The following is a 114211-nucleotide window of genomic DNA, read 5'->3' as shown; positions in this document are numbered from 1 at the left end:
TCCTTCCTCGCGCGGGCGCGCCACCGGACACGACCGCGCGCACCGCATACCGCTTTGTCCACACTTCAGCACTTATGGGAGGGGAAAGTGTGACGAAACGCCTGGGCATACGGGCCGCTGACACGGGTGCCCAGCCCGGGGGTGCGGATCGCGGTTGCGGATCGCGGACACAGCCCGCTGCGACGGACCCGGGTCACGGGCCGTCGGTCCGGCGGGCGGTCAGGGCCAGACCAGGCAGTACGGCTGGTGGCCGGCCTCGTGGAGCCGTACGGAGAAGTCCTGCCACTCGTGCAGCAGCTGGTAGACGTTGAAGGCGTCCCGCGGGCCGCCGCGGTCGGGGACCGTGGACCAGATGAAGGCCGCCGCGCCGACCGATTCCTCGCCGATGCCGCGCAGCGGGTCGACCACGGTCATGGGCAGCTTCACCACGGCGTAGTCGGGGTGCAGGACGACCAGTTCCAGCGGGGGCACCTTGTGCAGGGGCATGCCCTGGATGCCGGTGAGGACCATCGCGGCTATGGTCTCCGGCTTGATCTTGGTGAACATGCCGCCCATGCCCAGCTCGTCGCCGCCCAGCTCCTCCGGGCGCATCGAGATCGGGACGCGGGCCGCCGTGGCGCCGTCGGGTGCGCCGAAGTACTTGTACGTCACCCCCAACCGGCCACTCCCGCTCCCTGACATCGGTCCTGTGGGACTCGTCGGTCCCATCGATCCCATCGGCCCTGTCGGCCCCTTCGGTCCCGGCGATCCGGCCGGTCCCGTGGACTCCGTCGGTTCCTCCGTACGCCGTCGCCGGTGCCTCCCCCGACGGGCAGGCTCAGGACCCAGGTCGTCCGTCCCCTCGCCCAGTCCGCCACCGCGATGCATATCTCCACCCGACTGCTTTTTTAGGCAGCACGACCCCCGCCGCGCAACCCGATCATCGTGTCAGTGACCTCCCCCACGCTCTCGCGGTGAAACACCCGTCCGCAAGAACGTCCGACGCTCTGACACCATGGATTCCGTGAGCCATCCCTATGACGCCCCAGTTTTGCAGACCCGGAGGAGCGACGCCTCGGCGTAACGCAACGGGAGCCCACGCCTTCCCTCCGTACTCGCAGCCGTACTCGCAGGTCAGGACCACAGTGCCGTATTCATACGAAGCCCCAGTCTCACAGACGCTTTTCGACCGCGCCTCCCTCGTGACGCCAGGCGGCGTGAACTCACCGGTGCGCGCCTTCCGGGCGGTGGGCGGAACGCCCCGGTTCATGGTGTCCGGTGCGGGTCCGTACCTCACCGACGCGGACGGTCGTGAGTACGTCGACCTCGTGTGCTCGTGGGGGCCGATGATCCTCGGCCATTCCCACCCCGAGGTGATCGCCGCGGTGCAGGCCGCCGTCGCCCGCGGCACCTCCTTCGGTACGCCGGGTGAGGGCGAGGTCGCCCTCGCCGAGGAGATCGTCGCCCGCGTCGAGCCGGTCGAGCAGGTCCGGCTGGTCTCCTCCGGTACCGAGGCGACCATGTCGGCGATCCGCCTCGCCCGCGGCTTCACCGGCCGCGCGAAGGTCGTGAAGTTCGCCGGCTGCTACCACGGCCACGTCGACGCGCTGCTCGCCGCCGCGGGCTCCGGTGTGGCCACCTTCGGCCTGCCCGACACGCCCGGCGTGACGGGGGCGCAGGCCGGGGACACGGTCGTCCTGCCGTACAACGACCTGGAGGCGGTGCGGGCCGCGTTCGCCGCGCACCCGGGCGAGATCGCCTGTGTGATCACCGAGGCGTCGCCCGGCAACATGGGCGTCGTCCCGCCGGCCGAGGGGTTCAACGCCGGACTGAAGCAGCTGTGCGCCGACAACGGTGCCCTGTACATCTCCGACGAGGTCATGACGGGCTTCCGCACCTCGCGGGCCGGCTGGTACGGCGTCGACGGCGTCGCGCCCGACCTGATGACCTTCGGCAAGGTCATGGGCGGCGGTTTCCCGGCCGCCGCCTTCGGCGGCCGCGCCGACGTCATGGGTCACCTCGCCCCGGCCGGCCCGGTCTACCAGGCGGGCACGCTCTCCGGGAACCCGGTCGCGACCGCGGCCGGCCTGGCGCAGCTGCGGCTGCTGGACGACGCCGCCTACGCCACGGTCGACGCCGTCTCCCGGGAGATCCAGGGCCTCGTCACCGGCGCGCTCACCAAGGAGGGCGTCGCGCACCGGCTGCAGACCGCCTCCAACATGTTCTCCGTCTTCTTCACGGCCGCCGAGGTCCGGAACTACGACGACGCGAAGAAGCAGGAGGCGTTCCGCTTCAACGCCTTCTTCCACTCGATGCTGGCCGACGGGGTCTATCTGCCGCCGTCCGCCTTCGAGTCCTGGTTCGTGTCCACGGCCCACGACGAGCGCGCGGTCGAGCGGATCGCCGCCGCCCTGCCCGCCGCCGCCCGCGCCGCAGCGGAGGCAACGGCATGACCGGCTCCGCCAGTGACATCACCGTCGTGCACCTGGTGCGGCACGGCGAGGTCCACAACCCCGACGGCATCCTCTACGGCCGCCGCGCGGGCTACCACCTGTCCGAGCTGGGCCGGCGGATGGCCGACCGGGTCGCCGACCACCTCGCCGAGCGGGACGTCACGTACGTCGTCGCCTCGCCGCTGGAGCGCGCCCAGGAGACGGCGCAGCCGGTGGCCAAGAGTCACGGTCTGGATCTGGCCACCGACGAGCGGCTGCTCGAGGCGGGCAACGTCTTCGAGGGCAAGACCTTCGGGGTCGGCGACGGCGCGCTGCGCAAGCCCGGCAACTGGAAGCACCTGACCAACCCGTTCAAGCCGTCCTGGGGCGAGCCGTACGTCGAGCAGGTCGTCCGGATGATGGGCGCGCTGGACGCGGCGAAGGACGCGGCCCGCGGCCACGAGGCGGTCTGCGTCAGCCACCAGCTGCCGATCTGGATCGTGCGCAGCTTCGTGGAGAAGCGCCGCCTGTGGCACGACCCGCGGCGCCGGCAGTGCACGCTGGCCTCGCTGACCTCGTTCACGTACCAGGGCGACCGGATCGTGTCGGTCGGGTACAGCGAGCCGGCCCGGGATCTCGTACCGCCGCACCTGCTCGCGGGCGCGAAGCCGGTGAAGGGGAAGTCGAAGGCCTTCGGCGCGTAGCCCTTCGGCGCGTAGCGCTTTCCCCGCGCCCCTTCCGCGCGCCCCTTCACACGACCCGTCCGGGCGGAACGTTCGGACAGGAGTCCAGCGGGTACACCCCTCAGGGCGACCGGATGACACACCGTCATCCGGTCGCCCTGAATTTTTTGTGCGATTTCCCGGAACCTCCGCCTTCCTCCCGGCATCTCACTCATTGTCGGTTTGGATGACCTTCGGGTCATACGTAAGCGCGAATGGGGTACGACATGCGCGGGATCACTCGAAGGGGACTTCTGGGGGCGGGCGTTGGTGCCGCCGCGGCGATCGGGGTAGCCGGATGTAACACCGGTAATCAGGACAAAAAGGGTCGTTCCGGAGCGGGTAAGGGCGGTGACGCCTCGGGCGGGAGCTCGCCCGCCCCGACCCCGGACGACGTCAAGCTCCTCGGTGACGGTTCCACCGCCGACACCGGCAAGCAGCCGCACCAGCCCGACGCCCCCGTCCCCCTCGAGCCAGGCCAGACCCCGCCGCAGTTCGTGGTCTTCTCCTGGGACGGCGCGGGCGAGGTCGGCAACGGACTCTTCCCGCGCTTCCTCGAGCTCGCGAAGAACCACGACGCGGCGATGACCTTCTTCCTCTCCGGGATCTACCTCCTGCCCGAGTCGAAGAAGCACCTCTACCGCCCCCCGAACAACCGCGTCGGCGCCTCCGACATCGGCTACCTCACCGACGACCACATCAAGGACACGCTGGGGCACGTCCGCCAGGCGTGGCTCGACGGACACGAGATAGGCACGCACTTCAACGGCCACTTCTGCGGCGGCTCCGGCTCCGTCGGCAACTGGACCCCCGGGCAGTGGCAGAACGAGATCGACCAGGCGGTGAAGTTCGTCACCGAGTGGAAGACGAACAGCGGCTGGACCGACCTCGACCCGCTGCCCTTCGACTACACGAAGGAGCTCGTCGGCGGCCGCACCCCCTGCCTCCTGGGCCAGGACAACCTCCTGCCCACGGCCAAGCGCCTCGGCTGGCGCTACGACGCCAGCTCGCCCGGCGGCCGCCAGACGTGGCCGGCCAAGCGCCAGGGCATCTGGGACCTCCCCCTCCAGGCCGTGCCCTTCCCGGGCCACTCCTTCGAGGTCCTCTCCATGGACTACAACATGCTGGCCAACCAGTCGAAGAACACCACCAAGGGCATGCCCTCGCGCTACCCCGGCTGGCGCAAGCAGGCCGCCGGGGCCTACCTCGCCGGCTTCCGGCGCGCGCACGAGTCCAACCGGGCGCCGTTCTTCATCGGCAACCACTTCGAGCAGTGGAACGGCGGCATCTACATGGACGCCGTCGAAGAGGCGCTCAAGGGCATGGCGGGCGAGAAGGACGTCCGGCTGGTGTCCTTCCGGCAGTTCACGGACTGGCTGGACATCCAGGACCCCAGGATCCTCGCCAAGCTCCGTACGCTCGAGGTCGGCCAGGCGCCGGCCGGGGGCTGGAAGACCTTCCTCAGGCCCGCCTGACGGCCGCCGGCGACCACCGGACAGCCCTTAGGCGACCTTGACAAGGGTCTTAACGGGCACGTAGGGGGGTGCCCAAGATCTCCCAAACGTCCATGCGAAACTTTTCACATGAGCCTTGACCGTGCCCCACGACGCACCCTGCTCGCCGTCGGAACGCTGTCGGCCGCCCTCGCTCTGTCGGCCTGCGGCTCGGACTCCAACGGCAAGTCCGGTGGCGGCGGTGACACCAACTTCGTGACCAACACGGGCGGTATCTCCACCGTCGCCAAGGGCGAACGCACGGCCCCCCGCACGATCGCCGGCGAGACGATCGAGGGCGAGCGGCTCGACGTCGCCGACTTCAAGGGCAAGGTCGTCGTCCTCAACGTCTGGGGCTCGTGGTGCTCCCCCTGCCGCGCCGAGGCGTCCCACTTCACCAAGGTCGCCAACGACCTCAAGCCCAAGGGCGTCGAGTTCGTCGGCCTGAACACCCGCGACTTCAACAAGCAGCAGGCGATCGCCTTCGAGGAGGACTACGAGGTTCCCTATCCGAGCCTCTACGACCCCTCCGGGAAGCTGATCCTCAACGGCTTCCCCAAGGGCACCCTGAACCCGCAGGCCATCCCGTCCACCGTCGTGCTGGACAAGGACGGGAAGATCGCCGCCCGCTCGCTGATGGCACTCGACGAGAAGAAGCTGCGCTCGATGATCGAGCCGCTTCTCGCGGAGAAGTGATCCGGTGAACGAGACGGTCTTCAGCGGAGCCCTGCTGCTGGCTCTGCCCATCGCCGTGCTCGGCGGTCTGGTCTCCTTCTTCTCCCCGTGCGTCCTGCCGCTCGTCCCCGGCTACCTGTCGTACGTGACCGGCGTCACCGGCACCGACCTGGCCGAGGCCAGGCGCGGCAGGATGGCCGTCGGAGCCTCCCTCTTCGTCCTCGGCTTCTCCGCCGTCTTCGTCTCCGGCGGCGCCCTCTTCGGCTACTTCGGATGGACCCTCCAGGAGCACCGGGACGTGCTCGGCAAGGTCCTCGGCGTCCTCATGATCGTCATGGGCCTCTTCTTCATGGGCCTCATGCCGTGGGCCACCCAGCGGGAGTTCCGCATCCACCGGAAGCCCGCCGCCGGTCTGGTCGGCGCGCCGTTGCTCGGCGCGCTCTTCGGCATCGGCTGGGCGCCGTGCATCGGCCCGACGCTGGCCGCGGTCAACGCGCTCGCCACCGAGCAGGCCAGCGCCGGCCGCGGGGCGCTGCTGACCTTCGCGTACTGCGTCGGCCTGGGACTGCCCTTCATCCTCGCCGCGATCGCCTTCCGCAAGGCGCTCGGCGCGTTCGGGTGGGTCAAGAAGCACTACGCGTGGGTCATGAGGATCGGCGGCGGCATGATGATCCTGACCGGGCTGCTCATGCTCACAGGCGTGTGGGACAGCATGGTGTCCACGATGCAGGGCTGGTCCAACGGCTTCACGGTGGGGATCTGAGAGTTCCGATGAGCAAGACCGAAACCGAAACACACGATCTCGGCGAGGCCGGAGCGCAGCTCTCCACCGCCCCGAGGGAGGAGACCGCCGTCGGCGGTCCCACCCTCGGCGTCGTCGGCTGGATCCGCTGGTTCTGGCGGCAGCTGACGTCCATGCGGGTCGCGCTGATCCTGCTCTTCCTGCTCTCCCTCGGCGCCGTCCCCGGGTCCCTCATCCCGCAGACCAGCGCGGACGAGCTGAAGGTGCAGACCTTCAAGGACGCCCACCCGACCCTCACGCCGCTCTACGAGAAGCTGCAGTTCTTCGACGTCTACAGCTCGGTGTGGTTCTCCGCGATCTACATCCTGCTGTTCGTCTCCCTGATCGGCTGCATCGTGCCCCGCACCTGGCAGTTCGTCGGCCAGCTGCGCGGCCGCCCGCCGCGCGCCCCCAAGCGCCTCGACCGGCTTCCCGCGTACACGACGTGGCGGACCGAGGCCGCGCCCGAGCAGGTCCGCGAGGCCGCCCTCGGGCTGCTGAAGGGCCGGCGGTTCCGCGCCGACTCCGCCGGTGACGCCGTCGCCGCCGAGAAGGGGTACCTGCGCGAGACCGGCAACCTCCTCTTCCACATCGCGCTCATCGTGATGCTCGTCGCCTTCGCCTGGGGCCAGCTGTTCAAGTCCGAGGGCGGCAAGCTCATCGTCGAGGGCGACGGCTTCTCCAACACGCTCACGCAGTACGACGACTTCAAGTCCGGCTCCCTCTACAGCACCGACGACCTGGCGCCCTTCAGCTTCCAGCTGGACCGCTTCACCGGTACGTACGAGAAGAGCGGCCCCCAGCGCGGCACCCCGCGCACCTTCGAGGCGGCCGTCACCTACTCCGAGGCCGGCGGCGCGGACAGGAAGGCGGTCATCCGGGTCAACGAACCGCTGCGGGTCGGCGGCTCGAAGGTCTACCTGATCTCCCACGGGTACGCGCCCGTCGTCACCGTCAAGGACGGCCGGGGCAAGGTCGTCTTCCACGGCGCCGTCCCGCTGCTGCCGTTCGACAACAACATCACCTCCACCGGAGCGATCAAGGTGATGGACGGCTACCGCGACAAGAACGGCAAGAAGGAGCAGCTGGGCTTCCAGGCCTTCTTCGTGCCGACCTTCGCCGGCGCCGGCAAGGGCGACATGTTCTCGCAGTTCCCCGCGCTCGACTTCCCGGTCATGGCGCTCACCGGCTTCCACGGCGACCTGCGCGTGGACTCCGGACTGCCGCAGAACGTGTACCAGCTGGACAAGTCCAAGATGACCCAGTTCAAGGACCCGCACGGCAACAAGCTCGCCCAGCGCATGCTGCCCGGCGAGACCATGACGCTGCCCGGCGGCGCCGGCTCGATCACCTTCGAGAAGGAGATCAAGGAGTGGGCGAGCTTCCAGGTCTCCCAGCAGCCCGGCAACGGTCTCGCCCTCGCGGGCGCGATCGCCGCGATCGCCGGACTGTCCGGCTCGCTGTTCATCCAGCGACGCCGGATCTGGGTCCGGGCGGTACGGGGGAAGGACGGCGTCACCGTCGTCGAGATGGCGGGCCTCGGCCGGAGCGAGTCCGCGAAGCTCCCCGAGGAACTGGCCGGCCTCGCGGCCGCCCTCCACGCCCAGGTGCCGACCGCGCCCGAACCCGCAGAAGAACCCGCCGACGTACCAGCCGACGTACCTGCCGAAGGGGCCGAGACCAAGTGATGCTCGCCGCCGAGACCAACGAAAGCCTGGCGCAGATGAGCAACACGCTCATCTACTCCTCGATGGCCGTCTACACCCTGGCCTTCCTGGCCCACATCGCCGAGTGGGTGCTCGGCAGCCGCAGCAAGGTGGGCCGCACGGCCGCCGCGCTGACGTCGGCCACCGCCACGGCCGCCGCTCCCGCCGTGACCGTGCGGGGCGCGGCCGGCTCCACCGCCGTCCTCGACAAGCCGAAGGTCGTCACCCGCTCCGCCTCCGGCGCCCGTGACGTGCCCGACGGCCCCGGCGCCGCGGGAGGCACGGTCAAGGGCGACCTCTACGGCCGGATCGCCGTCTCGCTCACCGTCCTCGCGTTCCTCGTCGAGGCCGCGGGCGTGGTCTCCCGCGCCCTCGCCGTGCAGCGCGCCCCCTGGGGCAACATGTACGAGTTCTCCACCACCTTCTCCACCGTGGCGGTCGGCGCGTACCTCGGCTTCCTCGTCGCGAAGAAGAACGTCCGCTGGCTCGGTCTGCCGCTGGTGACGACGGTCCTGCTCGACCTGGGCCTGGCCACCACATGGCTCTACACCGACAGCGACCAGCTCGTCCCGGCGCTAGACTCCTACTGGCTGTGGATCCACGTCTCCACCGCGATCTTCTGCGGCGCCGTCTTCTACCTCGGCGCGGTCGCCACCCTGCTCTACCTCTTCCGCGACTCCTACGAGAACAAGCTCGCGACCGGCGGCAACCCGGGCGCCTTCGCCCGGTCCGTCATGGAGCGGCTGCCGTCGGCGGCCTCCCTGGACAAGTTCTCCTACCGGGTCAACGCGGCGATCTTCCCGCTGTGGACCTTCACGATCATCGCGGGCGCGATCTGGGCCGGCGACGCGTGGGGCCGCTACTGGGGCTGGGACGCCAAGGAGGTCTGGTCCTTCATTACCTGGGTCGGCTACGCCGCGTACCTCCACGCGCGGGCGACGGCGGGCTGGAAGGGCCGCAAGGCCGCGTACGTCGCGCTGATCGCGTTCGGCTGCTTCCTCTTCAACTACTACGGCGTCAACATCTTCGTGAGCAGCAAGCACTCCTACGCGGGCGTCTGAGCTGGCACCGTGACGGCCCCGGGGCCACGCTGAAGGTATGAGCGAGATACCCCGGGGCAGGTGCGAGACCCACGACGGCGACGCGCGGCTCCTGCGCTTCGTGGTGGAGCTGCCGCACCCGCCGGCGCGGGTGTGGGCGGCCGTCGCCACACCGGAGGGCCTGCCGCGGTGGTTCTGCGCGGCGGACGTGCTGGAGCCGAGGCTGGGCGGCCGGGTGACCCTGCGCCCGCTGACCGGGGACCCGGTGCTCGCGGGACGGGTGACCGCGTGGGACCCGGAGTACGTGGCCGAGTACACGGTCGATCCGCCGCACACCCGGATCCGGTTCCACCTGGAGCCGGGCGGGACGGGCGGCGGGTCGACCGTGCTGCGTCTCACCCTCGGGACCCGGGCGACGCCGGAGGCCGCGCTCGACCTGCTGGCCCGCTGGCACGACCACGTCGAGCGGCTGGCGTCGGCGCTCGGCGGCACCCCGGCGGACTGGCCGGGATGGACGCCGGAGCGCCGACGGCACCTGCGCGAGCTGTACGCGAGGGACGAGGCTCCCTGGCCCGTGTGGGTCCCCTAGGGTGTGTCCGGAAAGTCCCCCTGGGGCGCGACGCCCTGCCGCACGCTCGCCCGCCCTGGCCCCGGGGCTACCCCCTGCGGGGCGGGAGGCAGTCGCCCGTCGGCGGGCGGCCCTCGGGCCAGGCGATCTGCACGAACCTCTGGGTGCCGTCCGGGGCCAGTTCCACGATCGGGATCGCCTTGTTGAAGGGGTTGCCGAAGTTGTCCAGGCAGATCCAGCCGCTCGCGCCGTCGACCCGGAGCGATCCCTTCACCTGCGGCCACTGGGTGACCACGTCCGCGAGCTCGGGGTACTGCCTGCCCTGCGGGGTCGCCTGCCGGATCGCGTGGACCGCCGTGGCCATCGCGTCGTACGACACGATCGCCTGGCCGTCGGCGAGCGGCACCGGCTTCGTGGAGACCTGGGCGATGTCGGCGAGGAACGTCTCGTACGCCGCCGTCGAGCCGCCCGTCCCGGGCACCGGCCGACCCGCCGCCGGCTTCCAGGCGTCGGGATGGGCCAGCGCGGCGTAGCGCACGGTCAGCCTCGCCTTCAGCGCGGCCTTGTTCAGCCGGACGTCGGCGCCCAGGTAGGAGCCCTCGTCGCCGGTCAGGACGGTGAAGGAGCGCTCCGCGCAGCCCCGGGAGCCCAGTGCGTTGATGAACTGCCGCAGCTGGGTGTGGCGGCCCGCGAAGAAGACCGTCTCCGCCCTGGTGTCGCAGATCAGATGGGTGATCTGGCGGAAGGTGTTGGCCGTCGTGCCCTCCTCCGTCGGGTCGGCGGGGGAGGTGAACAGCTGCGGCTCGTAGGGCGCGCCCTTGAGCGAGGCCGTGAACGCCGCCTTCAGCGTGTCCGTGTAGTGGTCGCCGGTCCGGGTGTCCTGGACGAGCAGCGCCTTCGCCGCCTCCACCCGGCCGAAGTGGGCGAGCGCCTTCGCCTCGTCGCCGTTGGTGGGGGAGACCCTGGCCAGGCCGGGGTAGCGGTTGTTGCCCGGCCCCGGCCCGTTGGCGATGTCGTCGGCGGTGATGGTGGTGCCGACGACGGCGATCCCGGCGGCGGTCAGGGCGGCCACCGCGAGGCGTACCTCGGTGGAGCTGGTGGCGACGCCGGAGACCGCGCGCAGCCGGTCGGGGGCGGCCGTCATCGTCTTGAGCCGCTCGACGGTGGTGCTCCAGTGGGCGTTGCCCTTGCCGGTGTTGGCCAGCACGAGCCGGATCTTCGGGGTCTCGCTGTTGGACGCGTGGTTGGCGCGGTACTGCCGGGCGAAGGCGCCCAGCACCTCGTGCCGGACCTTCACCCGCATCCCGGCGTCGGTGGAGGTGAGCGGCAGGAGCAGCGCGACCGTCGCGTACTCGCCCTCCTTCAGCGTGGCGTTCTCCCGGCTGACCGCCTTCGCGACGTCCGTCAGGGACGGGACGCCGAAGTCGTAGCCGGAGCCGTTGACACCGATGCACTCCGAAGTGCCCGGGGGCCGTTCGACGCCCGGGGCGCAGGAACGGTCCTCCGGGGTCGTGGCACGGTTCACGGCGTACCCGACCAGGGTGCCGAGGACCGCCAGGGCCACCAGGGTCGTGAGGACCTTCTGGCGGGTCGTGTAGAAGACGCGGTAGCGCAGCCGGTTGGCCATGGTCCTCAGCCTCCGTTCTCCCCGCCCGGCGGGAGCGACAGCGCCCGCCAGGCCCGGATGTCTCGCGGCCAGTGGGTGGCCGCGTCCCACAGCGGTCTGTTGCCCGTCCGGTGGCGCCCGGAGAGCTGGCGCAGCTCGTGCGCCAGCTTGTCGGTCACCTCGTCGTCGGGCAGGGCGAGCGGGTCGGTCAGCAGCCAGGCGGCGTGCAGCAACCTCCGGACGCACAGGTGGAGTTCGGTCCGGTCGTCGTCGAGCCCCGCGGGCAGCCGCTCGGCCGGCTCCTGGCCGAGCGCGATCGCGCGGCGCGGATCCGGCCCGGCGCGGTGCTGCTCGCGCGGGTACGGCGCCGAGCTGATGAACCGCAGGCGGTCCAGCCAGCCCACGACGTCCGCCTCGGGGAAGGTGGAGCGCAGATGGGTCACGGCCTCCTCGGTGCGGCCCAGCGCCAGCTCCTGGTGCAGCCGGTACGGGCCGGGCTCGGGGCCGTAGTGCCGGTGCAGGGTCTCGTGGACCGCCCGCCACGCGGCGTACGCGGGGTGGTCGGCGTCGTGGAAGCGCAGCCGGTGCAGCAGCAGCGCGCGCAGCAGCGGGTCGGCGACGAACCGCTCGCCGCTCTCCGGCCAGTCCTCGGCGCGCAGCTGGTCCCGGACGCGCAGCGCCATGTCCCCGTCGAGGGACTCGCCGCGCAGCCGGGTCCGGGCGAGCAGCCGCGCCGACTCCTCGTCGTGGGCGGCGGCGAGGACCGCGAACGGGCCGGGGGCGCGGCCCGGCAGCAGCTCGGCGAGGAGGGTGGGCGCGACCGGCACCGGAGGGGTGTCCTCGCGCAGCTCCACGGTGAGGTCGAGCAGCGCGCCCGGGGTGAGCCGGGGCTTCAGCCGGGCCGGCGCCTCGCCCGCCGCCCGCCCGAGCAGGACCACGCCGAGGGGGCGTCCTCCGGTGAGCCGGTGGACGCCCCGGGCCAGTTCGGCGGGGGTCCGGCCGGCGGGGTCGAAGTGGTCGAAGGCGCTCTGCGTCTGGGCGGCGCTCAGCGGGGTCAGCTCGACGGCGAGGATGCCCGAGGTGACGTCCGTGCCGCGCGGGCAGGGCGCCCGGTGGGCGGTCTCGGGGAGCCGGACGCGGGTCGCGTGCCGGACCCCCTCGTGGTCGCGGACGCGGGAGGCCGCGATGACCACCACGTGGTCCCGCCGGCCGTCGGCGCGGGCCCGCAGGAGGGGTTCGACCAGGCGGCGGCCGAGCGGCTCGTGGGCGTTGTCGAGGAGGACGACGGGCCGGCCCCGGCGGGTGCCGAGCCGGGTGAGCCCGGTGTAGGCCCGGCACAGGTCCTCGACCAGGGCCCCGACGAGGAAGTCCTCGGCCTCGCGGCGGCGCCGGCCGCCCTGCTCGAAGTCGACGGCCAGCTGCTGGAGCCCGGCCTTGCCCCGGCCGCCGGCGTTGCGGTAGCTGCCGTACCAGCTCTCCGACTTCTGCTGGAGGCGGCCGAACACCTCCTCCAGGACGGTCTCGACGGTCGCCTCGGCGAGGAGCCCGGCCATCGGCGCGGTGGCCTCGGCGAAGTTGGCGGCGAGCTTGGCGAGGACCTTGCTCACCCAGGTCGTCGCGGCGCCCTTGGCCGCGTCGACGGTCGCCAGGACCGGACCCAGCCGCTGAAGGTCACGCCGGGCCCGCTCGTCGTCCTCCTGGGACCAGCTGATGGAGGTGACGGCGACCAGCCCGAGCGAGAGGCGCGGGAACTGCACGGGCTTGGCCGCGTGCACCCTCGGCGCCAGCTGGACGGCGAGCTCGGCGAGGGCCCCGGTGAGCGGGTTCCAGCCGGGGCCGTGGTCGGCGGGGCGGTCGATGTGCCCGCAGTCGAGGAGGGCGAGCGGAGTCGCCCCCTTGTAGGCGTTGCGCACCTGCTTGAGCAGGGCGGTCTTGCCCATGCCCCGGCCGCCGGTGAAGACCGTGACCGGAGGGTCGTCCCCGTGCTCGTACGCCACCCGCTCGAAGGTCTCCGGTGCCAGCCCGATCAACCGGGCCGCGAGCCCGGCCGGGTGCAGGACCGCTTCCCTGCCGTACAGATCTCTGTCCACCGCGCCCCCGCATCCCCACCGGACGTGCCCCGTCACATCCCAAGTCCAGGGTATCGACAGGTTGTTGGCAAGGCGTCAGGCTTTTCGACACTGTTGTGCGGGTGTTGTCGTCCTGTGGCGAAGGTGTCGCACCGGGCCGGGCGGGCCGGGGCCGTGCCCGCGGTCAGACGCCGGCCGGCTCCTGCTCGTAGGGGAACAGGGCGAGCGGGGTCTCGCCCCGGAAGAATGTACGGGCGCGGAGCAGGGCGTCCTCGTCGCTCCGTACCTGTCCCGGCCGGGAGCCGTTCCCGGTCAGCACCCCGCCGAACCGCATCCGCATGTACGCCGCCGTGTGGTGCAGCGTGCCCACCATCGGGTCCGCGACCACCTCCTCGCGCTGTGCCATGACCGTGATCCCCCACAGGGTCCGGCCCGCCATCCGCGCCTTGAAGTCCGAGCCCGGCGCGGTCAGCCAGCCCGACCAGTAGTCCAGGTAGCGCTTGGTGTGCGCGGAGACGGTGTACCAGTACAGCGGCGAGGCGATCACGATGTCGGTGGCCTCCAGGGTGGCCCGGCGCAGCGCCTCCTCGTTCTCCCCGGCCGTCCAGTCGTCGCTCTCGTGGCGGCCGTCCTGGAAGTCGGGCAGCGGCAGCCGGGCCAGGTCCACCCAGTGCCGGGGCACGCCGGCGGGCAGTGCGGCGGCGGCGGCGCGGGCGAGGATCTCGGTGTTGCCACCGGGGCGGGCGCTGCCGAGGACGAAGAGGAACGAGCGGCCGTCGGCCGTCGTATCGGTGGCGGGGGCAGGGGGCGTCGTGTCGGTGGTCATGTCCGCTCCGGTCTCGGCCCCCGGCTCGCCCGGCCGCCGTGCTGTCGGGCGCCGGCCGCCGCCGGGGGGTGGGTGCCACGCTTCCAACCTCCCCGCGCGCGGGGGTATTCCGTCGGCTCGCGCCGGTCGCCGGGACCGCCCATCGGACCTGCCGATGGCCCCATCGGCAGGACGCCCCACCGGCTCGTGGACCGGCCCCCGCCCCGGTCCCTAGCGTCGTGGCCATGAGAACCGATACCAGGGGAACCCTCGAACTCACCCTCGCCATGGTGCTCTCCGGCACCCTCGGCATCTTCGTCGTCGAGTCCGGGGCGTCGCCCTTCGACGTGGTGTTCTTCCGGTGCCTCTTCGGGGCGCTCGCCCTCGGCGCGTACAGCCTGGCCCGCGGCTACCTCACCGGGCACGGCCTCACCCTCCGGAAGCTCGGACTCGCCGCCCTCGGCGGGGTGTTCATCGTCTTCAACTGGGTGTTCCTCTTCGAGGCGTACGAGGCCACGTCGATCTCCTTCGCCACCGTCGTCTACCACACGCAGCCGTTCTTCCTGGTGCTCCTCGGGGCGGTGCTGTTCCGCGAGCGGATCACGGCCGCCAGGCTCGGCTGGCTCGCCGTCGCCTTCGCCGGGCTGGTCCTCGTCTCGGGAATCCGGCCCGGGGACACGGCCTCCCTCAAGGGGCTCGGGTTCGCCCTCGCCGCCGCGGTGCTCTACGCGCTGTCGACGATCGTCACCAAGCGGATCACGGGGGTACGGCCCCACGTGATCGCCCTCGTCCAGGTCCTGGCCGGCATCCCGCTGCTGCTGCCGTTCGCCGGCTTCGGCGCGGCCTCCCGGCTCGGCGGCGGCTGGGGCTGGCTGGTCGGCCTCGGGCTCGTCCACACCGGCCTGATGTACGTCCTGATGTACGCGGCCTACCAGAAGCTGGCCACCGCCAAGATCGCCGTGCTCGCCTTCGTCTACCCGGCGGTCGCGATGGTCGCCGACTGGGCCGTGTACGGCCACCACATCGGCCTCGTCCAGGCGCTCGGCGTCCCGCTCATCGTCCTCGCCGGACTGAAGGTCACCCTGGGGGGAGCTGCTCGCGGACGAGCCGCCGGGCCTGCTCCACGAACAGCCGCACATGCGCCGGAAGCCGCTTCCCCCGTCGCCACGCGATCTGCGTGAACAACGTGAACGGCGGCTCCCAGTCCAGCGCCACCAGCGCCCCGGACGCCAGCTCCGCGGAGACGGCGACCCGGGGCAGCAGGGCGATCCCCAGGCCCGCCGCGACCCCCCGCTTGGTGGCCTCGATCGTGCCGAACTCCATGAACGGCGGAGCCCACTCGGCCAGCTCCTCCTCGAAGAGGTCGCGGTAGGGGCAGCCGGGCTCCGTGCCCACCAGCCGCGCCGCCGCCAGACCGGCACTGGTCAGCCCCGCCCGGCCGGCGAGCGGATCACCCGGAGCGGCGACGAGGACCAGCGGCTCGGCCGCGAGGACCTCGCTCTCCAGACCGGCGTGCTCGGTCCCGGGCTCCATGAGGAAACCGATGTCGTACGTCCCCTGGCGCAGCGCCCGCCGGGTCTCGTCGCCGAGGGTGGGGCGCAGGGTCAGCCGGACCCGGGGGTAGCGGTGGTGGAACAGCTCCAGGAGCGGCGGCAGGCGGTAGGAGGTCAGCGACTCCATGGTGCCGACGGCGATCGCCCCGGCGGGTTCCTCCGGCGCGACGGCCGCGACCCGCGCCTCCTCGGCCAGTTCCAGGATCCGGCGCGCGTACGGCAGCAGCCGCTCTCCGGCCTCGGTGAGGCGGATGCGGCTGCCGAGACGCTCGAACAGCTCCACCCCGAGCGAGCTCTCCAGGGAGCGGATCTGACCCGTCACGCTGGACTGGGCGTACGTCAGCTCGGCGGCGGCGCGGGTGAAGGAGAGGACGGTGGCCACCTTCTCGAAGGTGGCCAGGAGCCGGAGCTCCATGTCAGGGCTTCTCCCCGTCGTCGCCCTGCTCGCGCTTGCGCAGCTCCTCCTCGCGGCGGCGCAGGTCCGCCTCCCAGTCCTTGAGGACGGCCTCGTCCTTCTCGTTCTCCTCGCGCAGGGAGGCCAGGAACTCGGGGTTGTCGTCGGGGGCCACCCACTCCTGGCGGTGGTTGCGGTGCCACTCCGAGGGCGTGCGGCCTCCGGCGGGAGCGCGGCGCATCTTGCCCGCGGCGAACCAGACGATCGGCCCGACGATCCAGAAGAGGAGGATGATGATGACCCAGACGACCTTCGGCAGGTGCTTGGCCTCGTCCTCGGGGGTGTTGAGGCAGTCGATGAAGGCATAGATCGTCAGCGCCAGCGGCAGGATGTACATCAGCGCCCTGAGCATGTGGGACGGCCCCCTGGAAGCAATGGCGGGGCCCGTTTCGACGGCCCCGGTGACGAGCCCAGCCTAGCCGGTGGCGGATACTGACCCCTATGGCTTACGACGATCTCCGCTCGCTGCTCAGGGCCCTGGAACGCGAAGGCGACCTCAAGCGCATCAAGGCCGAAGTCGACCCGTACCTGGAGGTCGGGGAGATCGTCGACCGGGTGAACAAGGCGGGAGGCCCGGCGCTCCTCTTCGAGAACGTCAAGGGCTCCGCCATGCCGCTGGCGATGAACGTCTTCGGGACGGACCGCCGGCTCCTCAAGGCGCTCGGCCTGAAGTCGTACGGCGAGATCAGCGAGAAGATCGGCGGCCTGCTCAAGCCGGAGCTGCCGCACGGTTTCGTCGGGGTCCGGGAGGCCTTCGGCAAGCTCGGCTCGATGGTCCACGTGCCGCCGAAGAAGGTGAAGTCCGACAACGCGCCCGTGCAGGAGGTCGTCCTCACCGGCGACGACGTCGACCTGGACATGCTGCCGGCCCTCTTCACCTGGCCGAAGGACGGCGGGTCGTTCTTCAACCTCGGCCTGACGCACACCAAGCACCCGGAGACCGGGGTGCGCAACCTCGGGCTCTACCGCCTCCAGCGCCACGACAAGCGCACCATCGGCATGCACTGGCAGATCCACAAGGACAGCCGCAACCACTACGCGGTGGCGGCGGAGCGCGGCGAGCGGCTGCCGGTGGCCATCGCCTTCGGCTGCCCGCCGGCCGTGACGTACGCCTCGACGGCGCCGCTGCCCGGCGACATCGACGAGTACCTCTTCGCCGGTTTCGTGCAGGGCAAGCGGATCGAGATGGTCGACTGCAAGACGGTGCCGCTGCAGGTCCCGGCGAACGCCGAGGTCGTGGTCGAGGGCTGGCTGGAGCCGGGCGAGATGCTGCCGGAGGGACCCTTCGGCGACCACACCGGCTTCTACACGCCGCAGGAGCCGTTCCCGGCGCTGCGGATCGACTGCGTGACCATGCGCAGGCGCCCGCTGCTCCAGTCGATCGTGGTGGGCCGGCCGCCGACGGAGGACGGGCCGCTGGGCCGGGCGACGGAGCGCTTCTTCCTCCCCCTGCTCAAGATCATCGTCCCGGACATCGTGGACTACCACCTGCCCGAGTCGGGCGGCTTCCACAACTGCGCGATCGTCTCGATCGACAAGAAGTACCCGAAGCACGCGCAGAAGGTGATGCACGCCATCTGGGGCGCGCACATGATGTCGCTGACCAAGCTGATCATCGTCGTGGACAAGGACTGCGACGTCCACGACCTGCACGAGGTGTCCTGGCGGGCCCTCGGGAACACCGACTACGCCCGTGACCTGACGGTCGTCGAAGGCCCGGTGGACCATCTGGACCACGCCTCCTACCAGCAGTTCTGGGGCGGCAAGGCCGGCATCGACGCGACGCGCAAGCTCCCCGAGGAGGGCTACACCCGCGACGGCGGCTGGCCGGACATGGTGGAGTCGGACCCGGCGACGGCCGCCCTGGTGGACCGCCGGTGGAAGGAGTACGGCCTGTGACCGGCACCGCCGCCGCCGTCCCCGCGCCCGGACGCACCAAGGCGTTCCTCCGCCTGGTGATGATCGAGCACTCCGTCTTCGCGCTGCCGTTCGCCTACATCGCCTCCTTCACCGCGATGTTCCGGCTGGACCGGAGCGTCCACTGGCTCACGCTGCTCCTCGTCACCGTCTGCATGGTGGGGCTGCGGACCTTCGCGATGGCCTGCAACCGGATCATCGACCGGGAGATCGACGCCCGGAACCCCCGCACGGCGGGCCGTGAACTGGTCACGGGCGCCGTGTCCGTGCGGTCGGCGTGGACCGGGGCCGGGGTCGCGGTCGTCGTCTTCCTCGGTGCGGCGGCGCTGCTGAACCCGCTGTGCCTGGCCCTCGCCCCCCTCGCGGTGGTGCCGATGGTGATCTATCCGTACGGGAAGCGGTTCACGAACTTCCCGCACGCGATCCTGGGCCTCGCGCAGGCCATCGGGCCGATCGGGGCCTGGATCGCGGTGACCGGCGAATGGTCCTGGGACGCGGTGATCCTCGGGCTCGCGGTCGGCGTCTGGATCGGCGGGTTCGACCTGATCTTCGCCTGCCAGGACGTCCAGGCCGACCGCGCCCACGGCGTGAAGTCGGTCCCCGCCCGTTTCGGCATCCCGGCGGCGCTGTGGGGCGCGCGGGCCTCGGCCGTCGTGACGACGGGGCTGCTGGTCTGGTACGCCCTGGCGACCGGGGCGGGCCTCTTCTTCTGGGTGGGCCTGGTGATCGTGGTGGCGGCGTTTTGCTACGAGCACACGATCGTCAAGCCGCACGACCTGTCCCGCCTGAACCGGGCCTTCTTCACCACGAACGGCTTCATCGGGATCTCGCTGTTCGTGTGCGCGCTGCTCGACCTGATGGTGCGCGGCCTGACGGTGTAGCGCCCGGGGCGAGGGAGCCGGGAGCCGGGGCTCCTTGGGCCGGGCCTCCGTGCGGCCGGTGGCCCCTGGCCCGATGGGCTCAGGGGGTGAGCGCCGGGCTCCGGTGGGCCGGCCGGAAGAGGAAGGCCGCGCCCACGCCGGTCACCAGGCCGACGAGGTGGGCCTGCCAGCTGACGGCGCTGTCACTGGGCAGGGCGCCGAGGAGCATGGTGCCGCCCCAGATCGCGGCGATGGTGACGCCCACGGCGATGCCGAGGATCCGGCGCTCCACGAAGCCCCGGACCACCAGAAAGCCGAAGAGGCCGAAGACGAGGCCCGAGGCGCCCGCCGTGATCGAGTCCGTCGGGGAGAGCAGCCAGACGCCCAGGCCGTCGGCGACGATGATCAGGGCGCAGACGGCGAGGAAGCGGCGGATGCCACCGAGGGCGGCGAAGAAGCCGAAGACCAGCAGCGGCACGCTGTTGGAGGCCACGTGGTCGAAGCCGAAGTGCAGGAACGGGGCGGTGATGATCCCGCCGAGCCCGTCCGGGTCGCGCGCGACGATGCCGTACGCGTCGAGGGCGTGGCCGGCGGCGTGGTCGACGGCTTCGAGCAGCCAGAGGGCGCCCACCCAGACGAGCATCATCTTGGCGGCGGCCTTGCCCCGGTCTGCGCCGGTCCAGCCACGGGTGTGCGGGTCGGTCATCGCAGCCCCCCTGCGGTCGTGCGCTTCCCCCGGGAAACGTCCGGGACACCTTACTCAGTTCCGTCAGGAGCGGGCCGGATAGGCTCGTGGGTGTGGAGCCGGTAGAGGAACAGCAGCGTCGTCCCTGGGTGGTGGGGGTGTCCGGGGCGTCGGGGACCCCGTACGCCGCCGCCGTGCTGCGGGGACTGCTCGCAGCGCGAGAGAGCGTCGACCTGGTCGTGTCGCGGGCGTCGCGGCTGACGCTGCTCGACGAGACCGGGATCGCCTTCCGGGACGCGCACTGGCGCGAGGACCTGGCGACCTGGCTGGCCAGGGGAGCCGACGGCAAGCCGGACACCTTCGCCGAGGACGTGCGCGACCTGGGCGACGTGCGGTACTGGGCGGCCGGGGACCTGGCCGCCGGCCCGTCGTCGGGGTCGTACCCGGCGAAGGGCATGCTGATCGTCCCGGCGTCGACCGCCTCCGTGGCGGGGGTGGCGCTGGGCCTCTCCAAGGACCTGCTGCAGCGGGTGGCGAGCGTGACGCTCAAGGAACGCCGGCCGCTGGTCGTCGCCGTGCGGGAGACCCCGCTGAGCGGGCAGACGCTCAAGGCCCTGGTCGCGCTGGACGAGGCGGGCGCCGTGGTGCTGCCCGCGTCCCCGGCGTTCTACGCGGGGGCGACGCACATCCAGGACCTGGTGGACTTCGTCGCCGGGCGCGTCCTTGACGCGGCCGGCGTGCCGCACCACCTGTACCGCCGCTGGGACGGCGAGCTCGGAGGGGCCTCCCGGCCCGACTAGGCGCGTCGGCGCCGCGACCCTCGCCGCGCTCTCCGCCCTCCCTCCGACCTCTCGGTCACTCTTCCTCACCATGAAAGATCACAGGGTTACTCATCCTGTGTACCTTAGATTTCATACCTAAATTCGCGGTATCGCTGGACAATGGAAGGCTTCATACTCATGGACGCCGTGGACAGGCAGCTCATCCAGGCTCTGCGCGAGAACGGCAGGGCTTCGTACGCCGAGCTCGGCCGGCTCGTCGGGCTCTCCGGCCCCTCCGTCACCGACCGCATCAACCGCCTCGAGGCGGCCGGCGTCATCACCGGCTACCGCGCCACCGTCGACGCCGCCTCGCTCGGTCTCGGCGTCACCGCCCTCATCGGCATCTCCCTCTCCGACGCGGCCGACCACGAGGACGTGGCGCGCCGGCTGAAGGACCTCGCCGAGATCGAGGACTGCTGGTTCATCGCGGGCGACGACTCCTTCATGCTCAAGGTGCGCGCCAACGACGTCGACGGCCTGGAGAAGACGATCCGCCGGCTCTCCGGCACCAAGGGCGTCTCCCGCACCCGCACCACGATCGTGCTCTCCACCAAGTGGGAGAACCGGGTCGGGGACCTGCCCGAGGAGGACTGACGCGGAGCGTCCATGGGGGTCCCCTCGCCCGAAGAGCGGGGGAGTACGGTGGTGGAGCCTGTTTTACGTCGGATACATGGGAGGCGGCCGTACATGGACGCTGGGCTCAAGCGCGAGCTGGAGGAGAAGGTCCGCGCCGGTGAGCGGCTGAGCCGTGAGGACGGTATCGCCCTCTACGACTCCGACGACCTGGCCTGGCTCGGCGGCCTGGCCCACGAGGTCCGGACCCGTAAGAACGGTGACGTCGTCCACTTCAACGTCAACCGGCACCTCAACATGACGAACGTGTGCACCGCGTCCTGCGCGTACTGCTCGTTCCAGCGCAAGCCGGGCGAGAAGGACGCGTACACGATGCGCATCGAGGAGGCCGTCCGCCTCGCCAAGGCGATGGAGGGCGAGAACCTCACCGAGCTGCACATCGTCAACGGGCTCCACCCCAACCTTCCCTGGCGCTACTACCCGCGCTCGCTCTCCGAGCTGAAGAAGGCGCTGCCGAACGTCTCGCTGAAGGCGTTCACGGCCACCGAGATCCACCACTTCGAGACGATCTCGGGCATGTCCGCCTCCGACATCCTCGACGAGCTGATCGAGGCCGGCCTGGAGTCCCTGACCGGCGGCGGCGCGGAGATCTTCGACTGGGAGGTCCGGCAGCACATCGTGGACCACCGCACGCACTGGGAGGACTGGTCCCGGATTCACCGGCTGGCGCACGAGAAGGGCCTCAAGACCCCCTCGACGATGCTGTACGGGCACATCGAGGAGCCCCGGCACCGCGTCGACCACGTGCTGCGGCTGCGTGAACTGCAGGACGAGACCGGCGGCTTCCAGGTCTTCATCCCGCTCCGCTACCAGCACGACTTCGTGGACATGCAGGACGGCAAGGTCCGCAACAAGCTCCAGGCGCGCACGACGATGGCCACCGGCGCCGAGGCCCTGAAGACGTTCGCGGTCTCCCGGCTCCTGTTCGACAACGTGCCCCACGTCAAGGTCTTCTGGGTCATGCACGGCGTCCAGACCGCCCAACTCGCCCTCCAGCACGGCGCGGACGACATGGACGGCTCGGTCGTCGAGTACAAGATCACGCACGACGCCGACAACTACGGCACGCCGAACAAGCTCACCCGCGACGATCTGCTCGAACTGATCCGGGACGCCGGCTTCCGCCCGGTGGAGCGGAACACGCGGTACGAGATCATCCGCGAGTATCCCGGACCCGACGCCGGGCTCCGGGAGTCGCCGCAGCCGATGCGGGTCTGACCTCCCGCCGCCTCCTCACCGGACGGCCGTGGCGCGCGGAGGCGCGTGCCACGGCCGTCCGGCGTACGGACACCTCTTGAGACGCGTCGAGGTAATGGCTAGCCTTCGCCTATGCCCCTTACCTTTGAACTGGACCCCCCGGTCACCCCGGCCCTGCGGGACGGCATCCTGCGCCTGTGGGCGGACGTCTCCAACGCGGGCGGCGCCGTCGGCTTCGTGCCCCCGGTGACGACCGAGGAGGTGCGGCCCGAACTGGTCAAGCACCTGGTCGCCATGGCCGAGGGGCGGATGCGGCTGGTCGTCGGCCGCGAGGAGGACGGCACCGTGGCCGCCACCGCCTTCGTCGCGCACAACACCCACCGGCTCATGAAGCACTGGGTGTGGCTCTACACGGTCATGGTCCACCCCTCCCACCAGGGCAGGGGATACGGCCGCGACCTCATGGCCGCCGCCGAGCGCGAGGTCCGCGGCCTCGGCGGGATCGACGCGATCCGGCTCACCTGCCGGGGCGGCACCGGCGTCGACCGCTTCTACGCCTCCTGCGGGTACAAGGAGGTCGGACGGGTGCCCGGCGCGATCCGCGTGGCCGAGGGTGACGACCGCGACGACATCGTCATGCTCCTCCCGCTGACTTGATCCGTTTCGTCCCATGCTTCACTGGAAGCACCCAGTGAAGCTGAGAAAGGGGCCGACGTGGCCGAGAACGGAACGGGTGCCGCCACCCTCCGGTACACCCTCCTGCGCATCGGCATCTTCGCCGGCTGCTTCCTCGCACTGTGGGGCCTGGTCTACCTCGGCGTCCTGCCGCGCGGCCTCGGCGACTCCAACCTGCTCTGGGTCCTCGCCCTCGCCGTGCTGGTCTCCGCGCCGCTCAGCTTCGTGCTGCTGCGCCGCCAGCGGGACGAGATGTCGGCGAGGATCGCGGCCAAGGTCGACCATGCGAAGGGGCGCCTGGAGGCGAACCGGTCCCAGGAAGACGCCTCGTAAAAGCCGCGTAAGGTATTTCACAGCTACAGACCCGCACACCCCGGACGGGAGCTTCCAAGGCTCCTGACCGGGGTGTTCTGCGTTTCTCAGGCGTCCCTGGGGCGACGACCTCTCAAAGAAGGGCTTTGAGGTTCTCAAAGTTCAAGTGTTAACGTGTTCGGCATGAAGACAGCAGTGCGACTCCTCGATGCCGTGAGCACCCCGCTCGTGGCGCGCCTGCATGTCGATCTGTGCCGCTGTATGTCCGCGGTCTGTTGCCGCGAGCTCTGACCCCGGCATCATGCAGCGGTACCGCCTGAGCGCGTGTGTACCGCACCCCCGTCCCCGTATTACCCCGATACGCACCTGTGGAGTGTGTCTGTGTCCGCGTCCGCGTCCGCGCCCGTGACGAAGTCCCCGTCCCGCATACCCAAGATCCCCTTCTGGGCCCAGATCGTCGCCGGTCTCGTCCTCGGCGTCCTGCTCGGCTGGCTCGCCCGCAGCCAGGACATCAGCTGGCTCAAGGAGACCCTCGGCCAGGTCGGCGACATCTTCGTCCAGCTGCTGAAGCTGGCCGTCGCCCCGCTCGTCTTCTTCGCGATCCTGGTGTCGATCACCAACCTGCGCAAGGTCAACAACGCGGCCCGGCTGGCCGCCCAGACCCTCGTCTGGTTCATGATCACCTCGCTTATCGCGGTCGCCATCGGCCTCGCGATCGGCCTGCTCACCAACCCCGGCGCCGGCACCGGCCTCACCCCGCAGGACGGCAAGCTGCCGAAGCGCGAGGGCACCTGGATCGACTTCCTGACCGGCATCATCCCGACCGACGTCATCACGCCGTTCACCGAGCTGAACGTCCTGCAGATCGTCTTCATGGCCGCCGTCGCCGGTGTCGCCGCGCTGAAGCTCGGCGACAGGGCCCAGCCGATCCTCACCCTCTCCGAGTCCGTCCTGGAGCTCCTGCAGAAGGCCCTCTGGTGGGTCATCCGCCTCGCCCCGATCGGCACCGTCGGCCTCATCGGCTTCGCCATCGCCGACTACGGCTGGGAGCTGATCGGCAAGTACGCCACCTTCACCGCCGACGTCTACATCGGCTGCGCGCTCGTCCTCTTCGGCGTCTACCCGCTGCTGCTCGCGACGGTCGCCAAGGTCAACCCGCTCCAGTTCTTCAAGGGCGCCTGGCCGGCCATCCAGCTCGCCTTCGTCTCCCGCTCCTCGGTCGGCACCATGCCGGTCACCCAGAAGGTCACCGAGCGCCTCGGCGTCCCGAAGGAGTACGCCTCCTTCGCCGTCCCGTTCGGCGCCACCACCAAGATGGACGGCTGCGCCGCGATCTACCCGGCGCTGGCCGCGATCTTCATCGCGCAGATCTTCGACGTCCAGCTGGGCATCCAGGACTACCTGCTGATCGCCTTCGTCTCGGTCGTCGGCTCCGCGGCCACGGCCGGCCTGACGGGCGCCACGGTCATGCTGACGCTGACCCTCTCCACGCTGGGCCTCCCGCTGGAGGGCGTGGGCCTGCTGATGGCGATCGACCCGATCCTGGACATGATGCGGACCGCCACGAACGTCGCCGGCCAAGCCCTGGTCCCCGTCGTCGTCGCCGCCCGCGAGAAGATCCTGGACCTCGACAAGTACAACTCCGCGTCCTCGTCCCCCGTCGACGAGCGCGAGAGCACCCGAGAGCCGGTGGCCGTCGCCGCGTAAGGCTCACGCGAACCGCCCTCGTGATGCCCGTGCCCCTCGTGGGGCGCGGGCATCACGGCGTTCCGGGGCCCGTCCCACCTGCGGCGACCGCAGTCGGGCCGTCGGCGCGGGGGCCGGCCGGCCGGTGCGGCACGTAGGCTCTACTCCGCAATCAGCAAGCGGGGGTGGAAGGATGTCCGACGTGGGTGCCTCGAAGGCGAAGCGTCTGCCGCGGGCCGTGCGGGAGCGGCAGATGATGGACGCCGCCGTGCAGACCTTCGGGCAGCGCGGGTACCAGGCCGCGTCCATGGACGACATCGCCGAGCTCGCCGGTGTCTCCAAGCCGCTCGTCTACCTGTACCTGAACTCCAAGGAAGACCTCTTCACCGCCTGCATCCGGCGCGAGGCGAGGGCGTTGCTCGATGCCGTGGCGGCGGCCGTCGATCCCGGCCTCTCGGCCGAGGAGCAGCTGTGGGCGGGGCTTCTTGCGTTCTTCACGCACACGGCGGAGCATCCGGACGGCTGGGCGGTGCTGAGTCGTCAGGCGCACATCCAGGGGGAGCCGTTCGCGGGGGAGGCGGCGCGGATGCGGGCCGAGATCGTGGCGTACGTGGGGACGGTGATCGGTGCCGCGGCGAAGGAGACCCACCGCGAGACGCACCGCGATCCGGAGCTGGCCGAGCGGGACGTGGCCGGGCTCGCGCAGGCCCTGGCCGGGGCGGCGGAGTCGCTGGCGGGGTGGGCCAACGGGACGCCCGGGATGACGGCCCGCGAGGCGGCGGCGACGCTGATGAACTTCTCGTGGGCCGGTCTCGGCAACCTCATGAAGAACGAGCGCTGGTCGCCGCGTTGAGTCCGGCGAAGCCGGTCAGGTGCGTTCGCCCGCCCCGGTGCAGCCGGAAGTGGCCCTGACCGTCGGTCGCGTAGGTGACCGTGCCGGGCAGCAGGACCGGGGCCTTGAACTCCGCCCGGGCCGAAGGGTGTCCGCCGTCCGGATCGAGCTCCGCCAGGCAGCGGGCGAAGGTCCACATGCCGTGGGCGACGGTCCGGGGGAAGCCGAAGGCGCGCGCGGTGAGCGGGTGGAGGTGGATCGGGTTCCGGTCCCCGGAGACCCCGGCGTATCGGCGGCCGAGGTCGGACGCCAGGTGCCACTCGGCGGTCCGTCCGGGTCCGGCCGCCTCCGTCGGCGCGGCGGCGGCGGGCGTACGGGGCGCGGCGGCGTCTCCGGGGCGGTCGCGGCGGGCGAGGTAGCCGCTGCGGGATTCCCAGATCAGCTGCCCGGCCAGGCGGGCCTCCGTCACCATCGTGACCTCGGTGCCCCGGCGGTGCGGGGACAGCCCCTCGGCGTGGACGGTGATCTCGGGGCGGTCGGCCGCGGACCAGTCGGCGTGCCGGGTGACCGTGATCCAGGTGTGGACGAGCCCGAGCAGCGGCAGCGGGAAGTCCCGGGCCGTCATCAGCCGCATCGCCGAGGGGAAGCCGAGGACGTGCGGGTACGTCAGCGGCGGCGGCGCGCCCCCGTCGTGCCGGAACCCGCAGATCCGGGCGTAGCGCGCCAGATGGTCCGGGTCGATCGGCAGGGGTGCGCGGACGATCCGGGTCCCGGGTGTCCGGGCGTCCGGGCGGACCTTCGCGAAGGGGGAGCGGACCACCGCCCCGGCCAGCGACAGGAGGCCGGAGGGCTGTCGTGAGCGTCCCGTCATGCCCCGTACTCCCCCTCTGGAGACGTGATTTACCGTGCAGTAAGGTTACTGAAGAGTCAACAGCGGGTCGAGAGGCGGCGCCACCCGCGCCCGTCCGGGGACCGACGCCGCCGGCGCGTCGCACGGCGCGGGAGACCCGCGCGCCCGGGCGGCGGACCGTACCGCCGTTGACCGGCACCTCCTTCGAGCCCGGCGAAGACGTACCGACGCACGACCTCAGTTCATCTCGACGACCGAGACCGAGGAGCCGCCCGTGCCCGTCGCCACCCCTTCCCCGACCCCGCCCGTCGAGCCCCGCAAGACGGTCGTCGACGGCCGGGTGCGGGAGGTCTCCCTGCCTCCCCTCGCCCCCCGGGTCCCGCGCGGTTCGCTCGCCGACATCCCCTACGACAACGCCCGCCAGGACCCGGGCGCCGTCGTCTTCAGCCGCAGGCAGGAGGACGGGGACCGCCCGGGCGCCACCTCGTGGGCCGACGTCACCGCCTCCGCCTTCGCCGCCCAGGTCCACTCCGTGGCCAAGGGACTGGTCGCCGCCGGTCTCCGCCCCGGCGACCGGATCGCCCTGATGGCGCGCACCACCTACGAATGGACCCTGCTCGACTTCGCCGCCTGGGCCGCCGGCCTGATCACCGTCCCGGTCTACCCCACCTCCTCCGCCTTCCAGGCCCGTTGGATCCTCCAGGACTCCGGCGCCGCCGCCTGTGTCGTCGAGGACATGGCCCAAGCCCGGATGATCTCCGGCGAGCGCCGCGGGCTGCCCGGCCTGGCCCACCTCTGGGTCGTCGGCGGCGGCGCCGTCGACCAGCTGCGCCGCGCCGGGGCCCACGTCCCCGACGAGGCCGTGACCGCCCGCCGCGGCCTGCTCACCCCCGAGACGATCGCCACCCTCGTCTACACCTCGGGCACCACCGGCCGCCCCAAGGGTTGCGCGCTCACCCACGCCAACTTCTTCGCCGAGGTCGACAACGCGATCGAACTCCTGCACCCCGTCTTCCGGTCGGTCGCCGGCGACGAGCCCGCCTCCACCCTGCTCTTCCTGCCCCTGAGCCATGTCTTCGGACGGATGGTCGCGGTCGGCTGCGTGCGGGCGCGGGTACGGCTCGGGCACGCGCCGTCCGTCGAGGGTGACGACCTGCTGCGCGACCTGGCCGGCTTCCGGCCGACATTCCTGCTGGCCATCCCGTACGTCCTGGAGAAGGTGTACGACTCCGCCCGCGCCACCGCCGAACGCGCCGGGCGGGCCTCGTCGTTCGACCGCGCCGCGCGGGTCGCCCGCAGGTACGGGCACGACGGGGAGCGGGACGGGAAGGAGCGCTCCCTCGGGCTGCGGGCGGCCCGCGCGCTCTACGACCCGCTGGTCTACCGCCGGATCCGGGCCGCGCTCGGCGGCCGCGTGCGGTACGTCATCTGCGGCGGATCGCCGCTCGGCGCGCGGCTCTCGGAGTTCTTCACCGGCGCGGGGGTGGCGGTCTTCGAGGGGTACGGCCTCACCGAGACGACGGCCGCCTCGACGGTCACCCCGCCGCTGCGGCCGCGCACCGGCACGGTCGGCTGGCCGCTGCCCGGCACGGCGGTGCGGATCGCCGGCGACGGCGAGGTCTGGCTCAGGGGCGGCCACGTGTTCGCCGGCTACTGGGACTCCCAGCGAGGGGTGGCCCTGCCCTGGACCGACGAGGGCTGGTTCCCGACCGGGGACCTGGGCTCGCTGGACGACGACGGCTATCTGCGGATCACCGGCCGGAAGAAGGACATCCTCATCACCTCGGCCGGCAAGAACGTCGCCCCGGGCCCTCTGGAGGACTGGCTCCGCGCCCATCCCCTGGTCGGCCAGTGCGTGGTGGTCGGCGAGGGCCGGCCGTACATCACGGCCCTGATCACCCTGGACCACGACGGGGCGACCCACTGGCGGCGGATGCGGAGGAAGGACCATCTCGCGCTGTGGGAACTCACCCGGGACGAGGAACTCCTCGCCGCCCTCCAGCGGGCGGTGGACGAGGCGAACCGGCTGGTGTCCCGGGCGGAGTCGATCCGCGCCTTCCGCGTCCTGACAGCCGAGTTCTCCGAGGCTGCCGGACACCTCACACCGTCGCTGAAGCTGCGGCGGGGCGCGGTGCTGCGCGACTTCGCGCGCGAGGTCGACGCGATGTACGAGGGGGGCGAGGGAGGCGACGGGGACGACACCCCCGGGTGAGCGCGGCGCCGCACCGCCGGGGCGGGCGGGGGCCGGGGCTCCTCGCACCGGGCGCCGGCGCACGAGACGCCGGGACTTTCCCTCACACGAGGCGCCGGGGCCGCCTCACACAGGGCGCCGGTGTTCCCTTCCCACCGCGCGCCGGGGCTCCCTCAGACCATCAGCGTCACGGGGTGGATCTCGTCCGCCGCGTGGCCCGTGCGCTCGTGGATGCGCTGGACCGCCTCGGCCGACGGGCCCGAGGACAGGCAGTACACCGTGCCGGACTCCGGGTCCGCCCACGCCTTCTGGAAGTGGACGCCCTCGTCCTTCTCGATGGCGAGGTCGGCCGCGTGGGCCTCCTTGAGCTGGTCAGCCGTGATTCCCGTCATGCCGCGGTGAACATCCATGTACATTCCCATGGTTCTCACACCTCCACCTCCATGGTGCGCCCCCGCCGGGGTCACGGCCAGAGCAGTTCCCGCGACCAGCCCGCGGGGTCCCGGCGGTAGCGCAGCCGGATGTGCCGGCGCTGTTCGTCGCCCTGGAAGAACTCGATCTCGGCCGGCTCCAGGACGTACAGCGTCCAGGTCTTCGCCTCGGCCTCCGGCTCGGCGTGCGCCCGCTGCCAGGCGGCCGCGCTCGCCTCGGCCAGCGTCTCCAAAGAGGGCAGGACCTCGCTCTGCCGGCCGACCAGGGCCGAGGCGAGGGCGCCGGTGGTGCGGGCGTGGAGGTCGGCGTGCGCCTCCTCGGGCGTGCCCGTCGTCACCCTGCCGCGCAGGCGCACCTGGCGGCCCAGCTTCGGCCAGTAGAAGGCCAGCGCGGCCTCGGGGCGGGCGGCGAGCTGGCGGCCCTTGGCGCTGGTGGCGTGCGACGCGAAGTGCCAGCCGCGCTCGTCGGCGCCGTGCAGCATGACGATCCGGACGTCGGGCCGGCCCTCCTCGTCGACGGTGGCCAGGGACATCGTCTGCGGCTCGACGGCCCCGGCGTCGGCGGCCTGGACGAACCAGTCGCGGAAGAGCTCCAGGGGGCCGGCGGGGGCGCCGGCCGGGTCGAAGGCGGGCAGCTCGGTGTCCCAGACCCGCGACGACCGCAGGGCCTCCTGAAAGCGCGAAGTGTTCATGGCGCCATCATGAGGCCCTGCGGGATCAGGCGGGTGGATCAGCGGGTGTAGTACCCGGCGACGTCGGCGATCAGGTCGACCGTGCCGGCGTGGTTGTAGAAGGTGACCTTGCCGTCCTTCACCGGGACGATGACCAGGTTGGGGATGGTCTGGCCGGCGGTGAAGTTGAGGTTCGAGGCGGAGGTGCGGGTCGTCCCGTACGGGTAGACGGAGACGAAGCCGGACGCCGTCGGGTTGGTCGCGGTCACGTTCATGACCACGGCGGTGTACTTCGTCCCGACGGTCAGGCTGACCGTGGCGCCCGCGCCGACCTTGGCCTTCGGCACGCCGAGCCCCGCCCGGGTGTCCATCAGTCGCTTGGGCTGCATGCCGGTGAAGCGGGCGGCGGTGTCCCCGAGCTTGTAGTACCCGGCGACGTCGGCGATCAGGTCGACCGTGCCGGCCCGGTTGTAGAAGGTGACCTTGCCGTCCTTCACCGGGACGATGACCAGGTTGGGGACGGTCTGGCCGGCGGTGAAGTTGAGGTTCGACGCGGCGGTGCGGGTCGTCCCGTACGGGTAGACGGAGACGAAGCTCGCCGCCGTCGCGTTGGTGGCGGTCACGTTGAGCACGGCGGCGGTGGCGCCGGGCTCGCTGATGGCGAGCGTCACCGTCCGGTCCGCCCCGACCTTGGCCTTGGGGACGCCGAGCCCGGCCCGGGTGTCCATCAGACGGCGCGGGGTGACCGGCTGGTACGTCGAGGCGCCCCAGCGGCTGGTGTAGTAGCCGGCGATGTCGGCGATGAGGTCGACGTCGCCGCTCTTGTTGAAGAAGTCGACGTGGCCGTTGACCACGGGCACCTTCACCAGGTTCGAGACGGTCTTGCCCGCCTTGAAGTTGAGGTTGGAGGCGCTGGTGACCGGTGTGCCGTCGGGGTAGACGGAGACGAAGCTCGCCGCCGTGGCGTTGGTCGCGGTGACGTTCAGGACGACGGAGGTGACGGTCAGGCTGGGGACGCCCGCGACGCCCGTGACCTTCAGCCGCGCCCATCCGCCGGCGCCCACCTTGCCCTGGGGCACTCCGAGGCCGCTGCGGGTGTCCATGATCCGCGTCGGGGTGATCGGCTGGTACGTGCCCGGCTCGGACGTCAGCGAGCTCCCCTCCAGCCGGACCGTGCCGGTCAGCGTCCTCTCGTCGCCGGGGGCGACACCGCCGACCGGGAGCACCCGCAGCGACCAGGTGTAGTCGCCGTCGAGCAGACCGCGGCCCGTGGTGTCCTTGCCGTTCCAGCTCGTCTCGACGCCGGCGCCGTCGCCCACGGCGCCGCCGGTGCTGTGCACGAGCCGGCCCTGGGCGTCCTTGATCTCGATCCGCCAGTCGCCGATCGCCCGGGAGAACCGCCACACGGGCGACCAGGACGCCTCCGGCTCCACGCCGGCGAGGCCGTCGAAGGACAGGACGGGGGGCACGGAGGAGCGGAGGGCGGTCATCGGCTGCCGGGGCAGCTCGACCTTCCTGACGTGGATGCGGCTCTGGGCGTCGACGTACGCGACGTCGCCGCCGAACTTGTCCACGGTCCAGGTGGCGCGGCGGCCCGAGCCGGACGCCGAGGCGGGCAGGTCGGCGAAGTCCGTGGTCTGCCCGGTGGCGGCGTCGGTGAGCCGGAGCGTGTCGCCCTCGTGGCGGACGACGAAGCCGTCACCGAGCAGGGCCTCTCCGGTCGGGACGGGGACGCTCTTCTTCAGCGTCCGGTCGTAGACACCCGCCTTCGTGGCGCCGCAGGCCCAGTAGAGCCAGCGGCCGACCGCCTGGAGCTCGGTGGGCTTGCAGCCCGAGCCGAGGTCGACGGCGGCGGAGGTGGTCTTCGTCGCCAGGTCGTAGCCGTTGACCTGCCCGGTGGTCGGGGCGGGCTTCCAGACCGTGGCGTCCCAGAGCGCGACGGCCGGGTCGGTGAGCGTGAGCGCCACGTCGGACGTGGCGGCGTTGTGGTTCTCCAGGTCGGCGACCCAGGTGGTCCCGCCGCTGCGGACGAGGACGTACCGGCCCGCCCCGTCGAGGACCTCGCCCGGGCCGGGCAGGGCCGCCATACGGGTCGACGTGGCGGTGAGGGGGGAGTGGACGGCGTTGCCCTGCCCGTAGGCCGTGTAGCCGTCGCCGAGGGAGACGAGGCCGGGGCGCGGGGAGATCGTCTTGGTCCGCAGCCGCGCGGTGGTGGGGAAGACGGAGTTGGTGTCCACGTCGTGGAGGCCGGTCATCCCGTAGGACTCGGTGTCGGCGAGGTAGCTCAGCCGCCCGCCGCCCAGGGCGATGCCGCGGTACGTCGCCGGGATCTGCGGGATCTTCGTGACGGTGGTGACCTGCGGCGCCGCCCCGCCGGTGCCGGCCGTGACGCGGCGGACGGCCCAGTCGCGGGCCCTGTCACCGCCGGCGACGAGGACGCTGCCGTCGGGCGCGAGGACGAAACCGTCCTCCTCCGCGCGCCAGAGCAGGTCGGTGACCGTGCCGCCACCGAGGGGGACCGCGCGGACGCTGTTGCCCCGCTCGAAGTCGTTGTGCGGGGAGGTCAGCGTGCGCTGGAAGAGCAGGGAGTCCCCGACGACGCTGAACAGGGTGCCGGGGCCCTCGGTGGCGGTCGCTGCGGGCAGCGGCGTCGTCACCGGGCTCACGGCCGGGTTGTCGCGCGGCACGGAGAGCACCTGCGCGGCGAAGGCCGCGTGCGCCACGACATGGCGCTCGCCCAGGACGACGGAGCCGGTCGGGGAGAGGGCGTCCGGGAGCCGCTTCAGGGCGGCGGAGGCGTAGTCGAGCAGGTAAAGGTGGGTGCCGTCGGCGGTCTTCACTCGGACCACCGCGCCCTTGGTGTCCTGTTCGAGGACGACCAGAGGGCCGGTGGCGGCGGGTATCTCCGCCACCGGGCGCTCCACCGGAGCGCCCTCGGCCGCCGCCTGCCACAGGCTCAGCGAGACGAGCCCGCCATCGGCGTCCTGGGTGTACGAGACGGCCGTGTCGGCGCTGTACGCCTTCGCCCAGACCTGGCCGCCGGGCAGCGTGACGGTCTTCTGTGCCGTGGTGGCCAGGTCCGTGACGGTGACCGTGCGCGGCTGGTCGAGGGGCTCGCCGCTGATCGCGGCGGAGAGGCCGGAGTGGCCCGCGGCCTGGTCGGCGGTGATCGGGGTGTGGGTGCCGGTCGCGTAGTCGGTCCAGACGGTGCCGGTGCCTTGCAGCGTGTGGGCGTAGCCGGTGGAGCCCGCGTGCGTCAGCAGGTCCTCGCGCGGGGTGTAGTGCCCCGGGTCGGGGACGACGATCTCGTTCGCGGCGGGTTCGTCGGCGACGGCGGGTGTGGCGGCGCCCCCGGCGACGCACAGGCCGGCCGCGATGCCGAACGCGGTGGCCGCGGCCACGGTTCTGCGCGTGCGCGCAGGGCGATGCAAGGACTGCAAGGGTGGGTCCCTCCCCATGAATGCCTGGACCGGCGTGGGCGGGGCACGTGACGCGGTGGCCTCTGCGGCTACCCGGCGGCCGTTCGCGCGGCCACTCCTCCGGCCCCCGCCGGGACCTGGATCGTAACAGCGACCTCTGACGCCTCGGAAGTCCCATTCGAACTCGTTCAAACGGTGGCGCGGGGCCCCGGGGTCTCGGGGCCCGGGTCCTCGTGCCTCCTCAGCCCCGGCCGAGGACCACCGTCCCGGACGAGCAGAACCAGCCGCCGGTGCCCGACGCCACCGCCAGCTCCGGGAGGCTGCCGTCCGCCCGTCGCACCTGGGCCCCCGGCGCCTCCCCGCGTAGCTGCCGCACCGCCTCCACCAGCAGGAACAGGCCCCGCATCCCGGGATGGCAGGCGGACAGGCCGCCTCCGTCCGTGTTCACCGGGAGCCCGCCGCCGCCCACCGTCAGCCGGCCCTTCCCGACGAACGCCCCGCCCTCGCCCTTCGCGCAGAAGCCCAGGTCCTCCAGCGTCACCAGCGTCATGTACGTGAAGGCGTCGTAGATCTCCGCGAGGTCGACGTCCCCCGGCCGCACGCCCGCCCGCTCGAAGGCGAGCCGCCCGCTGACCGCGGCCGGGGAGACGGTGAAGTCCTCCCACTCCGACATGGTGGTGTGCGAGACGTGCTCGCCGGTGCCGAGGATCCACACGGGAGCCTTGGCCGTGTCCGGTACGTACTCCTCGGCCGCGAGCAGCACCGCGCAGCCGCCGTCGCTGCGGATGCAGCAGTGCAGCTTGGTGAAGGGGTCCGCGATCATCGGGCCGCCGAGCACGTCGTCCACCGTGACCGGGTCGCGGAACATCGCCTCCGGGTTGTGCGCGGCGTTCGCACGCGCCTGGACGGCGACCTCGGCGAGCTGTTCCAGGGTGGTGCCGTACGCGTGCATGTGGCGGCGGGCGGCCATCGCGTACTTGGCGACGAGGGTGTGGCCGTACGGGACCTCGAACTGCAGGGGGCCGCGCGCGCCGAAGGAGAGGTTGGAGGTGCGGCGCCCGGCCTTGATGTCGGCGCGGGCAGTCGAACCGTAGACGAGGAGGACGGCGTTGGCGTGACCGGCGGCGATGGCGTCGGCGGCGTGGGCGGCCATCACCTCCCAGGTGGCACCGCCGACGGAGGTCGAGTCCACCCAGCGGGGGCGCAGGCCCAGGTATTCGGCGACCTCGACCGGCGCGAGGGTGCCGAGGCCCGCCGAGCCGAGGCCGTCGATCAGCGAACGGTCGAGCCCGCTGTCGGCGAGGGCGCGGCGGGCGGCCTGGGCGTGCAGGGAGTAGGGGGTGGCCCCGTCGACGCGTCCGCAGTCGGAGAGGGATATGCCGACGACGGCGACGCGGCGCCCGGCGCGGTTCCGTGAAGTGGTGGGCATAAATCTGACGGTACATCAGATCAGTTGGGGTGGGCCCCCGTCGTGCCGCCTGCCGGGATCCGTCCGCCCCGGCTCTGTGCATCCGCGCCACCCGGGCCTAACATGACGGCCCGTCAGATACGGAGAGGAGCCCCATGCGCGCCGCCGTCACCGAAGAGCAGCGAGAGATCCGTCGTACCGTGCGGGATCTGCTCGTCAAGAGGGCCGGACCGAGCGAGACTCGCGCGGCCGTCGCGACCCCCGAGGGGTACGACACCGACCTGTGGCACCGGATGGCCGGCACGCTCGGGCTGCCCGGCCTCACCCTCCCCGAGGAATACGGAGGCGTGGGCTGCGGGCTTGCCGAGCTCGCCCTCGCGTGCGAGGAGACCGGCCGGGCCCTCGCCCCCTCACCGCTCCTGGCCACCACCGGCCTCGCCGCCCCCCTGATCGCGGCCCTCGGGACCGAGGCGCAGCGCGCCGCCCTGCTGCCCTCCCTCGCGGACGGCACCCTGACCTGCGCCCTCGTCGTCCCGGGTGTCTCCCTCGCCCTCGCGCTCGGCCTGACCGGCGACGACGCGGTCGGCTCCTGGGCCGGCGGCGGCCGGGCGGGCGGCGTCCAGGCGCGGACGGCCGACGGCGGCTGGCGGCTCTACGGCGAGGCGGCGCAGGTCCTCGACGGGCACAGCGCCGGGCTGCTCCTCGTCGCCGCCCACGCCGGTGGCTTCGCGCGCAGCCGCACGCTGCTGTTCCTGGCGCGAGGGGACGCCGCCGGAGTCGTACGCCACCGGCAGCCGGTGCTCGACCTCACTCGCTCGCAGGCGTCCGTGCAACTGCGAGACGTCGAGGCGGAGTTGCTGGGCGAGGAGCCGGTCGACGTGCCCGGGGCGCTCGCCGGGGCGGGGCGCGCGACGGCGGTGATGGTGGCGGCCGAGGCGATCGGCGCGGCACGGGCCGCCCTGGACCGCACGGTCGACCACGTCCGGACCCGCGAACAGTTCGGCCGCGCGATCGGCTCCTTCCAGGCGGTCAAGCACCGGCTCGCCGACCTGCACGTCCAGGTGGAGGCGGCGCATTCGCTGGTGTACTGCGCGGCGCGCGAGCCGGACGCGGACGGCGGCCTGGGCGGCCTCGCCCTCGCGGCCGCCCTGGAGGCGCTGCGGGCGGTGGCGGGCGAGACGATCCAGCTGCACGGCGGCATCGGTTTCACCTGGGAGCACGAGGCGCACCTGTACTTCAAGCGGGCGACGGCGGACGAGCTGCTCTTCGGCCCGGCGCGACGGCTCCGGGCGCGGGCGGCGGAGCGCACGGGGCTCTTCGGCGAGACCGGGCCGCACGGTGACGGGCCCCATGACCGCGCCGGGGACATGGACAGGGGCCGGGCCGGCGACGGCGGGCGGGGCGGGGACGGCGACCGGGGGCGGGTGGGGGTGTCATGGCCGTCGGCACGCGTCTGATCCAGAGGGTGTCCGCCACCCGGGCGTTCGCGAAGGTCGCACCGCACGTCATCCCGGCGCTCGACCGGACCGTGCACCGGCTCACCCGGGGGAAGGTGCTGCTCAGCGCGCGGATGCTGCCCGGTGTGATCCTCACCGTACGGGGGGCGAAGTCGGGGCTTCCCCGCTCGACGCCGCTGGCGTGCATGCCGGAGCCCGGCGGGACGTGGCTGCTCATCGGGTCGAACTTCGGGCGGGAGGGGCACCCGGCCTGGACCGGGAACCTGCTCCGGCACCCGGACGCGGAGATCAGCCTGCGGGGGGAGGCGATCCCGGTGCGGGCCGAGCTGCTCGCGGGGGAGGAGCGGGCGGCGGCGTGGCGGGCGGCGCTCGGCTTCTGGCCGCCGTACGCGGCGTACCAGGCGAGGGTGGAGCGGGAGATCAGGCTCTTCCGTCTGACGCGCCGGCACGGGGAGTGACCGGCGGCGGGGGCGGCGGGCGACCGCGCGCGGAGGGCCCCGGAAAAGGGGAACGCCGACGGTGGTCTCCCGGGCGGGGCCGCCGTCGGCGCGACAGGACGGGTGAGGAGGGCGCGGCTACCTCGTCGGCTTCTTGCCCGTGATCCCCAGGTGCACCAACAGGGCCAGATTGGGCCTGAGTTCGTTCTGCTTCACACCCCAGGTCTGGAAGCCCTTCTGGTGTCCGGCCACCGAGGCCAGCATCGCCACCAGGGCGCCGGCCATCGCGGCCGGGCTGACGTCCTTGTCGACCTTGCCCTTCGACTGGAGCTCCTTCACCGCGTCCGTGAGGGAGTTGGTGACCGAGTTCAGGATCTTCATGCGGATCTTGTAGAACCGCTTGTCGCCCTCGGCGGCTCCCAGGTCGACGACGCGCAGGATCGCGTCGTGCTTCCGCCAGAAGTCCAGAAACCCCTCGACGAGTTCCTCGGAGGTCTGCCAGCCGGCCTTGCCGACCCAGGAACGGCCGGAGACCAGCTCGGTCAACGCGGCTCCCTCCTTGGCCATTTCCTCCGCGATCTCGAGGACGGCGCCCTCGACGTCGGGGAAGTACTGGTAGAACGTCGCGGGTGAAGTGCCCGCCTTCCGGGCCACGTCGATGACCTTGACGTCCCGGTACGGCGAGGAGCTGAGCATCTCGCTGAGGCAGTCGAGCAGCTTCTGCCGCGTCGCCTGACCGCGTCGTCCGGCCACGCGGCCGTCGACGGTACGTACTTGTCCTGTCATGCCGTCAGCTTACCGAGGGGTGATCGGCGCGCGATTCGGCCGACTGCAAATGGGGTGCGGCCCCCTTCAGGCCGTCCTCCGCCTCTCCGTCCCACGCTCCCGCGGCCGTCCTCCGCCTCCACGCCCGGCCCCCTTCCGGCCGTCCTGTCGTCCTCGTCCCCGCTTCCTCCGGGTCTCCTGCGGGCGTCCTCCGAGGCTTCTCCGGTGCTCCGGCGGTGCGCGGACGGCCCCCGCGCTACCCGAATAGGCTTATTAACAGCCTGTGGACAACTTCGGTGGACAACTCAAGGAAATCAAGGGCCCCCGCCGTCATTCATGCGCATATGTTCTATTTTGAGGCGTGCGGGGCGGTGCCCTCCGCCCTAGCGTGGACCTATGGCCGCATTCACAGAGGGCACCCCCTGCTGGGTGGACGCGCAGCTCCCCGACCTCGAAGCGGGGAAGCGGTTCTACGGCGAGCTCTTCGGCTGGACCTTCGACCCCGACCGGGACGAGGCCCTCAGCGAGGGGAAGCGCGTCGCCGGACTCGTACCGAAGCGGGACGGCCGGATGCCCACCACCTGGACCGTCTACCTCGCCACCGAGGACGCCGGGGTGCTCGCGGCCCGGATCAAGGCCGCGGGCGGCCAGATGGTGATGGAGCCGTACCCGGTAGGGCCCTTCGGCGTCCTGGCGCTCGCCGCCGACCCCGGCGGCGCGGTCTTCGGCCTGCGGCAGGCGGGTGAGGACGAGGGCTTCGAGAAGACGATGCTCCCCGGATCCTTCTGCTGGATGGAGGTCTACACGAGGGAACGGGACGCGGTCGACACCTTCTACGCCACCGTCTTCGGCTACCTCGGGCGCCAGGTGGAGGCGACCGAGGAGGGCAGGGAGAGCGACTTCGACTACCGCGTCTGGTCGCCGCCCGGCTCCCGCCCCGGCGACGACTCCTCCTTCGGCGGCCGGGCCCTCCTCACCCGCGCCGTCCCCGCCGAGATGCCGGGCCACGTCCTCGTCTACTTCGCCGTCCACGACTGCGACGAGACCTGCGAGACCGCCGTCCGTCTCGGCGGGCGCGTCACGAGCCCGCCCTTCGACACCCCGCACGGCCGGATCGCCGTCCTCCGCGACGACCAGGGCGCCCGCTTCGCCGTCCTGGCCGAGCCGAAGGAGAAGCCGGACGAGGACCGGGCCGGACGGCACGCCGAGGACCGCGGGACGGGACGCTCCGGCGAACCCGGTGACCGATCCGGCCCGGGGCCCGACGGCCGATCGGGTGACGGACGGGGCGACCGGCCGGGCCGGGAACCCGCGGAGCGGCCCTCCCACGGGCCGGCCGGCGAAACCGACGCCGAGCGTGTGCCGGACCCTGGGTATATGACCTGAGACACCCCGATCCGCCCCCGGGTTCGCAACCACCGCCTCGGACAGGAAGAATCAGGGCCACGGGGCCGTATTCTCATGGCCCGTACGGGGAGGTGGCAGGCAAGTGGAGCAGCTGACGCAGCACGACCCGAGACGGATCGGGCCCTTCGAGGTGCTGGGCCGGCTCGGCGCAGGCGGTATGGGTCTGGTCTATCTCGCGCGCTCGGCGTCCGGGCGGCGCGTGGCGATCAAGACCGTGCGGACCGAGCTCGCCGAGGACCAGCTGTTCCGTGTCCGTTTCACCCGCGAGGTCGAGGCCGCGCGGGCCGTCTCCGGCTTCTACACCGCCGCCGTGGTCGACGCCGATCCGCGGGCCGCCGTGCCCTGGCTGGCCACCGCGTACGTCCCCGCGCCCTCCCTCGAGGAGATAGTGAACGAGTGCGGGCCGCTGCCGGCCCAGGCGGTGCGCTGGCTGGCGGCCGGGGTCGCCGAGGCCCTGCAGTCCATCCACGGCGCGGGCCTGGTCCACCGCGACCTGAAGCCGTCGAACGTCCTCGTCGTCGAGGACGGACCCCGGGTGATCGACTTCGGCATCGCCTCCGGCGTCTCCAACACCCGGCTGACCATGACCAACGTCGCCGTCGGCACGCCCGCGTACATGTCGCCCGAGCAGGCCCGCGACTCGCGCAGCGTCACCGGCGCCAGCGACGTCTTCTCGCTCGGCTCCATGCTGGTCTTCGCCGCCACCGGGCACGCGCCCTTCCACGGCGCCAACCCGGTCGAGACCGTCTTCATGCTGCTCAGGGAAGGGCCCGACCTGGAGGGGCTGCCGGACGAGCTGCGGCCGCTCATCGAGTCCTGCATGCAGATGGACGTCTCGCGCCGCCCCACCCCGGCCGACCTGCAGGCGCAGCTCGCGCCCCACCTGTTCGGCTCGGGCAGTGACGACAGCGGTACGGCCTCGGCCTGGCTGCCGCAGAGCGCCACGGCCATGATCGAGCACCGCCGCGGAGGCCGGCCCAGCGCTCCCGCGCCCCTTCCGGCGCCGCCCGCCCCTCCCGCACCGCCGCGTCCGCCGCGTCAGGTGCCGGAGTGGGGCGCCGACCCGCGCGGTGGCCACGGCGCGGGCGGCCAGGGCGCCGGCGGGGGACGCCACGCGGGCCCCGCCGAGTCCGGCGGTCCCGTGCGCCTCGCCGGCGGCACCGTCCCGATCGGCCCCGGGCCCCGGGTCGCCGACACCCGCGCGGCCGTGGGCCTCGGGCGGGGGCCAGACGCGGGCCCCGCCACCGGCTGGATCCGGCCGCCCGGCGGTGCGAACGGCACCGAGCCCGGCCCGCCGCCCGGCTCCCGCCCGCTGCCGTCGCCCGCGGCGGCTCCCGATGCCCAGCCCGCCGCGCCCGAACCGGGGCACTGGCGGCCCTGGCGCTTCCGGATGTCGAACGACGTCTGGGGAACCCCTGTCGTCGCCGGCGACCTGCTCTACGTCACCTCCTTCGAGGTGCACGCCCTCGACGTGGGCAGCGGCCGCCGTCAGTTCAAGACCCGGGACGTCGCCTGGTCGATGGCCGTGTCCCAGGGCCGTATCCACGCCTCCGACGGTCCGACGCTGTACGCGCTGGACGCGGCCGACGGCGGTGAGCGCTGGCGGCTCCAGACGGACGCCTGGGTGTACTCGCTGAAGGTCGACCGGGGCACGGTCGTCACCGGCACGCGGGGCGGCGGGGTCCAGGGCTGGGAGGCCTCGAACGGCGCCAAGCTGTGGGAGATCACAGGCGCGCAGAGCGACTTCGAGACCCCGGAGGCGGGGCCCGTGGTGCACGGCGACACCGTGTACGTGTGGCGGGACGCCCGGCTCCAGGCGCTGGACGCGCGCACGGGCGCGGAGCGCTGGTCGTACCCGGTCGGCGACGCCGCCTCCTGCGGCAACGTCCCGGTCCGGGTGACCCAGGCGGAGGACGGCTGTGTGTACGTCGCGGCCGGTACGCGCGTGCTGTCGGTCGACGTCGCGAGCGGGCACGTCCGCTGGCACTTCGAGGCGCCCGCCGTCTTCCTCTCCCCGCCGGCCTTCGCCCCGGGACCCGCGGTCACCGGCGGCGGGGTCTACCTCGCCGACTACCTCGGCACGGTCTACGCGCTCGACGCGACCACCGGTCAGGACCGGTGGCGGATCGCCACCGAGGCCCGCCAGTCGGTGGAGCCCGTCCTCGTCGTCGACGGCAACGTGCACGTGGGCAGCGGCAGCGCGCTCTACACGCTCGACGCGGTGACGGGCACGCCGAAGTGGCGGTTCGCGGCGGGCGGCGAACTGATCGGCAGCCCCGTGGTCGCGGACGGCCGGGTGCACTTCGGCTCGGCGGACCACGTCCTCTACACGCTGGACGCCTCCGGCGGCCAGCTGCGCTGGAAGCTCGCGACCGGCGGCGAGATCACCGGATCGCCGGTGGCGCGGGGCGGGGTCGTGTACGCGTGCAGCAAGGACCGCTGCGTCTACGCGCTGGACGCGGTGAAGGGCACGGCGACGGGCCGGGGCGCGGCGCCGCGCGTCTGAGCCGCGGTCCGCGGGTCGGTCGGGGGCTCAGGATTCAGGGCCGCTGCCGCGGGGGCGCGGGGGCGGCGGCTCCTCCGGGTAGGGGCCGTGCCCGCCCTGGTCCGGATACGGGCCGCCCTGGCCGGGGTGTCCGCCGTGGTCCGGATATCCGCCCTGGTCGGGATACCCGCCCTGGTCCGGGTGCCGGCCGGGCGGCCGGCCCCACGGCGTCTGCTGGGGATCCTGCCGGTCCCACGGTTCCGGTTCAGGCTGCCCGGGGTGGCTCCGGTCCCAGCGCGGTTCGTCCGCTTCGTGGGGATGGCGGGGCGGCTCCTCGTACGCGTCGTCGCGCGACCGTGGTCCGTGGTCGTCGACGCGGAGCGCGTGGGAGCGCCTGCGGCCGGACATCACCGCCGAGGCCAGGAGGAGCAGCACCCCGCCTCCCAGAGCGAGGGCGGCTCCGCTCCCCAGGCCCGTACCGTCGGTCTCGATCGACAGCCCGTCCTCGATCTGGGCGACCCGGACCATCCACAGGAACGCGAAACCGAGGGTGATCAGCCCGGCGACCGCCACCAGCAGGCGCGAGCGCAGGAACAGACCGATCAGCGTCACCAGGGCGGCGAAGGCGAACGGCAGCAGGATCGAGCCGAAAACCTCGGCGCGCGTGTCCGTGATGCCGGAGAACAGGTCCTGGACGCGGTAGGCGCTGCCGTGACGGCCGTCGTACCAGGCACGGAAGGGGCTCCAGACGGCGGCCGTCGCTCCGGCGAGGGCCAGGATCGAGCCGATGACGTTGCGGACCATCGATCGGCCTCCTTCGGTCCGGCTCCCGGTCTCGACGCTACGCCGGGTGCGGGGGCCCCGCCACGCGGCGTTAGGGTGGCGCGGACACGACAGGCTTGACGGGGGACAGGAGAGACGATGGTGCGGCGACGACTCAGGCTCGCGGCGGTGCTCACGGTGGTGGTGCTCGCGCTGACGGGTTTCCAGACGAGCGCGCACAGCGGGAAGAGCGGCGGCAAGAGCAGCGCCAAGGGCCGTGGCGGGTCGAGCGGTTCGGGGGGCGGGAGCGGCGACAGCGGCGGCGGCTGCTCCAGCTCCAAGAAGAAGAACGACGACTACGACGGGAGCGGCTCCGGCTCCGGCGAGACGTACACCTCCGAGCCGACGCCCTCCGTCACGACCTCCCCCACCTCCACGGTGGAGGTCGTGGTCGTCGACTGCGTCGAGGCCGCGCAGAAGAAGCGCAAGGGCAAGCCGGCCCGTAAGGCCGACACGACCGCCACGCTGCGGATCACCTCGCGCGAGACCTTCACCGAGACCTTCCGGGTGAAGCTCGGGTTCGAGGACGCCGGCGGATACGAGGTCGACGACGCCGACGCGACGGTCACGGTCGAGCCGGGCGAGACGAAGACCTTCGAGGTGGCGATGGACACCCCGAAGGCCGTCGGCCAGGTGCGGAACTGCGTCGTCGGCCCGGTCCGCGAGCAGGAGTAGCGGCCCAGGCCGTGCGCGCGAGGCGTCCCGTCCGGCCGGGAACGCCTCCCTCGACACGGCCGGGCGGAACACGGCCGGGCGGAACACGGTCCGGCGCGACGCCGTCTAGCGGAGCCGGTAGCCGTCCGCCCGCCGGGTGAACAGCTCCGCCTGGCGGGCCGGCGGCAGGTTGCCGAGCGTCACCAGGTGCGGCGCGTGGGCGAGGGCCTGGGAGCGGGCGGCCTCCTTCGCCGACCAGAGGGCCCGGACCGTTCCCTGGACCGCCTCCGTCGGGTACGAGGCGATGACCGCGGCCGCCCGGCGGGCGGCGGCCAGCGCCCCGCCGGTCTCCGTGACCTCGGTGACCAGCCCCGTCTCGTACGCACGCCGGGCCGAGATCCGCTCGGCGGTGCCCATCAGCGCCATGCGCGCCACCTCCCCGAACGGCATCTTCTGCGCCATGTGCACGGTCTCGAAGGCGCTGACCATGCCGTAGGTGGTGTGCGGGTCGAAGAAGGCCGCATCCTCGCCGGCGACGACGAACTCCGCCTCGCCCAGGAGGTAGAACGCCCCGCCGCAGGCCATGCCCTCCACGGCGGCGACGACCGGCTTCCACAGGTCGTTCGCCTTCGGTCCGACGGCGACGAGCGGATCGTCGATCGTGTACGGGGAGGAGGGCTGGGGGACCTGGGCAGCCGCCGCGCGGTCGATACCGGTGCAGAAGGCCCGGTCGCCCGCGCCGGTCACGACGATCGCCCGGACCTCGTCCGCGTAGCGGAACCCCCGCCACACCGAGCCGAGTTCGCGCGCCATCTCCACCGTGATCGCGTTGTGCCTGGCGGGCCGGTCGAGGGTGACGACCGCGACACCGGACTCCTCGTCCGTCTCCACCCGGACGCTCATCCGCGCTCCAGCAGCCAGCGCGGCACGGTCACCCCGTCGATCTCGGTGAACGCGACCCTCACCGCGGCCCCGATCCGCAGCCGCGCCGGGTCGACCGAGTCGAGCGGGGCGTCCGGGGCGGCGACCACGTTGCCGACGAGGCGGATGCGGGGAGCGTCGGCGAGTTCGACGACGACGGCGTTGTACGGGGCCTGGGCGGCGTAGTCGGGCAGCAGCGGAGGATGCGGCAGGACGTACGACCAGATCCGGCCCCGGCCGGACATCCGGCGCCACTCGCTCTGGAAGGACCGGCAGTGCGGGCAGCACGGCCGGGGCGGGAAGCGGAGCTCGCCGCAGTGCGGGGCGGCACAGGCCTGGACGCGCAGCTCGCCCCGGGCGGCGTACTCCCAGAAGGGCGCGCCGTCCTCGTCGACGACGGGTGTGAGCATGTCGGATCAGCTCCTCAGGAGAACGGCGGAGGTGGGGACTCCCTCACCGGCCGTGACCAGGCAGGTGGCGGCGTCCGGGACCTGCGCGGTGGAGGTGCCGCGCAGCTGCTTCACGCCTTCGTTGATGAGGTTGAAGCCGTGGACGTACGCCTCGGAGAGCCCGCCGCCGCCGGTGTTGAGGGGGAGCCGGCCCCCGATCTCCAGGGCGCCGCCCTCGGTGAAGGCGGCTCCCTCGCCCCTTCCGCAGAAGCCGTAACCCTCCAGGGAGAGGGGGATGAGCGGGGTGAAGGCGTCGTAGATCTGGGCGACGTCGACGTCCTGGGGCCCGAAGTCGGCCTGCTTCCACAACTGCCGGGCGGCGGTCCAGGCGGGGCCGGTGAGCGGGTCGTCGTTCCAGTAGTTGACCATGCCGTGGTGCTGGGCGGGCAGGCCCTGGGCGACGGAGTGGACGTAGACCGGCGTGCGCCGGCAGTCCCGCGCCCGTTCGGCGGAGACGAGGACGCAGGCCAGCGCCCCGTCGGTCTCCAGGCAGTTGTCGAAGAGGCAGAGCGGTTCGCTGATCCAGCGGGAGGTCATGTACATCTCGCGCGTCAGGGGCCGTTCGTACATCATCGCCGCCGGGTTCTGGTTGGCGCGGTTGCGGCAGGCGAGAGCGACGTTGAAGAGGTGGTCCCGGGTGGCTCCGTACTCGTGCATGTAGCGGCGGGCGAGCATGCCGATCTCGTCGGAGGGGCGCAGCAGGCCGAAGGGCCGGGTCCACTGTCCGGGCGTGGGGAGCTGCGCCGAGGTGTTCTTCCAGGGTCTCGGTCCCGAGCCGCGTTTCCGTGAGCGCCAGGCGACGCCGACCGTGGCCTGGCCGGTGGCGATGGCGGCGGCGAGGTGGCCGACGGTGGCGCACGAGCCCCCGCCGCCGAAGCCGATCCTGCCGAAGAAGGTGACGTCACCGGCGCCGATGGCCTTGGCGACCTCGACCTCGTCCGTCTCCTCCATCGTGTACGACGCGAAGGCGTCGACCTCGGAGGGGTCGATGCCGGCGTCGTCGAGCGCGGCGAGGATCGCCCGGCAGGCGAGGGTCTTCTCGGATTCGGGGAGCTGTCTGGCGAACGGCGTCTGCCCGATTCCGACGATGGCGGTGGCGTCCTTGAGCACTGCAACCTCCCCGATCGCGAGCTGCTGACAGCGCGTCAGGCTACAGCTAATCTGACGGATAGTCAGCTAGTGGCGGCCGGGAGGATGACGCATGCGCGGGGACCTGGAGTGGGGAACGATCCCGAGGCTGGTGCGCTCGGCCGCCGAACGGTACGGACCCGCGGAAGCGGTCGTCGAGGGCCGGACGCGCGTCTCGTACGAGGAGCTGGGCGACCGGGTCGACCGCGCGGCCGCCGCCTGCATGGCGTCCGGTGTCCTGCCGGGCGACCGGGTCGCCGTCTGGGCACCCAACACCCTGGACTGGATCGTCTCGGCCCTCGGGGCGGTCACGGCGGGGGCCGTCCTCGTCCCCCTGAACACCCGCTTCAAGGGCACGGAGGCGGCCTACGTCCTCGCCCGCTCCCGGGCGAAGCTGCTCTTCGTCACCGGCACCTTCCTGGGCACCTCCTACGTCGCCTCCCTGCGACGCGCGGAGGTGGAACTCCCCGACCTGGAGACGGTGGTGGTCCTCGGCGACGCCGCACCGGACGACTACCTCACCTGGAAGTCCTTCCTGGGGCTCGGCGACGGCACACCCTCCTCGGACGTACGGCGGCGCGCCGACGCCGTCGACCCCTCCGCCGCCTCGGACATCGTCTACACCTCCGGTACGACGGGCGCCCCCAAAGGGGCGGTGATCACCCACGCCCAGACCCTGCGCTGCTACGGCGTCTGGGCGGACCTCGCCGGCCTGCGGACCGGCGACCGCTATCTGATCGTGAACCCCTTCTTCCACACCTTCGGCTACAAGGCGGGGATCATCGCCTGCCTGATGCGCGGGGCGGTCATGATCCCGCAGCCCGTCTTCAACGTGGACACGGTCCTGGCCAACATCGCCTCCGAACGCGTCTCGGTGCTCCCCGGCCCGCCGACCCTGCACCAGTCCCTCCTGGACCACCCGTCCCGCTCGTCGTACGACCTCTCGGCGCTGCGGCTCGTCGTGACCGGCGCCGCGGTCGTCCCGCTCCGGCTGGTCGAGCGCCTGCGCGGCGAACTCGGCGTCGGTACGGTCCTCACGGCGTACGGCCTCTCCGAGGCGAGCGGCATCGTCACCATGTGCCGTCGCGGCGATCCGGCCGACGTCATCGCGACCACCTCGGGCCGGCCGATCCCGGACACGGAGGTCCGCCTGTCGGAGTCGGGGGAGATCCTGGTCCGCGGCCACCACGTCATGCGGGGGTACTTCGAGGACGTGGAGGAGACGGCCCGGGCCGTCGACGCCGAGGGCTGGCTCCACACCGGCGACGTGGGCGTCCTCGACGAGGCGGGCAACCTGCGCGTCACCGACCGCGTGAAGGACATGTTCATCGTCGGCGGCTTCAACGCCTATCCGGCCGAGATCGAGCAACTCCTCGGCCTGCACCCCGACATCGCCGACGTGGCGGTCATCGGCGTCCCGGACCACCGCCTCGGCGAGGTGGGCAAGGCCTTCGCGGTCCGGCGGGCGGGGGCGCGTGTGACGGGGGACGACCTGATCGCCTGGGCGCGCCGGGAGATGGCCAACTACAAGGTCCCCCGGGAGGTCGAGTTCGTGCCGGAACTCCCGCGCAACGCCTCCGGCAAGGTGGTCAAGGGAGCGCTGCGGGCCCGCGTCGCCCACCCGGGCTGACACGGAGAGCCGGGCGCACGGCGAGGGCTTCGACGACGGCGATCCCCCTGAGGGGCCCAGGGGGACGACCGGCCCGGGCGCCCCACGGCATCCCGGGAGCGGCGCTCCCGCGCACAGGACGGAGGGGCCGGGCATCATGCCCGGCCCCTCCGCCACGTGTCCGGTCGCCGCGTGCCGCGCCCGACCCGGCGGGTCCCCCCCAGGTCCCGTCGGGCGTCCCCCGAGCGCTCGCGTTCCGGCATCCGGACCTCCACGGCCCCGGCGGCTCCCCCGATGGCGCCGCCGCGGCCGTTCCCCCGGCAAGAGCCGGCTCCCTGTCCCCCGTGGGCCGGCTCGGTTCGTCTACTTGAGGGGCTCGCTCGTGGCGTGGGAGTCGAGCGGCTTGATCGGCTCGCCGGTGGCGTGCGAGTCGAGCGGCTTGATGGGCTCGCCCGTGGCGTGCGAGTCCAGGGTGGTGATGTCCTCGCCCGTCGCGTGGGAGTCGGTGGGCTTGAGGTTGTCGGCCATGGAAGCTCCTGAAGTGGTGGGGCGTGCTGAGGCTGGAACGCCCGCTCGGCAGTTCCCCCGTGGACAGCCGAGCGGACGTCCAGGGCCGATCACCTTAACGGTGAGGCCGCGTGTCGTTCCGTCTGCCCCCCGACGCGGCGGATCGACAGACACGAGCATGCCGTGGGGCGATAAACGATTGATGAACGACCGCTCCGGGTCAGGCGACCGCCGCCGGGTGGAGCAGGCCGCGCACCTCCGCCGCCTCGGGTGAACCGAGGGAATCGAAGACGGTGAGCGCGTCGTGCCAGCAGGCCCGGGCCCTGTCCGTCTGGCCGAGCCCCGCGAGCCCTCGTCCCAGGACGGTGAGGACGTTCGCGCGGCGCCACTCCCCGCCGATGCCGTGCATGACCGACAGCGCCTGTTCGGCATGGGCGGCGGCCGCGGCGTACCGGCGGTCGGCGAGGTGGACCTCGGCGAGCCGGAACAGCGTCATCCCGTGCCAGAGATGCTGGCGGCTGTCCTGGAAGACACCCAGGGCCTCGGAGAGGACCCCCCGCGCCTCCGCCGTCCGGCCCGACGCGGTCAGGGCCAGGCCGAGCGCGTACTTCCCGTTGGCGACGCGCAAGGCGATCCCGGTGTCGGCCTGTTCGTAGATGGCGAGACCCTGCTTCGCGAGGTCGACGGCGCTGGGGACCCGGCCCGTCGCCAGGTGGACGCGCGACAGGTTGCACAGGGCGCTCGCCTCTCCCGGCGCGTTCCCGTCGGCGCGGAACGCGTCCCGCGCCCGCGACAGGTGCTCCTCGGCGTCCGCGTGACGGTTCTCGTACAGGGCGAGGATGCCCCGCTCGTTGAGCGCGTTGCAGCACGTCCAGGGGTCCGCGCAGGAACGGTCCGCGTCCATGGCGGCACGGGCCTGCTCGTCGGCCTCCTCGAACCTGCCGGCCGTGCTGTACACCTGGCTGAGGGTGGTGCGGGCCCGGCCCTCGGAACGGACGTCGCCGAACGCGCGGGCGGCGTCCCGCGCGGCCACCGCCGCCATCTCGAACCGCAGCGAGTTCACGCCCGATTCGGCCAGGTCCTTCGTGGCCATCAGGAGGTCCACCGCGCGGCGCAGGTACGGGCGGGCGAGGGACTGCTGGGCGCAGGCCAGCACGCAGTCCGCCTCGGCGTGCAGCCAGTCGAGCGCCTGGGCGGGGTCGGAGAAGGTCAGACCCGAGTGGTGCGTGGCCTCCAGGTGCGCGACCGTCCGGTCTCCCGGCCGCTCGATCGCGTACACCCTCGCCGCCGTCGCCAGGTAGAAGTCGAGCAGCCGGGAAAGCGCTCGCTCCCGCTCCACCGGCGACACCTGGTCCCGCTCCGCGCAGGCCCGCGCGTACAGCCGCACCAGGTCGTGGTAGCGGTAGCGGCCCGGGGCCGCGGACTCCAGCAGGGAGGTGTCGACCAGGGCCTCCAGGAGGTCCTCGGTGTCCCGGGCCGGAAGGTCCAGGACGGCGGCCGCCGCCGCGAGGGAGATGTCCGGGCCGTCCGCGAGGCCGAGCAGACGGAACGCGCGGGCCTGGGCGGGCTCCAGCTGGCCGTAGCCGAGTTCGAAGGTGGCCTTGACCGCGAGGTCGCCCGCCTGCAGCTCGTCGAGGCGGCGACGCTCGTCGGCCAGCTTGGCCGCCAGGACGGCGACCGTCCAGGTGCGGCGGGCCGCCAGACGGGAGGCGGCGATCCGGATGGCGAGGGGCAGGAAGCCGCAGGCGGCGACGACGTCCAGGGCCGCCTCCCGCTCGGCCGAGACCCGCTCCGCGCCGACGATGCGGGTGAAGAGCTGGAGCGCCTCCTCCGGGGACATCACGTCCAGGTCCACCAGGTGCGCGCCCGCCAGGTCGACCATCCGGATCCGGCTGGTCACCAGGGCGGCGCAGCCCGCCGTGCCCGGCAGCAGGGGGCGGATCTGGGCCGCGTCCCTGGCGTTGTCCAGGAGCACCAGGATCCGGCGGCCGTCGAGCGCCGAGCGGTACAGCGCCGCCCGCTCGTCCAGGGAGTCCGGGATCGCGGAGTCGGGCGTGCCCAGGGCCCGCAGGAACGCGGCCAGGACGGTCTCCGGGGCCGCCGCCCGCGCGCCCGCGCCCTGGAGGTCGACGTAGAGCTGGCCGTCGGGGAAGTGCGGGCGGGCCTCGTGTGCGACGTGCACGGCCAGGGTCGTCTTGCCGACGCCACCGATGCCCGCGAGCGCCGACACGGCCATCACCGAGCCCTCGGCCGTGGCGAGCCGGTCGCCCAGCTCCCGTACGAAGGAGGCGCGGCCGGTGAAGTCCGGCACCGTGGCGGGGAGCTGCGCGGGCCGGGCGACGGTGGGCGCCGGGGCCGGCTCCTCGACCGGGCGGGCCAGTTCGGCGTCCGCCCGGAGGATCCGCTGCTGGAGCCGGGACAGCTCGGGGTTCGGGTCGACCCCCAGTTCGTCGGCGAGGAGCCGGCGGGTGTCCGCGTAGACGGCCAGCGCCTCCGCCTGCCGTCCGCTGCGGTAGAGCGCGAGCATGAGCAGCTCGCGCAGCCGCTCCCGCAGCGGGTGCGCGGCGGTGAGCGCGGTCAGTTCGGAGACGGCCTCCGCGTGGGCGCCGACCTCCAGGTCCGTGTCGAGCCGGGTCTCCAGGAGCTGGAGGCGCCACTCCTCCAGCCGGGTGCGCTGGGTCTCGGCGTACGGGCCGGGGACGGAGGCCAGCGCCTCGCCGTCCCACAGGCCGAGGGACTTGTCGATCAGGGCCCGGGCCCCGCAGCGGTCCCCGGCCGTCCGGAGCTTCTCGGCCTCGGCGGCCAGGTCCCCGGCCACGTTCAGGTCGAGGGCAGCGTGGTGGGTGCGGACGGCGTACCCGCCGGACTCGCTGACCAGGACCCCGGCGGGCAGGACCTTGCGCAGCCGCGAGGCGTACGTCCGTACCGCCGCCAGCGCCTGGGAGGGCGGCTCGTCCCCCCAGATGGCGTCGATCAGCTCGCCTGCCGTGGCCGTGCGCCCGTCGCGCAGCAGCAGCGCCGCGAGCAGCGCGCGCTGCTGCGGCGACCCGGAGGGAAGTGCTTCTCCGGCCCGCCAGGCGCGGACCGGGCCGAGCACGCCGAAGCGCAGGTCGCCACCGACGTCGTCGGAACCACCTGTCGACGGAGCCCGCTGCTCCGGAACTCGCGGGCCGTTCTCACGGTCCATAGCTCCCCCTGCCGTGCCGCTGGTTTCGCCCTGGACAGTCTGCCTTGTCCGGAGCGAGCGCGTCAGCATCGGGTGACTGTCTGCACAAGTCCCGCCAAAGGATGCGCGCCCAGACTAGCTGACGGACCGTCAGATGGGCGCTACCGTGAGGCCATGGAGACCTTCCCCAGGATCATCTCGGTGGACGACCACACCGTGGAGCCCCCGCACGTCTGGCGGGACCGGCTCCCGTCCCGGTACCGCGACTCGGGCCCCCGGATCGTCCGCGCCCCGCTGAAGGAAATGACCTTCCTCGGCGGGAGGTTCGCGCCCGTCATGGGCGCCAAGGGCGACGAAGGACCGATCGGCGACTGGTGGGTGTACGAGGACCTGCACCGGCCGCTCACCCGCCTCGACACCGCCGTCGGCTACGACCGCGACGAGATCAGGCTCGAAGTGATCACCTACGAGCAGATGCGGCCGGGGTCCTACTCCGTGCCCGACCGCCTCGCCGACATGGACGTGAACCACGTCCAGTCCGCGCTCTGCTTCCCCACCTTCCCGCGCTTCTGCGGGCAGACGTTCACCGAGGCGAGCGACCGGGAGCTCGGCCTCCTCGGGGTGCGGGCCTACAACGACTGGATGGTCGAGGAGTGGTGCGGCCCGGAGGCCCGGGGCCGGCTCATACCCCTCACGCTGATCCCGCTCTGGGACGCGGAACTGGCCGCCGCCGAGGTCCGCCGCAACGCCGCCCGGGGCGTGCGCGCCGTCGCCTTCTCCGAGATCCCGCCGCACCTCGGGCTGCCGTCGGTCCACACCGACGACTGGGACCCTTTCCTGCGCGCGTGCGACGAGACCGGGACGGTCGTCGCGATGCACATCGGCTCGTCCAGCCGGATGCCGTCCACCTCCGCCGACGCCCCGCCCGCCGTCGGCTCCACGATCACCTTCGCCAACTGCTGCTTCTCGATGGTCGACTGGCTGATGAGCGGCAAGTTCGAGCGCTTCCCGAACCTCCGGGTGATGTACGCGGAGGGGCAGATCGGCTGGATCCCCTACATCCTCGAACGCGCCGACGTGGTGTGGGAGGAGAACCGCGGCTGGGGCGGCGTCGCCGAGAAGGTGCTGCGCCCGCCGTCGGAGCTCTTCGCCGAGCACGTCTACGGCTGCTTCTTCGACGACGCCTTCGGGCTGCGGAACCTCGACGCGATCGGGGTGGGGAACGTCCTCTACGAGACGGACTATCCCCACTCGGACTCCACCTGGCCCAAGTCCCGGGAGGTCGGCGAGGCCCAGATGGGTCACCTCGCGCCGGACGTCGTCGAGCGGATCGTGCGCGGCAACGCGATCGAGCTGCTCGGCCTGACGGCGGACGGGCTCTGGCGCCCCTGACCGGACCGCGTCGGCACGACCCTTGTCTGATGGAGCGTCAGCGACGACGATGGGGCCCCTTCGTTTCCTGACGGTGTGTCAGTTAAGGGGTCCCCATGGTCGTCTACGGAATGCAGCTCCCGGTCCAGTCGCAGAGCACCCTCTACGCCGAGCCGTGGGAGGCCGCCGCCGGCCCCGCCGACCTGGTGGAGATCGCCCGCGTCGCCGACCGGACCGGCTTCGACTACATCGCGAGCTGCGACCACGTCGCGATCCCGCGCCGGCTCGCCGGTCCGATGAGCACGGTCTGGTACGACCCGGTCGCCACGCTCTCCTTCCTCGCCGCGGCCACCGAGCGCGTCCGGCTGCTCTCCCACGTCGCCGTCGTCGGCCTGCGCCACCCGCTGGTGACCGCCAAGGCGTACGCGACCCTCGACCACCTCTCCGGCGGACGGCTGGTGCTCGGGGTCGGGGCCGGGCACGTCCAGGAGGAGTTCGAGGCGGTCGGGGCGGACTTCGCGGGGCGCGGTCCGCTGCTCGACGAGACGATCGACGCGCTCCGGGCGGCCCTCGGACCGGAGGAGTACCCGGAGCACACCGGCGAGCGGTTCGCCTTCAAGGACCTGGGGCAGCTGCCCCGGCCCGCCCAGGAGCGGGTCCCGGTGTGGGTCGGCGGCTCCTCGCCGGCCGCCGTGCGCCGGGCCGCCCTCCGGGGGGACGGCTGGCTGCCCCAGGGCGACCCCCGAGGCAAGCTCCCCGCCCTGATCGCCCGGCTCACGCGCCTGCGCGAGGAGGTCGGGATCGAGACCCCGCTCACCGTCGGGGCGATCGTCGAGCCCCTCTACGTCGGCACGGCGGGCTGGGACGTCGGCCGGCGCACCCTGACGGGCCGGCCGGAGGCCCTCGCCGAGTCGCTGAACGCGTACGGCGCGATGGGCGTGCACCAGATCCAGGTCCGCTTCCGCTCCCGCTGCCGGAGCGAACTCACCGACCAGATGGCGGCCTTCGCCGCCGACGTCGCCCCCCACCTGACCTGAGGAGACCGCACATGGGCAAGCTGGACGGACGCGTCGCCGTCATCACGGGCGCCGCGCGCGGGCAGGGTGAGCAGGAGGCGCGGCTCTTCGCCGCCGAGGGGGCGCGGGTCGTCCTCGGGGACGTCCTGGACGGCCCCGGCGAGGCGCTCGCCAAGGAGCTGGGTCAGGAGCGGGCGGCCTACGTCCACCTGGACGTGACGAGCGAGGAGGACTGGGCGGACGCGGTCGCCGCCGCCCGGGACCGCTTCGGGCGGATCGACGCACTGGTGAACAACGCCGGCATCCTCCGCTTCAACGAGCTGGTCTCCACCCCGCTCGAGGAGTTCCAGCGGATCGTCTCCGTCAACCAGGTCGGCTGCTTCCTGGGGATACGGACCGTCGCCCCCGAGATCGCGGCGGCGGGCGGCGGGACGATCGTGAACACCGCCTCCTACACCGGCCTGACGGGGATGGCGGGCGTCGGGGCCTACGCCGCGACCAAGCACGCGGTCCTCGGCCTGACCCGGGTCGCGGCCCTGGAGCTGGCGTCCTCGGGGATCCGGGTCAACGCCGTCTGCCCGGGCGCCATCGACACCCCCATGAGCAATCCGGAGGGCGTGGACCCGGCGGCGACGGCCGAGCTGTACCGCACGCTCGTACCGCTGGGTCGGATCGGCCGGCCGGAGGAGGTCGCGGCGCTGGCGCTCTTCCTGACCGGGGAGGACTCGTCGTACATCACGGGACAGCCGTTCGTGATCGACGGCGGATGGCTGGCGGGGGTCAGCCTTTTCTGACGCCTCATCAGCTATTGACGCCCCCGCGCGGCGGTGCCAGAGTCGGGGCCATCGAATATCTGACGGTACGTCAGAAACAACGAGGACGGTGAACCCCTTGGAATTCGGGATCTTCGTGCAGGGATACGTCGGCAAGCGCGCCGAGACCGATCCCGAGGCCGAGCACAAGGCTCTGATGGAGGAGACCGAGTACGTCATCCAGGCGGACGCGTCCGGGTTCAAGTACGCCTGGGCCTCCGAGCACCACTTCCTGGAGGAGTACTCGCACCTCTCGGCCAACGACGTCTACCTCGGGTACCTCGCCCACGCCACCGAGCGGATCCACCTCGGCTCCGGCATCTTCAACCCGCTCGCCCCCGTCAACCACCCGGTCAAGGTGGCCGAGAAGGTCGCCATGCTCGACCACCTCTCCGGCGGGCGCTTCGAGTTCGGCACCGGGCGCGGGGCCGGCTCCCACGAGATCCTCGGGTTCATGCCGGGCATCACCGACATGAACCACACCAAGGAGATCTGGGAGGAGACGATCGCCGAGTTCCCCAGGATGTGGCTCCAGGACGAGTACGCCGGCTTCCAGGGCAAGCACTGGTCGCTCCCGCCCCGCAAGATCCTGCCCAAGCCGTACGGGAAGTCCCACCCGGCGATGTGGTACGCCGCCGGGTCGCCCTCCTCGTACGCCATGGCGGGGAAGAAAGGGCTCGGCGTCCTCGGGTTCAGCGTGCAGAAGGTCTCCGACATGGAATGGGTCGTCGAGTCCTACAAGTCCGCGATCAAGGAGGCGGAGGCGGTCGGGGACTTCGTCAACGACAACGTCATGGTGACCTCGACGGCGATCTGCGCGGAGACGCACGACAAGGCCGTCGAGATCGCCGTCGGCGGCGGACTCAACTACCTCCAGTCGCTGCTCTTCCGCTACCACGACACCTTCCCGCGGCCCGAGGGCATCCCGGAGTGGCCCGAACTCCTGCCGGAGTACAGCGCCGAGCTCATCGAACTCCTCATCGCCGAGGAGCTGATGATCTGCGGCGACCCGGAGGAGGTCACCCGCCAGTGCAAGCGCTGGGAGCAGGCGGGGGCCGACCAGCTGTCGTTCGGGCTGCCGATCGGGATCTCGTACGAGGACACGATGAACTCGATCAGGCTGATCGGCGAGCACGTGATCCCGAAGATCGACACGGACCCTGTCCACCGCACCACCCGCTTCCGCGGGGCCGCGGGAGCCTGACCCACGTCGCGCCCCGGCCTCCCGAGGGGGACGGCCGCCCGTACGGGACCGGGTGGGCGCCAGTGAAGCGCGGGGTGGTGTCTTCCCGGACCGCCGCCCCGTCACCGGCCCCGGTCGGAGGCACCGCGGCCGCGGCCGGCTGCGGAGCCCCCGGCCGGGGCAGTCCACGTGAGGAAGGGACACCATGCTCGACCACCTGATCAAGGGCGCCACCGTCGTGGACGGGACCGGCGCGCCGGGCTTCGTCGCCGACGTCGGCATACGCGACGGGCGGATCGTCCTCGTCGCCGGACCCGGCACCGTCACGGAGGCCGCCCGTACCACCGAGGACGCCACCGGCCTCGTCCTCGCGCCCGGCTTCGTCGACCCCCACACCCACTACGACGCCCAGCTCTTCTGGGACCCCTTCGCCACCCCCTCCATGAACCACGGCGTCACCACCGTCGCCGGCGGCAACTGCGGCTTCACCCTCGCGCCCCTCCACCCCGGCCGGCCCGAGGACGCCGACTACACCCGCCGCATGATGTCCAAGGTCGAGGGCATGGCCCTGAAGGCCCTTGAAGAGGGCGTCGACTGGAGCTGGTCGTCCTTCGGCGAGTACCTCGACGCCCTCGAAGGGCGGATCGCCGTCAACGCCGGCTTCATGGTCGGCCACTGCGCCCTGCGCCGGTACGTGATGGGCCCGGACGCGGTCGGCGGGCAGCCCTCCGAGGAGCAGCTGGCCCGCATGGTGGCCCTGCTCCACGACGCCATGGAGGCCGGCGCCTGGGGCCTGTCCACCACCCAGTCCGTCACCCACTCCGACGGCGACGGCGCCCCCGTCGCCTCCCGGCACGCGACCCCCGAGGAGCTCGTCGCCCTCTCCCGGGCCGTGGGCGAACACGAGGGCACCCAGCTCGAAGCGATCCTCGCCGGCTGCCTCGACCAGTTCTCCGACGCCGAGATCGACCTCTTCGTCGAGATGACGGCCGCCGCCGGACGTCCGCTCAACTGGAACGTCCTCACCATCGACGCCGCCGTCCCCGAACGCGTCCCCCGCCAGCTCGTCGCCTCCGAACGCGCCCGCAGGTCCGGCGGCCGGATCGTCGCCCTCACCATGCCGATCCTCACCCCCATGAACATGTCGCTGGGCACCTTCTGCGCCCTCAACCTCATCCCGGGATGGGGAGAGGTCCTCTCCCTCCCCGTCCCCGAGCGGATCGCCAAGCTCCGCGAGCCCGACGTGCGCGCCGAGATGCTGCGGCGCGCCGACTCCAGGGAGGCCGGCGTCTTCCGGCGCCTGGCGCACTTCGGCCGGTACGTCATCGGGGACACCTACAGCCGCGAGAACGAGGGCCTGACCGGCCGCGTCGTGCGGGACATCGCCGCCGAGCGCGGCCAGGACCCCTTCCAGTGCCTCGTCGAGATCTGCGCCAACGACGACCTGCGCACCATCCTGTGGCCCATGCCCACCGACAACGACCCGGCCTCCTGGGCGCTGCGCCGCGAGACCTGGGAGCACGAGGACGTGATGCTGGGCGGCTCCGACGCCGGCGCCCACCTGGACCGCATGTGCGGAGCGCCGTACACCACCCGCTTCCTGGGCGACTGCCTGCGCGGGCGCCGGCTCGTCCCCCTCGAACAGGCGGTGCGGATGCTCACCGACGACCCGGCCCGGCTCTTCGGTCTGCGGGAGCGCGGGCGGATAGCGGAGGGCCACCACGCGGACCTGGTCCTCTTCGACCCCGAGCGGATCGACGCCGGCCCGGCGACCCTGGTGCACGACCTGCCCGGGGACAGCCCCCGGCTCGACTCGCGGGCGATCGGCGTCGTCTCCGTCCGCGTCAACGGCGTGGAGACCATCCGCGACGACGAGGTGACCGGCGCCGTCCCGGGCAGGGTGCTGCGCTCGGGGCGCGACACGAGGACGGTGAGCACCCGGTGAGGACCGAGCGGCTGTACATCGACGGGGCGTGGACCGAGCCCGAGGGCGGGCACTACGAGGTGGTCGACCCGGCCACCGAGGAGGTCGTCGGCCTCGCGCCCGAGGCCTCCCGCGCCCAGGTGTACGAGGCGGCCGCCGCGGCCCGCGCGGCCTTCGCCACCTGGTCCCGCACGAAGCCGGAGGAGCGGGCCGCGATCCTGGACCGCGCCGCGGACCTCATGGCCCGTGACGCCGAGGCGAACGTGGCCCTCGCCCGCGCCGAGACCGGGGCCACCACCGCCACCGCGCGCGGGATGCAGGTCGCCGTCGGCTCCTCCCGCTTCCGGCGGTACGCGCGGGGGGCCCTGGAGCCGGTCGAGCGGGCGCTGCCCCCGCAGGTCAACGAGGCGGGTCCGATGGGCAGGGCCGGGGTCTTCGGGGCGGTCGCCGTCCGCCGCCCGGTCGGGGTGGTCACCTGCATCACGTCGTACAACAACCCGTGGGCCAATCCGGCGGGCAAGATCGCCCCGGCGCTCGCCATGGGGAACACGGTCGTGGTGAAGCCGGCCCCGCAGGACCCGCTCTCGGTCTACGCGATGACCAGGGCCCTGGCCGAGGCGGGCGTCCCGGCGGGCGTCGTCAACGTCGTCACGGGCGCGGGCGCCTCCGTCGGTGAGGCGGCCGTCGACTCCCCGGACGTCGACATGGTCTCCTTCACCGGCTCGACCGCCGTCGGGCAGCGGATCGGCGAGGTCTGCGGCGGGGCGCTGAAGCGGCAGCTGATGGAGCTGGGCGGCAAGGGCGCGGCGCTGGTCTTCGACGACGCCGACCTCGACTCGGCCGTGGCGGGCATCGGTACCACCTTCTCCTTCTACAGCGGGCAGATCTGTACGGCCCCCACCCGGGTCCTCGCCCAGCGCGGGATCCACGACCGGCTGGTCGAGAAGCTCACCGCCTCCCTCTCCTTCATGACGGTCGGCGACCCGGCGGCGCGGGGCACGGTGGTCGGCCCGGTGATATCGGCGGCGCACCGCGACCGGATCGAGGCCTACGTCGACCTGGGCAGGAAGGAGGGCGCCAGGGTCGTGGCGGGCGGGGAGCGTCCGGACCGCCCGAAGGGCTTCTACGTCGCCCCCACGCTCCTGGCGGACTGCACCAACGACATGCGGGTCGTCCGGGAGGAGATCTTCGGCCCGGTGGTCGTGGTGGTCCCCTTCGACGACGAGGAGGAGGGGGTCGCCCTCGCGAACGACAGCGACTACGGCCTCATCGACTACGTCTGGTCGGGCGACGTGGCCCGCGCGTTCCGGATCGCGGGCCGGCTGCGGGCCGGCGGCGTCGGCGTGAACACCGTCGGGCGGAACATGGAGGCGCCGTTCGGCGGGTTCAAGAAGAGCGGTGTGGGCCGCGACGTCGGCTCGTACGCCCTGCACGCCTACAGCGAGACGCAGGCGGTGGTCTGGCCCGGTTGATCGCCCGACGGGGCCTTCGGGTCCCTCCGGACGACGGCGGGAAAAACGGCACGGGAAATTTTGGAATCGGACATTCCGGGCCCAGCTGCGGTTCCCGCATATCGGACGTCCTCCGGCGGTCCAACCAATCGGTCGGTATGCCGGATCGTCGATCTTTCAATCATTGGCGATCGGCAGGATTCCGCCTCGCAATGCAAGGTGAAGATCGATGCTGTGAGTGGATTGCGATCTTCCGGATGTGGAAACCGCAGCACTTAACGTCCTGTTCATGACTCAGGTGGATGCACGGCCCCAGGCCGGAGACACGGTAAGGGGCGTCGACGCCCCGGGCGACACCCAAGGCGTACGCCGCAAGGGACTGGGCGGGAACTCCGTCGGGCTGATGGGCAGTGCCGTCATCGGCATCTCCACCGTCGCCCCGGTCTACTGCCTGACCTCGACGCTCGGCTCCACGGCCGGCGAGGTCGGACTCCAGATGCCCGCGATCTTCCTCGCCGGCTTCCTCCCCATGCTGCTCGTGGCGTTCGCCTACCGCGAGCTCAACAAGGTCATGCCGGACTGCGGCACCTCCTTCACCTGGACCGTGAAGGCCTTCGGCCCCCGGATCGGCTGGATGTGCGGCTGGGGCCTCGTCATCGCGACGATCATCGTCCTCTCCAACCTCGCCGGGGTCGCGACCTCCTACTTCTGGCTGCTGGCCGGCGAGATCACGGGCAACCCGTCGATCGCGGCCCTGGACGACAACAAGGCCGTCCACATCGTCACCTGCCTCGCGCTCATCGCGCTGGCCACGGCGATCAGCTACCGCGGCATGACCGCCACCAAGGGCGTGCAGTACGCCCTCGTCGGCCTCCAGCTCGTCGTGCTCGTCGTGTTCGTCGCCATGGCCTTCCAGAAGGCCGGCAGCGGCGCCTTCGACACCGGCCTGAGCTTCTCCTGGTCCTGGATGAACCCGTTCGCCGTCCAGTCCTTCGCGGCCTTCACCGCCGGTCTCTCCCTCTCGATCTTCATGTACTGGGGCTGGGACGCCTGTCTCGCCACCAACGAGGAGACCTCCGGCTCCACCAAGACCCCCGGCCGCGCCGCGCTCGTCGCGATGGTCGTCCTGGTCGCCTCCTACCTGGCCACCGGCATCGCCGCCCAGATGGCCGTCGGCTCCGGCGACACCGGCCTCGGCCTCGCCAACCCGGAGACCTCCGACAACGTCTTCGCCGCCCTCGCCGGCCCGGTCATGGGCCCGGCCCTCGGCATCCTGCTCTTCGTCGCGGTCCTCGCCTCGGCGGCGGCCAGCCTCCAGACGACGTTCATCCCGGTGGCGCGCACCGTGCTGGCCATGGCGGCGTACGAGGCCCTCCCCGCCTCCTTCGCCAAGGTCCACCCCCGCTTCAAGGTCCCCGGCAAGGCCACGGTCGTCGCGGGCGTCGCGACCGGCGTCTTCTACACGGTCATGACCGTGGTCAGCGAGAACGTCCTGGTCGACACGATCTACGCGCTCGGCCTGATGATCTGCTTCTACTACTCGCTCACGGCGTTCGCCTGTGCCTGGTACTTCCGCAAGGAGCTCTTCCACTCCGGCCGGAACCTCCTCTACAAGGGCGTGTGCCCGGTGCTCGGCGGCATCCTCCTGACCGCGGTCTTCGGCAAGACGCTGTACGACATGTGGGACCCGGCCTACGGCAGCGGCTCCTCGGTCCTCGGCGTCGGCTCGGTCTTCGTCATCGGTGTCGGACTGCTGCTGCTCGGCGTGGTGATCATGCTGGTGATGCAGCGCAGGAGCCCCGCGTTCTTCCGGGGCGAGGTGCTGACCAAGGAGACGCCGTCGCTCGTCGTCGCCGACTGAGCGCCGGCACGAGCACCAGCAGCACGATCGCCTGAGTCGCAGTACCGAAGGTGGCGGGACCGGACGGGGTCCCGCCACCTTCTTCGTACCCCGCTGACCCGGAGCGGCCGGCCGCTCCGGGTCAGCGGGGGGCGGCGGCCGTGTCGGGCAGCACCGGCCGGTTTCCCCGGGTCCACGCGATGCGCAGCTCCGACCGGGACAGCCGCCAGCCGCCGGGGGTGCGGACGAACTCGTTCTCCGTGCGCCCGCCGGAGACGAACAGGCCGCCGTCGCCCGCCAGGACATGGGTGGAGAGCTGGTTGCCGAGGAGGGTGGCCCGGTCGCCCTCCACGTCGACCAGGTAGTTCGACCCGAAGTGGACGGTCCGGTCGAAGAGCCGCATCGCCATCCGTACGTTCGCGGCGACGGCGTCCCGGCCGCGGACGTCCCCCGCGGGGGTGGACGTGGTCGCGTCCTCGGTGAAGAACGCGGCCGCCCACCTCCCGTCGAAGTCGCCCCGGTCGTCGAGGGAGCGCAGGTAGCGGTCGAAGAGCCGGGTGACGGCGGCGACGTCGACGAGGGCGGCGATGTCGGCCGCGGAGGCCGCGGAGGCCGCGGAGACCGTGGTGTCCGTGGAGGTCGTGGTGTCCGTGTCCGTGTTCATACGACGAGCCTCATGGCTCAACCATGCTTGAGGTCAAGAGGCGGCGACACCGTCCGATTACCGTCACGCCGCCGTGTTCGACAGGATGGGGCCATGACCGAGATCCGTACCCCCCGACTCCTCCTCCGCCGCTGGACCGACGACGACCTCGTCCCCATGGCCGAGATCAACGCGGATCCCGAGGTCATGCGCTGGATCGGCGACGGCTCCGTGCGCGATCTGGAGGAGACCGCCGCGGACATCGAGCGCTGGGAGGAGGAGTGGGACGAGGAGGGCTTCGGGCTCTTCGCCGTCGAACTGCTCGGGTCCGGCGAGCTGATCGGCTTCGCCGGCCTCTCCGTCCCGGAGTTCCTGCCCGAGGTGCTGCCCGCCGTGGAGATCGGCTGGCGGCTCGGACGCCCCTTCTGGGGACAGGGCTACGCCTCCGAGGCCGCCCACGCCGCCCTGGAGTTCGCCCTCCAGGACCGCGGCCTGGACCGGGTCGTCAGCATCACGCACATCAGCAACACCGCCTCCGAGAACGTCATGCGCAAGCTCGGCATGACCCCGGAGCGCGACACGGTCCACCCCGTCTTCGACGTCCCCCTGCGGGTCCACGCCATCGACCTCAGCGAGTACCAGGGCTGACCGGGCGGGCCCGCCGGAAGCGGGCCCGCGCGACCACCGGCAGGCCGGCTCGGCCGCGGCCGTGGGCGCCGGGACGACGCGCGACGTCCGCGCGTCGCCCCTCTCGGAAAACCGCGCCCCACGCCCTACCGTGCCCCCATGCGGATCTCGACCACGATCTTCCTGACCGACGAGACCATCACCCCCGTACGGCTCGCGCGCGAACTGGAACAGCGCGGGTTCGCCGGGCTCTACCTCCCCGAGCACACCCACATCCCGGTCGAACGGACCACCCCCTACCCCGCGGCCGGCACCGAACTGCCCCGCGAGTACGGCCGGACGCTCGACCCCTTCGTCGCCCTCGGCCAGGCGGCGGCCGTCACCGAGAGGCTCGGACTCGGCACCGGGATCACGCTGGTCACCCAGCACGACCCGATCGCCCTGGCCAAGCAGATCGCCACCCTCGACCACCTCTCAGGGGGCCGCTTCACCCTCGGCGTCGGCTTCGGCTGGAACAAGGAGGAGGCCGCCGACCACGGGGTGGAGTGGGCCACCCGGCGCGAGCTCGGCCGGGAGCGGATGGCGCTGATGCGCGCCCTGTGGGCCCCCGAGCCCACCGCCTACGAGGGCGCCCTCGGGGTCTCCGTCCGCGCCTCCCACGCCTGGCCCAAGCCCGCGGGCGGCGCCCCCCGCACCCTCTTGGGCGGGGCGGCGGGACCCCGGCTCTTCGCGCAGATCGCCGACGTCGCCGACGGCTGGATGCCGATCGGGGGCCGCGGCCTGTCGCAGTCGGTGCCCGTCCTGCGCGAGACCTGGGAGAAGGCCGGCCGCGACCCCGCGGACCTGCGGATCGTCCCGTACGCGGTCCTGCCGAACCCGGGCAAGCTCGCGCACTACGCGGAGCTGGGCTGCGAGGAGGTCGTCCTCCAGCTCCCGCCGGGGGACGAGCCCGAGGTGCTGCGCGTCCTCGACGACTACGGGCGGTACCTCTGACCGTTCACCTCAACGAAGCGCCGGGGGCTCCAGACCTTCGACGGCTTCGTCGCCACCGGCACCGGAGGGGTCGTAGGCGCAGGGCATCGCCGTGAACCCGTCGAGGGTCCTCCAGTGGGACCACCAGGTGACGACGACCCGGTCCGGGTTGTCGTCGGCCTCGTCCCGCCGCTCGGCCCGCAGCACCCGGTCGTCCCCGCTGTCGCGGAACGCGGTGACGGTCCAGCCGGTCCCGTCCAGGTGGTCGCGGAGCCGGCGGAGCGCGGCCCCGCCCTCCTGCTCGGAGACGCCGGCGATCCGCCAGTTGTGTCCGAGCCGGTAGGAGCCCTTCTCGGGCTCGTCCGCCATGCTCTCCAGGCCGTCCGGATAGCAGACCTCGGCGGAGATCGAGTTCTCGGCGGCGTGGTTGTCACCGTCCGGCCGCGCGGCGGGGAGCGCGCCGCCGAGTCCGGCGACGTCGTACAGCTCCTGGGTCCGTGAGGTGGCCCGCTCGGCCATCACGGCCGGAGCCACCTCCGGGAAACCCTCGCCCGTCGCCCGTTCCACGGCGTACGTGACGAGGAGCCCGGCCACGAGCAGCACCGGAACCGCGACCGCGGCGAGGATCACGAAGAAGGTGACCCGCAGGGCACCGCGCAGCGGCGTCGGCGGATCGGCCACGTCGTCCATCAGTTGGTTCGTCACGAGGGCGACACTAGAACGCGTTCCGGGGGCCCGGATGAGCACCGCTCCTCAGCCGGACGGGGTGCGGGTACTCACGCGTCCCCGCCCCGACGTCCGCGTTCCCGCCGCCGACGGCCGCTCGTATGCTCGGTGCATGACGGATCACCAGCCCGGACGGCCCACCGAGAACGCCATGCGCCGTGCCCTCAAGCGGGCCAGGGACGGGGTGGCGCTCGACGTCACCGAGGCCGCCGTGCTGCTCCAGGCGCGGGGCGCGGACCTGGAGGACCTCGCCGGATCGGCGGCACGGGTGCGCGACGCGGGCCTCGCCGCCGCCGGCCGGCCCGGCGTCATCACGTACTCCAAGAGCGTCTTCATCCCGCTCACCCGGCTCTGCAGGGACACCTGCCACTACTGCACCTTCGTCACCGTGCCCGGCAAGCTGCGCCGTGCCGGGCACGGGATGTTCATGTCCCCTGACGAGGTCCTGGACATCGCCCGCCGCGGCGCCGAACTGGGCTGCAAGGAAGCCCTGATCACGCTCGGCGACAAGCCCGAGGACCGCTGGCCCGAGGCGCGGGAGTGGCTCGACGCGCACGGCTACGACGACACCCTGGCGTACGTAAGGGCCATGGCGATCCGCATCCTGGAGGAGACCGGGCTCCTGCCCCACCTCAACCCCGGTGTGCTGTCCTGGACGGACTTCCAGCGCCTCAAGCCGGTCGCCCCCAGCATGGGCATGATGCTGGAGACGACCGCGACCCGTCTGTGGTCCGAGCCCGGCGGGCCGCACTACGGCTCCCCGGACAAGGACCCCGCCGTGCGGCTGCGGGTCCTGGAGGACGCCGGGCGCTCCTCCGTGCCCTTCACCAGCGGACTGCTCATCGGGATCGGCGAGACGTACGAGGAGCGGGCCGAGTCCCTCTTCGCGCTGCGCAAGGTCTCCCGCGCCTACCACTCCGTCCAGGAGCTGATCATCCAGAACTTCCGCGCGAAGCCGGACACGGCGATGCGCGGGATGCCGGACGCGGAACTCGACGACCTCGTCGCCACCATCGCCGTCGCCCGGCACATCATGGGCCCGAGCGCCTGCCTCCAGGCCCCGCCGAACCTCGTCGACGAGGAGTACGGCCGGCTCATCGGCGCCGGCATCGACGACTGGGGCGGGGTCTCGCCCCTCACCATCGACCACGTGAACCCCGAGCGGCCCTGGCCGCAGATCGACACCCTGGCCGAGAAGTCCCGTGCGGTCGGCTTCGAGCTGCGCGAACGCCTCTGCGTCTACCCCGAGTTCGTCGGCCGCGGCGAGCCCTGGCTCGACCCGCGGCTGCTGCCGCACGTCCGTGCCCTCGCCGACCCGGAGACGGGCCTCGCCAACCCGGACGCGCCGGTGCGCGGCCTGCCCTGGCAGGAGCCGGACGAGGCGTTCACGGCGAGCGGCCGCACCGACCTGCACCGCACCGTCGACACCACCGGCCGGACGCACGACCGCCGCGCGGACTTCGACGAGGTTTACGGCGACTGGGAGGCGCTGCGCGAGGCGGCCGTCCCCGGCATGGTCCCCCAGCGCATCGACACCGACGTGCGGGACGCCCTCGCCGTGGCCGCCGATGACCCGACACGGCTCACCGACGACCAGGCGCTGGCCCTGCTGCACGCGGACGGCCCCGCGCTCGACGCGCTGACCCGGATCGCCGACGACGTACGCGCGTCGGTGAACGGCGACGACGTCACGTACGTCGTCACACGGAACATCAACTTCACCAACGTCTGTTACACCGGCTGCCGCTTCTGCGCCTTCGCGCAGCGGCGCACCGACGCCGACGCCTACACCCTCTCCCTCGACCAGGTCGCCGACCGGGCCCAGCAGGCGTGGGAGGTCGGCGCGGTCGAGGTGTGCATGCAGGGCGGCATCCACCCGGACCTTCCGGGCACGGCCTACTTCGACATCGCGCGGGCGGTGAAGGAGCGCGTCCCCGGCATGCACGTCCACGCCTTCTCGCCGATGGAGGTCGTCAACGGCGCCACCCGGACCGGGCTCTCGATCCGCGAGTGGCTGACGGCCGCGAAGGAGGCCGGGCTCGACTCGATCCCCGGCACGGCCGCCGAGATCCTCGACGACGAGGTGCGGTGGGTCCTCACCAAGGGCAAGCTGCCCACGGCGACCTGGATCGAGGTGATCACCACCGCCCACGAGCTGGGCATCCGGTCCTCGTCCACGATGATGTACGGCCACGTGGACCAGCCGCGCCACTGGCTGGGCCACTTCCGCACGCTGGCCCGTATCCAGCGGGCGGCCCTGGAGGCCGGGCGGGAGGGCTTCACGGAGTTCGTGACGCTGCCCTTCATCCACACCAACGCCCCCGTCTACCTCGCGGGCATCGCCCGGCCCGGCCCGACGGTCCGCGACAACCGCGCCGTCACGGCCATGGCCCGGTTGCTGTTGCACCCGTACATCCCGAACATCCAGACCAGCTGGGTGAAGCTGGGCGCGGAGGGTGCCGCCGAGATGCTCCGCTCCGGCGCGAACGACCTGGGCGGCACGCTGATGGAGGAGACCATCTCCCGGATGGCCGGCTCCGGCTACGGCTCGTACCGCTCGGTCAGGGACCTGACCGCCATCGCGGAGGCGGCCGGCCGTCCCGCCCGGCCGAGGACGACGCTCTACGGCGAGGTGCCGCAGGAGCGGGTGCGGGCGGCGCTCGCGTCCGACGGCCACCTGCCGGAGCTGCTGCCTGTGCTGGGTGACTGACGGGGTTTCCCCGGCGGCGGCGGGGCCGGCCGATCGGCGGGGCCCGCCGGACCTCGACGGTGAAGGTTACGTCGGGGTCCGGTGAACTGCGGTCGAAAAGGGGCAGAAGGGCATCCGATCGCAAAACGTTCCGACCCCTGAACGGGCGAACCCGGTCCATTACAGTGCTGCGAGATGCGCGACCTGGCGCCGAGGGCTTTCCGGGGGAGGGCACGTCGTGACGACGACCGCCGCGGCCGTGTGGGGCCGTGCCGAACAGCAGGACTTCCGGGCCCGGGTGCGCGGCTGCCTCCTCGGCGGGGCCGTCGGCGACGCCTTCGGCGCGGGGGTCGCGGCGCTGTCCCTGGAGGAGATCCGGGCCGAGCACGGCCCGCAGGGTCTCACCGAGCCCGTCCCGGCCCACGGCAGGCGCGGGGCCGTCACCGCCGCCACGCAGATGACCCTCTTCACCGTCGACGGGCTGATACGCGCGCAGGTCCGCCGGGACACCGGGGCCTGGCATCCGCCCACCGACGTCCACCGGGCCCATCTGCGCTGGGCGGCCACGCAGCGCGACTGGGGCCCCGACGAACGGCGCAAGGACAACGGCTGGCTCGCCCGCGAGGAGTGGCTCTACGCCCGCAGGAACCCGGCCCGCAGCTGTCTGACGGGTCTCGGCGACGAGGTCCTCGGCACCCTCGACAAACCCAAGAACCCGGGCGCGACCGATTCCGGCGCGCTGGTCAGGTCGGCGCCCTTCGGGCTGCTGGTCGGGTGGGAGCCGCAGCTGGTGTGCCAGCTGGCGGTGGAGTGCGCGGCCCAGACGCACGGCGACCCCGCCGCCTACCTCGCGGCCGGCGCCCTGGCCGTCGTCGTGCACGGCCTCGCCCGCGGCGAGAGCGTCGACGGCTCGGTGCAGCGGGCGCTCGGCCAGCTCGCCCCCCGCCCCGGCCACGAGCCCGTCACCGCCGCCCTCCAGCAGGCCCTCGGAGCCGTACGCCAGGGCATGCCGAACGCCGCCAGGGTCACCGCCCTCGGCGCGGACGAGGACCGGGCCGAGAACCTCCTCGCCGTCGCGGTCTACTGCGCCCTCGTCGGGGAGGACATCCGGCACGGCCTGCGCCTCGCGGTCAACCACGACGGGCCCTCGGCGGCGACGGGCGCGGTGACGGGTGCCCTGCTCGGCGCCCTGCACGGCGAGACGGCCCTCCCGCCGGCCTGGCTGGCCGAGCTGGAGGGCCGTTCGACGGTCCTGGAGATGGCGGACGACTTCGCGATGGAGATGACGCAGGGCGCCGCCCTGCACAGCCCCTCCGAGTCCTCGCCCGGCTGGCTGGCGCGCTATCCGAGGGGCTGACCCGTGCGGTCGCCGCCGCTCTGCGCGGGGACGGCGGCGGCTCCGGCCGGGCTGCCGTCGTCCGAGTGGAGCTTGTCGAGGACCGCGTCCCGCTCCGGGGTGTCCTCGGGCTTGATGAAGCCGATGAGGATGTAGAGGACGAGGGAGACGGCGAGCGGCGAGACGATCTGGATCTGGAGCTCGAGACCGTCGAGGCCGTAGTTGGTCAGCCAGAAGGTGAAGAGGCCGGCCGCCCACGAGACCAGCGCCGCCGTCGGCCCGGACTTCCGGAAGGACCGCAGCAGTCCGAGCATGAACGGGATGGCGATCGGTCCCATGAGCCCGGCCACCCACTTGATGACGATGGTGATGATGTCCTTGAAGGCGGGGGAGTTGACCTGGGTCGCGACCGCCATCGACAGCGCGAGGAAGGCGATCGTCGACCAGCGCGCGGCCAGCAGCCCGGCCCGGTGGGTCCAGGTCCGGGCGGCCTTGCTCAGCACGGGGGCGATGTCCCGGGTGAAGACGGCCGCGATGGCGTTGGCGTCCGAGGAGCACATGGCCATGGTGTGCGAGAAGAAGCCGACGATGACCAGGCCGAGCAGGCCGTGCGGCAGCAGCTGCTCGGTCATCAGGGCGTACGAGTCGGAGGCGTCGGGCTTCTTGGGGTCGACGAGCAGCGGCGCGACCCACATGGGGAAGAAGAGGACCAGCGGCCAGACGAACCACAGGACGGCCGAGAGCCGGCCGGAGCGGGTGGCCTCGCGGGCGTTGGGCGTGGCCATGTAGCGCTGGGCCTGGTTCCACATGCCGCCGCTGTACTCGAAGGTCTTGATGAAGAGGTACGCGAGCAGGAACGTCATCGTGTACGGGCCCGCGGTCGGCGCGGTGTGCCCCTGGAGCTCGGGCCGGTCCCAGACCGTCCACAGGGCGCTGAAGCCGCCCAGTTTCGCCAGGACGGCGACGAGCATCGCGATGCCGGCGAAGAACTGGATGATGAACTGCCCCAGCTCGGTGAGCGCGTCGGCCCACAGGCCGCCGACGGTGCAGTAGATGCCCGTGACCACACCGGTGATGAGGATGCCCTCGTTGAGGGAGATGCCGGTGAAGACGGAGAGCAGGGTGGCGATGGCGGCCCACTTGGCGCCGACGTCGACGATCTTCAGCAGCACCCCGGACCAGGCGAGGGCCTGCTGGGTGGGCAGGTTGTAGCGGTTCTTCAGGTACTCCAGCGGGGAAGCCACGTGGAGCCGCGACCGGAGGCGGTTGAGCCGGGGCGCGAAGAGGTGCGCGCCGATGGCGATGCCGATCGCGATGGGGAAGGACCAGGTGACGTACGAGGTGACGCCGTAGGTGTACGCGATGCCGGCGTAGCCGGTGAACATCACGGCGCTGTAGCCCGACATGTGGTGCGAGATGCCGGAGAGCCACCAGGGCATCTTGCCTCCGGCGGTGAAGAAGTCGGAGACGTCGTCCACGCGCTTGTGGGACCAGACGCCGATCGCGACCATCACGCCGAAGTAGCCGATGAGCACGGCCCAGTCGAGACTGTTCATTGAGCCCCCTCCAGGGGTTCCGGTCCGCCTTGTGAACGCCGTTCATGGTGTGGCGAATCGAACTGCCACGACAACGCACCGGAGGGTCAAGAGAAGGTAAAATCGTTCGAGTTGTTGACCTGCGTTCATATTCATGAATACAGATGGGGTCAAAAAGGGCCGTACGGCGGGGTTCGCCGCACGGCCCGGATGGCGGGGTCGCGCGCCCGCTAACGCATCAGCTCGCCCGCGTTGACCAGAAGCGACTGCCCGGTGATGGCCCGCGCCCGGTCCGACGCGAGGAAGGCCGCCGCCTCCGCCACGTCCCCGTCGGTGGCCGGCTCGGGCAGGGCCATCCGCTCCGTGAGCCGGCCGCGCACCTCCGCCTCCGGCACGCCCTCCGTGTGCGCGGTGAACCGGACGTACGCCTGGACCGGCGGCCCCCACATCCAGCCCGGCAGGACGGTGTTGACCCGGATCCGGTAGGGACCGAACTCCCGCGCCATCGAGTACATCGCCGAGGTCAGCGCGCCCTTCGAGGCCGCGTACGCCGCCTGCCGGACCTGGGAGGGGGCGGCCACCGACGACTGCGTACCGATCAGGACGACGGAGCCGCCCCGCTCCTTGAGCGCGGGCAGGCAGGCCCGGGTCATCCGCAGGGTGCCGAGCAGGTTGACGTCCAGGACGCCCTGCCAGGTGGCGAAGTCGGCATCCTCGACGCCGCCGAAGTAGCTGTCCCGGGCCGCCACGTGCACGACCGCGTCGACCGCCCCGAACCGCTCGACCGCGAGCGCGGCCAGCGCCCCGCACTGCGCCTCGTCGGTGATGTCGGTGGACAGGAAAGCGGTACGGCGCCCCTCGGGGTCGACGGCGGCCGCCGTCTTGGCGAGGTTCGCCTCGGTCCGCGCGCCGAGGACCGCGTTGCCCCCGTCCCGCACCACCGTCTCGGCGATCCGGTGGCCCAGCCCGGCGCCGACGCCCGACACGATCACGGTCTTCCCCTGGAGCGGCATCCGGGCGCCTCCCGACTCTGGCCATTCATCTGACGGCCCGTCAGAGTAGGGGGCTCCGGACGACTTGGGAAGGGACGCGGACATGGGCGACGACGCGCGCACGGGCGAGGCCGAGGGGACGCGGAGCGAGACGTACGGCGAGCTGGCCGCCGTGGGACCGTACGGCGTACGCCCCGGACATGCCCTGATCACGATGGTCGAGCCGCATCCGGGCCACGAGTACGCGTACAACCGCTGGTACGAGGACGACCACTACTACGCCGGGGCGATGGCGATGCCCTGGATGTACGCGGGGCGCCGCTGGGTCGCGACCCGCGCCCTCCAGGAGTTGCGCACCCCGGAGAAGTCCGCGGTCGCCCAGCCGGTGACGGCGGGCTGCTACCTCTCCACGTACTGGGTCACCGAGGGCCGCTACGACGAGCACATGAAGTGGACCGTCGCCATCAACAAGCGCCTGAACCGCGACGGGCGCGTCCACCGTGAACGCACGCACGTCTTCACGGCCTTCCAGGACCACGAGGCGACCGTCTACCGGGACGGGGCGGCCGGCCCGCGGGACGTCCACGCCCTGGACCACCCCTACGCGGGCCTGATCCTCCAGGTGATCGACGCGGAGGACCCCGACCGGCGGGCGGAGCTGCTCGAACACCTCCGCTCCCGCGAGCTCCCCCGCCGCCTGGCGGGCTCCCCGGCGGCGATGGTGACCGTCTTCCGCCCCACACCGCTGCCCGGGGACCGGATGACGTACGTGAAGCAGGTCGAGGGAACCGACACGCGCCTGACCCTGCTCTGGTTCCTGGAACGCGACCCACGCGACGTCTGGCGCGACCACTTCGCGGACCTGGCCGCGACGGGCGGGGAGTCCGGCCGGGTGGAACTGGTGGCACCGTTCATCCCGACGGTCCCGGGGACGGACCGGTACGTCGACGAGCTGAGGTGAGGTGAGGTGGTCCGGCGGGTCAGGGTGCCGGGCGGGGCCGAAAACAGACGGAGAAGCGCGGTCGCGGGGCGCGCGGTGCCGGGAATGGCCGAGCCCCCTCGGCCAGGACGGCGGACCGGTCGAGAGGGCTGCTGCGTGGTGTCCGCGAGGGGTGCGGTCGCGTGACGCCGGGCGCCTGACGCGCGCCGTTCAGAGGGTTCCGGTGCTCACTTCGCTGACGAAGGCGTTCCAGGAGCCGGGCCCGAAGGCGAGGGAAGGGCCCTCGGGAGCCTTCGAGTCACGCACCGCGATCGCTGCCACGGCAGGGGACTTGACCTCCACGCAGGCCCCGTTCCCCCCGGAATAGGAGGACTTCGTCCAGGTGTCCGTAGCGCCCTGAATAATCGCCATGATCTCAGCTCCGGTTCTGCCCGTAGGGTGTCGCGCCAACCTTCTTGCTGGCGTGATCGACGCTACTCGCCGGTCCCGCCGCGTGGGGCGGGCGTTCACTCGACCGGATGGCATATTCCACGTGCTCTTCCGCCGGAACAAGGCCGAGGTGTACCGTACCGGCCTCATCCCCGACAGCAGGCCTTTCGGCCGTTTTTCACCCCCGATCTCCGCCCGCGTACTTTTTGGCGATGTCGGAGATGAAGTCCCGGGTCTGCTCCACATTCAGCGCCTGTGCCCGCAAGTGCTCGTACATCACGCTGTACTTCGCGACATCCTGCGCCTTCTCCAGATAGAGGTCGCTGGTCACTCCCTCGATGTAGACGACGCTGGAGTCGGACGCGTCCGGGAACTCCAGGATCGCGTAGTGCCCGCTGATGCCCGGATGCGCACCCATCTCGAACGGCAGGACCTGGACGGTGACGTGGGGCAGGTGCGACTGCTCGACGAGGTGCTCCAGCTGCTCGATCATGAGCTGCTTGTTGCCGACCTCGCGGCGCAGCGCGCCCTCGTCGATCACCGCCCACAGGCGCAGCGGACGCTCCTCGCCCTTGATCCGGTCCTGACGGCGGGTGCGGACGGTGACCCGCTTGTCGATGTCGGCCGGCGTCGACTCCGGCAGGGCCCCGCGGATGACGGCCTCCGCGTACCCGCGCGTCTGCAGCAGCCCGGGGATGATCTGGGGCTCGTACACACGCAGGCTCTCCGCGTCCGTCTCCAGACCGATGTAGACGCTGTACGGGATGTCGCCGAAGGCGTGCCACCAACCCTGCTGGCGCGAGTCCTTGGCCATCTGCATCAGCGACTCGACGACCCGCTCGTCCTCGACCTCGTAGACGCCGCACAGATCGCGGACGTCACGCTGGCTGATGGAGCGCCGGCCGTTCTCGAGACGGCTGATCTTCGACTGGGAGACCAGGAGACGCTCGGCGACCTGCTCGGCCGTCATGTTCTTCTGCTCCCGGAGCCGGCGCAGCTCCTGGCCCAATCGGCGTCGCCTGACGGTGGGGTTGACGGTGGACGCCACGGAAACTGCACCTCCGGCTGTCGGCTGCGTAGCTGTACGTATCTACTGCTTGGCAGACTGCCACCAAAGGCCCGGTGTGCGCTGGGAAATGACGACAACCCCGGTGCCGCACGGCCCGGGCGCCCGGCCGGAGACGCGCGTGTGCGGGGCGGCCGGCTCGGCCGCCCCGCACACGTCTGTGCGGCTCCCGGAAGGGATCTGGGTGGTGCTCAGTGCACGGCCGCGCGGGCCATGCTGCCGTGACGGGGCTGCTCGGTGACGCCCGCAGGGCGCCCGCCTCCCGCCGGGGCGTTACGGCGCGGCTGGGCGGCCACGCCGTTCTGGACGTCCATCACGGCGTGTGCCACGAGGCCGCCCATGGGGTCGTGCCGGATCAGATCGCGCAGCCGGGACCGCGACGACCGTCCTTCGTTCCCCGGGTACAGGTGCTTGCCGAGTCCGACCGCGTGGGCCAGCGCGGCGAGCGCCGCGGTCCGCGGGTCCGGCGGTACACCGGTGCGGATCGCACTGTCCAGCCGGGACCTGATGTCCCGGCTGATCGCTGTCTCCGTCGCCTGGTAGCGAGTCGTCGGCAGCACTCCGCACATCTGGCCCTCCACGGCATGCACCATGCCGCATCGCTCCAGATGAGCGAGATAGATCTGACGCAGCCCCAGTCGGGGCCCGCCGATCCAGTGGACCGCCCGGACCGGGCTGCCACGCCTTCGCAGCAGCTCCAGTGCGGAGTCCAGAGTCGGATCTCCGGTCGGCCGTGGCATCACCACGGCGATACGATCCCCGTCAGGGGCTATCCGTCCTGCCAGAGCCAGCTCCACTAGCTGTGCTCCGGCGAGGCCGAGGTCGAGCGACTGCGGCTGCGCTGTGGTACCCGTGGCCGGGTCCAGAGCGAGCAGCAGAAGCTCCTCCGGAATTGTTCTGCGGCTCCTGCCCATCCATGCCTCCCCGCGTGGATGAGTCACAGGGTGACCCCTCTCACATTCATCTGTCGAGAGCGCCTGGGTGCTTCGTACGGGAACCGGCATGTATGTCGTTCTCGTCTAGCACGGGAGCCAAGGGGTTCACACAGGACACTGGTACATGGTTCGGACGTACGCATGACGCATGGAGGAGGCACGGTGGCGGGCGAGTCCCCCGAAAAGGCGGAGCAGCAGGAGTCTTCGCGGGAGGCGACTCCGGGCGGCGGCGGGCGGGATCCGCGGCTGTCCGTGTTCCGCGAGTCGAGCCCGTCGGCGTCTTCGGCGTCGGCGGCCGAGGGTTCGGAAGCGGGGTCGGGTCCGGGTTCTTCCGGTTCCGGTTCCGGCTCGGGTTCGGTTCGAGTGGACCAGCCGACGGCGGTCTTCAAGGCCCTCGCCCCGCGCGCCCCCGAGGACGACGCCCCGGCCGCCGAGCCCTCCGCGGAGCCCTCCGCCGAGGACGGTGACGGCCGCGAGGACCGCCTGCGGGCGGCTGTGGCGGCCTGGGTCGCCTCGGGCGACGAGCCGGAGGCGGCGGACGCCGCGGGCGCCCAGGAGGCCGAGGAGGCCGGGGAAGGCCCTGTCGAGGACGAGCCGGCCGTGACGGCGGACGCGGCGAAGCCGGACGCGGGCGAGCCGGTGGAACCGGTCGACGGCGACGGCGTCGACGGTGACATCGATGCCGAGACCCGGGCCGAGAACGGCTCAGGGGCCGAGGACGGAGCCGGTGAGGCCCCGGAGGCCCCCCAGGCCGCCCCTGCGGCGGCTGCGGCGCCTGACACCGCGAAGGCCACCGGTGCCGGGGAGGCGGAGGACTGGTTCGCGGCCCGGAAGCCCGCCCAGGGATCCCAGGACGCCGCTGAGGACGCCGCCGAGGCCGACGTCGCGGCCGAGCCCGCCGACGGGAAGCCCGTCGAGGTCGAGCCCGCCGACGGGAAGCCGGCCGCGGGCCGGTCCGCCGATGACTCCGCCGCCGATGACTCCGCCGCCGACCAGTCCGCCGACGGCCGGCCCGTCCTCGACCAGCCCACCGCCGTGTTCAAGGCCGTACGGCCGCCCGTCGTGGACCAGCCGACGACCGCGCTCAAGATCCCGCCGATCATGCCGCCCGCGAAGGCCGGCCCGCCCGCGCCGGACACCGACGAGGCGCCGAAGGCCGACGACGCCCCCAAGGCGCCCCCCGCGAGCGAGGCACCCCAGGCCCCGGCCGCGCCCAAGGCTCCCGAGCCGGCGAAGGCGCCCGAGTCCGATGCCGAGCGCACGAGCCAGTTCATCCCGCTCCGCCGCGACCTCCCCGGGACGCCGGCCGCCCCTGCCGCGAACACGCCGCGCCAGGCCGAGGCGAAGCCGGTGGCCCCCGCCGCCCCCGCGTCGCTCACCGAGGCCGAGCGGACCAGGCAGCAGCCCATGCCGCCGCTGCCCCCGCTGGACCTGCTCGCGGAGCTGACGAACACCCCGCCGCCGCCGCCGACCCCTCTGCGCACCGCCGCCCGACGGGTCCGGATCTGGACGCCGCTGGTCGTCCTTGCGCTGATCATCTTTGCGATCGTGCAGTTCGTGCGGCCGCTCCCGGCCCCCGCTCTGACCCTCTCCACCGCCCCGACCTTCACCTTCGCGGGCGGTGAGCTGAACATGCCGTGGCCCACCGAGGGCCAGGGTGCCGCCGAGGTCGAGGGCGTCGGATCGCTGGGCACGTACGGCGCCCAGAAGCCCGCTCCGATCGCCAGCGTCGCCAAGACGATGACCGCGTACGTGATCCTCCGGGACCACCCCATCAAGGGCGACGCGAACGGCCCGGAGATCACGGTCGACAAGAAGGCCGGCGAACAGGCCAAGGCCAAGGACGAGTCGACCGCGCCGATCGCGGAGGGGCAGACGTACTCGGAGAAGGAGCTGCTCCAGCTCCTCATGATCCCCTCCGGCAACAACGTGGCGCGTCTCCTCGCCCGCTGGGACGCCGGTTCGGAGGCCGCCTTCGTCGAGAAGATGAACGCCGCCGCCAAGGACCTCGGCATGACCGACTCGGTCTACACCGACCCCTCGGGCCTCCAGGCGACCACCGTCTCCACCCCGCTCGACCAGCTGAAGCTGGCCAAGGCGGTCATGCAGTACGACGTGTTCCGGGAGATCGTGAACATGCCGAACCTCAAGGTGGACGGCATCCCGGGGCAGATCGAGAACAACAACAACATCCTGCTGGAGCCGGGTGTCGGCGGCATCAAGACCGGCTCCTCGACGCCCGCGGGCGGCAACCTGCTCTGGTCCGCGAACACCGTCGTCGACGGCCAGAACCGCCGCATCCTCGGTGTCGTGATGGGCGCGAAGGACGCCGACCAGCTCTACCAGAAGCTCCAGCTGGCGATCGACTACAGCCTCCGGCTGATCCAGCAGGCGCAGAAGGACGTGACCTCAGCCCCGGTCGTGCGCAAGGGCCAGGTCGTCGGCCACGTCGACGACGGCCTCGGCGGCCGGACCCCGGTGATTGCGACCAAGGAGCTCAAGGCCGTCGGCTGGCCGGGCCTGAAGGTCGACCTGGAGCTGACGGACGGGGGCAAGACGGTCCCGCACGCCGGCAAGGCGGGCGACATCGTCGGCCAGGTGTCGATCGGCACCGGCACGGGCAAGGTCAGCGCTCCGGTCGCCCTCCAGACCGACCTGGTGGAGCCTGGCTTCGACAAGAAGCTGACGCGCATCGGCTGACGCGGGACGGCGCCCCGGTCCTCCGGGGCGCCCGACTGTTAGCGTTCCGAGGCACGATCACGCGCGACGGGCAGCACGGGAAAGGGCCGCAGTGACCACCGCCGAGCCGACACGCGCCGACGAGGGCGCGCAGTCACGACCCCGGTCCCGGGACTCCGCGTCGCGAATAAACCTCCCGGCGCCCCGTCCGGCCACCGGTACGGCGGCGTCGGGGACGCCCCGCCCGCGCCCCGCGCGCCGCAAGCGCCGCTACCCCGTCATGATCGCCACTGGGCTCGCCGCGCTCACCCACATCCTCTGGTTCTTCCTGTTCGCGAACAGCGGCGGCGACCTCGCCGCGCAGGACGCCTGGGCCGAGTTCGTGGGCCGGCACCCCGACTCCGCGTACAACCTCGCCTGGTACGGGGGAATGCACCCGGTCTCGTACAGCGTCGTCTCGCCGTACGTGATGTCGGTGCTCGGCGTCCGTACGACGATGATGATCGCCGGGACCCTGTCGGCGGGTCTGACGGCGCTGATCCTGGTGCGGGTGAGGGCGGTCCGCAATCCGCTCGCGTGCGCGCTGGCCGGGGTCTTCGCCTTCCTGTGCAACGCGCTGTCGGGGCGGGTGACGTTCGGGCTCGGCATGATGTTCGCGCTCGGCGCCGTGGCGGCCGTGTTCTGCTGGCCGCACCGCTGGCGCCACAAGCGCTGGGCGAAGGCCGCGGTCGCCGCTCCGCTCGCCGGTCTCGCGACCGCCTGCAGCCCGGTCGCCGGTCTTTTCCTCGGCGTCGCCGCGGCCGCCCTCTTCCTCAACAAGCGGCGCCCGGGCGCGTACGCCCTCGGCCTCGCCCCGGTGGCGGTCGTCGCCCTCTCCTCCTGGCTGTTCCCCTTCTCCGGTACGCAGCCGATGTCGCTGGCGTCGACGGCGCTCCCGTTCCTCTTCGGGGTCCTGGTCCTCGTCCTCGTACCGCGCGCGTGGCGCACGGTCCGCACCGCGGCGGCCGTCTACTCCGCCGGCACCCTGCTGACCTGGCTGGTCGACTCCCAGATCGGGTCGAACGTCTCGCGGCTCGTGATGCTCTTCGCGGGCGTCGTCCTACTCGCCGCCCTGCCCTACGCAGCCCCGCGCTCGCGCCGCTGGTACGCGCTGGTGCTCGCCTTCGCCGGCCTGAACTTCTGGATCGGGTTCAAGAGCGTCGACGACGTCATCCGCACCGCCCCCGACGCGTCGTGGGCGCGCGAGGTCGCTCCGCTGATCAACCAGTTGCAGGTGCGGGGCGCGGAGAAGGCGCGGGTGGAGGTCGTCCCGGCCTCCAGCCACCGCGAGTCGTCCGCTCTCACGCCCTACATCAACCTCGCACGCGGCTGGAACCGCCAGGCGGACATGGAGCGGAACCCGCTCTTCTACGACGACACCCTCAACGCCTCCAACTACCAGGACTGGCTCGACCGCTGGGCGGTGCACTACGTCGTGCTCCCCACCGGGGCGCCCGACTCGGGCGCGGAGCGCGAGGCGGAGCTGGTCCAGGACGGCCTCCCGTACCTCCAGCAGGTCTGGTCCGACGCGAACTGGCGCCTGTACGCCGTCGAGAACCCCACGCCCCTCGCCGCCCCGCCGGCCGAGGTCCGCCGGGCGGGCGCGGAGGAGGTCGTCATCCGCCTCGACGCCCCGGGCCGCGTGCTGATCCGGGTGCCCTACTCGCCCTGGCTGGCCCTCCTCGACGAGAACGGCGACAAGATCGAACCGCCCCAGGAGACGGAGGAGTCGAAGCGGGCCCGCGAGGACTCCGAGACCGAGCTCCCGAAGGTCTTCCGCAACGACCAGGGCTGCCTCCTGAAGACGGAGGCGGACGCGGAGGGCGACGAGTGGACCGAGCTGCTGGCCCCGAAGCCGGGCGTCTACCGCCTGGCGGCCCCGTACAAGCTCTTCCCGCGCGGCACGGCCTGCCCGGACGAACTGCGCTGACCGAGCTGTGCCGGCCGAGCTGCGCCGGACGAACCGTGCCGGCCGAACCGCGCCGGCCAAGCTGTGCCGGCCGAGCTGCGCCGGACGAACCGTGCCGGCCGAACCGCGCTGATCGCACCGCGGTCACACGCCGGCTTCGGGCTCTCCCCGGAAAGCGCGGTCACCGGCGGGTGGTGGATCCCCGGCCCAGCGCCAGCCGTGCCACCCGCGGCCAGTCGGCCGCCGCCCCCCTGGCACGCCGGGCGCGAGGGCGGTGGCGGGGCACACGGACCCGCAGGGCCCCGGGCGCGCTCCGGCACACGACGGGGGACGGCAGGAGGACGTGCTCCCCGTCGATGCCGACGGGAAGCTCCGGGTGGGTGTCCGCGTCGGCTTCGACGACGAGGTCGACGACGGCTTCGGCGGCTTCGAGCCGGACGATCCCCCCGGAGCGCGGGCCGCGCACCACCCGCGCCGCCTGGACGGTGTTGCCGACCCGCACGCAGACCAGGCCGAGGAGCCCCGTGTCCAGCCGCTCCCTTCGCCCCGGGTGCGCCGCGTCGACGGCACGACCGTACGGATTGTTGCTGACGAGCAGCGCCTGGAGACCGTCGATGTCCGTCCCGTCCGCCCGCGTCCGCAGCCGGGGCGCGCCGGCGCCGCTCAGGAGGCCCGGGAGGGTGCGCAGGGTCGTACGGGCCTTCGCGTCCCGGTAGGCCGGGTCGACGACGACGGAGGCGTAGGTCCCGAACGAGGCGTTGTTGACGAAGACCCGGTCCGCGGCGAAGCCGAGGTCGACGCGGATCTCCACGCCGTCGGACAGGGCGTCCAGGGCCGCCGCCGGATCGTCGCGGTCCAGGCCCAGGTCGAGGGCGAAGTGGTTGCGGGTGCCGGCGGGGATCACCGCGAACGGCACGTCGTGGCGCGCCGCGACCTCCGCCACCAGCGCCTGGGTGCCGTCACCGCCCGCCACCGCCAGGAGATCCGCTCCCTCGGCGACGGCCCGGCGGGCCAGCTCGGCGACATCCTGGCCCGCTTCGAGCAGGGCGACCCGGCAGCCCGCCGCACGGGCCTTCTCCACCAGGTGGAAACGGCCCACCTTGCCGCCGCCGGATCGCGTGTTCATCAGGATCCAGGGGGCGCGGGGGGCCGGGACGGCACTCTCCGCGGAGGAGGTGCCTCCGGATGTCAGGGCCGTACGGGCCGCCGTGACGGCGAACGCCCACAGGGCGAGGGACACGGCGGCCGGCCAGAGGATGTCGAACGTGGCGTACAGGGCGAGGACAGCGACCGGCGCGGCCACCGAGAGGAGCGCCCCGAGGAACCGGAGCGGACCGGTGTGCGCCAGGGCCCACCACACGCCGACGGCGGCGAGCGCCAGTCCCGCCAGGCCGACCGGCACCCAGAGCAGGCTCCGCAGACCGGCGGCGACGAGGGGCACCAGGACACTGCCCAGCAGGGCGAGCACGGCCAGGCGTGCCCATCCCGGACGCCCCTCGCGCACGGTCGCGGCTCGCGCCGTGCCGGGCCGCGTCACCGGCTCCGGGGGGGTGCCTCTTCGGACAGGTCGAAGAGGTTGTCCCGGTCGATGACGCACAGCGCCCAGATGATGAAGCCCGAGAGGGCGATCATCACGATCGACCAGACCGGGGCGTAGGGGACGGAGAGGAAGTTGGCGATGATGACGAGCCCGGCGATGATCACGCCGGAGACGCGGGCCCACATCGCCGTCTTGAGCAGCCCGATGCTGACGATCACGGCGATCGCGCCCAGGACGAGGTGGATCCAGCCCCACGACGTCAGGTCGAAGGCGAACACGTAGTTCCGTGTCGTCACGAAGACGTCGTCCTCGGCGACGGCCATGATGCCCCGGAGGATGTCGAGCAGGCCGACCAGGAAGAGCATCACGGCGGCGAAGACGGTCAGGCCGGAGGCCCATCCCTGCTTCGCCGTGTCCGCCGGTGGGGTGCGTGTCGCGGTCATGTCGCGCCTCGTTTCGTCGTGGGTGGTCGCTCAGGCACCGGGGGTGCGGGGGGTGGAGCCACCGGCAGGGGTGGAGCCGGCGTGGGCGGTGGAGCCCGTGCCCGAGCCGGCGCCGTGGCCGCTCAGGACCATCTCCTTCGCCTTCCGGAACTCCTCCTCGGTGATGGCGCCCTTGTCGCGCATCTCGGCCAGCTTGGCGAGTTCCTCCGCGCTGGAGCGGCCGCTGCCCGCGGTGTCCCTGATGTAGGCGTTGAACTCCTCCTGCTGCGCCCGTGCCTGTGCCATCTCCCGGCGCCCCATGTTCTTGCCGCGCGCGATCACGTAGACGAACACGCCCAGGAAGGGCAGGACGATGCAGAAGACCAGCCAGCCGGCCTTCGCCCAGCCGCTCATCGAGTCGTCACGGAAGATGTCCATGATGATCCGGAAGAGCAGGACGAACCACATGATCCACAGGAAGAACCAGAGCATGGTCCAGAAGGCGCCCAGCAGCGGGAAGTCGTACGCCAGGTAGGTCTCGCTCATGTCCAGCCTCCGTCCCGGGCCTGCGCCCGGCAGCCGTCTTTGCCGTTCCCAGGGTGCCCACGGCGATCACGGACCGGCTTCACCCGAAGCGGGTGAGTCCGGGGACACGGGAACTCGGACCACAGGACCTCAGGCCGGGGCGGAGGGGGTGCGGGGCTCCGCCCCGAGTGCCTTGCGGACCGCGGCCCGCCAGGCGAGGGCGAGCGCCGCCTCACCCAGGCCGAGCAGGACGAGCCACAGGCCGAGCAGCCGGGTCAGGGCGCGGGCCGATTCGGCGGGCAGGGCCAGGACCACGATCCCCGCGACGATGCCGAGCACCGCGAAGCCCAGGACGACCCCTCGGTGCGCCAGGTCCGCGGTGGCGAGCGCCGTGTAGAGGGTGAGGATGCCGGACACCAGCCAGACGATTCCGACGATCAGCGAGAGCACGGTGATCGTCTGCAGCGGGTCCCGCAGGCACAGCACTCCGGCGACGACGTACAGCACGGCCACGAGCAGCCCGGCGAACCGCTCCTGCCCTTCCCGGCCGAAGACGGTGACGAACCGGAGACCGCCGGTCACCAGCAGGTACAGGCCGATGAGGACCGCCAGGACGTGCAGGGTGCCCTCCGGCCAGACCAGGACCAGCACGCCCGGCACCAGGGTCGCCACGGCCGAGGCCATGAGCCAGGTCCACGAACGGCCCAGGCGCGCCAGCGTGTACGCGGAATCACCCGCCGGTCCGGGGTCCGTCCCGTAGGGCTCGTTCTCCTGCCCGGTGTGCGACGCCGGGCCGTGCGGCATGGTCATGGCTCCTCCTCGCGGGATCGAGCGGCCGCCGGCCGACCGCCGGCGCCCGTCACTCCGGCAGCTGGCGCATCTCCAGGACGCGCAGTCCCAGCGACTGGCACCGGGCCAGCAGCCCGTACAGGTGGGCTTCGTCCACGACGGGGCCGTACAGGACGGTCTGGCCGGACATCACGACGTGGCCCAGCTCCGGAAACGCCTTGGCCAGGGTTTCCGACAGGTGCCCCTCGACGCGGATCTCGTAGCGCACGAGCTGTCCTCCCATGGACGGACCTGGGACAGAGGCGGACGACGCCCTACCCTGCGATCCTCCGCCGGGGCGCCCGCACGGGCATCACCCGGCGCAGGTGACCCGAGCCTCTCTAGTGGGTCAGGAAGATCTTGAAGGACACGATCAGCAGGCCGAGCAGGAGATTGACCGACGCGGTGATGGCCATCAGCTTCCGGGAGGCTCCGACGCGGCGGGCCGCCGCCACGGACCAGCCCACCTGGCCGGCCACGGCGACGGAGAGCGCCAGCCACAGGGCCCCTCGCACGTCCAGGCCGAGCAGCGGGCTGACGGCCACCGCGACGGCGGGCGGGACGGCGGCCTTGACGATCGGCCACTCCTCCCGGCATACGCGCAGCACCACGCGGCGGTCCAGCGCCCGCTGGGCGAGCCGCGCCCCGAACAGCTGGGCGTGCACGTGCGCGACCCAGAACACGACGCTGGTGAGCATCAGCAGCAGGACCAGCTCCGTGCGCGGGAACGAGCCCAGGGTGCCCGCGCCGATCACCACGGAGGCGGCGAGCATGGAACCGTAGACGCCGCCCGTGTAGTCCGCGTGGGCACGGCGTTCGGCACGGCGCTCGGCCCGGCGTACCTTGTGCGCCGCCGCCGCTGCTTCGGCCGTGGTGTCGGCGGTGGTGTCTTTCGCGGGCGGGCCGTTCCTGTCTTCGGACACGTGCCACTCCCCTCCGGCTCAGCGGGTCGCCCGGGGCGGAACATCGGCCTCCGGCTCCCGTGCGCGGTCCTTCGGAGCGCCCGGCAGGTGCGGAGTGACGAGGAAACTGGCGAGAGCGATGCCGCCGGTGGCCAGGATCGCCGCCTTCAGGCCGTTCAGCTGCGCGGAGGCGTAGGAGTCCGTGACGGCGTCGACCTCGGCGGGCGGCAGTCCGGCACGCTCGGCCGCGGAGCGCACCTGGTCGGTGGAGACGAAGCTGACCCCGGCCTCCAGGGAGACACCGACCGCCGACCGCGCCTCCTCGGACAGCCGGGGATCGTCCTCCACCCGGGTGGTGAAGGCGTGCGCCAGCGAACCGATGAGGATCGACCCGATGAGCGCGGTGCCCAGCGCCGAGCCCAGGTTCTGGGCGGTGAACTGGAGCCCGCCCGCCTCGCTGCGCTCCTCCTCGCCGACACCGGACTGGACGACGTTGCCCAGTTGCGAGGCGAGCAGGCCGATGCCCACGCCCAGCAGGGCCATAGCCCCGGCGAATTGCCCGTCGTCGATGACCGGGTCGATGGTGGCCAGCAGCCAGGTGATGGCCGCGGCCAGGGTCACCAGGGCCAGCCGCACCACCCGGCGCGGGCCCCACACCCGTCCCAGCGGGGAGGCGCACAGGGAGGTCACCAGCATGGTGGCGGAGACCGGGAGCAGGCGCAGCCCCGTCTCGAAGGCGTCGAACCCCTGCACCACCTGCAAGTACAGCGGAATCGCGAAGAAGAGGCCCAGCAGGATGAGGTTCTGGCTCAGCAGGGTCATCAGGCCGGACCGCAGCACGGGCCTGCGCAGGAGCGACAGGTGCACGAGGGGGTCGGCGCCCCGGTGCTCACGGCGTCGCTCCCAGGACCGGAAGGCGGCCAGGACGGCCACCCCGGCCCCGACGACGAAGAGCGTCGGGGCGAAGCCGAGGACGGTGAAGGGAGGATTGCGGGGCTCCACCCATCCCCAGGTGCTGCTCTGCAGCACCCCGAGCACGCAGAGCGCCAGCCCGGAGGCGGAGAGCGCCGCACCCACCCCGTCCAGCTGGGGCCGCCGGCCGGCGGGGGCGGGCGCCGCGATCACCTTGCGGCAGAGCAGGACGGCCAGGACGACCACGACCTCGCCGGCGAAGACCAGCCGCCAGGTGAGATACGTCGTCACCCAGCCTCCCAGCAGGGGGCCGACCGCGATACCGGCGCCGGCGAGCCCGCCGATGATCGCGTAGGCGACGGCCCGGTCCCGCCCTCGGTACGCCTCCGCGACGAGGGCCGCCATGGCGGGCAGCACCATGGCCGCTCCGAGCCCCTCGATCACGGACCAGCCCAGCGTGAGGACCCACAGCGTGGGTGCCACGGCGGTCAGGGCCGAACCCGCGCCGTAGACCGTCATCCCGACGAGGAACATGCGACGGCGCCCCAGGATGTCCCCCAGCCTGCCGCCGATGATCATGAAGGCCGCCATGACCAGCGCGTACAGGGTGATGACGGCCTGGATGGCGGTGACCTCCGTGTCGAAGTCCTCGACCAGCTGGCTGATGGACACGTTCATGACGGCGGTGTCCAGGACCATCAGGAACTGGGCCGCGCCGAGGACGATCAGAGCCCGCCAGTGCTTCACGGTGTCCACCTCGCCATTGCCGGGTCGGCCGCAGGGGTCCGGTGGCGCCGACCGGCAACGGCCGACGCGCACCGCGCCGTTCACCCCAGTGCAACGGACGGACGGACACCGCGCCTCACCCGCCGCGGGGGAGGGGGACGCCCGTCCCCCTCCGGCCGGCACCGCCCGATCAGGAGAGCAGTCCCAGCGCGCGCGCCCGGCGCACCGCGTCGCTGCGGCGGTTCACGGCCAGCTTCCGGTACACGCTCTTGAGGTGGGTCTTCACCGTGTTCACCGACACGAACAGGTCGGCGGCGATCTCCTCCGTCGACATCATCCGGGCCACCCCCTCCAGGACGTCCTGCTCCCGCCCGCTCAGCTCCACGGCGACGAGCGGCTCGGACGGCTCCTCCGGCCGGCCCGGCCCGTCCGCCTGGTGCCCCTCTGATCGGTACGCCCCTGAGCGGCTGGCCACGTCCGGGCGGTGCGCCTCCGGGCGGCTCGGCCTGTCCGTCTGACTCGCCGCGCCCGTCCGGTGGGCCTCCGGGCGGTACGTCTCCGGCCGGTTCGCGGCACCCGGCCGTTGCGCCTCCGTCCTGTGCGCCGCCGCCCTGTCCGTATCCGGCCGGCCGGCCGCTTGTGTCCTCCGGGCCGGCGCCCCTCGCCCCGGGGCGCCCGGTGTGAGCCAGCCCGCTGCCAGGTCGTGCAGCGGTGCCGTGGTCAGCAGGGGCCGGATCCAGGCGCCGGCGTCGAGGAACGGCCGCCGCAGCCGGTCCCGCCGAGCGTCGAGCAGCGCCTCCGTCACGAGGCGGCGGGCGGTGGCGGTGTCTCCCTCGCCCTCGGCGACCTGCGCCCGCACCAGCGCCGCCCTGACGGACACCGCCGGACCGGTCCGGCTCCCGCCGCCGATACTGTCGAGCAGGTCGACGGCCGCCCCCGGGCGCCCCGCGGCGACCTGGATCGCCGCGGCCTCCACCGCCCACAGCGGCTGGGCGCCCGTCACGTCCTGGAGCCCCTCGACGGCTCTGTCCGGGCGCCCTTCGGCCAGGTGCGCGGCGGCGGCGACGAGCGCTTGGCAGCCCGCCGCCCAGGGTGAGACCTCGACGGTGGAGACGCCCGGGTCCGCCGCCTCGACGGCGGCCCGTGTCAGGCCCCTGGCCAGCAGCAGCCGGGCCGAGGCGAGGGCCCGCCCCGCCGCGGGGACCGGATCGCGCGTTCCCGCCGACGGACGGGCCGCCCCCACCGGAAGGCAGGTCGCCCCCAGGGGAGGACAGGCGGCCGTCTCGTCGAGAAGGGCCTGCGCCCGGCCGAGCTTATGGCGGTCCACGGCCACGGCCGCCAGGACCAGCCGTTCGATGCCGGAGCCCGACGGCTGGGGCAGGCCGACCCGCTCAGCCTCGGCCAGCGCCGCCAGGGCCTTGTGCTCGGCCTGGCCGGGCCGGCCGTCCAGATGGTCGAGGAGGGCCAGGTGCCCCAGCGCCTCCTCCCGGGGCAGGACCGTGGAGGCTCCTCCCGGAGTCGCGGCCACGACGGTCAGGGCGGCGCGGGCGTCCTCGTAACGCCCGGCCCACAGCCGGACCGACCCCAAATGGGTCAGCAGCAGCGCGGTCAGCTCGGGATGCTTCTCCAGCAGGTGGGCCGGCACCTCCTGCCGCAGCGCCTCGGCGGCTTCGGCCGCCTTCTCGCCCCGCGCGGCGCACCCGGTGAGCCGCGCGGCCAGCGTCTCCAGCAGCGCACGGCTCAGCCGGGCGGCGGCCGCGTCGGGCACGTCGTCGGTCAGCCGCTCGGCCGCCCGGCCCAGGCGGGCCAGGCCGTGATCGAGATCGCACCGGGACAGGTCACGGGCGGCGCGCACGAGATCCGTCGCCGGACTCGTCGCCCCGGGCCCCATGCGGGCGAACAGCCGGTCCATGTCACCCGAGCGGAGGCCGGTGAAGAGCTGACCGATCGCCAGGTCGTCCACGAGGGCGCCGGCGGCGAGGTCCCAGTCGTCGGCGGCGGCGCTGTGGACGAGCGTCTCCGACAGGAACCCCGCCCGCCGCAGCCACCGCGCGGCCCGCACGTGGAGTTCGGGCTCCAGGCCGGGAAGCCGCTCGCGCAGGTGGGCCCGGAGTATCTCTCCGAAGAGCGGGTGGAGTTGGTACCAGGAGTGGCCGAGGTGCTCGACGAACGCGTTGTCGCGGCACAGCCCGGCGAGGATCGGCCCGGCGTCGGTACGGAGCGTCAGCGCGTCGGCCAGGTCCGGACAGAAGCGTTCCAGGACGCTCACCCGCATCAGGAGGTCCTGGGTCTCCTCCGTCCGCCCCTTGAGGACCTCGGCGAGGAGGAAGTCCGCGACCGTGCTGCGGCCCGCCTCGAACTCCTTCAGGTACAGCTCCGGATCGGCGCTCTCCCGCGCGGCCAGGACGAACAGGCGTAGCCCGGCGGCCCAGCCCCGGGTGCGGTCCACCAGGGCGCGCGAGGCCTGGGCCGGCAGGTCCAGGCCGTGCAGGTCCAGGAGCGCGGCCGCCTCCTCGGCGGTGAAGGCCAGCTCGGCGGCGCGGATCTCCGTCAGTTCACCGGCCGCCCGGTAGCGGTGCAACGGCAGCAGCGGTTCGGTGCGGGTGACCAGGACGAGGCGCAGTCCCCGCCCGGCGTGGTGCAGGACGAACTCCAGCTGCTCCGCGACCTCGGGAGCGGTCACGCGGTCGTAGTCGTCGAGCAGGAGGACCACGGGCCGGTCGCGGTCGTTCAGCTCGGCGGCGAGGGCCGCCAGCAGCTTGCGGTCCACGCCGGTCGCGTCCGCGGGGGCTCCCACCGCGTCGGACGCGGGCGCGCCGGCGGCGCGCAGGGCCTGGAGGACGTACGCCCAGAACACGCCGGGCCGCTGGTCCCCCTCCTCGGCGGTGAGCCAGGCGACCGGCCGCCGCAGCCCGGCGGCCCAGTCGGCGGCCAGCAGGGACTTGCCGGCTCCGGCCGCGCCGTTGAGCAGAGTCAGCGGCGTCCGCAGCGCCTGGTCGAGGTGGTCGACGAGCCGCTGCCGCCGCAGGAACGTCTCCGGCCTCGCGGGCGGGGCGAACCGGGAGCGCAGAAACGGATCGCCCTGGGGATCGGCGTACGGAACGGGCGGAACGACCGGGCCCCGGGCGTCGTCGTAGGTCTTGGCCACGCACTCATCACCCCTGACTGCCAGGGTCACCGCATGGGCCACGCCCCGGCTCTCACAGGATCCCAGCCCTCCCGCCGCGGCGCGCGCCATACCGGCCCGCACCCCTCCCCACCAGCGGGTATGCCGTTCCCCGCGCGGGGCTCACGCCGGACGCGGACCGCCGGGAAGGACCGGCTGGAAGGGAAGGAGGACGTCCTGGCCCGGCTGGACGATCCCGTAACTGCTCTCCGGGACCGCGTTCCAGGCGCCGGGAAGGTCGCCCAGCGGTTCCGACACGATGAGGCGGGTCTCGTCGGAGACGTCCTGGAGGAACGTGGCGTCCGGGTGGAGCGCCCTCAGGGCATCCACCTTCGTGCTGAAGAACAGCGACCGCGAGCGCCCCTCGCTGGAGTAGCGGAAGGCCCATACGCGTTCGCCGTCGGACAGCGCGACGGTCATCTGGAGGGGATGCGGCACGCCGTGGGCGCGCCCCGTGCTCTCGACCAGGCCGGCCATCCGCGCCACGGCCCCGGGCGGGTCGTCCTCCAGGCCGAAGGTCAGGGCCAGGAAGAACATGATCTCGGAGTCGGTGGAGCCCTCGATGTCGGCGTACAGATCCGGATCGACGGCGAGGGCGAGTTCGCGCCGCAGCCGGGGGAACTCGTTGATCATCCCGTTGTGCATCCACAGCCAGCGTCCCTTGCGGAACGGGTGGCAGTTGCTCTGCTGGACGGCCGTGCCGGTCGAGGCCCTGATGTGCGCGAGGAACACGCCCGAGCGGACGTGGAGGGCGATCTCCTGCAGATTGCGGTTGTTCCACGCCGGACCGATGTCCCTCAGGACGGCGGGAGTCGTCGTGTCCGGCGTGTACCAGCCGACGCCGAAACCGTCGCCGTTGGTCGTCTCCACGCCCATGCGTGAGTGCAGACTCTGGTCGATCAGGGAGTGCTGGGGCCGGAACAGCACCTGGTCGAGAAAGACGGGCGTACCGGAATAGGCGATCCAGCGGCACATGGTGAGTCCCCGTTCTCGCGTCGGGACGGAGGGAGCGCCATGTCGCCGGCCGGTGGACCCGCGGGTCGGTGTGACCGGTTCGGTGCCGAAGGACACGGCGGACCGACTTCGCGCCGGATCGCATCGGCTTCTCGCCGATCCCACCGGCTCGCGCCGGTTCGGGCGGGCGTGCCCAGGGCGGCGGCTCGGGGCGGTGGCCCGGGGAACACGCCGTCATCCAGCCCCCTCAGTATCGCGTGCACGGGTTTCCGGGGCACGCGGGAGGCGGCCGGGTCACCCGCGACGGGTGAGGAAGGCCCTGCGGCGCGGCGCGGCGGCGATGTCGTACGTGTACGACGCGGCGGGGCGGACCGTGAGGTCACCTGGGCGCCCAGGGACCCGGAGGACTCCGTCACCCGCACCGACCAGCGGTCGGCTCAGCCGTCTGCTCGGATGAACCGTCGGCCGGAGTGCCGGCCGAGAGCCGGATGGTGCGCCAGGTGACGCCACGCGATGCGCCATGTGGCGCCACATGGCGTCACCCGTGCCACGCCGTACCGTCGGGAAGGTGCCGCCGCCCGTGGCGCGGTGCCGCAACAGCGCCTCCTGGTGACGTTTCCGCAGGTGAGAGGGGTGTATGCGAGGACGCGCCACGGGAGGTGCCATGCGGGGTTGCGAATGGCACCACTGTGCTGCCATGATGGCGTCATGGACCTCACCCCGTATGTCGACACCCTCCGCCGCGAACTGGCGGTGGCCGCCGAAGCAGGCGGCGACGAAGCCCGGGAGCTGGCCGAGCGGCTCACCGCGCCGCTGGAGTCGGCGGCCCGGCTGACGATGCTCAACGTGCTCTCCGCCGCCGCGGGCGAGATCACCCGCGAGCTGGCCCCCGGCTCGGTCGACGTACGGCTGCGCGGGCTCGACCCCGACTTCGTGGTGACGCCGCCGCCCACCGGCAGTGGCTCCCCCGCCGAGCCGGCCGCGGCGTCCGAACCGCTCACGGCCCCGGCCCCGGCCCCGGCCGCCGCCGAGGGCGACGAGGGCGGCACGGCCCGCGTCAACCTGCGCCTGCCGGCCCACCTCAAGGCCAGGGTCGAGGAGACCGCGAACCGCGAGGGCCTGTCGGTCAACGCGTGGCTCGTACGGGCCGTCTCCGCCGCGGTCGACGGCGGCACCCGGCCGCGTACGGCCGAGCGGGCCCAGACCATCGGCCAGAGCATCACCGGCTGGGTGCGCTAGCCGCTCCCCGCCCGCCCGCGTCACCCCAGCAGGTCACCCGCACCACTTCACCCACACCACGTCCCACCAGCGGGGACGCCCTGAAGACCCAAGAGGACGGGACAGCCATGCCTTCTTTCGACACTCCCGAGCCGATCGCCGTCTCCGCGCACGTGGAGGGCGGCGCCATCCGGTTCTCCGCCGGCGACCGCCTCGACACGCTCGTCGACGTGCGGCCCCGCGACCCCAAGAAGGAGCAGGACGTGCGGACGGCCGAGCGGACCGAGGTCACCTACTCCGGCGGTGTCCTGACCGTCAGGACGCCCAAGTCCACCCTGCTCGGCCTCGGCCGTACGGGCATCGTGGACGTGTCGGTCGAACTGCCCACCGGCTCGCGGATCGACATGACCGGCGCCTGGGCCCAGGTGCTCGGCGAGGGCCGGCTGGGCGAGGTGCGCGTGAAGACGTCGTCCGGCGACGTCCGGCTCGACACGACCGGGCCGCTGCACCTGAAGGCGTCGCACGGGTCCATCACCGTCGACCGGGTCGAGGGAACCGCCGACATCACGACCAGTTCCGGCCGGCTGCGCGTCGGCCTCGTCGACGGCGCCGCCGTCCTGAAGAACTCGCACGGCACCACGACCGTCGGCGCCGCGACCGGCGAACTGCGCGTGAGCGGCGCCAACGGCGACATCGAGATCGGTCGCGCCGGGGACTCGGTGACCGCCACCACCGCCCACGGCGCCCTGCGGGTGGCCGAAGTGGCCCGCGGCGCCGTCCAGCTGGAGACCTCCTACGGCGCCATCGAGGTCGGCATCCGCGCGGGCACCGCCGCCTGGCTCGACGTCAGCTCCGACCGGGGGCAGGTGCGCAACACCCTCACCGCGTCCGACGCCCCGGAGGGGACCGAGGACACCGTCAAGGTCCGCGCCCGGACGCGCTGGGGCAACATCGACGTGCGCCGCGCGAAGGTCTGAGCGCCCCCCTCGATCAGCTCGCCCGCTCCATCCCTCGTCCACCTCACCTCACCCTTCGATCGGAGGGCCTCATGCCTTCTTCTGTCATGTCCACGTCCAACAACAGGGGTGGTCCCCGGACGCCCGCGGCCGTCTCCGCCATCGGTCTGCGCAAGTCCTACGGTGACAAGACCGTCCTCGACGGCATCGATCTGCACATCCCGGAAGGCACGGTCTTCGCGCTGCTGGGTCCGAACGGCGCCGGCAAGACCACCGCGGTGAAGATCCTGTCCACCCTCATCACCGCCGACGGCGGGCAGGCCCAGATCGCGGGCCACGACCTCGCCACCGCCCCCCAGGCCGTGCGCGCCGCGATCGGGGTCACCGGACAGTTCTCCGCCGTCGACGGCCTGATCACCGGCGAGGAGAACATGCTCCTCATGGCCGACCTGCACCACCTGCCCCGGCGTGAGGGGCGCCGGGTCACCGCCGAACTCCTGGAACGCTTCGACCTCACCGACGCCGCGAAGAAGCCGGCCTCCACCTACTCCGGCGGCATGAAACGCCGCCTCGACATCGCCATGACCCTGGTCGGCGATCCCCGCGTCATCTTCCTCGACGAACCCACCACCGGCCTCGACCCCCGCTCACGCCACAACATGTGGCAGATCATCCGCGAACTGGTCACCGGCGGCGTCACCGTCTTCCTCACCACCCAGTACCTCGAAGAAGCCGACCAGCTCGCCGACCGCATCGCCGTCCTCCACGACGGCACCATCGCCGCCCACGGCACCCCCGAGCAGCTCAAACGCCTCGTCCCCGGCGGCCACGTCCGCCTCCGCTTCACCCACCCCACCACCTACCGGAGCGCCACCACCACCTTCACCCACGCCACCCGCGACGACGACGCCCTGACCCTGCGCATCCCCAACGACGGAACCCAGCGCGAACTGCGCCACCTCCTCGACCAACTCGCCGCCGCCGGCCTGGAAGCCGACGAACTCACCGTCCACACCCCCGACCTCGACGACGTCTTCTTCGCCCTCACCGCCGACACCCACCTCCCCCACCAGGCCAAGGAGACCCACCGATGAGCTCCCTCACCCTCGCCGCCCGCGACACCATCACCATGCTGCGCCGCAACCTCCTGCACGCCCGCCGCTACCCCTCCCTCACCCTCAACCTCCTCCTCACCCCCGTCATGATGCTGCTGCTCTTCGTCTACGTCTTCGGAGACGTCATGAGCACCGGCATCGGCGGCGCCGACGCCGACCGCTCCGACTACATCGCCTACCTCGTCCCCGGCCTGCTCCTGATGACCATCGGCAGCACCGCCATCGGCACCGCCGTCTCCGTCTCCACCGACATGACCGAAGGGATCATCGCCCGCTTCCGCACCATGGCCATCCACCGCGGCTCCGTCCTCATCGGACACGTCATCGGCAGCGTCCTGCAATGCGTCCTGAGCGTGCTCCTCGTCGGCGCCGTCGGCGTGGCCATCGGATTCCGCTCCACCGACGCCACCCTCCTGGAATGGCTGGCCGCCTTCGCGCTCCTCGTCCTCTTCGCCCTGGCACTCACCTGGATCGCCGTCGGCATGGGCCTCATCAGCCCGAACGCCGAAGCCGCCAGCAACAACGCGCTGCCCCTGATCTTCCTCCCGCTCATCTCCAGCACCTTCGTACCCCTGGACGCCATGCCGGGCTGGTTCCGGCCGATCGCCGAGTACCAGCCCTTCACCCCCGCCATCGAGACCCTGCGCGGCCTCCTCCTCGGCACCGAGATCGGCCACAACGGCTGGCTCGCACTCGCCTGGTGCCTGGCGCTCACCGCGCTCGGTTACTTCTGGTCGAAGTCGGTCTTCAACCGCGACCCGAAGTGACCCTCCGGCCGCCCCCAACCGATCGTGATCACCTGGTCGTCGCTCTATCCGGTTGCCCCCCGCCCCGGGGACGCGAGAGGGCCCTTCCCGACCTCGGGAAGGGCCCTCTCGTCGCTCTGCGAATGCCGTGCCGGTCAGCTCTCGGTGTTCGCCCGACGACGACGCCACCAGACGAGCGCGCCACCAGCGACGATCGCGGCGGCGGCGATGCCGCCGATGAGGCCGACGGGGGTGTCGCTGCCGGTGTCGGCCAGGTCGCCGTCAGGGTCCTTCGGGCCGGGCCCGCCGGTCGTCGGCGCCGGATCCGTCGGCGTCGGGTCCGGCTTCTCCGTCCCGGTCGGGGACGGCGTCGGCTTGCCGGTGTCGGTCGGGGCCGGCGTGGGGGTGGGGGTGCCGCCCTCGGAGTGGCCGGCGCTGTTGCCGCCGAACATCAGGTTGCCGTCCTGGTGCGGGTCGTCGGCGATCGTGTCGACCGCGAAGCCGACCGTGCGGGGCTTGTAGCGCTGCTCGGTACGGAAGCGGACGGGCTCCATGTTCCGCTTGGGCTGCTTGGAGAAGTCGACCCCGCCCACGGTGTAGACGTAGACGTCCTCGCCGTTGGACCACTTGTACTTGAAGGTGCCCTCGGTGAACGCCTTGTAGTAGCGGTCCCAGACCTGCTTGCCGGTCCACTCGCGGTGGGGGGCGCGCAGCGGCCAGCGCGTCACGTCGTTGCTGTTGATGACCTTGCGGTACTCGGCGGGCATGTCGGAGGCGTTCTGACGGACCCACTCGGCGGCGACGCGGGCGGTGTAGACCCGTCGCAGGTCGGCGTAGTAGCCGCCGTTGTTGACCTTGTCGGAGACGATGGGGGTGATGTAGCGGTCGAGAACGCGGTCGGACTGCTGCGTCTCGGCCTCGGTGAGGTCGCAGCCCTTGCCGCCGGGCGGCCGCGTGGTGGTCTCCTGCGGCACCGTGGACAGCTTCAGAGGGGTGTCGAGGATGTGGATGCCGCCGTCCTGCTCGCGCACGACCGCGGTCTCCGGCTCGATCCAGTAGCGGAACCCGGCCCAGCAGGGGAAGCCGTTGCGCTTGGGCAGGGCGTTCATGAAGTCGCGACCCGCGTCCGTCTCGGGATCCATGGCCTTGAAGATGTCGTGCTTCAGCTCCAGGTCCGCTTCCAGCAGGACCCGGCCGGCGTCGGTCTTGCCGAACTTGGAGTCGATGATGCGGTTCGGCTCGTCCGGGTTGAGGTTCACCCAGAACGTGGACGGGTCCAGGGCGAGCCAGGTGAAGAACGCGTCGGAGATCAGGTTGCCCTTCTCCTGGCCGCCCCACCCGGCCGCGTACTCGTCCTCCACCGACTTGGCGGAGAACGCGTAGTCCAGTCCCTTTCCGCCCTTGCCCTTGCCGATGTACCGCAGGTCGAGGGTGGTGAAGTCGATGCCGCCGAGGCCGCGGTTCATCAACGCCCGGTCCCCGGTCCTGCCCAGCCGGTCGAGCTGCTCCTTCAGCGTCTGCGGGTTCGGCGGGGACTGGTTGATCACCTGGTTGCCGGAGCCCCGGGACCCGGTGGCGGTGCCGTTGCCGGGCGACATCGTCGTACCGTTCGCGCGGTACGGTCCGTTCTCGGTGCCCTTGGGGGGCACTCCCTTGTGGTGGGACTGGTAGTTGTAGGAGCGGACCCGGTCACGGCCGATCTCGTCCTTGCCGGCGGTGTCCTTCAGCTCCTTCATGAAGTTCTTGGCGTCGCGGGTCTGGTTCTCGGCGAACACGTAGGTGTACTTGTAGGAGCGCCAGCCGCCGTTCTTCGCCCAGGCCCGGTCCGCGGGCTTCTCGCGACCGTCGGGGCTGCCGTTGGACTTCACCTCCACGATCTCCCGGGTGCGCTTGTTGTAGGCGTCCAGCCGGCGCAGGTGGCGTTCACCGGTGTCGGGATCGGTGAAGTAGAACTCCTTCTCGCAGATCCAGTCCGGGCCGGTCAGGCCCATCTCGCGCACGACCTTGGCCATGAACGCCTTGCCGCGGGCGTCGTAACCCTGGTTCGGGATGTAGACCTTCGACAGGTAGTCCGCGAAGTTCGTCCACCGCTTCTGCGCGTTGAACCGGGCGTAGATGCGGCGCGGGTCGCTGTGTTCGTACTTCTTGTAGTCGCTGCCCGCCGCGTTCAGCTCGGCCTGGGTGGGGGTGAGGCCGTCGAACTGGAGGCCGGGGTTGACGAAGTCGTACGTGTCCCAGCGGTCCACCGCTCGGGAGGCGTCCCCCTGGGGCAGACGGCCGGTGGGTACGTTCGTCACCCGGTACATCTCGTCACAGCGCTTGCCGGGCTTGGGCGCCGGCGGCTTCGGCGCGGCCTCGGCGACGCCGGTGACGGGCTGGCCGGTGACGGTGATGACGGTGGCGCAGGCGAGCGCGATCAGGCTTCTCCTGAGCACACGCCAGCGGCGTGATATTCGTGCCGGCTTCACAATGCTTCCCCCCGGGAGCCCCACGGGTCGGATTCGGGCTGTGTGGCGCCAGGGCCCCCGCTGCTCGTGTGGGCGCCGCACAAGCGCTCCGATACTAGGGCGCTCCTTTGCCGATGCAACGGCATTTGAGTGGCGGAGGGTGTGTCAAGTCCGTGGAGATCCGTGGGTGTTACGGTCCGGGTGGCGACTAGGCTTGGCTGACGTGAGTGATGAAACCTGGGACCACGAGGACGACTACGTCGTCGCCGAGCGCATCGACGAGGCCCACGCGGACAACCCCCGCCTCACGGGGTGGCTGGCGGAACAGCAGGGCCGCTTCGACGACTGGAACCGCCGCCACGGCGGCGCGTGGGACTTCAGCGAGCGCTCGCTCGACCGCATGGAGGCGCTCATCCGCGAGCACGTCACCTCGGTCGACGACCTGTTCACTCGCGAACACACGCCGATGATCCAGGTCGCCTGCTGGTACGTCGGCGAGGTCCACAACCGCACCCGCGGCACCGAGTGGCGCATGGCCCCCACCCCCGCCGACAGCCACCCCTGGTCGGCCCGCCCCTACGTCATCGTCCCCTTCGCCCGCCTGCACGACTACGAGGACCCGGAGGGCATCGACCTCGACGCCCGCCCCCAGCACCACCCCCTGAACAGCTTCCTCACCCTCCTCCGCGACGACCCCGCGTCGGCCCAGGGCTCGCTCCGCGGCGAACTGGAGGACTACGACCCCGACGCCGACTGAGCCTCCGGCCGCCGGACACCGCGTCGGCTGGGACTCGGCATCCCTGGCGCTCCGTCGGAGCGCACCGAAGCACGTCAGCATGAAGCCCGGGGAGCGTGCTCTCGCGTCACGGCAACGAGCGTGTGAGCCAGGCCACTTCACCGTTGTCTTCCGTTGAAACGTGATCTCGCTCGAACCCGAGCTTCTCAAGGACACGCAACGACGGTGTGTTCCACGTGCCGACGGTCGACCAGAGCCGTTTCCGCCCGGTCGCGACAGCCGCATCGAGCACCGCGCCGGCCGCCTCGGTGGCGTAGCCACGCCCATGGGCGCGCTGGAACAGCTCATAGGCGATTTCCGGCTCCTCCAGGGTGGAGCGGCCGATGATCAGCCCGCAGTAGCCGATGAAGTCGCCTTCGTCGCGACGCTGGATGGGCAACAGGGCGATCCCCGTACTCGCCGTCGCGGTGAGCAGTTCAGCGATCGACGTCCGGATGTGCTCAACCGTGGGGGTCCCCTTGCCGCGTTCGGAGAGGAGTGCGCAGAACTCAGCGGCGTCCGACTCGGCCCATGGCCGCAGTATCAGCCGCTCGGTCTCAAGGTGGAACGGCATCGCCTGGTACGTAGTCATGCCACCACTCTGCCCACGGATCATCACGTCTACAGCCGGCGTACGCGCTGCCTCAGGCGGTTGAGCCCATGGCGGGTCTTCTGTGACCCCCGCTTTCGGGTGGGGAGGCCAGAGCTGCCGCGGAGGCCTGATGCCGAGCCTTCTCCCAGCCGGCTGCGCTGAGCGCGCGGGGACAGTTCTGCGACGCCCCAGTCCCTTGCCGACGGGTTCGCCGGCATCACCCCCCCTGTCTGTCGGGAGCTTCGCGTGCTTGGCTGTCCATCCTCGATCGAGCCGTCCAGCCGCACCTCGCGGTTCCTCACCGGGCGGCTGAAGACCATGCGGCAGGGCTCGGGGGCCGTCGAGGCCTTGGCCACCCTCGCCCCGTCGTCGGCCCAGGCCGGGGCAGCGGTGATGCGCCGCCTTCCGGCACGTGGGAGGCACGGCCGTGATCATGCAGAAGGGCCGGCACCGGGGACATGCGCCCCTGTGCCGGCCCTTCTCTCTGTGCCCCCGGCAGGATTCGAACCTGCGACACCCGCTTTAGGAGAGCGGTGCTCTATCCCCTGAGCTACGAAGGCGTGAGTGATCAGGGACAGCCTAGCGGATGGAGCGCGGGATGCTGGAGGGGGTTTACGGGCGGGCCCCCGGGTCCGTCGCGGGCCCGGCAGGGGGACCCCTGGCCGGGCGGCGTCGGTTGGCCCGCCGGGCGGTCGGGGCGTCGGGGTGTGCGATCGTCGGGGGCGGGGTTGATCCTGGTGCGGGGGCGGCATGGCGTCGGTCGGGCCGGGTGAGCGAGCGCTGAGGAGTGAGGCGAAGTGGGCGTGCCGTACGACGACCCGGGTGCGCGGGGCGCCGCGGAGGCCGTGGCCGCGCGGTTGGCCGAGGAAGGGGCGCCGTTCGCCGTCGAGGGCGGGGTGTACGTCGACGGGGCCCGGACCCTGCGGGAGTTCGTGGAGGTCACCTGGGCGTACGGAGACCGGCCGTTCCTGGTGTCCGAGAGCGGCACGACGAGCTATCGGGAGTTCTTCGACGCCGCCTGCGGACTCGCCCGGCGGTTCGTCGACGTGTACGGGCTGCGGCCCGGCGACCGGGCCGTCGTCGCCATGCGAAACCATCCGGAGTGGCAGATCGCCTTCTGGGCCGCCCAGCTCGCCGGGCTCGTCGCCGTTCCCCTCAACGCCTGGTGGACCGAGGAGGAGTTCGCGTACGCCCTGGACGACTGCGCGCCCGGTGTCCTCCTCGTCGACGGCGAGCGGGTCGACAGGGTCCGGCGCTGGGCACGGGAGCGCCGGGTGCCCGGGATCGTCTTCCACGGGGAGGCGACCGAGGGGTTCGAGGCGTACGTGCCCGACACCGACCCCCTGCTCGGGCCGCCCCTCGTCGACGTCCTGCCCGAGCACGACGCCACCATCGTCTACACCTCCGGCACCACCGGCCGGCCCAAGGGCGCCGTCGCCACCCACCTCGCGCAGGCCGGAGCCGCGACGAACCCGCGGTACTTCGCCGCCGCCTCCGCCCTCGCCCGCGGGCTGCTCCCGGGACAGGGCCCCGCGCCCGTCTCGCTCACCACCTTCCCCTTCTTCCACGTGGCCGCCTTCACGTCCCTGTACTCCGTCATGGCGGCGGGCGGCTCCCTCGTCCTGATGCGGAAGTGGGACGCGGCCGACGCGCTGGAACTCATCCGGAAGCACCGCGTCACGCACTACGCGGGCGTCCCGACCACGGCCCTGCAACTGCTCGACCTGGCCGAACGCACCGGTGACCCGCTCGACAGCCTCACCATGCTGAACACCGGCGGCGCCGCCGCCCCGCCCGAGATCGTCGCCCGCGTCACCGCCCGCCACGGTGACCGGATCGAGCCCCGGAACGGTTACGGACTCACCGAGACCTGCGGCGGCGTCCTCGCCAACTTCGGTGCCGAGTACCGTGCGGACCCGCGCAGCGTGGGCCGTCCCGCCCCCGCCGTCGAGGTACGGGTCGACCGGCCCGACGCCGACGGGGTGGGGGAGCTCCTGCTCCGGGGCCAGTCCCTCGTCCGGGGCTACTGGAGGGACGAGCGGGCGACCCGTGAGGCCTTCACCGAGGACGGCTGGTTCCGCACCGGGGACCTCGCCCGCGTCCGTGACGGGCGGGTCACCGTCGTCGACCGGATCAAGGACATGGTGATCCGCGGCGGCGAGAACGTGTACTGCGTCGAGGTCGAGGCCGTCCTCCACGACCATCCCGACATCGTCGACGCCGCCGTCCTCGGCCTGCCGCACCCGGTCCTCGGCGAGGAGGTCGCGGCCGTGGTGCGGCTGCGCCCGGGGGCCACCGTCACCGCCGACGAGCTGCGCGCGCATGTCGGCGCGTTTCTGGCCGCCTTCAAGGTGCCCGCCCACGTCGTCGTACGGGACACCGAACTGCCCCGCAACCCGGCCGGGAAGATCCTCAAGCGGGAGCTGAGGGCGACTCTGGCTCTCTGACAGCGCGGGGCCCTGGTGTCAGGTGCGGGTGACGCGGACGCGGTAGCGGCCGGAGGAGTCCTCCTTCAGCACTGTGATCCGTATGCCGTTCGTCCGGTCCGTGAAGGTCTCGCCCGGGCGGTACGTCGCGTCCGAGAGCTCCGCGTGCACGTTCGGTCGGCGCGTGCAGCCGCCGCTGTCCTGCCGGCTGTCCGACACGGTCACCGGCCCGTGCCCCGTGTCCACGTCCGACTCGACCCGGTAGATCAGGACGCCCGGGCGGCAGACCGCGTGGTCGTTGCCGTTCTGGGTGCGCACCTCGACGGCGTAGCCGGAGGTCTCGGAGAGCGGTACGAAGGCCAGTTTCGCGCCGCCCGTGGTGGCCAGCGGGGTGAGGACGATGTCGCGGATGCCCGTACCGGACGCGCAGGAGACCTGGTCGTCGTCGAGCCAGCCCAGCTTCCACTTGTGCCAGCCGAGGAGGTCGTTGTTGGCCCCCCAGTCCTCGGACATGATGTCCCAGTGCCCCACCGTGCCCCCGCCGTCCACGGTGTAGAGGTCGGGAAGGCCGAAGACGTGCCCGTTCTCGTGCGGCAGCACCCGGTAGCCGGTCTGGTGGTACGTCCCCGAGCCGTCGTCCTGGCGGCTGTAGACGAAGGACGTGTGGGAGAGCGGGACCCCGTCCGCGTAGGGCGCCTCGTCGTTCCCGGAGAAGGTGACGGACAGGACGGTGTCCAGGGCCGAGGGCCCGGCGTTCGGTGTGACCAGGACGTTGACCAGGTCGTACGCGCTGAAGTCGATCTTCGTGTCGGCGACCTTGACGAGGTCCTCGACGAGCGAGCGGTAGCCCGGTTCGTACGGTGAGCCGCGCTCTATCCCGTACGAGGAGAAGGGCTTGGGCATCCGCAGCCACTCGGGTATCGGGGTCTCGGGACGGTAGACGAGCCGTCCGTAGGAGCTGACCCGGAACCAGTCGGTGGTCTGCGGGAAGAACTCGCGGTAGCGCCCCAGGGCGGTTCCCTCGCCCTGGGCGTCCGGGAAGTCGATCATCAGGTTGAGGGCCTTGAGCTGCCCGGTGGCACGGGCGTATCCGGGCGAGGTGGGCAGCCCCTCCGACATCTGCACACCCAGCGTCGTCGCGATCCGGCACGGGCCCAGCGGCGAGTTCTCGGGCGCCGCGGCCACGGGGCCCGCCGTGGCCGGAGCGGGCCCGGGCAGGGTCGAGCTGGCCGAGGTCAGGGCGGCGAGGGCCAGTGCCGCCGCCGCGGCCAGGGCGAGGGGTCTGCATATCCGCCGGCAGGTGTGCTGCATACGGTCGCCTCTCTGATCCGGGCTCTCGCTGTGCGATCAGCCTGTGACGAGGGGCGCGGGGGCGCGCGCCGGGTGGCCCGATCGTGGGATTTCGCGCCCGGGAGGAGAGGTGTGGCTCAGGTCACACGGAAGGCCGGAAATAACCGGGGAGCGCGTCCCCGTTTACGCCTGTGTTCGACGAAGTGGGGACCTGGTCCCCGGATGGCGGCCCAGGCCGGTCGCCTGACCGACGGACCGCCCGAGAGGCCAACCGCGAGACCGCCCGGCCGACCGACCGAAGATTCGAAGGAGAGGTGGCGTGAGCACCACCGCCGACACCGCGCCCACCGTCCGCCGCGCACCGCGCCCGCGGGCCGACGCCCTGCGCAACCGCGAGCGGATCGTGGCGGCGGCCCGTGAGATGTTCGTCGAGTTCGGCCCGCAGGTGCCGCTCGACGAGATCGCGCGGCGCGCCGGCGTCGGCAACGCCACGCTCTACCGGAACTTCCCCGACCGCACCGACCTCATCCAGGAGGTCGTCGTCTCCGTGATGTGCCGCACCACCGACCTGGCGGAGCGGGCGGCCGCCGAGGAGGCCGACACCTTCGAGGCGCTGCGCCGCTTCACCCACGCCGCCGCCGACGAGCGGATCGGCGCGCTGTGCCCGATGCTCGACGGCACCTTCGACCAGAACCACCCCGAACTGCACGCCGAACGCGACCGGTTGGAGGAGGCCGTGCAGGCCCTCGTCGACCGGGCGCAGCAGGCCGGCAGGCTCCGCGCCGACGTCGGTGTCGGGGACCTGATGGTGGCCGTCTCCCAGCTCACCCGCCCGCTCCCGGGCACCGGCTGCCTGAACATGGACCGTTTCGTCCACCGCCACCTGCAGCTGTTCCTGGACGGCCTCGAAGCGCCCGCGCGCTCCGTGCTGCCCGGGTCGGCCGCCACTCTGGAGGATCTGCGGGGCGCCTCTCATGCGTCGTGACCCCGCCCTGACCGTCCCGTAGTCCCGATCGGGTCACGCCGTCCCGGCCCGACCGTTCGTTCCGTACTTCCTGTCTCCGCACGTCCGTCGACCTTCCTCGACGGCCACGACCTTCCGTACTCCGTATCCGTACTCAGTACGTCCGTTTTCTCCTTTACGCATCAAGAGGTGGCTACCCCCATGTCCGAAACGGATCCCCGGCGCTGGAAAGCGCTGGTCTTCATCGCCCTCGCCCAGCTGATGGTCGTGCTCGACGCGACGATCGTGAACATCGCGCTGCCCTCCGCCCAGCAGGACCTGGGGATCTCGGACGGCAACCGGCAGTGGGTCATCACGGCCTACGCCCTCGCCTTCGGCGGTCTGCTGCTCTTCGGCGGCCGCATAGCCGACCTGTGGGGCCGTAAGCGCACCTTCGTCGTCGGCCTGATCGGCTTCGCCGCCGCCTCCGCGCTCGGCGGGGCCGCGAACGGCGAGGCCATGATGCTCGGCGCCCGTGGCCTGCAGGGCGCGTTCGGCGCGCTGCTCGCACCGGCCGCGCTGTCGCTGCTCGCGGTGATGTTCACCGACGCCAAGGAGCGCGCCAAGGCCTTCGGCATCTACGGCGCGATCGCCGGTGGCGGCGGCGCCGTGGGTCTGATCCTCGGCGGTTTCCTCACCGAGTACCTGAACTGGCGCTGGACCTTCTTCGTCAACATCCCCTTCGCCATCGTCGCCGCCGTGGGCGCGTACTTCGTGATCCGCGAGCCGGCCGGCGGCCGCAACCGCTCGCCGCTCGACATCCCGGGCGTCGTCCTGTCCACGCTGGGCCTGGTCGCGCTCGTCTACGGCTTCACCCGCGCCGAGTCCGAGGGCTGGTCCGACACCACCACGATCGGTCTCTTCGTCGGCTCGGCCGTGCTGCTCGCCGCGTTCGTCCTCACCGAGGCGAAGGTCAAGTCCCCGCTGCTCCCCCTGCGCGTCCTGACCGAGCGCAACCGCGGCGGTGTCTACCTCTCCCTCGGCCTCGCCGTCATCGCGATGTTCGGCCTGTTCCTGTTCCTGACGTACTACCTCCAGATCGTGAAGGGGTACTCGCCGGTCAAGACGGGCTTCGCGTTCCTTCCGATGATCGCGGGCATGATCGTCGGTTCCACCCAGATCGGTACGCGCCTGATGACGCGGGTTCCCCCGCGCTGGCTGATGGGCCCCGGCTTCCTCACGGCGGCCGTCGGCATGCTGCTGCTGACGCAGCTGGAGATCGGCACCTCGTACGCCGGTCTGATCCTGCCCGCCCAGCTGCTGCTCGGCCTGGGCATGGGTACGGCCTTCATGCCGGCGATGTCGCTGGCGACGCACGGTGTGGACCCGCGGGACGCCGGTGTGGCCTCCGCGATGGTCAACACCTCGCAGCAGGTCGGCGGCGCCATCGGTACCGCGCTGCTCAACACCATCGCCGCCTCGGCGACGACCGCGTTCCTCGCCGACCACGCGGCCGGCGCGACCACCCCGGCCGCCCAGAAGCTGCTCCAGCTCCAGGGCATGGTCGAGGGGTACGCGGCGGCCATCTGGTGGGCGGTCGGCATCCTGGTCGTCTCGGCCGCGATCGCCGTCACCCTCATCAACACGGGCAAGCCGCAGATGTCGGCCCCGGCCGGCTCCGGTTCGGACTCCGGCACCGGGTCCGCCGACGGGGCGCAGGACGAGGTGAAGATCCCGGTCGTCATGCACTGACCGGCCCGCGGCCGCCCTGGCGGGCTCCTGTCTCCTCCGCCCGGGCTGCCGATGCCCCAACTGCCGATGCCGGCCTCCGATGCCCCGGCTGCCGATGACCCGGCCCTCTCCGCCGCGGCTTCCTCGGCCCCGGCTCCCTCTGCCCTGGTTCCGCGTCAGCGGAGCCAGGGCAGATCCGCGCCCGGGTCCGCCGGCTGGAGGCCCTCGGCCATCACCTTCATGATCACGCCGAGCTGCTCCACCTGCTCGGGGGTGAGCCGGTCGAACATCGCCTGGCGCACGGCGGCGACATGGCCCGGCGCGGACCGCTCCAGGACGGCGAAGCCCTCGTCCGTGAGGTACGCGAACTGGCCGCGCTTGTCGGAGGGGCAGTCCTCCCGGAGCACCCAGCCGTTCTTCTCCAGGCGGGCGACGGCGTGCGAGAGCCTGGACCGGGTGATCTTGGCGCCCTTGGCCAGCTCGGTCATCCGCAACCGCCGCCGGGGCGCCTGGGAGAGCTGGACGAGGAGGCCGTAGTAGACGTGCGGCATCCCGGCATCACGCTGGAGCTGGCGGTCGAGGTGGTCCTCGAGGAGGGTGGTGGCGTGGAGGTACGCGCGCCATACGTGCTGTTCCTCGTCGCTGAGCCAGCGGGGTTCGGTCGCCGTGACCTTCGGTGCCGTGTTCATGGATCCAGCCTACGACCCATTCTTGAAAGTTGAACTACATCGGCGCTAAGCTCGTCATGTCAGGTGAACTTGAAACTTAAAGGACCTTGGGAGGCGGACGACATGGACGCCACGCCGGAACGGATGCCCGCCCTCTACCTCTCGCACGGCGCGCCGCCGCTCGCCGACGACCCCGTGTGGACCGGCGAGCTCGCCGCCTGGTCCGCCGCGCTGCCCCGGCCGAAGGCGATCCTGGTGGTCTCCGCGCACTGGGAGGAGGCGCCGCTCGCCCTCGGTGCCGTCGAGACCGTGCCGCTCGTCTACGACTTCTGGGGTTTCCCCGAGCACTACTACCGCGTGCGCTACCCCGCCCCCGGCGCGCCGGAGCTCGCCGCGTCCGTCCGCAAGCTCCTGCGCGGCCCCGGCACCCCGGTGCAGGACATCCCCGACCGGGGCCTCGACCACGGCGCGTACGTACCGTTGGTGGAGATGTTCCCGGCCGCCGACGTGCCGGTACTCCAGATCTCCATGCCCACCCTCGACCCGCGCAGACTGATGCACGTCGGGCGCAAGCTCGCCCCTTTGCGCGACGAGGGGGTGCTGATCGTCGGCAGCGGCTTCTTCACCCACAACCTGGCGGCGCTCCGGCACACGGGCGGGGGCGTGCCGGGCTGGTCGGCGGAGTTCGACGACTGGGGGCGCCGGGCCCTGGAGGCCAGGGACGTCGACACGCTCCTGGACTTCGTCCACAGCTCGCCCGCCGGACGGCTCGCCCACCCCCGTACGGAACACTTCGCACCGCTCTTCGTCACGCTCGGCGCGGCGGAGGCGGCGGGGGACCTGGACGGCGGGCGGAGCGTGATCGACGGGTTCTGGATGGGGCTCGCGAAGCGCTCGGTGCAGTTCGGCTAAGGCATGTTTCGCAAGTAGCGTCGTCCGCCCGGCTCGTCCGTGGTGGGGCCCCGGCGGGCTTGTCAGAACGCCGGCGGGTTGAGTGCGATCGAGCGGGCGGCGGCCGTCAGGGCTTGCGGGTCGCCGACGTCCAGTGCCGTGTCGGTGAACTTGATCGTGTGGTCGTCCCCGTGGGCCGCCGCCCGCTCGAAGACCTCTTCCGCGATCAGCGGGGTCGCCCGGTAGGGGACGGGCTCGGACGGTGTGTACGCGGCGGTCACCGCCGCCGAGGCCGACCAGGCGGCGGCGACGCTCGGCGCCCACAGGGCGCGGGGGAGCGCGGGCAGGGCGCGCAGGACCGCGTTGGGCGCGGTCGCCGCGTGGACCAGCATGACCGGCTCGCCGTGACCGTGGGTGGCATAGCGGTGGGTCGCGGCCGTGACCAGCTCGGTGAGCAGGGCGTGCGCGGCCTCGGGGTCCGGCGCGGCGCCCCAGCGGGGGAGCGCGGTCAGCTGGGCGAGCCGGGCGCGGATGCCGCCGTCCTGCTCCGGTACGGGCGGCACGGCGTCGAGCGCGGCCGCCGCCGTCGGCGCGGGCCCGAGATCCCGCAGGGGCGGCAGCGGCTGGTGACGGGCCGCCCAGTAGCCGAGGGCGTGGGCCAGTTCGGCCCGGCGCGGCGCCGTCTCCTCGGACGTCAGCAGGGTGCGTACGGCATGGCCGGTGCGGATCACGGGATGGGTGGCCCCGCCCGCGATGCCGGGCAGGAGCCGCGGCCACCAGATGGCGAGCACCTCCCGCCAGGGCCGCTCCGCGACCTCCCGCTCGAAGAACCGCGCCCAGTCCGCGATCCGCACCGGGTCGCCGAGCGCCTCGCGCCAGTTCGCCGGGGTGACGGGGGAGTGGGGCGCGGGCATGTCCTCCAGCTTGGCCCGGTAGCGGTCCAGCCAGCGGTGCACGACCGGGGCCTGGCCGTGGCGCACGAGCGCCTCGACGGCCATGGGGGCGTGGTTGGAGAGCCATCCTTGGCGCTCGGGGCCGCTGGCGTGGAGGCGCTGGAGGGCTTCGTCGAGGGTGCCGGTGGTATCGGTCATGCCGAGACCGTAGGCGTGGGGCGAGGCGGTCCGTAACGGCCTCGGGACCTAGGCCGGCGTGGCTCAGGACGTAGGCCGGCGTCGCTTAAGGACGTAGGCCGGGGCGTAGGTCCGAGCGGGCCGGGGCGCAGGTCCCCACCTGAGTGAGGGGGCCGGGTCCGGGGGAAGGGGCCCGGCTGCGGGCGGCGCCCCAGGTGCGGGCGGCGGTCTTCCGGCACGCGGGCTTACCGGTCTTTCGGTTCTTTTCGGACAGTGTGAGCAACCGGGTGGCGCCGCATGCCGTCCTTACCGGAGGAGCGACCGGGGCGAGGGGAGAGGCCCGGCAGGGGGCGCGGGTGCCGGGCTTCGCGCCCCCTCTGACCTGCGCTTCCGCGCTCTGCGCCAGCGGGCGTGGCCCTCAGTGGCCGGACAGGGTACTGCATGATCGCGAAAATCGATGTGCCGCGTGGGAATTCTGTCCTGATTCCAGTCGTTGTTTCCGTCGGATGCAGGGCACCCGCAAGGGTGTCGCGACCTACTCAGCAAGGGAGCACGCATGGCAACCCGTGCCGTCGCCCGTCGTTCGTCCGCCTCCAGCGGCAGCAGCTCGAGGGCAAGCAGCGTTCGCGCCGTGGGCGGGGAGATCGCCGACCGCGACCTGGTCGGCATGTACCTCGACGAGATCGCGCGCACCCCCCTGCTCGACGCCGCCAAGGAGGTCGAGCTCTCCCAGGACATCGAGGCGGGCGTGTACGCCCGGCAGATCCTCGAAGGCGAGGTGGAGAGCGAGGCGGGCGGAGCGTCCCGCGAGGAGCTCGAGGCGCTGGTCGCCGCGGGCGAGCGCGCCAAGGACCTCTTCATCAAGTCCAACCTGCGCCTCGTCGTCGCCGTCGCCCGACGCTATCCCCGCAGCGGGCTGCCGCTGCTCGACCTGATCCAGGAAGGGAACGCCGGCCTGGTGCGCGCGGTCGAGAAGTTCGACTACGCCAAGGGCTTCAAGTTCTCCACGTACGCCACCTGGTGGATCCGCCAGGCCATCACCCGCTCCATAGCCGACCAGTCGCGCACGATCCGGCTGCCCGTCCACCTCGTGGAGGAGCTCGGGCGGATCCGGCGCGTGCAGCGCGAGTTCAACCGCGAGAACGGCCGTGAGCCGGAGCCCGCGGAGATCGCTGCGGAGCTCGGCTCGACGCCGGCGCGCGTCGTGGACGTCATGGACTGGGCGCGTGACCCGGTCTCGCTCAACATGTCGGTGGACGACGAGGGCGAGACGCAATTCGGCGACCTCCTCGAGGACACCTCGGCGATCTCGCCCGAGCAGTCGGTGCTCACCCTGCTGCGCAGCGAGGAGCTGGACGACCTGATCGACAAGCTCGACCACCGCACGGCCTCGATCATCCGGATGCGGTACGGCATCGAGGACGGCCGCGAACGGACCCTGACGGAGGTCGGCAAGGAGCACGGCCTGACGCGCGAGCGCATCCGTCAGATCGAGAAGCACGCCCTGCTCGAACTGAAGAAGATGGCCCGCGACACCGGCTTCGACGCGGTGGCGTGACGGACCGGGCGTCGCGCGCCGAACCGGGCTTCGGCGCGGTGGCCCGCCGTCAGCGCACCGACGCGCCCAGACGGCCCGACAGATCCCGTACGTACGTGATCAGCGGGTCCGGCGCGAGGATCGTGAAGTCGCAGTCCACCAGGGCGAGACGGACGGCGACCCACTCCACGGAGTCGGTGCAGCGGGCGCGCAGGCTGCAGGAGTCCGGGCCCGTGGGCGTGGGCGGCAGGTGCGCCGGAAGCCGCGCGGCCACGAACGAGGCGGGGGCGGCGAAATCGACCTCCAGCGCCAGTTCCGGCTGGGCGTGGCCCCGGCCCATCGAGCGGGTCATGTACTCCGCCGCGCCCCCCGCCGGCAGCTCGCGCTGCGCGAACCGGGCGCCGGTCGCGAACGGGTCCGTCACCCGGTCGACGCGGAACGTCCGCCAGTCCTCGCGCCCGAGGTCGTACGCCACGAGGTACCACCGCCGCCCGGTCGACACCAGCCGGTACGGCTCCACCAGCCGCTTCGTCTCCGTGCCGTCCCCCGCGCGGTAGCCGAAGCGCATCTTCTCCTGCCCGGTCACCGCCCCTGCCAGGGCCGTCAGCGTGGACGGCGCGACCGTGGCCCCGTCCCCCCGGGTCAGCGGGATCGTCGCGTGCTGCAGCGTCGAGACCCGGTGCCGCAGCCGCGACGGAAGCACCTGCTCCAGCTTCGCCAGGGCACGCACCGACGCCTCCTCCACCCCTTCGATCGCATGGCCCGCTCCCGCTCGCAGGCCCACCGCGATCGCCACCGCCTCCTCGTCGTCGAGGACGAGCGGCGGCAGGGCCGCCCCGGCCACCAGGCGGTATCCGCCCACCGCGCCCTTCGACGCCTCGACCGGGTAGCCCAGCTCCCGGAGCCGGTCGATGTCGCGCCGGATCGTGCGCGGCGAGACCGAGAGCCGTTCGGCCAGCTCGCTGCCCGGCCACTCGCGCGGGGTCTGGAGGAGTGACAGCAGCGTCAGCAGTCGTGCGGGAGTGTCCGTCATGCGTTCCAGGATGCCGTCCATCTAGGACACGAACCGACCTACATGCTGTCTACCTTCGGACCATGAGTTCACACGACGCCACCGGTCCCGGCCCCGGCAGCAGCGACATCGGCGGCAGCGCCGCCGACAGCGGTACGAGTCCCGCCCCCGGCACCGACCGAAGGCGCTGGATAGCCCTCGCCATCGTCATGACCGCCGCCTTCATGGACCTGGTCGACGCCACGATCGTCAACATCGCGATCCCCAGCATCGAGCGCGACCTCGGCGCCTCGTTCGGGGCCATCCAGTGGATCACCGCCGGATACGCCCTTGCGTTCGCGGCCGGTCTGATCACCGGAGGCCGCCTCGGTGACATCTACGGCCGCAAGCGGCTGTTCCTCCTCGGCACCGCGGGCTTCACCCTCGCCTCCGCGCTCTGCGGTCTCGCCGCGAGCCCGGAGATCCTCGTGGCCTCCCGCCTCCTCCAGGGCGCGGCGGCGGCGATGATGGTCCCGCAGGTCCTGTCGATCGTCCACGTCACCTTCCCGGCCCACGAGCGCGGCAAGGTCTTCGGCCTGTTCGGCGCGATCATCGGCCTCGGGGCCGTCTCGGGACCGCTGCTCGGCGCGCTGCTGACGCAGTGGAACCTCTTCGGCCTGGAGTGGCGGCCGATCTTCCTCATCAACCTGCCGGTCGGCATCGCGGGCCTGCTCCTGGGCCGGAAGTTCATCATCGAGTCCAAGGCGCCCAAGGCGCTCCGGCTGGACCTGGTCGGCGTCCTGCTCGTCACGCTCGCGCTGCTGATGCTGATCTACCCGCTGACCCGCGGCCGCGAGCTGGACTGGCCGCTCTGGGGCCACCTGTGCATGGCGGGCGGCCTGGTCGTGTTCGGCGTCCTCGTCGCGTACGAGAAGTACAAGACGCGGAAGGACGGCTCGCCGCTCGTCGAGCTGTCGCTGTTCCGGGTGAAGAGCTTCGCGGCCGGTATCGCGGTGCAGCTGACCTTCGGCGTCGTGATGGGCATCTTCTTCCTGGTCTGGACGCTGTACATGCAGATCGGGCTCGGCTGGAGCCCCCTCAAGGCCGGCCTGACCGGCGTCCCGTTCTCGATCGCCGTCTCCACCGCGGCCGGCCTGTCGGTGCAGAAGCTGGTGCCGCGCTTCGGCCGCAAGGTCCTCCAGGCGGGCGCGCTGACGATGGCGGCGGGCGTGCTGCTCTACCTGTGGGAGGCCGGGCGGTACGGCACCTCCATCCACTCCTGGCAGATGATCGCCCCGCTGGTGATCATGGGCCTGGGCATGGGGCTCATCGTCGCCCCGCTGACGGACGCGGTGCTGTCGGACGTCCCCAGGGAACACGCGGGCTCGGCGTCGGGCCTCATCAACACCACCGGGCAGATGGGCAACGCGCTCGGCCTCGGCCTCGTGTCGGTCGTCTTCTACGGCGTGATCGACGAGGAGCGCCTGGCGCGGGCCCCGGGCGAGATCGGGACGGCCTTCGCGGACGCCTTCCAGAACGCGCTGGGATGGGTGGTCGCGGTGCTCGCCGTGATCTTCCTGGTGATGTTCGCCCTGCCGGCGAAGCCGAAGCAGCACGTCGAGGGCGCGGAGGCGTCGGCCGACGAGGACGGCCCGATGGACGGGCCGCCGGCCGACGGTCCGGCGACGGACGAGCCCACGAAGGAGCCGGCGCTCAGCCGGTAGGAGTACGACGGGGGAAGGCGGGTACCCGCACGTCGGGTGGATGGTCGTGACGGCCTGACCGTACGTACGGATCGGGTCCCTCGACGCCGAAAGGGGCGGTGCGCATTCGGCGCGCACCGCCCCTCCGGTGTCTTCCGGGTCGAAACGCTCCCGGATCAGATCACTTCTTGGCCTTCGCGGCGTGGGTCACCTTGCCGGAGACGATCGTCTTGCCGAGGAAGCGGTTGGCGCTGTTGGTCGTCGCCGTGCCACCGGGATTGGTGAGCTCGACCCACGAGCCCTCCGAGCAGTCGAGCTCGTTCTCGTTCCCCGTGTCCACGACGCACTGGTACTCCCACACCTCTCCGCCGGTGGTGAGAACCTCGATCGAGACGGTGTTGGCCTGCTCGGCGATGGAGACGGCGCAGGCGCCCTCAGGCGCGCCGGGCAGCGGGGTCCAGACGAACTCCGTGGGTTCGGACGTCAGGTCCCGGATGCCGGCGAAGACGTCACCGTTGTTGACCACGCCCTTGACCTCGCGGCTGTTCTCGAGACGGTGGGCGTCGATGTCCAGGCACGTCGCCGGTCCCGCGGGGCCCGTCGGTCCTGCCGGTCCCGCCGGTCCCGCGGGCCCTGCCGGTCCTGCCGGTCCTGCCGGACCCGTCGGGCCCGTGTCGCCACCGCCGGGGCCCTGCGGACCCTGGGGGCCCTGCGGTCCCGCCGGGCCCTGCGGACCCGTGGGGCCGGTGCCGCCGCCGCCGGCCGGGCCCTGCGGGCCGGTCGGGCCGGTGTCGCCCTTGGGGCCCTGCGGACCCGTCGGACCCGTGGGACCGGTGGGGCCGGGCTTCCCTTCCTTGCACTCGTCGTGCAGGGTGCGGGCCTGCTGCGGACCCTGCTGCTGGAACTTGCTCAGGTGCCCTTCGACGTAGTCCCGGATCCGCTCCTTCTCGTGGTGCGGCGGGGGACCGTCCTGGTGGTGCGGAGGCGGGCTGTCCTGGTGGTGCGGCGGGGGACCGTCCTCGTGGTGGGGCGGCGGGCCGTCCGGGCACTCCTCGGTCGTCGGACCCGCGTTCACGCCCGCGGGCTGCGCCGGCAGCTGGGGTGTGGCCATCGCGGGAGCCGTCATGCTCGTGAGCACGAGGGCGAGCGAGGCGACGGCCCCGCCGGCGATCCAGGGACGGCGTCGGGCGAGCGGGCCAAGAGAGGACCTGGTCCTGAGATCAGGACGCATACATGTGCTCCTTCGTAACCGGTTCGAGCGATGCGGTGGAAGTCTGTTCGGACTTCCCTTCGAGGTCATCGGATCGTGTTCGGGTCCCCTTGAGGGTCCTGAGGGCCAATCAACTCCCTGGCCTACGCGTCCCACCGAATGGACGCGTGCGCGGGAGCGAACGCCACGCCCCCTTCCGGCGTGCCGTGAGAGGGCGCTAGCGCCGCGTTCGTAAGGTCACCCGGTCATGAGGTCGTCCGTCCCCGTCCCCCTGGAGCCGTGTTGCCGTGAAGTCGTCGATCTGCCTGTGCATGATCGTCAAGAACGAGGCACGCGTCATCGAGCGATGTCTCGCCTCCGTCCGTGACCTGGTGGACACCTGGGTCATCTCCGACACCGGCTCGACGGACGGCACCCAGCGGCTGATCCGCGACGCGCTCGACGGCATCCCCGGCGAGCTGCGCGAGGAGCCGTGGGTGAACTTCGGGCACAACCGGAGCCTGAACATCCGGCACGCCAGGGGCCGGGCCGACTACCTGCTGCTCCTCGACGCCGACCTGGTGGTCGAGCGGGCCGGGCCCCTGCCGGCGCTCACCGCCGACGCGTATCTGCTGCGGCACGCCGGACCGCTGGAGTACCGCATCAAACGCCTGGTCAGGGGTGACATGCCGTGGCGGTACGAGGGGGTCACCCACGAGTACCTCACCGCGGACCGGGACCACGTCAGCGAGAACCTGGACGCGCTCGTCATCAAGGACTTCGCCGACGGCGGCTCACGGCACGACAAGTTCGAACGCGACGCCCGGCTGCTGAGCGCCGAGCTCGACCGGAACCCCACCGACACCCGCACGGTCTTCTACCTCGCCCAGACCATGCGCGACCTCGGCCGCGCCGCCGAGGCCATCGACCTCTACGAGCGCCGGGCCCGCATGGGCGGCTGGGACGAGGAGGTCTCCTACGCACTGCTCCAGGCCGGGATCCTGAAGGCCGACTCCGGTGACTGGCCGTCGGCGATGGACACCCTGTCACGCGCCTGGGAGGCCCGCCCGCAGCGCCTCGAAGCCTGTTACGAGCTGGCCTCGCGGCTCCGGCGCATGGGCCGCCACCACAGCGCCCACGCCGTCGTCACCGCGGCCCTCGACCGGGAACCACCGGACGACCTGCTGTTCCTCCAGCCGTGGATCTACCGCTGGGGTCTGCTGTTCGAGTACTCGATCACCGCGTACTGGGCCGGCGACGCCGCGGGCTCGCTGGCCGCATGCGACCGGCTGCTCGCGATGCCGGACCTCCCCGAGGCGTACCGGGAGCAGACCCGCACCAACCGCGAGTTCGCGGTACGCAGGCTCTCCTCCATCCCCCACGCGGCCGCCGCCGTGACCACCGCCGCCGCGACGGCCCCGGCCCCCGCCGCCGGAAGCGGAAGCGCAAGCTGAAGCGGAGGGGCAAGCGGAGGCGGAGGCGGCCGTGACCGGGGCGGACCCGGTCACGGCTCCGGTCGGGTGTCCTCCTAGCGGACCCGCGCGCGGTGTTCCATCGCCTCGCGGGCCGCGTGCTCGCTCTCGTACACCTCGCACATGTGGCGGCCGTCGGGGGTCGCCGTGTGCTCGACCTCCCACAGGCTCAGCTCGCCGCCGTCGAGCAGCAGGAACGCGTGCTCGTAGAGCGTGAAGCCGGGGCCCCGGACGCTCTCCACCGTGCACTGGCGCCCGAACGCCTGGGTGATGTGGTGCGCGAAGGCCACCCGGAGCCGCCGTGCGGTCTCCTCGCCCGGCCGGTCGGCGTTCTCCGCGCGGCGCAGCACCCGGCGCGCGTGGTCCGCGGAGTTGTCCGGCGCGTACATCCGGGGCTGGGCCGGTATGGGACGGGCGAGGAACATGCTCAGCGGCTCCATGTCGTCGTCGAGGCCGATGTCGAGCCCGTCCGCGCGGCCCGCGCCCCAGCCCGGGTCCAGCGCGGCCGGCAGCCGGGACGCGGCGAGCCGCGCCTCGGCCTCCTCGGTGTACACCTCGTGATGCTCGGCGCCGTCCCGGCCGGCGTTGTGGACCAGCTCCCACAGCGTCAGGGCCGTGCCGTCGGCGAGCAGATAGGTGTGGCGGTGGGTGGTGCGGTGCAGCGACGCGCTGTGGTGCGAGGAATGCAGCGCGCTGGAGTGGGCGAGCGCCGTCTCCAGGCGCTCGACGGTCGTGTCGGGCAGATCGAAGGAGTTGAGCGCCCGTCCGAGAAGGCGCTCCACGTGCGTCTCGGTCGTCTCGTACGGATCGTGTGGATCCCGCGGATCGTTCAAGAGGGTCTCCAGGCCGTCGCCGCATGTCACTTGGTGCTTGCTTAACGTAGTCCCTGGGTCTGACATCGTGTCCGGCGTTCGGGAAAACGACGGGGGCGTATGGCGAGTTCCCGCGCGCCCCACCGTCGGTGTTTCAACTTCCCTGCCTGTCACGGGAGTCGGTGGCGGCGGGCCCGTACAGCTCGCGGTAGGCCGGAAAGTCGCCACCCGGCCCGGACACGCCCTCGGCCGTCTCCTCCACCGCCCGCACGATCGCCCGGGTCACCGTGTCCGCACCCGCCGCCAGTACGTCGTTCAGGGCGAGCGGTCCGGCTTCGGCGGGCAGCTCCCGATCGCCGGTGGCGAGGGCGAAGACGGTGTCGCCGTCGTTGAGGAGGTGCACGGGACGGATGGCGCGCGCGATGCCGTCGTGCGCCGTGCCCGCGAGCTTCTGCGCCTGGGCGCGGGTGAGGACGGCGTCGGTGGCGACGACCGCCAGCGTCGTGTTCAGGGGCGGGGCGGGGGAGACGGCGGCCGCCTCGGCGAGGCGTCGGCGCGCCGCCTCGTGGACGGCCGGCTCCGGGTACTCCGGGCGGCCCTGGAGATAGCGTCCGTACAGCACGCCGGTCTCCGGATCGACCGCCGAGCCGACCGCGTTGACGACGACGAGGGCGGCGACCGTGATCCCCGACGCGAGGACCGTGCTCGCCGTGCCGACCCCGCCCTTGAGCCCGCCGACGACGGCCCCGGTGCCCGCGCCGACCGCGCCGGTCTCCACGCGCGCGTGGAGACCGGTCGCCGCCGCGGCCTCCACCGCCGCCCGCCCCGTGGCGGCGTCCGGTCGGGCGGTGAAGTCGCCGCCCCGGCCCAGGTCGAAGACGCAGGCGGCCGGTACGACCGGGACCACGTGCGCGGGGTCGGGACCCACCCGGACCCCGCGTCCCTGTTCCTCGAGCCAGGTCATCACCCCGGCCGCCGACTCCAGCCCGTACGCGCTGCCGCCGGTCAGGACCACGGCCTCGATCCGCTGGACGACGTTGCGCGGATCCAGCGCGTCGGTCTCCCGCGTGCCGGGGCCGCCGCCCCGGACGTCGACGGCCGCCACGGCCCCGCCCTCGGGGGCGAGGACGACGGTAGTGCCGCTGAGCGCGTTCGGCCCGGCCACGCGCGCGTGGCCGACGCGAAGCCCTGCCACGTCCGTGAGTGTGTCGTGCTTCGTCATGACCCCTTGGGTACCACGGCGCCCCCTCCAGGATCACGGCGTTTTCGGGATACCAGGGCGTACGGCCCCGCGCCCCGAGCGGGCCCCGGCGCCCTCCGGACCTCCCCCTAGGCGTTCCTGTGTCCGGCCGGGTGGCGTGCGGTCAGCGTCACGCCGACCGCGACCGTCGCCGCCGCGACCACCCCGGCCGCCAGGACCGCCCAGTCGCCGGCGAACGTGCACATCAGGATCGCGAGGGCCGAGACGGGCAGGACGAGCTGCTGGGCGATGCCGACCTTGAAGTAGCGCGCGTGGAGCAGCCACACGCAGAGCAGGAACAGCGCGGTGGGGACGGTCACCGCGGAGGAGGCGGCGAGCGTCGAGAGGTGGGCCTTGCCCACGGCCTGCTCGACGGCGATCTCGATGCCGGCGCCGATCGCGGCGGCGGAGGCGAAGATGAGGTAGTGGCCGTACCCCCAGAGGAAGCCCCGCCGGTTGGAGACGAGGCGGACGTGGGCGGGGGCGGCGAAGTAGATCCACCAGGCCGCGTAGACGATCAGCAGGCCGCCCGCGGCGATGGGGAGCAGTTCCCCGAGCGCGTCGTACTCGCTGATCCCCGCCTTCACCGCGACCGTCGCCGCCGCGATCGTCTCGCCCAGCACGATGATCGTGAACAGGCCGTAGCGCTCGGCGATGTGATGCGCGTGCCAGTGGGTGCGGGTGTCCTTCTCCGCGTACGCCGGGACCGCCAGTTCGGCGACGACCATGACGAGGAAGATCCACGGGCGGACGGGCTCGGGAGCCCAGAGGAGAGCGGTCCAGCCGATCTGGCAGAGGATCACCCCGCCCGCGTACCGGCGGCACATCGTGCGCTCGGCGGAGTCCGTCGCGTGATGGGCGGCGCGCAGCCACTGGAAGGAGAGCGCGAGCCGCATGACCGCGTAGCCGAGCACGGTGACGAGGAAGTCGTCCTCGAAGACGCGGGAGACGCCGGCGGCGAGGATGAGGACGCCGGCGATCTGGACGAAGGTGGCGACGCGGTAGAGGACGTCGTCGTTGTCGTACGCGGAG

The 114211-nt window shown here is 72.3% G+C and carries 95 protein-coding genes, 1 tRNA gene and 1 pseudogene (1 of these 97 cut by a window edge); 51 read left to right on the top strand and 46 right to left on the bottom strand.

Features of this window, described 5'->3' with window-relative positions:
- Positions 1–219: 219 nt before the first annotated feature.
- Complete coding sequence (locus tag ACZ68P_RS24675; RefSeq protein WP_471009671.1) at positions 220–867, bottom strand: hypothetical protein; 648 nt, start codon at positions 865–867, stop codon at positions 220–222.
- Positions 868–1124: 257 nt separating this feature from the next.
- On the opposite strand from ACZ68P_RS24675, the gene hemL reads away from it, so the two are divergent.
- The 8 genes from hemL (at position 1125) to ACZ68P_RS24635 (ending at position 9417) form a co-directional block, all read left to right on the top strand.
- Positions 1125–2432: a glutamate-1-semialdehyde 2,1-aminomutase gene (hemL, locus tag ACZ68P_RS24670; protein ID WP_471009669.1), complete on the top strand. Its 1308-nt coding sequence runs from the start codon at positions 1125–1127 to the stop codon at positions 2430–2432.
- The gene (locus ACZ68P_RS24665) at positions 2429–3115 is read left to right on the top strand and encodes a histidine phosphatase family protein (protein ID WP_365717524.1); all 687 of its coding nucleotides are present in this window, start codon (positions 2429–2431) and stop codon (positions 3113–3115) included. The genes hemL and ACZ68P_RS24665 overlap by 4 nt, the downstream gene beginning before the upstream one ends.
- A gap of 245 nt (positions 3116–3360) precedes the next feature.
- Positions 3361–4608, top strand: coding sequence for a polysaccharide deacetylase family protein (locus ACZ68P_RS24660; RefSeq protein ID WP_471009665.1), 1248 nt, complete (start codon positions 3361–3363; stop codon positions 4606–4608).
- A gap of 108 nt (positions 4609–4716) precedes the next feature.
- Complete coding sequence (locus ACZ68P_RS24655; protein ID WP_471009664.1) at positions 4717–5322, top strand: TlpA family protein disulfide reductase; 606 nt, start codon at positions 4717–4719, stop codon at positions 5320–5322.
- A 4-nt stretch (positions 5323–5326) separates the two neighbouring features.
- Positions 5327–6064, top strand: coding sequence for a cytochrome c biogenesis CcdA family protein (locus tag ACZ68P_RS24650; RefSeq protein WP_365717530.1), 738 nt, complete (start codon positions 5327–5329; stop codon positions 6062–6064).
- Between the two features lie 8 nt (positions 6065–6072).
- Positions 6073–7770 carry a cytochrome c biogenesis protein ResB gene (resB, locus tag ACZ68P_RS24645; RefSeq protein ID WP_471009662.1) on the top strand — a complete coding sequence of 566 codons (1698 nt, stop codon included), beginning with the start codon at positions 6073–6075 and terminating at the stop codon, positions 7768–7770.
- On the top strand, positions 7767–8849 hold the full coding sequence (gene ccsB / locus ACZ68P_RS24640; protein WP_471009660.1) for a c-type cytochrome biogenesis protein CcsB: 1083 nt from the start codon (positions 7767–7769) through the stop codon (positions 8847–8849). The genes resB and ccsB overlap by 4 nt, the downstream gene beginning before the upstream one ends.
- A 37-nt stretch (positions 8850–8886) precedes the next feature.
- The gene (locus ACZ68P_RS24635; protein ID WP_471009659.1) at positions 8887–9417 is read left to right on the top strand and encodes an SRPBCC domain-containing protein; all 531 of its coding nucleotides are present in this window, start codon (positions 8887–8889) and stop codon (positions 9415–9417) included.
- A 67-nt stretch (positions 9418–9484) separates the two neighbouring features.
- On the opposite strand, the gene ACZ68P_RS24630 is transcribed toward ACZ68P_RS24635, so the two are convergent.
- The 3 genes from ACZ68P_RS24630 to ACZ68P_RS24620 form a co-directional block, all read right to left on the bottom strand.
- A complete protein-coding gene (locus ACZ68P_RS24630) occupies positions 9485–11023 on the bottom strand; it encodes a type 1 periplasmic-binding domain-containing protein (protein WP_471009657.1) in 1539 nt (512 codons plus the stop codon).
- A 5-nt stretch (positions 11024–11028) separates the two neighbouring features.
- A complete protein-coding gene (locus ACZ68P_RS24625) occupies positions 11029–13092 on the bottom strand; it encodes a hypothetical protein (protein WP_471009655.1) in 2064 nt (687 codons plus the stop codon).
- A gap of 163 nt (positions 13093–13255) precedes the next feature.
- Entirely contained in the window at positions 13256–13897 is a 642-nt protein-coding gene (locus ACZ68P_RS24620) for a flavodoxin family protein (protein WP_471009653.1), read from the bottom strand.
- Positions 13898–14121: 224 nt separating this feature from the next.
- Between ACZ68P_RS24620 and ACZ68P_RS24615 the strand changes: the two genes are divergently transcribed.
- On the top strand, positions 14122–15057 hold the full coding sequence (locus ACZ68P_RS24615) for a DMT family transporter (protein ID WP_471009650.1): 936 nt from the start codon (positions 14122–14124) through the stop codon (positions 15055–15057).
- Here ACZ68P_RS24615 and ACZ68P_RS24610 read toward each other — a convergent pair.
- Positions 14954–15844 carry a LysR family transcriptional regulator gene (locus tag ACZ68P_RS24610; protein WP_471009648.1) on the bottom strand — a complete coding sequence of 297 codons (891 nt, stop codon included), beginning with the start codon at positions 15842–15844 and terminating at the stop codon, positions 14954–14956. The two genes, ACZ68P_RS24615 and ACZ68P_RS24610, sit on opposite strands and share 104 nt — an antisense overlap.
- Position 15845: 1 nt before the next feature.
- Entirely contained in the window at positions 15846–16235 is a 390-nt protein-coding gene (locus tag ACZ68P_RS24605) for a PLD nuclease N-terminal domain-containing protein (RefSeq protein WP_471009646.1), read from the bottom strand.
- 89 nt (positions 16236–16324) lie between these two features.
- Here ACZ68P_RS24605 and ACZ68P_RS24600 point away from each other — a divergent pair, with 89 nt between their 5' ends.
- Positions 16325–17782 carry a menaquinone biosynthesis decarboxylase gene (locus tag ACZ68P_RS24600; protein WP_471009645.1) on the top strand — a complete coding sequence of 486 codons (1458 nt, stop codon included), beginning with the start codon at positions 16325–16327 and terminating at the stop codon, positions 17780–17782.
- A complete protein-coding gene (gene mqnP / locus ACZ68P_RS24595; RefSeq protein ID WP_471009644.1) occupies positions 17779–18681 on the top strand; it encodes a menaquinone biosynthesis prenyltransferase MqnP in 903 nt (300 codons plus the stop codon). Before ACZ68P_RS24600 ends, mqnP begins: the two co-directional genes overlap by 4 nt.
- A 79-nt stretch (positions 18682–18760) precedes the next feature.
- On the opposite strand, the gene ACZ68P_RS24590 is transcribed toward mqnP, so the two are convergent.
- Positions 18761–19366 carry a rhomboid family intramembrane serine protease gene (locus ACZ68P_RS24590; protein WP_471009642.1) on the bottom strand — a complete coding sequence of 202 codons (606 nt, stop codon included), beginning with the start codon at positions 19364–19366 and terminating at the stop codon, positions 18761–18763.
- Positions 19367–19458: 92 nt separating this feature from the next.
- Here ACZ68P_RS24590 and ACZ68P_RS24585 point away from each other — a divergent pair, with 92 nt between their 5' ends.
- The 7 genes from ACZ68P_RS24585 to ACZ68P_RS24555 all read left to right on the top strand — a co-directional run bounded on the left by ACZ68P_RS24585 (position 19459) and on the right by ACZ68P_RS24555 (position 25522).
- Entirely contained in the window at positions 19459–20145 is a 687-nt protein-coding gene (locus ACZ68P_RS24585) for a UbiX family flavin prenyltransferase (RefSeq protein WP_471009641.1), read from the top strand.
- Between the two features lie 159 nt (positions 20146–20304).
- Positions 20305–20760 carry an Lrp/AsnC family transcriptional regulator gene (locus ACZ68P_RS24580; protein WP_365717696.1) on the top strand — a complete coding sequence of 152 codons (456 nt, stop codon included), beginning with the start codon at positions 20305–20307 and terminating at the stop codon, positions 20758–20760.
- 93 nt (positions 20761–20853) lie between these two features.
- Positions 20854–22017 carry an aminofutalosine synthase MqnE gene (mqnE, locus tag ACZ68P_RS24575; RefSeq protein ID WP_471009638.1) on the top strand — a complete coding sequence of 388 codons (1164 nt, stop codon included), beginning with the start codon at positions 20854–20856 and terminating at the stop codon, positions 22015–22017.
- Between the two features lie 111 nt (positions 22018–22128).
- Positions 22129–22653, top strand: coding sequence for a GNAT family N-acetyltransferase (locus ACZ68P_RS24570; RefSeq protein ID WP_471009635.1), 525 nt, complete (start codon positions 22129–22131; stop codon positions 22651–22653).
- 57 nt (positions 22654–22710) lie between these two features.
- The gene (locus tag ACZ68P_RS24565; RefSeq protein ID WP_471009633.1) at positions 22711–23004 is read left to right on the top strand and encodes a DUF4229 domain-containing protein; all 294 of its coding nucleotides are present in this window, start codon (positions 22711–22713) and stop codon (positions 23002–23004) included.
- A 360-nt stretch (positions 23005–23364) separates the two neighbouring features.
- Positions 23365–24690 (top strand): dicarboxylate/amino acid:cation symporter, encoded by a 1326-nt coding sequence (locus tag ACZ68P_RS24560; protein ID WP_471009632.1) that lies wholly within the window; start codon positions 23365–23367, stop codon positions 24688–24690.
- Positions 24691–24871: 181 nt separating this feature from the next.
- Positions 24872–25522, top strand: a complete 651-nt coding sequence (locus ACZ68P_RS24555; protein WP_471009629.1) for a TetR/AcrR family transcriptional regulator — start codon at positions 24872–24874, stop codon at positions 25520–25522.
- Here the strand turns inward: ACZ68P_RS24555 and ACZ68P_RS24550 are convergent.
- Positions 25491–26372 carry a MaoC family dehydratase gene (locus ACZ68P_RS24550; protein ID WP_471009627.1) on the bottom strand — a complete coding sequence of 294 codons (882 nt, stop codon included), beginning with the start codon at positions 26370–26372 and terminating at the stop codon, positions 25491–25493. The two genes, ACZ68P_RS24555 and ACZ68P_RS24550, sit on opposite strands and share 32 nt — an antisense overlap.
- 253 nt (positions 26373–26625) lie before the next feature.
- Here ACZ68P_RS24550 and ACZ68P_RS24545 point away from each other — a divergent pair, with 253 nt between their 5' ends.
- Positions 26626–28563 carry an AMP-dependent synthetase/ligase gene (locus ACZ68P_RS24545; RefSeq protein WP_471009626.1) on the top strand — a complete coding sequence of 646 codons (1938 nt, stop codon included), beginning with the start codon at positions 26626–26628 and terminating at the stop codon, positions 28561–28563.
- A gap of 152 nt (positions 28564–28715) precedes the next feature.
- On the opposite strand, the gene ACZ68P_RS24540 is transcribed toward ACZ68P_RS24545, so the two are convergent.
- The 4 genes from ACZ68P_RS24540 to ACZ68P_RS24525 form a co-directional block, all read right to left on the bottom strand.
- Positions 28716–28964, bottom strand: a complete 249-nt coding sequence (locus ACZ68P_RS24540; protein WP_471009749.1) for an SCO4226 family nickel-binding protein — start codon at positions 28962–28964, stop codon at positions 28716–28718.
- A gap of 41 nt (positions 28965–29005) precedes the next feature.
- On the bottom strand, positions 29006–29665 hold the full coding sequence (locus tag ACZ68P_RS24535; protein ID WP_471009624.1) for a pyridoxine/pyridoxamine 5'-phosphate oxidase: 660 nt from the start codon (positions 29663–29665) through the stop codon (positions 29006–29008).
- A 38-nt stretch (positions 29666–29703) separates the two neighbouring features.
- Positions 29704–33045 carry a hypothetical protein gene (locus ACZ68P_RS24530; RefSeq protein WP_471009621.1) on the bottom strand — a complete coding sequence of 1114 codons (3342 nt, stop codon included), beginning with the start codon at positions 33043–33045 and terminating at the stop codon, positions 29704–29706.
- A 259-nt stretch (positions 33046–33304) separates the two neighbouring features.
- Positions 33305–34492, bottom strand: a complete 1188-nt coding sequence (locus ACZ68P_RS24525; protein WP_471009620.1) for a thiolase C-terminal domain-containing protein — start codon at positions 34490–34492, stop codon at positions 33305–33307.
- Between the two features lie 134 nt (positions 34493–34626).
- On the opposite strand from ACZ68P_RS24525, the gene ACZ68P_RS24520 reads away from it, so the two are divergent.
- Positions 34627–35928: an acyl-CoA dehydrogenase family protein gene (locus ACZ68P_RS24520; protein WP_471009619.1), complete on the top strand. Its 1302-nt coding sequence runs from the start codon at positions 34627–34629 to the stop codon at positions 35926–35928.
- Positions 35907–36386 carry a nitroreductase family deazaflavin-dependent oxidoreductase gene (locus ACZ68P_RS24515; RefSeq protein WP_471009618.1) on the top strand — a complete coding sequence of 160 codons (480 nt, stop codon included), beginning with the start codon at positions 35907–35909 and terminating at the stop codon, positions 36384–36386. Before ACZ68P_RS24520 ends, ACZ68P_RS24515 begins: the two co-directional genes overlap by 22 nt.
- A 117-nt stretch (positions 36387–36503) precedes the next feature.
- On the opposite strand, the gene ACZ68P_RS24510 is transcribed toward ACZ68P_RS24515, so the two are convergent.
- Positions 36504–37151, bottom strand: coding sequence for a TetR family transcriptional regulator (locus ACZ68P_RS24510; protein WP_471009616.1), 648 nt, complete (start codon positions 37149–37151; stop codon positions 36504–36506).
- Positions 37152–37526: 375 nt separating this feature from the next.
- Here ACZ68P_RS24510 and ACZ68P_RS24505 point away from each other — a divergent pair.
- Together ACZ68P_RS24505 and afsK are read left to right on the top strand one after the other, a co-directional pair.
- Positions 37527–38300 (top strand): annotated as a pseudogene (locus ACZ68P_RS24505) (VOC family protein); the annotation flags it as partial.
- A 319-nt stretch (positions 38301–38619) separates the two neighbouring features.
- Entirely contained in the window at positions 38620–41043 is a 2424-nt protein-coding gene (afsK, locus tag ACZ68P_RS24500; protein WP_471009614.1) for a protein serine/threonine kinase AfsK, read from the top strand.
- 27 nt (positions 41044–41070) lie between these two features.
- Here afsK and ACZ68P_RS24495 read toward each other — a convergent pair whose 3' ends face one another.
- Positions 41071–41826 (bottom strand): hypothetical protein, encoded by a 756-nt coding sequence (locus ACZ68P_RS24495; RefSeq protein WP_471009611.1) that lies wholly within the window; start codon positions 41824–41826, stop codon positions 41071–41073.
- Positions 41827–41943: 117 nt separating this feature from the next.
- Between ACZ68P_RS24495 and ACZ68P_RS24490 the strand changes: the two genes are divergently transcribed.
- Positions 41944–42519 (top strand): hypothetical protein, encoded by a 576-nt coding sequence (locus ACZ68P_RS24490; protein WP_471009608.1) that lies wholly within the window; start codon positions 41944–41946, stop codon positions 42517–42519.
- A gap of 105 nt (positions 42520–42624) precedes the next feature.
- On the opposite strand, the gene ACZ68P_RS24485 is transcribed toward ACZ68P_RS24490, so the two are convergent.
- Genes ACZ68P_RS24485 through ACZ68P_RS24475 form a run of 3 tightly spaced genes read right to left on the bottom strand, consistent with a single transcriptional unit; the run spans position 42625 to position 44978 of the window.
- Positions 42625–43401: an enoyl-CoA hydratase/isomerase family protein gene (locus ACZ68P_RS24485; RefSeq protein ID WP_471009605.1), complete on the bottom strand. Its 777-nt coding sequence runs from the start codon at positions 43399–43401 to the stop codon at positions 42625–42627.
- Positions 43398–43829, bottom strand: a complete 432-nt coding sequence (locus ACZ68P_RS24480; RefSeq protein WP_471009603.1) for a Zn-ribbon domain-containing OB-fold protein — start codon at positions 43827–43829, stop codon at positions 43398–43400. Before ACZ68P_RS24480 ends, ACZ68P_RS24485 begins: the two co-directional genes overlap by 4 nt.
- Before the next feature lie 6 nt (positions 43830–43835).
- The gene (locus tag ACZ68P_RS24475) at positions 43836–44978 is read right to left on the bottom strand and encodes a lipid-transfer protein (RefSeq protein ID WP_471009600.1); all 1143 of its coding nucleotides are present in this window, start codon (positions 44976–44978) and stop codon (positions 43836–43838) included.
- Positions 44979–45069: 91 nt separating this feature from the next.
- Here ACZ68P_RS24475 and ACZ68P_RS24470 point away from each other — a divergent pair, with 91 nt between their 5' ends.
- Entirely contained in the window at positions 45070–46626 is a 1557-nt protein-coding gene (locus tag ACZ68P_RS24470) for a FadD3 family acyl-CoA ligase (RefSeq protein ID WP_471009597.1), read from the top strand.
- A gap of 342 nt (positions 46627–46968) precedes the next feature.
- Here ACZ68P_RS24470 and ACZ68P_RS24465 read toward each other — a convergent pair whose 3' ends face one another.
- Positions 46969–47133 (bottom strand): hypothetical protein, encoded by a 165-nt coding sequence (locus tag ACZ68P_RS24465; RefSeq protein WP_471009594.1) that lies wholly within the window; start codon positions 47131–47133, stop codon positions 46969–46971.
- Between the two features lie 199 nt (positions 47134–47332).
- Positions 47333–50299, bottom strand: coding sequence for an SARP-family global regulator AfsR (gene afsR, locus ACZ68P_RS24460; RefSeq protein ID WP_471009592.1), 2967 nt, complete (start codon positions 50297–50299; stop codon positions 47333–47335).
- 153 nt (positions 50300–50452) lie between these two features.
- On the opposite strand from afsR, the gene ACZ68P_RS24455 reads away from it, so the two are divergent.
- From ACZ68P_RS24455 to ACZ68P_RS24425, 7 genes are all read left to right on the top strand, one after another.
- A complete protein-coding gene (locus tag ACZ68P_RS24455; protein ID WP_471009589.1) occupies positions 50453–51670 on the top strand; it encodes an amidohydrolase family protein in 1218 nt (405 codons plus the stop codon).
- A gap of 95 nt (positions 51671–51765) precedes the next feature.
- Positions 51766–52686, top strand: a complete 921-nt coding sequence (locus tag ACZ68P_RS24450; RefSeq protein WP_471009586.1) for a TIGR03619 family F420-dependent LLM class oxidoreductase — start codon at positions 51766–51768, stop codon at positions 52684–52686.
- 11 nt (positions 52687–52697) lie between these two features.
- Complete coding sequence (locus ACZ68P_RS24445; protein WP_471009583.1) at positions 52698–53459, top strand: SDR family NAD(P)-dependent oxidoreductase; 762 nt, start codon at positions 52698–52700, stop codon at positions 53457–53459.
- Between the two features lie 97 nt (positions 53460–53556).
- Complete coding sequence (locus ACZ68P_RS24440) at positions 53557–54681, top strand: LLM class flavin-dependent oxidoreductase (RefSeq protein WP_471009580.1); 1125 nt, start codon at positions 53557–53559, stop codon at positions 54679–54681.
- 184 nt (positions 54682–54865) lie between these two features.
- The gene (locus tag ACZ68P_RS24435) at positions 54866–56605 is read left to right on the top strand and encodes an N-acyl-D-amino-acid deacylase family protein (protein ID WP_471009577.1); all 1740 of its coding nucleotides are present in this window, start codon (positions 54866–54868) and stop codon (positions 56603–56605) included.
- Complete coding sequence (locus tag ACZ68P_RS24430; protein ID WP_471009575.1) at positions 56602–58056, top strand: aldehyde dehydrogenase family protein; 1455 nt, start codon at positions 56602–56604, stop codon at positions 58054–58056. Before ACZ68P_RS24435 ends, ACZ68P_RS24430 begins: the two co-directional genes overlap by 4 nt.
- Before the next feature lie 268 nt (positions 58057–58324).
- Entirely contained in the window at positions 58325–59896 is a 1572-nt protein-coding gene (locus ACZ68P_RS24425; RefSeq protein ID WP_471009573.1) for an APC family permease, read from the top strand.
- A 121-nt stretch (positions 59897–60017) separates the two neighbouring features.
- Here the strand turns inward: ACZ68P_RS24425 and ACZ68P_RS24420 are convergent, their stop codons facing one another.
- A complete protein-coding gene (locus ACZ68P_RS24420) occupies positions 60018–60539 on the bottom strand; it encodes a nuclear transport factor 2 family protein (protein ID WP_471009571.1) in 522 nt (173 codons plus the stop codon).
- A 93-nt stretch (positions 60540–60632) separates the two neighbouring features.
- Between ACZ68P_RS24420 and ACZ68P_RS24415 the strand changes: the two genes are divergently transcribed.
- Together ACZ68P_RS24415 and ACZ68P_RS24410 are read left to right on the top strand one after the other, a co-directional pair.
- The gene (locus ACZ68P_RS24415; protein ID WP_471009568.1) at positions 60633–61166 is read left to right on the top strand and encodes a GNAT family N-acetyltransferase; all 534 of its coding nucleotides are present in this window, start codon (positions 60633–60635) and stop codon (positions 61164–61166) included.
- 138 nt (positions 61167–61304) lie between these two features.
- Positions 61305–62138, top strand: a complete 834-nt coding sequence (locus tag ACZ68P_RS24410; RefSeq protein WP_471009565.1) for an LLM class F420-dependent oxidoreductase — start codon at positions 61305–61307, stop codon at positions 62136–62138.
- 9 nt (positions 62139–62147) lie between these two features.
- On the opposite strand, the gene ACZ68P_RS24405 is transcribed toward ACZ68P_RS24410, so the two are convergent.
- Entirely contained in the window at positions 62148–62822 is a 675-nt protein-coding gene (locus ACZ68P_RS24405; RefSeq protein ID WP_471009562.1) for a hypothetical protein, read from the bottom strand.
- A 133-nt stretch (positions 62823–62955) separates the two neighbouring features.
- On the opposite strand from ACZ68P_RS24405, the gene ACZ68P_RS24400 reads away from it, so the two are divergent.
- Together ACZ68P_RS24400 and ACZ68P_RS24395 are read left to right on the top strand one after the other, a co-directional pair.
- Positions 62956–65553, top strand: coding sequence for a bifunctional FO biosynthesis protein CofGH (locus ACZ68P_RS24400; RefSeq protein ID WP_471009560.1), 2598 nt, complete (start codon positions 62956–62958; stop codon positions 65551–65553).
- A 217-nt stretch (positions 65554–65770) separates the two neighbouring features.
- A complete protein-coding gene (locus tag ACZ68P_RS24395; RefSeq protein ID WP_471009559.1) occupies positions 65771–66889 on the top strand; it encodes an ADP-ribosylglycohydrolase family protein in 1119 nt (372 codons plus the stop codon).
- Here ACZ68P_RS24395 and ACZ68P_RS24390 read toward each other — a convergent pair.
- Both ACZ68P_RS24390 and ACZ68P_RS24385 read right to left on the bottom strand, forming a co-directional pair.
- Positions 66874–68424 carry a sodium:solute symporter family protein gene (locus tag ACZ68P_RS24390; RefSeq protein ID WP_471009556.1) on the bottom strand — a complete coding sequence of 517 codons (1551 nt, stop codon included), beginning with the start codon at positions 68422–68424 and terminating at the stop codon, positions 66874–66876. The two genes, ACZ68P_RS24395 and ACZ68P_RS24390, sit on opposite strands and share 16 nt — an antisense overlap.
- Positions 68425–68633: 209 nt before the next feature.
- Positions 68634–69416: an SDR family oxidoreductase gene (locus ACZ68P_RS24385; protein WP_471009555.1), complete on the bottom strand. Its 783-nt coding sequence runs from the start codon at positions 69414–69416 to the stop codon at positions 68634–68636.
- Between the two features lie 82 nt (positions 69417–69498).
- Here ACZ68P_RS24385 and ACZ68P_RS24380 point away from each other — a divergent pair, with 82 nt between their 5' ends.
- The gene (locus ACZ68P_RS24380) at positions 69499–70356 is read left to right on the top strand and encodes a hypothetical protein (RefSeq protein ID WP_471009553.1); all 858 of its coding nucleotides are present in this window, start codon (positions 69499–69501) and stop codon (positions 70354–70356) included.
- A gap of 189 nt (positions 70357–70545) precedes the next feature.
- Here the strand turns inward: ACZ68P_RS24380 and ACZ68P_RS24375 are convergent, their stop codons facing one another.
- From ACZ68P_RS24375 to ACZ68P_RS24365, 3 genes are all read right to left on the bottom strand, one after another.
- A complete protein-coding gene (locus ACZ68P_RS24375; protein WP_471009552.1) occupies positions 70546–70746 on the bottom strand; it encodes a DUF397 domain-containing protein in 201 nt (66 codons plus the stop codon).
- 196 nt (positions 70747–70942) lie between these two features.
- Positions 70943–71812 carry a helix-turn-helix domain-containing protein gene (locus ACZ68P_RS24370; protein ID WP_471009549.1) on the bottom strand — a complete coding sequence of 290 codons (870 nt, stop codon included), beginning with the start codon at positions 71810–71812 and terminating at the stop codon, positions 70943–70945.
- Between the two features lie 209 nt (positions 71813–72021).
- On the bottom strand, positions 72022–72744 hold the full coding sequence (locus ACZ68P_RS24365) for a GOLPH3/VPS74 family protein (RefSeq protein ID WP_471009546.1): 723 nt from the start codon (positions 72742–72744) through the stop codon (positions 72022–72024).
- 384 nt (positions 72745–73128) lie between these two features.
- On the opposite strand from ACZ68P_RS24365, the gene ACZ68P_RS24360 reads away from it, so the two are divergent.
- Together ACZ68P_RS24360 and ACZ68P_RS24355 are read left to right on the top strand one after the other, a co-directional pair.
- Positions 73129–75465 (top strand): D-alanyl-D-alanine carboxypeptidase family protein, encoded by a 2337-nt coding sequence (locus ACZ68P_RS24360; protein WP_471009543.1) that lies wholly within the window; start codon positions 73129–73131, stop codon positions 75463–75465.
- 259 nt (positions 75466–75724) lie between these two features.
- Positions 75725–77413, top strand: coding sequence for an MFS transporter (locus tag ACZ68P_RS24355; RefSeq protein ID WP_471009540.1), 1689 nt, complete (start codon positions 75725–75727; stop codon positions 77411–77413).
- A gap of 160 nt (positions 77414–77573) precedes the next feature.
- On the opposite strand, the gene ACZ68P_RS24350 is transcribed toward ACZ68P_RS24355, so the two are convergent.
- The 9 genes from ACZ68P_RS24350 to ACZ68P_RS24310 all read right to left on the bottom strand — a co-directional run bounded on the left by ACZ68P_RS24350 (position 77574) and on the right by ACZ68P_RS24310 (position 87388).
- Positions 77574–78896, bottom strand: coding sequence for a diacylglycerol/lipid kinase family protein (locus ACZ68P_RS24350; protein WP_471009537.1), 1323 nt, complete (start codon positions 78894–78896; stop codon positions 77574–77576).
- Positions 78897–78925: 29 nt separating this feature from the next.
- The gene (locus ACZ68P_RS24345; RefSeq protein WP_471009534.1) at positions 78926–79375 is read right to left on the bottom strand and encodes a DUF7144 family membrane protein; all 450 of its coding nucleotides are present in this window, start codon (positions 79373–79375) and stop codon (positions 78926–78928) included.
- 30 nt (positions 79376–79405) lie between these two features.
- Positions 79406–79900 carry an SHOCT domain-containing protein gene (locus ACZ68P_RS24340; protein ID WP_471009531.1) on the bottom strand — a complete coding sequence of 165 codons (495 nt, stop codon included), beginning with the start codon at positions 79898–79900 and terminating at the stop codon, positions 79406–79408.
- 129 nt (positions 79901–80029) lie between these two features.
- Entirely contained in the window at positions 80030–80689 is a 660-nt protein-coding gene (locus ACZ68P_RS24335; RefSeq protein ID WP_471009529.1) for an HdeD family acid-resistance protein, read from the bottom strand.
- A gap of 49 nt (positions 80690–80738) precedes the next feature.
- On the bottom strand, positions 80739–80936 hold the full coding sequence (locus ACZ68P_RS24330) for a hypothetical protein (protein ID WP_365717702.1): 198 nt from the start codon (positions 80934–80936) through the stop codon (positions 80739–80741).
- A 112-nt stretch (positions 80937–81048) separates the two neighbouring features.
- A complete protein-coding gene (locus ACZ68P_RS24325; RefSeq protein WP_471009527.1) occupies positions 81049–81630 on the bottom strand; it encodes a hypothetical protein in 582 nt (193 codons plus the stop codon).
- Positions 81631–81648: 18 nt separating this feature from the next.
- Positions 81649–83268, bottom strand: coding sequence for an MFS transporter (locus ACZ68P_RS24320; protein WP_471009525.1), 1620 nt, complete (start codon positions 83266–83268; stop codon positions 81649–81651).
- 169 nt (positions 83269–83437) lie between these two features.
- Positions 83438–86395: a winged helix-turn-helix domain-containing protein gene (locus tag ACZ68P_RS24315; RefSeq protein WP_471009522.1), complete on the bottom strand. Its 2958-nt coding sequence runs from the start codon at positions 86393–86395 to the stop codon at positions 83438–83440.
- Between the two features lie 141 nt (positions 86396–86536).
- The gene (locus ACZ68P_RS24310; protein ID WP_471009519.1) at positions 86537–87388 is read right to left on the bottom strand and encodes a class II glutamine amidotransferase; all 852 of its coding nucleotides are present in this window, start codon (positions 87386–87388) and stop codon (positions 86537–86539) included.
- A gap of 687 nt (positions 87389–88075) precedes the next feature.
- Between ACZ68P_RS24310 and ACZ68P_RS24305 the strand changes: the two genes are divergently transcribed.
- From ACZ68P_RS24305 to ACZ68P_RS24290, 4 genes are all read left to right on the top strand, one after another.
- Positions 88076–88606 (top strand): hypothetical protein, encoded by a 531-nt coding sequence (locus ACZ68P_RS24305; protein ID WP_471009516.1) that lies wholly within the window; start codon positions 88076–88078, stop codon positions 88604–88606.
- A gap of 107 nt (positions 88607–88713) precedes the next feature.
- Entirely contained in the window at positions 88714–89562 is an 849-nt protein-coding gene (locus tag ACZ68P_RS24300) for a DUF4097 family beta strand repeat-containing protein (protein ID WP_471009514.1), read from the top strand.
- 86 nt (positions 89563–89648) lie between these two features.
- Positions 89649–90635, top strand: a complete 987-nt coding sequence (locus ACZ68P_RS24295) for an ATP-binding cassette domain-containing protein (RefSeq protein ID WP_471009748.1) — start codon at positions 89649–89651, stop codon at positions 90633–90635.
- Entirely contained in the window at positions 90632–91423 is a 792-nt protein-coding gene (locus tag ACZ68P_RS24290; protein WP_471009511.1) for an ABC transporter permease, read from the top strand. The genes ACZ68P_RS24295 and ACZ68P_RS24290 overlap by 4 nt, the downstream gene beginning before the upstream one ends.
- A 134-nt stretch (positions 91424–91557) precedes the next feature.
- On the opposite strand, the gene ACZ68P_RS24285 is transcribed toward ACZ68P_RS24290, so the two are convergent.
- The gene (locus tag ACZ68P_RS24285; RefSeq protein ID WP_471009508.1) at positions 91558–93837 is read right to left on the bottom strand and encodes an LPXTG cell wall anchor domain-containing protein; all 2280 of its coding nucleotides are present in this window, start codon (positions 93835–93837) and stop codon (positions 91558–91560) included.
- A 235-nt stretch (positions 93838–94072) separates the two neighbouring features.
- Between ACZ68P_RS24285 and ACZ68P_RS24280 the strand changes: the two genes are divergently transcribed.
- Positions 94073–94606: a hypothetical protein gene (locus tag ACZ68P_RS24280; RefSeq protein WP_471009505.1), complete on the top strand. Its 534-nt coding sequence runs from the start codon at positions 94073–94075 to the stop codon at positions 94604–94606.
- Between the two features lie 106 nt (positions 94607–94712).
- On the opposite strand, the gene ACZ68P_RS24275 is transcribed toward ACZ68P_RS24280, so the two are convergent.
- Together ACZ68P_RS24275 and ACZ68P_RS24270 are read right to left on the bottom strand one after the other, a co-directional pair.
- Entirely contained in the window at positions 94713–95216 is a 504-nt protein-coding gene (locus ACZ68P_RS24275) for a GNAT family N-acetyltransferase (RefSeq protein ID WP_471009502.1), read from the bottom strand.
- Positions 95217–95703: 487 nt separating this feature from the next.
- A tRNA-Arg gene (locus ACZ68P_RS24270) sits at positions 95704–95776 on the bottom strand.
- Between the two features lie 243 nt (positions 95777–96019).
- Between ACZ68P_RS24270 and ACZ68P_RS24265 the strand changes: the two genes are divergently transcribed.
- Positions 96020–97663, top strand: a complete 1644-nt coding sequence (locus tag ACZ68P_RS24265) for a class I adenylate-forming enzyme family protein (protein ID WP_471009746.1) — start codon at positions 96020–96022, stop codon at positions 97661–97663.
- 18 nt (positions 97664–97681) lie between these two features.
- Here ACZ68P_RS24265 and ACZ68P_RS24260 read toward each other — a convergent pair whose 3' ends face one another.
- Entirely contained in the window at positions 97682–98953 is a 1272-nt protein-coding gene (locus ACZ68P_RS24260; RefSeq protein ID WP_471009500.1) for a M6 family metalloprotease domain-containing protein, read from the bottom strand.
- Positions 98954–99251: 298 nt separating this feature from the next.
- Between ACZ68P_RS24260 and ACZ68P_RS24255 the strand changes: the two genes are divergently transcribed.
- Together ACZ68P_RS24255 and ACZ68P_RS24250 are read left to right on the top strand one after the other, a co-directional pair.
- Positions 99252–99917 (top strand): TetR/AcrR family transcriptional regulator, encoded by a 666-nt coding sequence (locus tag ACZ68P_RS24255; RefSeq protein WP_471009498.1) that lies wholly within the window; start codon positions 99252–99254, stop codon positions 99915–99917.
- A gap of 180 nt (positions 99918–100097) precedes the next feature.
- A complete protein-coding gene (locus tag ACZ68P_RS24250) occupies positions 100098–101627 on the top strand; it encodes an MFS transporter (protein ID WP_471009496.1) in 1530 nt (509 codons plus the stop codon).
- Positions 101628–101782: 155 nt separating this feature from the next.
- Here the strand turns inward: ACZ68P_RS24250 and ACZ68P_RS24245 are convergent, their stop codons facing one another.
- Entirely contained in the window at positions 101783–102295 is a 513-nt protein-coding gene (locus tag ACZ68P_RS24245) for a MarR family winged helix-turn-helix transcriptional regulator (RefSeq protein WP_471009493.1), read from the bottom strand.
- A gap of 102 nt (positions 102296–102397) precedes the next feature.
- Between ACZ68P_RS24245 and ACZ68P_RS24240 the strand changes: the two genes are divergently transcribed.
- Complete coding sequence (locus ACZ68P_RS24240) at positions 102398–103186, top strand: dioxygenase family protein (RefSeq protein WP_471009491.1); 789 nt, start codon at positions 102398–102400, stop codon at positions 103184–103186.
- Positions 103187–103248: 62 nt separating this feature from the next.
- Here the strand turns inward: ACZ68P_RS24240 and ACZ68P_RS24235 are convergent, their stop codons facing one another.
- On the bottom strand, positions 103249–104256 hold the full coding sequence (locus tag ACZ68P_RS24235) for a questin oxidase family protein (protein ID WP_471009489.1): 1008 nt from the start codon (positions 104254–104256) through the stop codon (positions 103249–103251).
- A 535-nt stretch (positions 104257–104791) separates the two neighbouring features.
- On the opposite strand from ACZ68P_RS24235, the gene ACZ68P_RS24230 reads away from it, so the two are divergent.
- Positions 104792–105793 (top strand): sigma-70 family RNA polymerase sigma factor, encoded by a 1002-nt coding sequence (locus ACZ68P_RS24230; protein WP_365717686.1) that lies wholly within the window; start codon positions 104792–104794, stop codon positions 105791–105793.
- Positions 105794–105842: 49 nt separating this feature from the next.
- Here the strand turns inward: ACZ68P_RS24230 and ACZ68P_RS24225 are convergent, their stop codons facing one another.
- Positions 105843–106805 (bottom strand): helix-turn-helix transcriptional regulator, encoded by a 963-nt coding sequence (locus tag ACZ68P_RS24225; protein ID WP_471009488.1) that lies wholly within the window; start codon positions 106803–106805, stop codon positions 105843–105845.
- Positions 106806–106993: 188 nt separating this feature from the next.
- On the opposite strand from ACZ68P_RS24225, the gene ACZ68P_RS24220 reads away from it, so the two are divergent.
- On the top strand, positions 106994–108487 hold the full coding sequence (locus tag ACZ68P_RS24220; RefSeq protein ID WP_471009744.1) for an MFS transporter: 1494 nt from the start codon (positions 106994–106996) through the stop codon (positions 108485–108487).
- A gap of 160 nt (positions 108488–108647) precedes the next feature.
- On the opposite strand, the gene ACZ68P_RS24215 is transcribed toward ACZ68P_RS24220, so the two are convergent.
- Positions 108648–109697, bottom strand: a complete 1050-nt coding sequence (locus ACZ68P_RS24215; protein ID WP_471009487.1) for a hypothetical protein — start codon at positions 109695–109697, stop codon at positions 108648–108650.
- A 266-nt stretch (positions 109698–109963) separates the two neighbouring features.
- Here ACZ68P_RS24215 and ACZ68P_RS24210 point away from each other — a divergent pair, with 266 nt between their 5' ends.
- On the top strand, positions 109964–111109 hold the full coding sequence (locus ACZ68P_RS24210) for a glycosyltransferase (protein ID WP_471009486.1): 1146 nt from the start codon (positions 109964–109966) through the stop codon (positions 111107–111109).
- Positions 111110–111183: 74 nt separating this feature from the next.
- On the opposite strand, the gene ACZ68P_RS24205 is transcribed toward ACZ68P_RS24210, so the two are convergent.
- The 3 genes from ACZ68P_RS24205 to ACZ68P_RS24195 all read right to left on the bottom strand — a co-directional run.
- Positions 111184–112026, bottom strand: a complete 843-nt coding sequence (locus ACZ68P_RS24205; protein WP_471009484.1) for a DUF6227 family protein — start codon at positions 112024–112026, stop codon at positions 111184–111186.
- Positions 112027–112093: 67 nt separating this feature from the next.
- On the bottom strand, positions 112094–113161 hold the full coding sequence (locus ACZ68P_RS24200) for a P1 family peptidase (RefSeq protein ID WP_471009482.1): 1068 nt from the start codon (positions 113159–113161) through the stop codon (positions 112094–112096).
- Between the two features lie 107 nt (positions 113162–113268).
- On the bottom strand, positions 113269–114211 hold the 3' portion of the coding sequence (locus tag ACZ68P_RS24195) for a low temperature requirement protein A (RefSeq protein WP_471009480.1). The gene runs 227 nt beyond the window's last position; 943 of the gene's 1170 nt are visible here — the last part of the coding sequence; its start codon lies off the right edge, out of view; it ends in the stop codon at positions 113269–113271.

The organism is Streptomyces sp. NPDC036822, assembly GCF_055609145.1.
This window is presented reverse-complemented; position numbering and strand designations above follow the sequence as displayed.

What these genes read in the sequence shown, in the direction of transcription:
- ACZ68P_RS24675 (WP_471009671.1), bottom strand. Translation starts at nt 867, where the DNA reads ATGCATCGCGGTGGCGGACTGGGCGAGGGGACGGACGACCTGGGTCCT.
- ACZ68P_RS24665 (WP_365717524.1), top strand. Translation starts at nt 2,429, where the DNA reads ATGACCGGCTCCGCCAGTGACATCACCGTCGTGCACCTGGTGCGGCAC.
- ACZ68P_RS24660 (WP_471009665.1), top strand. Translation starts at nt 3,361, where the DNA reads ATGCGCGGGATCACTCGAAGGGGACTTCTGGGGGCGGGCGTTGGTGCC.
- ACZ68P_RS24655 (WP_471009664.1), top strand. Translation starts at nt 4,717, where the DNA reads ATGAGCCTTGACCGTGCCCCACGACGCACCCTGCTCGCCGTCGGAACG.
- resB (WP_471009662.1), top strand. Translation starts at nt 6,073, where the DNA reads ATGAGCAAGACCGAAACCGAAACACACGATCTCGGCGAGGCCGGAGCG.
- ACZ68P_RS24635 (WP_471009659.1), top strand. Translation starts at nt 8,887, where the DNA reads ATGAGCGAGATACCCCGGGGCAGGTGCGAGACCCACGACGGCGACGCG.
- ACZ68P_RS24630 (WP_471009657.1), bottom strand. Translation starts at nt 11,023, where the DNA reads ATGGCCAACCGGCTGCGCTACCGCGTCTTCTACACGACCCGCCAGAAG.
- ACZ68P_RS24620 (WP_471009653.1), bottom strand. Translation starts at nt 13,897, where the DNA reads ATGACCACCGACACGACGCCCCCTGCCCCCGCCACCGATACGACGGCC.
- ACZ68P_RS24615 (WP_471009650.1), top strand. Translation starts at nt 14,122, where the DNA reads ATGAGAACCGATACCAGGGGAACCCTCGAACTCACCCTCGCCATGGTG.
- ACZ68P_RS24610 (WP_471009648.1), bottom strand. Translation starts at nt 15,844, where the DNA reads ATGGAGCTCCGGCTCCTGGCCACCTTCGAGAAGGTGGCCACCGTCCTC.
- ACZ68P_RS24605 (WP_471009646.1), bottom strand. Translation starts at nt 16,235, where the DNA reads ATGCTCAGGGCGCTGATGTACATCCTGCCGCTGGCGCTGACGATCTAT.
- ACZ68P_RS24600 (WP_471009645.1), top strand. Translation starts at nt 16,325, where the DNA reads ATGGCTTACGACGATCTCCGCTCGCTGCTCAGGGCCCTGGAACGCGAA.
- ACZ68P_RS24590 (WP_471009642.1), bottom strand. Translation starts at nt 19,366, where the DNA reads ATGACCGACCCGCACACCCGTGGCTGGACCGGCGCAGACCGGGGCAAG.
- ACZ68P_RS24580 (WP_365717696.1), top strand. Translation starts at nt 20,305, where the DNA reads ATGGACGCCGTGGACAGGCAGCTCATCCAGGCTCTGCGCGAGAACGGC.
- mqnE (WP_471009638.1), top strand. Translation starts at nt 20,854, where the DNA reads ATGGACGCTGGGCTCAAGCGCGAGCTGGAGGAGAAGGTCCGCGCCGGT.
- ACZ68P_RS24570 (WP_471009635.1), top strand. Translation starts at nt 22,129, where the DNA reads ATGCCCCTTACCTTTGAACTGGACCCCCCGGTCACCCCGGCCCTGCGG.
- ACZ68P_RS24550 (WP_471009627.1), bottom strand. Translation starts at nt 26,372, where the DNA reads ATGACGGGACGCTCACGACAGCCCTCCGGCCTCCTGTCGCTGGCCGGG.
- ACZ68P_RS24540 (WP_471009749.1), bottom strand. Translation starts at nt 28,964, where the DNA reads ATGGGAATGTACATGGATGTTCACCGCGGCATGACGGGAATCACGGCT.
- ACZ68P_RS24535 (WP_471009624.1), bottom strand. Translation starts at nt 29,665, where the DNA reads ATGAACACTTCGCGCTTTCAGGAGGCCCTGCGGTCGTCGCGGGTCTGG.
- ACZ68P_RS24525 (WP_471009620.1), bottom strand. Translation starts at nt 34,492, where the DNA reads ATGCCCACCACTTCACGGAACCGCGCCGGGCGCCGCGTCGCCGTCGTC.
- ACZ68P_RS24520 (WP_471009619.1), top strand. Translation starts at nt 34,627, where the DNA reads ATGCGCGCCGCCGTCACCGAAGAGCAGCGAGAGATCCGTCGTACCGTG.
- ACZ68P_RS24515 (WP_471009618.1), top strand. Translation starts at nt 35,907, where the DNA reads ATGGCCGTCGGCACGCGTCTGATCCAGAGGGTGTCCGCCACCCGGGCG.
- ACZ68P_RS24510 (WP_471009616.1), bottom strand. Translation starts at nt 37,151, where the DNA reads ATGACAGGACAAGTACGTACCGTCGACGGCCGCGTGGCCGGACGACGC.
- ACZ68P_RS24495 (WP_471009611.1), bottom strand. Translation starts at nt 41,826, where the DNA reads ATGGTCCGCAACGTCATCGGCTCGATCCTGGCCCTCGCCGGAGCGACG.
- ACZ68P_RS24490 (WP_471009608.1), top strand. Translation starts at nt 41,944, where the DNA reads ATGGTGCGGCGACGACTCAGGCTCGCGGCGGTGCTCACGGTGGTGGTG.
- ACZ68P_RS24485 (WP_471009605.1), bottom strand. Translation starts at nt 43,401, where the DNA reads ATGAGCGTCCGGGTGGAGACGGACGAGGAGTCCGGTGTCGCGGTCGTC.
- ACZ68P_RS24480 (WP_471009603.1), bottom strand. Translation starts at nt 43,829, where the DNA reads ATGCTCACACCCGTCGTCGACGAGGACGGCGCGCCCTTCTGGGAGTAC.
- ACZ68P_RS24470 (WP_471009597.1), top strand. Translation starts at nt 45,070, where the DNA reads ATGCGCGGGGACCTGGAGTGGGGAACGATCCCGAGGCTGGTGCGCTCG.
- ACZ68P_RS24465 (WP_471009594.1), bottom strand. Translation starts at nt 47,133, where the DNA reads ATGGCCGACAACCTCAAGCCCACCGACTCCCACGCGACGGGCGAGGAC.
- afsR (WP_471009592.1), bottom strand. Translation starts at nt 50,299, where the DNA reads ATGGACCGTGAGAACGGCCCGCGAGTTCCGGAGCAGCGGGCTCCGTCG.
- ACZ68P_RS24455 (WP_471009589.1), top strand. Translation starts at nt 50,453, where the DNA reads ATGGAGACCTTCCCCAGGATCATCTCGGTGGACGACCACACCGTGGAG.
- ACZ68P_RS24450 (WP_471009586.1), top strand. Translation starts at nt 51,766, where the DNA reads ATGGTCGTCTACGGAATGCAGCTCCCGGTCCAGTCGCAGAGCACCCTC.
- ACZ68P_RS24445 (WP_471009583.1), top strand. Translation starts at nt 52,698, where the DNA reads ATGGGCAAGCTGGACGGACGCGTCGCCGTCATCACGGGCGCCGCGCGC.
- ACZ68P_RS24435 (WP_471009577.1), top strand. Translation starts at nt 54,866, where the DNA reads ATGCTCGACCACCTGATCAAGGGCGCCACCGTCGTGGACGGGACCGGC.
- ACZ68P_RS24425 (WP_471009573.1), top strand. Translation starts at nt 58,325, where the DNA reads ATGACTCAGGTGGATGCACGGCCCCAGGCCGGAGACACGGTAAGGGGC.
- ACZ68P_RS24420 (WP_471009571.1), bottom strand. Translation starts at nt 60,539, where the DNA reads ATGAACACGGACACGGACACCACGACCTCCACGGACACCACGGTCTCC.
- ACZ68P_RS24415 (WP_471009568.1), top strand. Translation starts at nt 60,633, where the DNA reads ATGACCGAGATCCGTACCCCCCGACTCCTCCTCCGCCGCTGGACCGAC.
- ACZ68P_RS24410 (WP_471009565.1), top strand. Translation starts at nt 61,305, where the DNA reads ATGCGGATCTCGACCACGATCTTCCTGACCGACGAGACCATCACCCCC.
- ACZ68P_RS24400 (WP_471009560.1), top strand. Translation starts at nt 62,956, where the DNA reads ATGACGGATCACCAGCCCGGACGGCCCACCGAGAACGCCATGCGCCGT.
- ACZ68P_RS24390 (WP_471009556.1), bottom strand. Translation starts at nt 68,424, where the DNA reads ATGAACAGTCTCGACTGGGCCGTGCTCATCGGCTACTTCGGCGTGATG.
- ACZ68P_RS24385 (WP_471009555.1), bottom strand. Translation starts at nt 69,416, where the DNA reads ATGCCGCTCCAGGGGAAGACCGTGATCGTGTCGGGCGTCGGCGCCGGG.
- ACZ68P_RS24380 (WP_471009553.1), top strand. Translation starts at nt 69,499, where the DNA reads ATGGGCGACGACGCGCGCACGGGCGAGGCCGAGGGGACGCGGAGCGAG.
- ACZ68P_RS24375 (WP_471009552.1), bottom strand. Translation starts at nt 70,746, where the DNA reads ATGGCGATTATTCAGGGCGCTACGGACACCTGGACGAAGTCCTCCTAT.
- ACZ68P_RS24365 (WP_471009546.1), bottom strand. Translation starts at nt 72,744, where the DNA reads ATGGGCAGGAGCCGCAGAACAATTCCGGAGGAGCTTCTGCTGCTCGCT.
- ACZ68P_RS24355 (WP_471009540.1), top strand. Translation starts at nt 75,725, where the DNA reads ATGATCGCCACTGGGCTCGCCGCGCTCACCCACATCCTCTGGTTCTTC.
- ACZ68P_RS24345 (WP_471009534.1), bottom strand. Translation starts at nt 79,375, where the DNA reads ATGACCGCGACACGCACCCCACCGGCGGACACGGCGAAGCAGGGATGG.
- ACZ68P_RS24340 (WP_471009531.1), bottom strand. Translation starts at nt 79,900, where the DNA reads ATGAGCGAGACCTACCTGGCGTACGACTTCCCGCTGCTGGGCGCCTTC.
- ACZ68P_RS24335 (WP_471009529.1), bottom strand. Translation starts at nt 80,689, where the DNA reads ATGACCATGCCGCACGGCCCGGCGTCGCACACCGGGCAGGAGAACGAG.
- ACZ68P_RS24310 (WP_471009519.1), bottom strand. Translation starts at nt 87,388, where the DNA reads ATGTGCCGCTGGATCGCCTATTCCGGTACGCCCGTCTTTCTCGACCAG.
- ACZ68P_RS24305 (WP_471009516.1), top strand. Translation starts at nt 88,076, where the DNA reads ATGGACCTCACCCCGTATGTCGACACCCTCCGCCGCGAACTGGCGGTG.
- ACZ68P_RS24300 (WP_471009514.1), top strand. Translation starts at nt 88,714, where the DNA reads ATGCCTTCTTTCGACACTCCCGAGCCGATCGCCGTCTCCGCGCACGTG.
- ACZ68P_RS24295 (WP_471009748.1), top strand. Translation starts at nt 89,649, where the DNA reads ATGTCCACGTCCAACAACAGGGGTGGTCCCCGGACGCCCGCGGCCGTC.
- ACZ68P_RS24290 (WP_471009511.1), top strand. Translation starts at nt 90,632, where the DNA reads ATGAGCTCCCTCACCCTCGCCGCCCGCGACACCATCACCATGCTGCGC.
- ACZ68P_RS24275 (WP_471009502.1), bottom strand. Translation starts at nt 95,216, where the DNA reads ATGACTACGTACCAGGCGATGCCGTTCCACCTTGAGACCGAGCGGCTG.
- ACZ68P_RS24260 (WP_471009500.1), bottom strand. Translation starts at nt 98,953, where the DNA reads ATGCAGCACACCTGCCGGCGGATATGCAGACCCCTCGCCCTGGCCGCG.
- ACZ68P_RS24250 (WP_471009496.1), top strand. Translation starts at nt 100,098, where the DNA reads ATGTCCGAAACGGATCCCCGGCGCTGGAAAGCGCTGGTCTTCATCGCC.
- ACZ68P_RS24245 (WP_471009493.1), bottom strand. Translation starts at nt 102,295, where the DNA reads ATGAACACGGCACCGAAGGTCACGGCGACCGAACCCCGCTGGCTCAGC.
- ACZ68P_RS24240 (WP_471009491.1), top strand. Translation starts at nt 102,398, where the DNA reads ATGGACGCCACGCCGGAACGGATGCCCGCCCTCTACCTCTCGCACGGC.
- ACZ68P_RS24235 (WP_471009489.1), bottom strand. Translation starts at nt 104,256, where the DNA reads ATGACCGATACCACCGGCACCCTCGACGAAGCCCTCCAGCGCCTCCAC.
- ACZ68P_RS24230 (WP_365717686.1), top strand. Translation starts at nt 104,792, where the DNA reads ATGGCAACCCGTGCCGTCGCCCGTCGTTCGTCCGCCTCCAGCGGCAGC.
- ACZ68P_RS24225 (WP_471009488.1), bottom strand. Translation starts at nt 106,805, where the DNA reads ATGACGGACACTCCCGCACGACTGCTGACGCTGCTGTCACTCCTCCAG.
- ACZ68P_RS24220 (WP_471009744.1), top strand. Translation starts at nt 106,994, where the DNA reads ATGACCGCCGCCTTCATGGACCTGGTCGACGCCACGATCGTCAACATC.
- ACZ68P_RS24215 (WP_471009487.1), bottom strand. Translation starts at nt 109,697, where the DNA reads ATGCGTCCTGATCTCAGGACCAGGTCCTCTCTTGGCCCGCTCGCCCGA.
- ACZ68P_RS24205 (WP_471009484.1), bottom strand. Translation starts at nt 112,026, where the DNA reads ATGTCAGACCCAGGGACTACGTTAAGCAAGCACCAAGTGACATGCGGC.
- ACZ68P_RS24200 (WP_471009482.1), bottom strand. Translation starts at nt 113,161, where the DNA reads ATGACGAAGCACGACACACTCACGGACGTGGCAGGGCTTCGCGTCGGC.